The following is an 87826-nucleotide window of genomic DNA, read 5'->3' as shown; positions in this document are numbered from 1 at the left end:
CGGCGGACACGGTGATCTTGCTGAGGGAAGCGGTAGAGTTCACTCGGAAAGTGCCTTCTGATCTGGGGTGGACGGGGCCTTAGACAAGTCCGATCATCCCAGCTCAAGGGCACTTTTCTTATGTGAACGATCAGGTCGGCTCAAATTCGCCGTGAAAGCCGCAGGCTAAGGTGTCGATGTGGGTGAACCATTGGTCGAGATCTGTCAGCGGGATCTCGCGGGTCTCCGCGCCGTCGCAGATGACGGCGGCCGCGTCGTAGCGCGGGGGCGGCCGTAGCCAGAAGCGGTCAGGGCTGGGGACGAAGCCCTGGGCTGGGTCGGCGACCAGGGCGGCGAGCCGGCCGCGGTGGTCGATGGTCGAGGCCAGAACCTCATGTCGGGCGTAGCGGTCGGGGAGCGTCGCGTGGAGCGCGAGCCGGTGGTCAGCGACCATGGACCTTTCTTGTTGTCATTCCTTGATGATCGCATACAAGGCGGCGCTGAGTCGTCGTAGCTCCTTGCGCATCAGTCTCAGGTAGTTGTCGAACGCAGATGTGATCGGTGCTTGATCGCTCTTTCCATCAGCCCTATGGAACGCCATGAGCTCCTTGGTTGCCCTATCAGCCGCGCTGTAGGCGGGGGCAGACGCGAAGATCTGGACGGCTAGAAGCCGGTTGAACAGCCCATCGAAGTCGTCTGCTCCGAGGTCGGACGGCGAAGGGCCTTCGTGGCAGGGGTATGACGAGCTGCGATGGACCAGTAGCGGTCGAAAACCTTGAGGAACTCTATGTGCGCGATGGTGGGTGTGTGCCTCACATGATCGAGCATGGATCAGTTCTGCGGGCACGCTGAATGTTTGTCGTAGAACCTCGGACAAGTAGTAGACGGGTTCCGTGTGTCGGACACGCTTACGGAGTCATGTAGACGACCGCGAGACGGTTGAGCATCTCCGAACGGGACTCCAGTGCCTCCACAATGGCAGGCAGACGGTCAGAGCCATCGTCTTGCAGCTTTTCCAGAGGATCCACCGACAGGAGCACATGCTCCCAATGCGGAGACTCCAACACCTCGCTCGCCAGGCCTGGGCCGCTTCCCCGCCAGCCGCGTTGCCGCAACCGGTCGAGAACCGTCTTTCGCGCGTCCTCGTAGCTCGCAGCACCCACGTCCATCAACAGCACATGATTGACCTGACTTGCTCGGTCCAAATCCCACTCATTCGTAGCGTGGGCCACTACCTCGCCGATGCTGCGAACGTCATCGACAGCGTCGGGGGCCACCTCGTAGACAGGCTCCCATCTGCTACAGCCCGTAAAGGTCAGTGATACGCATACGGTCAGCGCTGCCCATTTGATGGCTGCGATCATCCGCTGTAAGCCGGGGAGCATGGCCCAGCCCTCCGAGGGTTCGTCGTGACGTGCAAGCGTAGTGCATGCATTGATCTTGCCAGGCTCGACGCCTTTGCGACCATCGCAAGATCAGACAGCGGCTTGAATTCAACCTGGACCAATAGCAAGCGCTCCGTCTCGAAAGACCGGAGCGCCTGCGATTTCTGCGGAGCATGGCGGGCTAGCCCACCGACACGGTTCTTATGTTTTCTGCTCCCCGTGCTCAAGGCTCTGCAGGTGGAGAGGCGGGCGGTGCGGTCCTCGGGACTCCGAGCCGTTTCACGGGCCTTCGCCAGATCTGCGGGAATGTGCTCTTGGCCGGCTCAGCCACGGACGGCCTCTTGATTGGTTCCCCTGCTCCTCTGAAGGGGACGCCGCTCAGGTGGGAAAGATGTACGCGGTGCTCGCCGACGTCGGGTCCTTCTTGGTGCAGGTTAGAAGGGGCCGCTCTCCGGATAGCCGGCCTTTATGACGGCCTTGCGGGTCTTCGCGTTGAGTTTCTTCTCGCTGATGACCTTGCTGGCCGCCGGTGCCGCGATCTTCACCTTGGTGCCCCAGCCCGAATACTTGGTATCGGTGTGGAAGGCCATCTGGTCATAGGCCGTGGTGTCGTCGTCCGGGTAGGTGGTCGTGTCGACGACCGTGCGGGTGAGCAGGTTGTGTTCATCGAAGTACAGGTGGAATTCGACCTTGCCTTCCCCGGCGGACTTGTCGTGCCGGAATTCAGCGAGTGTGGCGGTGCCCTGATATTGGCCGGTCGCTACTTCTGATGCGTTGTCCAGCATGAACTGCAGTTCTGCCGGCGTGACGCCCACGTTGAGGAGAGCGTTGTCGTGCCCACTGGCCCTCGACTGGATCCAGGAAAGACCGGAAGGCAGCGCCTTGGCGATGCCGGCGTTGGTCACGTAGGCGTTTCTGCCCTCAGCGATGACCCGGTAGGGAGGGCTGGGCTTTTTCTGGCGTGAGGACATGCGGACACGGAGGTCGGCGGCCGCCACGTTGCCTTTGCCGAAAGCCAGGGTGCCGACCGTGCTGGTGTTCACCTGTACCTGCATGGCCTGGTCGTCGGCGGTGAAATCGAGAGTGATGCCGCTTGATTCGGTGATCTTTACGCCTTTGCCCGGGACCAGTTGGGCCTTCAGGGCTTTCACCGGGTTCACCGGAGCGGCCTGCGCGGATGCGACGGATGTCGCCTGAGCGGGTACGGCCATCGCGCACACGGCCGCGGCCGTTGCCACGAGGCCTGCGAAGAAGTGTTTCATCAGGGTCCTTGATTGGGGGATATAGCAGGGAAAAGAGTAAGAGAGTGGTGTTGGCGAGATAAGGGATGTCTTATAACAATCCTGTGCAGATCGGATCCCAAGTGGTAATAGCCTTTGCTGGAGGCGGGCGGGGTATTCCTTGCGTCCGCTCTCGTATTTTCGGGTCAGGGCTGGCAGAGGTGGCCATCCCAGGCCTGTCCTGCACGCTGCGGTGAGACATCCAGGGCGCTAACGAGACATGTAGGCGCACATCAGCGCCTGGTCAGCGGCATGATCGCACGTCGCTGGAGCTTCCCTTCAGACAAGCTGAGAGACCTTGAGCAGGCACTCGTGGCAGCGCTGGACGCCCGTGGACAGTCTCGAAGTTCCTTGAAACAGAAGGTCGAGGGTTCGGTTTCCCTCGTCGGCTCGCAGCTCAGGGCGCAGCGCGGAGCTCGGGACAGCTCGACCGTCAGGTCCCGGCCGGTCAGCGGAAGTCGGTGATGAGGAACACCGCCATCATGTCCGCCGCGCGGGAGCCGGTCGAGAAGGAGGCTTCCGCGCGAGGTAGCAGAACTTACCGTGCTCCATCGCCAGGCAGGTGCACCAGTGCCACCAACTCCCTAGGGCTGCCTGGTCGGGCAGATGTCGCGGTAGGGCACGTCCTTGAGGAAGGCGGCCCAGTCGGCCGGGGAGAGCGTGTGCCCGGCACGGCGGCACACGTCCTGGACGATCTGCTCGGCACCGATCGGGATCTTGTAGACGGAACCCCAGTCGGCGGCGTAGAGGGTGGAGTCGTCCGGGCTGAAGGCGAGCGAGGTGATCTGGGAGCCGTGCAGGTTGAACGCGCCGCCGAGCCGTCGCATGGCGTTGACGTCCCAGACCTGGAGGATGCCGTCCGTGGTCACGCTGGCGAGCAGATCGCCCTTCTGGGAGAAGGCCAGTTCCGCGATCTCACCCGTCGTCCCGCGTAGGACCGGCGTGATCTGGGCCGGCCCCTGGACCGTCCACATCGCGATGCGGCCGGCCGGACCGGCGCTGAACGCCAGCCGCCCCTGGTCGCTGACGGCCACTGCCGAGGCACCGCGTACGACATCGAAAGCCGCGTCGACCGGCCTGCCGGCGGTGAGGTCGATGAACCTTCCGAAAGTCGAGGCGAGGCGTCCGTCCGGCGTGTACGGCCCGCCGTCGATCTGCGAGCTGAACGTGCGCAGGACGCGCCCACCGGCGGTGTCCAGCACGAGTAGCCGGAAGCTGCCCTCCTGGGAGGATGGCTGGAGCGTGAGCGCGATCGTCTTGCCGTCCTGGCTGAAGTCGGCACGCTCGGGATTGTTCGTGTTCGTGTGCGGCGTGGAGATCTGCCAGAGCTTCTTGCGTGTCGCGAGGTCGATCAGCCGCACGCTCGTGATGTCGGCGATGAGCATGCGTGTGCCGGTCCGGTCGAATCCCCATGCCCCGAATTCGCCGAGCGGGAACGTCGCCACCTCCTTGCGGCTGCGCAGGTCCCAGAGCCCGAGGCGGTTCTGATCGGGATCCTCCATCGCCACCCACCGTCCTCCGGGACTGAGTTTCGCCACCCCCTTCCGGACATTGGTGGCGCTGGCTCTCGGCGACAGGTCGAGGCTGATGACCATGTTGTCGTAGAGGTAGCGCAGGGTCCTGCCGTCGGGGTCGAACCGCAGGTCGGTCAGCTCGTCCTCGGCCCGGTAGGTGAGGATCTGCTTGCGATCGGCGACCTTCCACACGCGCAGCTCGCGTTCGGCGAAGGCGGCCAGGTAGTCGCCGTCCGGGCTGAAGCGCAGCTCGGCCCCGGACTTCGTGCAGATGTCGCAGGCCCAGTCTTCATCGCCCTGTTTGTGCTCACGACCGGTCGCCGCGTCGACGAGCGCGATCGTGGCGTTCGCGCAGGCGATGGTCTTGCCGTCTGGGGTGAAAGCCGCCACGTCCGAGTGAGTTCGGCAGGGCGCCAGGCGCCGTTCCGGGGTCCAGCCCGGCAGCGCCAGCTCGTCGAAGCGCCCACCCGCCATCAGCAGGTGTTTGCCTGTCGGATCGACGAGCGGAGGCTGCGACGGGACCATGCTGCCGTCCGTGTAGGGAGACTTGCCGAACTGCTTGCCGGTCGCCACGTCCAACAGGTAGACGATTTCGCCTTGGTACATCACGGTGAGGATCGACTCGTGCTCACCCCAGATCGCGCTGAACCCGCCGCGTTCCGACAGGGAGCGCCGTACCAGTTGTTTGCCCGAGGTGAGGTCCCAGACGCCGAGCTCTGAACCGATGGTCAGGGCGAGCAGGCGGCCGCTCTTGTTGAGCGCCGGCGCCTGGGGAGTCCCGTCCTTCTGCTTCAGCCCGGCCCAGCCACCGGTGCGTTTGCCGGTACGGACGTCGTAGACGTTCACGCCGGCTTCGCTGACGCTGACGAGTGTGCGGCCGTCATGACTGAGGGTGCGATGGGCAAGGCCTTTGACCGGGGGATCGCGGAAGACCGCCGTCTCCTGCTGCTGCAGGGAGGCGATGAGACTGGATCGGGTCTCCAACTGCGGTGAGACCCGCCAGGCGGCCACGCTCAACAGCATCGCCTTGACCGGGTCGGTCGTGCGCATCCGGTCGGCCTCCGTCGCCACCTGCTTGGCGGTGAGGATGTCACGCTGTTCGGTGGCCTGCTGCCGCTGATATACGGCCAGCCCTCCGGCGACCATGGCCACGACCAGCAGCCCGGCCAGCGCGATCGTGGTCAGCGTCCTGCGGCGGGTCCGCTTCCTGGTCAGTTCGGTGCCTGCTCGCAGGAAGTCCCGCTCGGCGGGGGTGAGCGTCACGTGACGGCGGCCGGTCGCCGCCCAGCTGAGCACCTGCTCCAGACGGCTGCCCTGGAGCAGGTCGCCGTCCCGCCTGCCGTTGTCGGACCAGTGCCGTGCCGCCGCGGAGACCTGGCCCAGTACGGCCAGGCCGTCGCGGTCGGCGTCGACCCACATGCGTAACCGCGGCCAGGCCCTCAGCAGCGCGGGCCTGGAGAGCGAGACCGAGGTGTCCTTCGTGGTCACCACGTACGAGAACGCCCGCAGGATCCGCTCGACCGCCGCCGCCTCGCGCTCTGGGCGACCGCCGTACAGCTCCTCGCGCGAGGCCCACCGCCCGCTCTCGTACCCGTCCTCGCCCACGGTCACCATCCGCAGGAACACCGCGGCGGCCAGCTCGCGCTCCTCTGGCGTGAGCGCCGTGTAGGCGTCCTCCGCGATCGTCCCCAGCTCGGGATCACCCTGGTCGAGCCCATGTACGCCCTGCGCCGAGCGGCTGCCCGCGGCCAGCAGGCCTTTGGTGTCGGCGGCGTTGCCGCTGACCAGCGCGAGCAACAGGTCGCGTGCCGCGGGCCTGGCGGCGGGATCCTTCGCCATCGCGGCCGCCACCAGCGGGGCCAGCCGCGGCGGCAACCCCCGCAGATCCGGTGCGGAGGACAGCACCTGGTGCATCATGCCGCCCAGGGTGTCCGCCTTGAACGGGTCCTGCCCCGTGGCGGCGAACACCATGACGGCACCCCACGCGAACACGTCGGCGGCTGCTCCCGCGCGCTCCCCGATGAACACCTCGGGCGCCATGTAGCTGGGCGTGCCCGAGACCTCGCCCGTCTTCGTCAGCGACATGTCCATGGTGCGGGCGATGCCGAAGTCGATCACGCGTGGGCCGTCCGGGCCGAGCAGCACGTTGTCCGGCTTCAGGTCGCGGTGGATGACGCCCGCGTCGTGGATCGCGGTCAGCGCGGTGGCGATCGCCGTCGCCAGCCGGTGGAGATCGTCCTCGGTGAACTTGCGCCCCTCCATCACGGCCTTGCGCAGGCTCGGCCCCGCGACGTACTCCGAGACGATGTACGGCTTGCTCGCCTCCAGGTCGGCGGCGAGCACCCGGGCCGTGCAGAACGAGGCCACCCTGCCGGCTGCGGTCGCCTCCTTGGCGAAGCGGTCGCGGCTGCCGTTGTTGTCCGACGCGTGCAGCACCTTGATGGCGACCCTGCGTCCCTCGGGGTCGTAGGCCTCGTACACGACTCCCTGACCGCCCGAGCCGAGGCGTCCAGCCAGCCAGTAATCCCCGATGTGCTGCGGATCCCCCGCGCTCAGTGCGTCCACGGCGCGTTAGATGAAGATTCTTTGCCCAAAGTTGTTACGTCTGACCGCCTTGTCCCGTCTTGTCGGCGTAACCCACAGCGGCCCGGCATCGCGGAGCTCGCCCCCGAGCTCTACGCCTTCGCCGCAGGTGGTTGGGTGATCGACTGCGGTGATCGGAAGGAGTGATCGTGGACACAGGGCAAGGGCCGGTAGTAGGACCACAGCGCGTGGACATCCGGGCTGTACAGCAACGCCCTCACGCATGATCGCATGTCGCCAAGATCAAGACGGTTCGCGCGAACGCCATGTCATGGGAGGAGGTGACGGCGTCCCACCCTCCGCTCAGGCCCTTGCCCAAGGTATCGAAATTCGATAGATTCTCATCGCAATTCGATGGAAGGATGGGACATGGGAAAGCTGGCAGTGCGTGCACTGCGCGCCGTGCTCGTGGTGGTTCTCGCCGGCACCGTGCTCGTACAGGCATCGATGGTGTGGGTGTTGGTCAGCGGGAGCGACCCGGAGGACGGGTCGCTCCCGCTGACCGCGCTGCGCATCATCACGATCCTGGGCATGGTGTCGGGCCAGGTCGCCCTGGTCAGCGTGTGGCGGCTGGTGACTATGGTGCGACGCGCAACCGTGTTCTCCCACGCCGCCTTTCGGTACGTGGACGCCGTGATCGGAGCGATCGTGGCGGCCGCCCTCCTGTGGTTCGCGGTCACGGCCCTCAATGCGCCGGGCCAGCGGGACGATCCGGGTGTCACCGTCATCATGGGCGGGATCGGCGTGGCCATCCTGGGGGTCGCGCTCATCGTGCTCGTGCTGCGGATGCTGCTCGCCCAGGCCGTCGCGCGCGACGTCGAAGCGACGCAGATGCAGGCCGAGTTGGACGAGGTGATCTGATGCCGATCACCGTCGACATCGACGTGATGCTGGCCAGGCGGAAGATGTCCGTGGGCGAGCTCGCGGACCGCGTAGGGATCACGCCCGCCAACCTGGCAGTACTCAAGAACGGCCGCGCCAAGGCGGTGCGCTTCACGACGCTCGCCGCGCTCTGCGAGGTGCTCCAGTGCCAGCCGGGCGACCTGCTGCGCTGGGAGGCTGAGGACGCCTTATGACGTGCCCCGGAGCGGGCGTGAAAACGCCTGATACCACCGGCCTGACACGGTACGTCGACCGCATGGACGTGAATCGCCGATCGCCCGCAGCACCGTCCCGACCCCGTCGGGTAGATGCCGGTTGACCTGCACCGCACCGGCTCCCGGTAGCGCTCCAAGCCAATGCCCACGGGCTCACAGCGGGCAGCAGCCAGCACGATGTCTTCGCCGTGAACCACAGGCCGAGATCCGTCAGCGGCATCTCGTGGATGACGGTCGTCGCGTCGCAGCGTGGGGCGGACGTGGCGCAGAGAAGTGCGGGATAGGGGGAAGCCCTGCGCGGGATCGGTGACCAGGGTGGCGAGCCGGCCGTGGTGGTCGAGGGTCGAAGCCAGGACCTCATAACGGGCGTAGCGGTCGGGAAGCGTCGCGTGCAACACCCGCATGGCCAAGGTTTCCCGTTCCGCCTGGCCGAGGAGCTTACGGAGCACGGCACGCATGCAGCGGGATCACTTGGATGGCCAGGTGCGGCAAGTGGCTTCGGCCGAGAAGCTGGCGCGCCGAGCGCGCCTGGCTCCGAGTTAGGGTCAACCGCGCAGCAGTTCCGCGAGCGGTTCACGCACATCCGCGGGATACAGATTCAGCTGCTCGAACTCGGCGACCGTTGCCCATCTGAGCTCAAAGCTGTTGTCCGGCCCGTGCGCCACAGCCTCCTCGCCGGAGAGCGACGGTACGCCGTTGACGTCGCGCATGAGGAAGTAGAAGGCGGGTCGGCCATGGTGTGAGCTGGTGAAGAGCAACCGTTCGATCTTTCCGGTGAGAGTCGTCTCTTCGTGGAGTTCACGAACTGCCGCACTCTCTGGCGACTCGCCATCCTCCACATGGCCCCCGGGAAGAACCGCGTAGTGGTGCCCGGGACACTGCGACCCCCGCCGGCCTGCGGCATCGCACATGACGCAGGTGACGCCTGGCCTGCGTCGGAGGAACCGTTTGATGACCAGGACTTGGGTACCGTCGACGACCACGGCGACTGCTCGGGGGATCGGCATGAAGCGGATCATACGATTCGGCCGAGCGGAGTCGGGCGAGTTTTCACTGGTCCTGGGCGGCAGCAGCGTGGGCCGCCACGCCGACACCAGCGCCACGCCGCCGCACGGATACAGCCGTACGATCGCCACGGGTTGGCCGGTCTCCGTAGTTGGTTGGGGCGATCGACGATCCGGTGCTTCGTTTCCTCCGTACTTCCGCGCGCATTCCTGTCGCCGGCCATGGTCGCGATCATGCGCCCAGCGGCAAGAGCGCGCGCACGAGTGCCATGAACGAGGCTCCCGACATCGATCGTGGATTTCTGCACAATACGTACACACCAGCTCGGTGGAATCGCCACCAGTGAAATTTAGGATCACGCGGTGGACACAACCAGCGATCTTCCTGATGCGTCTCGCCGACGCGTTCCCATGAACGTCAGTGGCAGAGCATGAGGAAAGGTCGCCGTATTGCTGGGGCTCGGGACGATTTATGCGACGAGTGTTCCCAGGTGGAATTTCACGTGGCTCATGCTCGTCGGCGTCGGCTGGCTGTTGTTTGGAGTCGGCTGGTTGATCGTGCTCGCTATCGTCCTTGTCAGGCGGGGGAGGCTGGTCGCATTGCGTCGCGACTGGCTGTTCTGGGCTGTGCCGCCCCTGGTTGTGGTGCTGGTCGGCGCGCTGGTTCACGTCGGTGCGCCGGTCAGGATGCGTTTCGAGTTGTCGCGCGGCAGCCTCGACCACCTCGCGAAGACGGTGTCAGAGGGGACACCGCCTGGGAAGCGCGATTGGATCGGCCTGTATCCCGTCGAGTACCTTGACGGATCCCGCAGTGCATTCGGCTTCATGATCGAGGTCACGGGGTTCCTCACCAGTTACGGACTCGCCTGGAGTCCGAATGGTGAGCCGGACATCGACGGACCCGGCTACTACCGCCATTTCGACGGACCCTGGTACATCTGGGAGATCAGCGACTGGTAAGCGATTCTTTCCGCGCGTCCGGGCAGTACGGGCGGGCTTGCGGCCCTTCCGGACCGGTCCCGTCCGGCCGTCCTCCCGCACCACCGAACGGGGCAGGGCTATGCGCTCTGTAGCCCTGCCCCGTCAGAATGGGGCTGTGACGAACAGCGTCAAGGCGCACCGGATGCCGGGCACTCTCAAAGCGGCTCAGTTCATCATTACGCTGGAAGTGGCTTTTGGCCTGGTGGGCCTGGCGATCACACTGGCCGGCTTTTTCGCAACCTTTCATTGGGGCATCCTGACTGCCCTGATCTACGTCGCAGGAAGCACCACCCTTCTCGGGTGGCTGTTGAGCCGATGGTCGAGCCGCCGAACGTACTTACGATGGGCAATCATCGCCGTGCACCTGCTGTTGATCGGCGCTGCCATCCTCGACCTGGCCCTCTTCTCCACGGTGACGTGGCTCGCGGTGTTCGGCTATCGCATACTCGCTTGGGCTGTCATAGTCCTGCTCTTTCTGCCTTCAGCTGGGCGCTGGTTCAGCGAGTCCCGCGCCTGATGTAGCGGCAGGCCCAACACCCGCTCGTCCAGCCGTCACTCACGCTGAACCAGGCCGGCCCTGAAGGAGGAGCCGCTGGAAGGCGTTATGCCGTCAGGGGTGCTCCTTTTTGTCGGGACGATATCGCGCGCTGCGCGTGACGACACCGCGCCTGGAACTGGCGGACCTTGGCCCGTTGGCGGCCGACGAGCTGGGATCTGCGCCTGGCGATTCGCCTTGACGGCATGGCGATCGGCATGCACAACATTTGGGCGACCGACTTCACGACGGTCCGGTTCGTGGATCGCTCGGGAGCATCAGGGCAAGGGATACGGGGCTGAGGCAAGGGCCGTCGTGCTGGAGCCGGCGTTCGTCCACCTGCATGCTGTGGAGGCGTACACCTCGAGCGTGAGTGTGGTGACGGTGTAGAGGTACTGGGCGGGTCGCGTGCAGATGGTGCCGTGGGCGAGGTATGGCCCCTAGCGTCGCTGGATATGCGGACAGTGGATGTACTGGTCGTTGGGGCGGGACTGGCCGGGCTGCGCACGGCTCGGCTGCTCGCGTCGCGAGAGCTCGATGTGATGGTGGTCGATCGCCGCAGGTCGTTGTCGGCGGGCATCCGTACGACCGGGATCTTCGTGCGTCGTACCCTTGATGACTTCGACCTGCCGGATCAGCTGCTCGGGCCTGGTGTAAGGGACGTGCTGCTGTATCCGCCGTCGCGGCGGGCGCCGATCCGGCTGACCAGTGAACGGGACGAGTACCGCGTGGCTGACATGGCGGCCGTCTACGAGCATGCGCGCCGTGCGGCGGAGTCGGCCGGGGCGCGGGTCGTTCTGGGCGTGCGGTATGTCGGCGCGTCGATGGGATTTGTGCAGTTCGCGGGTGCGGAGCCGGTGCGGGCTCGGTTCATTGTCGGTGCGGACGGCGCCCGCTCGCGGGTGGCGCGGGATCTCGGCCTCGATGTCAATCGGCGCTTTCTCGTCGGTGCCGAGATCGTTCATCCGGTCGCGTCGGGGACGACCACCCCGGCGTTCCATTGCGTGCTGGACCCTCGGGTCGCTCCGGGGTACCTGGGGTGGGTCATCGACGACGGTCGGCACGCGCATGTCGGCGTCGCGGGATATCCGGGTGCGATGCGGGCCGGCGTCCGTCACCTGCTGGATGCTTTCGCCGTGGACGCGCCCGGCCGGGCGGCGCCGGCCGGTCCGGTCGAGCGCCGCGGTGGCCCGATCCCGGTCGGCGGTGTGCTGCGACGGTTGGCGTGCCCCGCCGGGCTGCTCGTCGGAGACGCGGCGGGCGCGGTGTCGCCGCTGACGGCCGGTGGGTTGGATCCGTGTTTACGCATGGCGGAACTGGCCGCGGCGGTCGCCGCCGGGTACCTGCGTACCGGCGATCAGCGCAGGTTGAGCCTGTACGACGGGGGCGCGTTGCGGGCCCGGTTCCGGGGACGGCTGTTGTTGCGCCGGGTGTTCGCCGGTATCCGGTCCCCTGCCGCGGCGGAGGCGGCGGTGGCCGTGCTGCGTGGTCGTGCCGGTCGTGCCGTGGCGGCGCGGATCCTGTTCGGTGACGGTTCGTTTCCGGGTGTCGATCCACAGCTTGTGGACGCCGCGATCGACCACTCCTGGGAGCGATGAACGGCTACGTGGCGCTGAAGTGCGGGTAGATCTCGGAGTTCTTGCCGAGCTTGAGCAGGGTCTCGGTCACGCGGCCCGTCAGGTCCATGATCCCGATGCCGGCCGCGGTGGAGATGAGCAGGTGCTTCTCGTCGTACCAGCCGAGGGTTGTGGGACGCGCGCCTCCGACGATGGGAAGTGAGGTCGCGGTCAGCGGGCCGCTGTCGCTGTGAGCGCGTACTCCCAGAGGCGGTCCGCGGCGGCCGGGTCCACCGACCAGGCGGCGACGCCCGCGGTCCCGCCCGGCACCTTCTCGGCCTCCTGGTTGTCCGAGGAGAAGTACCGGCCGGTCACGCTGTCCAGCAGCGGGGACGCGGCGAGCAGCACCGAGGTGGAGGCGCCCTGCTCCGGGGTCTTGTAGTAGTCCGGCGTCACCAGGTTCCCCTCGTCGTCCATCGCGCCCGCTGCCCGCATGGTGTCGTCGTCGAGGTGCCGCTGAAGGTTGGTGTGGATGTAGCCGGGTTCGAGGGCGTTCGCGGTGATGCCGTCGGCGGCCCAGCGCCGGGCGGCGCCGACCGCGAGCAGCGCATCGGCCGTCTTCGACTGCGCGTACGCGACCCACGGGTCGTACGGGCGGCGCTCGAAGTGCGGATCGTCGAAGTCGAACGGCGACAGCAGCTGAGCGCCCGAACTCACCATGACCACCCGCGCGTCCCCGGCCTGCCGCAGGTTCTCCCGCAGGCCGGTGATCAGTGCGAAATGCCCGAGAAAGTTCGTCGCCAACTGCAGTTCCCAGCCGTTGGCGGCGACCTGGCGGGTGGGCAGCGCCATGATCCCGGCGTTCGCCACGATCGCGTGCACCGGCCCGATCCAGCCGGCCACGAACGCGCGCACCGAGCCGAGATCGCTCAGGTCCAGGGCCCGCTGGTCGCCCGTGGGGTTGCGGGTCGCGACGGTGACCTCGGCCCCCGCGCCCCGCAGCGCCCGTACGGTCTCCAACCCGATCCCGGAGGCTCCGCCGGTGACGATGATCCGCCGGCCGGTGAGGTCAACGCCGGCGAGGATCTCGGCGGCCGTGGTCCTGGCGTCGAACGGGGTGCCCATACGTGTCATAACCCGCAACGGTAGGGACCAGGATTTGGACTCGGAATGGTTCAGGATCCAACATAGTTGAGTGAGCGTCCAGCAAGCCGATCCCCTCGAAGACGTCCTCGCCCTAGTCGGCACGAACAGCCGCCTGTCCGTCAGGCTGGTCGCCGGCGGCGAGTGGGCGATGTCGTACGGGCCGCCGCCGGCGGTCAAGTTCGTGGCGGTACGCCGCGGCCGCTGCCTGCTCGCCGTCGACGGCGTACCGGAGCCGATCGATCTGGCCGAGGGCGACTGCTTCCTGCTCACCCAGCCGCGCGCCTTCACCCTGGCCAGCGGTCCGGGGGTGCGGCCGGTCCCGGCCGGTCCGGTCTTCGCGGCGGCCACCGACGGCGTGGCCCGGGTGGGGACCGGTGAGGACGTGGTCCTCATCGGTGGGCGCTTCGACTTTGGCGAGCGGGCCCGCGAGCTGCTGCTCGACGTGCTGCCGCCGGTGATCCACGTACCCGGCCGCACCGCCGAGGCCGCGACCGTGCGCTGGGCGCTCGAGCAGATCGACGCCGAACTGCGCGACCGGTCGCTCGCCTCGACCCTGGTCACCGAGCATCTCGCCCTGGTCATGCTGATCCACCTGCTGCGCCTGCACCTGGCCGTCGCCGGGCCGGGTACGGTGTCCGGCTGGATGGCCGGACTCACCGACCCGGTCGTGGCCCCGGCGCTGCGGGCCATGCACGCCCGGCCGGCCCACGCCTGGACGGTGGCCGAGCTGGCCGAGTCCGCGGCGGTGTCCCGGTCGACGCTCGCCGCCCGCTTCAAACGAACCGTCGGGCAGAGCCCGCTGGACTACCTGACCGGCTGGCGGATCGAACTGGCCACCGAGCGCCTGCGGCGTGGGGACGACACGGTGGCGATGATCGCCCGTACGGTCGGCTACGGCTCGGAGAGCGCGCTGAGCAACGCGTTCAAGCGGATCACCGGCGCGTCTCCGCGCGAGTATCGTCGCCGGATCGGGCCACACACAGCCGTACGATAGGACATGGCTCGGGAGCGGTCTGCCATTGTGTGAGCATGGACCCCACCCCACCGAATCGAGGCCCGGGCCGCGTCATCATTCTCAGCGGGGCCTCCAGTTCCGGGAAATCGACCCTGGCCAAGGCGCTGCAGCGCGCACTCGATGAGCCGTTTCTCCATGTCTCGTCCGACCAGTTCGTGGCGAGCGGCATGCTCCCGGAGCGGCGTGACCACGAGGGTCCCTTCTCGTGGTGGTACGAGATGCGGCCGCGCTTCTTCAACGGCTTTCACCGCTGCCTGCCCGCCCTGGCGAGCGCGGGCAACGACCTGGTCGTGGAGCACATCATCGAATTCCCGGCGTGGCGCGAAGAGCTGTCACAACTGCTGGCGGGCTTCGACGTGTTCCTCGTCGGGGTGCATTGCGACCTTGCGGAGATCGATCGGAGAGAACGCGAGCGCGGGGACCGCCGCATCGGGGAGGGGCGTGAGCACGTGGAGGTCGACGGCATCCACACGTTCGGTCCGTACGACTACGAGCTGGACACCAGCCAGGGCGTTTCGGACGCACTTGTGCAGTCGGTGGTGACCGCCTGGCGATCGAGGGGCACGCGGCGTGTGCTGACCTCGGGAGCTCACGAGATGGCCTGAGCCAGTGCGTTGCCCCCCTCCGGAGTCACCGGTTCGGTCAGGAAGACGGGCGCCTGGGCCATGAACCTCGGCTCGTCGCCCCGGTGCTCGTCGGCGGCGTGGACGGTGAAGGGATGGACCAGGTAGATGTCGCCCGGCCGGCCCGTCGCGTACGCGAGCGGACGGTGTGAACTGGCCGCGTCCACCAGCGGTCCGGCCTCGAACGGGTCCAGCACGCGCCCCACCAGCGCCGCGGCCGCGTCCCGATGTGAACCGACCCTGATCCGGGTCGGCGCGTCGTCGGGCCCGACCTCCGACATCAGGATCAGCAGCAGCATCGTCTCCGGCTGCCCGCTGCACAGGTAGCCGCCGTCCGGCTGGGCGGCATTGGCGTCGATGTGCCAGCCTCTGTCGTCGGCGGGCGGGAGGCGCGGGAACCGGATCGGCACCATGCCGAGCGAACCACGCGGCACCCAGCCACCGGCCCCGCAGAGCTCGTCGAGTGCCTCGGCGAGCCGGGGACTCCGGATGAACTCCCCGAGCGCGCCCTCACCCGTGAGGTCCGCGGCCCACACCACCGGTTCCTTCCAGGTGGCCGGGTCCTGCGGTGACAGACCGGTCTGCCGCCACAGCAACGCCCGGGCGGCGTCGCCGACCTCGCGCGGGGCGGCCTCTTCCAGCTTCACGAACCCGTCGGCGACAAAGCGGTCAATGTCAACTACACCCATGCCAGGGACGCTAACAGCCGTGTCCATCCATTTTTCGGGAGGCCGTCAGGAGCTGTCGTGTCCGGTCCGCGATCAGCCGGGGCTGCTCGGCCTGGATGAAGTGCCCCGAGGCGACGTCCTCGTGGCGCCCGTCGGGCAGGGTCTCGGCGTAGCGGCGCTGGTGCTCGCGGTTGGCGGCGTGCTGACGTTCCCGCCCTCTTTCTGCGCGGGTCACCGACAGCACGATCGTCGGGCATTTCGGGAGTTGGGGCGGCCGGGCGCGGAACTGCGGGATGGCGGCGGCCACCGCCTGGATCTCCTTGCGGGTCTGGGAGGTCCCGGCGGGGGTGAAGTCCTCGGCGAGCATGGTCCGGTAGGTGTCGGCGGAGAACAGGCGCCGCACGTTACCGGTGAACAGGCGTGCCAGAGGCGTGAACCGGCTGAGCGTCTGCGTCACCGCCAGCATGCGGTCGATCTTCTTGGCGGTCTGGTCCCAGGTGTCGTACACCGGTGAGCTCTCTGGCAGGACGTCGGCCAGCAGCAGGCCCCGCAGCCGAGGCCCAAGGCGCTCGGCGGCGCGGCGGGCGACCAGCCCGCCCATGCTGTGCGCGACGAGCACGAACTCGCCCGGGACGACGGCCTCGGTCATCGCGATCAGATCGGCGGCCATGTCATCGATGCTGAGCCGCTGGGTGACGCGGCCGCTGAGCGCGCGCCCGGCACGGTCGTAGGCCACCAGGTGCGCCGTGTCCGCCAGCAGCGGCAGCACCGGATCCCAGAAGGTCCGGCCGCAGCCTCCGCCCGCCTCGAAGACCACCGTCCGGTCATGCCCCTGGCCGGACTCCTCGACATAGACGCGCCGGCCGTTCACCGGCACCGCTCGCCCCGATACGTCTCGCATGCCCACCCCTTCCGACCATTTTCATTTTGGATAATGGTATCTCATATGAAATCGTTAGGCCATGGACGCCGTTGAGCTGCTGTTGCATCCGGTACGGCTGCGCATCGTGCACGCCCTGTCGGCAGGACAGGTGCTGACGACCGCGCAGTTGTGCGCCCGCATGCCCGGGGTGTCGAAGGTGACCGTCTACCGGCAGGTCGCCCTGCTGGCCGAGGGCGGGTTTCTCGAGGTGGAGGGCGAGCAGCGGGTACGCGGTGCCGTCGAGCGGAGCTACCGGTTGCGCCAGGACCGGCCCTCGATCGACGTCGGCGCCGCGGCCGCGATGTCGCTCGACGACCACCGCCGTGGATTCGCCGCGGCGATGGCCGCCCTGATCGCCGAGTTCAACGCCTACCTGGACCGCGACGGCGCCGACCCGGTCGCCGACTCGGTGTCCTATCGGCAGGGCACGCTGTGGCTCAGCCCGGACGAGCTCGCCGAGATGCTCACCGACCTGCTCGCGGTGCTGCGGGACCGGATCGCCAACGCTCCCGCGCCGGACCGCGCGCCGTACCTGCTCAGCGCGATCCTGTTCCCCGCCGAGCAGCCGCCCCCGGACGCGCCCGGTCACTGAGGGAGGCGGGCGGCCGAATGGCCTACTTCCCGGGGCGGAGACCGTCGGCCGATATCAGGGTTTCCGCGGGTGCCTACGGGCTGGGCCTGGAGATGGCGCCGTTGCCGTGCGGCACCGCGCTGGGGCACGGCGGGGGCGCCCCGGGCTACCTCACGGTGGCGTTCAGCTCGGCCGACGGGTCGCGACAGGTGGCCCTGTCGATCACCTCGTACTCGGGGGATCCCGAGAAGGCGGCCGTCGCCCTGCTGACCTCCGGCCTGTGCCCATAGGCCGGCCAGGGATTCACCAGGTGACGGGGAGCCGGTGCACGCCGTAGATGGTCATGTTCGTACGCATGGGCACCTCCTCCGGCGGCACCGCCAGCCTTAGGGAGGGGAAGCGCTCGAACAGCGCCCGGTACGCGATGCGCATCTCGAGCCTGGCCAGCTGCTGGCCCAGGCACTGGTGGATGCCGTGGCCGAAGGCCAGGTGCCCGGTCGGCGACGGACGGGTGACGTCGAGGGTCTCGGGATCCGGGAACCGTTCGGGGTCGCGGTTGGCGGCCGGGATCGACAACGTCACCACCTGGCCCTTCCTGATGGTCCGGCCGGCGATCTCCACGTCCTCCAGCGCGGCCCGCATCGGCCCGAGGTGGGCGACCGACAGGTACCGCAGCAGCTCCTCGACCGCGCCCTCCATCAGGGCCGGGTTCCCGCGCAGCGCGGCGAGCTGATCCGGGTTCTCCAGGAGGACGTACGCGCCCAGGCCGAGCATGGCCGCCGTGGTCTCGTGGCCGGCCACCAGGAGCAGCAGGCCGATCCCGGTGATCTCCTCCAGCGTCAGCTCGCCACCGGTGACGAGGCCGGAGAGCAGGTCGTTCGCCGGGTGTGCCTGTTTCGCCGCCGTGAGCTCGTACAGGTAGCCGAACAGCGAGGCCGTCGCGGCGGCGACCTCCTCCTTTGTCGATCCGTCGCGCAGGACGGTGGCGGAGTCGTGCTGGAACCGTGCGCGATCGGCGGGCGGCACGCCCAGCAGCTCGCAGATCACCAGGGAGGGAACGGGCAGGGCGAACTCGCGTACCAGGTCGGCGGGTGCGCCGCCGCGTTCCATGGCGTCGAGGACCTCGGCGGTGATCTGGCCGATCCGCGGCTCCAACGCCTGCAGCCTGCGCACGGTGAACTGGGCGGTGAGCCGCCGGCGGAAGCGGGTGTGGTCGGGCGGGTCCAGCTGCATGAAGAAGCCGGGAGGCTGGGCGAAGCTCGCCAGATCGATCCCCTCCCAGGCGACGGGCCAGCGCAGATGCTCCAGGCGGCTGCTGAACCGGGCGTCGGCCAGCACCGCCCGGGCGGCCGCGTGGCCCGTCACCAGCCAGCCGTCGTGACCGCCGGGGTAGCGCATGGGCTGGATGGGCGCCTCCTCGCGCCAGTGGCGCAGCTCCCGCGGAGGGTCGAACGGGGACGGACGTTTCGTGGGGAAGGTAATGGTCACGCTCTTGCTCCTCTACACCTATAGAGCCTCTACGGATGTAGAGTAGCGAAAGGGCGCAGTGGTCCTGATATCAGCCCTCGCCGACGGTGGCGAGCAGCGCGCGGATCTTGGGACGCAGGTCGGGCAGTTCGCCCGGGTCGCTGAGCAGATGGTCGAGGAGCAGGCCGTCGCCGTACGCGATGAGGTCGCGGGCCCACAGGTCCGCGTCGGGCACGCCGGAGTCGGCCAGCAGGCGGGTGATCAGGGCCCGCACGCGAGCGCCGCCGGCCAGGAGCGCCTCGCGCAGCTCGGGCCGCCTCGTGGCCTCCAGGGACAGCTCGTATCTGGCGAGCTGGCGGTCGCGGCTGGTGGTGAGCCACTGCCCGAGCAGCCAGGCCGCGGCCTCGACCAGGTCGTCTGCGCCCGTCATAGACGACGCTCGCTCCTGCAGCGCGGCCAGGTCGGCGGCGGTGTGGTCGGCGAGTCGCTCGACCGTCGCCTGGAGCAGCGCCTGCCGGGTCCTGAAGTAGTAGGACGTCGAGCCTTCCGGCAGGTCGGCCACCCGGTCGACGGCGCGGTGGGTCAGGCCGCGCATGCCTTCCGCGGCGAGGAGCCCGATCGCCGCGTCGGCGATCTCCTGTCGTCTGGACACGGGCCGAGTCTAGTGACGGCCCGCCGGGCGGCGGGCCGGTGGTTCACCGTACGGGGACGCCGAGTTCGCGGCCCTGGTAGAAGCCTTCGCGCTCCTCGAGGACGTAAGGGCTCATGATCTCGCGGCGCCGGTTCTCGGCCTCGGAGCTGCGCCAGGAGTCGCAGGCCTCCTTCGAGTCCCAGAACGACACCCCGGTGATCTCCTGCCCGTCCTCCGACCAGTACGCGTACGCGTGGCGCAGACCCTCCGGGTACGGGTCCGGGCGCCAGGCCCTCTCGAACTCCTCCAACGCCCCCGGCCTGATGCGGCGCGTCGTCACCCAGACGAAGTGCTCTCTCATCGCAGCCTCCTCAGCGGCTTTCATTCCACCATAGGCGGTCGGGGCGGCGATATAAGGGAAAATATCGGCGTAAAAGGCTGCTGTTTCTATGCCATGCCATGGGATTAGCTTGACGATCACGTGTAACCGAGGTCATCATTGATCCAAGCGATGACACGACGCTTGGATATGAGGCCCGCAGAGATGCGGGCCTCAAATCTTTCACAGGTCGGTGGCGATGATTTTCTCGATGTTCCGCTCGGCCAGGGCCGTGATGGTGACGAACGGGTTGACGCTGGTGTTGCCCGGGATCAGCGCCCCGTCGATGACGTACAGGCCGGGGTAGGCGGTCAGGCGCCCGTAATTGTCGGTCGCCTTGTTCAGGACCGCGCCCCCGAGCGGGTGGTACGTCAGATGGTCGCCCCAGATCTTGTAGATGCCGAACAGATCGGTCCGGTAAATCGTCCCCTCTTTCGCGTTTATTTTGTCGAAAATGGTCTTCGCCATGTCGATGGCCGGTTGTTTCCAGGCCGTCTGCCAGTTCAGGTCCACCTTTCCCGTCGCGGCGTTCCAGGTGAACTGGGCCCGGTTCGGGTTCTTGGTGATGGAGAGATAGAACGACGCGAAGGTCTCGATCCCGGTGGGCAGCGGGGCGATCTCCGCGAAGGCGCCGCCCGCGGCCCAGTTGTCGATGCCGGAGCACGGGATGGACGACTGGAGCGATCCGGTCGGGTCCCAGAGGTGGTTGGCGCGGCCGCACATGACGTTGCCGTTGTCGCCCCAGCCCTTGCCGATCTCGCCGTTCAGGTTGGGCAGCGCGCCGGTGGCCTTCAGCTTGACCAGTAACTTGCTGGTGCCCACGCTGCCGGCCGCGAAGAACACCCGGTCCGCGGTGACGGTCTTGGTGGCGGTGGTGTCGCCGCTGGTGTTCAGCTGCTCGATGGTCACCGTGTAGGCGCCGCCGGATGCGGGAACGACCGAGGTCACCCGGTGCAGGGGGGAGACGGTGACTCTGCCGGTGGCCGCGGCCCGGGCGAGGTACGTCTTCTGCAGCGACTTCTTGCCGTAGTTGTTGCCGTACAGGATCTCGCCGGCCAGGGCCGACTTTGTGACCGTGCCGGCGGCCTCCTGCTCCATGTAGTCCCAGTCGTACACGTCCGGCACGAAGGTGAACGGGAAGCCGGAGCGCTGGGCGTGCTTGCGGCCCACGCGGGCGTACTGGTAGCAGTCGGTGGAGTCGAACCAGGCGGGGTCCACGGTGCCGACGCCGAGGCCGGTGTTCGCGCGGGGGTAGTAGGTGTCGTACATCTCGGCGGGGTTCACCGAGGGGAGGATGGCGGCGAAGTTCTCGCGCTTGGGGGTGACGGCCATGCCGCCGTTCACCAGCGAGCCGCCGCCGACGCCGCGGCCCTGGTAGACCGTGATGCCGCCGAACTCCTCGGCGTCCAGCACGCCGGTGTAGCGGGGGATGTCCCGGTCGATGGGGAAGCCGAGGAAGTAGTTGAGCGGGGCCTTCGTCCGGGTGCGGAGCCAGTAGGAGCGGTTGTCCGGCTGGAGCGTGTTGCAGAAGATCTTGCCGTCGGAGCCTGGGGTGTCCCAGGCCATGCCCATCTCGATCATGTGGACGTTGACACCCGCCTGGGCCAGGCGCAGGGCGGCCACCGAGCCGCCGTACCCGGTGCCGATGACCAGGACAGGCACGCGGGCCCCGTCAGCGATCGGACCGGCAGCGGCAGCGGCGGCGGCCGGGTGGCTGAGGGCCGCCGCGCCCAGGAGGGACCCGGTTCCGATGAGGAAGCCGCGGCGGGAGATGTCGGGGGTCGAGGTCTTTCCGGTGCTGCGCATGCGGTCCCTCACTTCGTGAGTTCTCATAATCGGGGGGTGGGCGATGAGCCGCCGGTCAGCGTGCATGCGGTGTCGAGGCCCAGTACGTGGTTGAGGCGGCCGAACGCCAGCCACGAGCCGAGGCACATGCTCAGCTCCACGATCTCGAGCTGGCTGTAGTGCGCCGTCATCCGGGCCCAGAACTCCTCGTCCAGGCCGTGGTGGTCCTGGGCGTACCGCTCGGCGTACTCGGCCGCCAGGCGGGTGCGGTCGTCGAACGCGTCGGTCGTGCGCCACTCCGTGACCGCGTCGGCGAACGTGTCCTCGACCTTCTGCCCGTCCCGTTCCGTACGCCAGTCGAGGCAGAAGGCGCACCCGTTGATCTGCGCGATCCGCAGCCGCGCGGCCTCGAACTCGCGCAGTCCGAGGGTCGTGTGGGTGTACACCGACATCGAGAACTTCGAGGCGGCGATCCCGATGCCGGGGACCATCTCGCCCCACACGTACGAGATCGGGTCCTTGCCTGCGGGAATGTCGATGTTCACGGTCGTTTTCCTCCGAGAGTGCCGGGTCGCAGCGGGACGTCGAGCGCGTCGTACAGTCCGGGTCCGGCGTCCACGAGCCAGTCGATGGCGCCCACCAGGCGGGCGACCGCGGTGGCGTTCCCTCCGGCGGACAGGTTGCCGCCCTCGTCCGTGGCCTCCACCGTGACCTCGATGCGCGGCCGGCCCTCGATGATCACGCGGTGCGCGCCCACGCCGTTCGGAGCCGTCGGCCAGTCGGGCGCGCAGGACGAATGGATGCGGGTGACGTGCTCGACGACGATGCGGGGCTCGCCCTCGACGATGCCCTGCACCTCGAACCGGACCGCGCCCTGCGTCCCCGCCTCGAACTCGCCCACCGTGGCGTCGAGCGCGCGCCGGTCCCGGGTCTCGCGGATCTCGTCGAGCTCGACGCCGAGGGCCCTGGCCATCAGCCGTACCTGGCCGCCCCACACCATGGTCGGGACGGTCGGCGCGATCATCGGCGGCTCGTAGTCCATCGGCTGGCCCATGCCGACCAGGTACCGGACGGAGTCGGGCTGGTCGTACGTGGAGTAGTCGAAGATCTCCTGGCAGCGGATCACGTCGATGGTGGAGCCGAGCCCGCTGATCAGCACCGGCAGCACGTCGTTGCCCCAGCCGGGGTCGATCCCCGACACGAACAGCGAGCCGCCGCCCTCGCCGATGGCGGCCAGCACCGGCTCGCGCAGCTCGGGCGGGGCGTTGCGCTGGTCGTAGAGCGCGTAGAGGGAGGGGGTGACGACGACGGCTCCGGCTCGGATCGCCCTGGTCACGTCGTCGAGTGCCTCCTGGGGGCGGAGGTCGCCGGAGGCCGCGTAGACCACCGCGCGAGGGCTCGCGCCCAGGACGGCTTCGACGTCGTCGGTGGCGGCGACCCCGAGCTCGTGGCCGAGCCCGGCGAGGTCGCCGGCGTCCCTGCCGACCTTGTCCGGATCGTGGACGAGTACGGCTGTGAGTTTCAGCCCCGGATGGGCCTCGACCGCGCGGACGGCCGCGCGGCCGACGTTGCCCGTGCCCCAGACAACCGTGGACATCATGGGCGGAGCGTAGCAAGCGCTTGGTTAGTCGTATAGGGGTCAGCCGCGTACGGCGCACAGCAGGCGGTTGTTCCCCCGCTGCCAGAGCGTGCCGACCTCCGCGAACCCGGCCTCCCGCAGCGCCTCGACGTGATGCGACAGCAGGTGCGACTCGGAGCCGTGGTGCGAGGCCCCGGCCGTGGTGCGGCGCGCCTCGTTGAGCTCGGCGAAGGCCGGGTCCGCCTCGACCGCGTCCCACCAGGTCCGCCAGTCCTCCGGCGGGTTCGCGCCGAACGCCCGCTCCGTCTCCCTGTCGTGGACGGCGCGCTCAAGGCGGGAGAGGGCGGGGGAGGTGTCGTCGGTGTCCATGTGGTCGCCGTTGAGCAGCAGCCCGCCGGGCCGCAGCACGCTCGCCACCTCGCCGTACACGCCCTTGAGGTCGGCGGCGGAGATCCAGTGCAGCGCCGTCGTGCTGATCGCGGCGTCGGCGGGCCCGTCCAGCCCGAGCAGTTCCGTCCAGCCGCCGGTACGCAGGTCCGCCGAGACGAACGTCAGCCGCGGGTACGCGGCCCGCCCGAGCCCGAGCAGCAGCGGGTCGGCGTCCACCGAGATCACCTTCGCCCTGGGCAGGCGGTCGAGCAGCCGGGCCGACAGGGACCCGGGGCCGCAGCCCAGGTCGATCACCACCGGGTCCGGCCGGTCCAGCGCCTCCACGGCGTCGATCAGGGCGGTGAAGCGCTCCTCGCGGTCGGGGAGATAACCCTCCTGCTGGCGGTCCCAGCGCGCGATCCACTGCGATGCGGCATCGTGAGTGAGCACGTCCGTCTCCTTGTGACTGTCGTTTATGCTTTGGGCAGTTACAAGCTAGAACACGAAGGTGTAACCGGTCAATTGGATTACAACAGTCACACGGATGGCGTGGTCAGGACCACGGTGGCGATCGTCAACGCGCTGACCCCCGGTGAGCAGCGGGGACGCGCTTATCCGGCGCCGGGCAGCGCCGGTGCCGCCGCCACCGAGAGCCTGCGCACGGTCTATCCGGATCATCGAGACGTCACCGACGCGGAGGGCGCCGAGCTGGCGGAGGTGGCCGCCCGCCTGCGGACGGTCTTCGCCGCCGTGGCCGCCGACGACATCGACGCCGCCGCCAACGAGGTCAACGCGCTGCTGGAGGAGAGCCACGCCAGGCCGATGCTGGAGCGGCACGACGGCGAGCCCTGGCACCTGCACTTCCACGGCCCGGGCGGCACGCTGGCGGGCGAGTGGGCGGCGAGCTGCGCCACCGGGCTGGCGATCGTGCTGGGCAGCGAGTTCAGCGACCGCCTGGGGGTCTGCACCGCGCCGCACTGCGACCGGGTCTACGTGGACGTCTCGCGCAACGGCACCCGGAGGTTCTGCTCCACGGCCTGCCAGAACCGCGTCAAGACGGCCGCCTTCCGCGCCAGGAGCCGGGCCGACTGACCGGGGCTAGAGGGTCCTGATCGGGGCTCCGGCGAGGAAGGCGTCGATGTCCTCGACGGCCTCGCGGAAGTACGTGCCGTAGTTCAGCTCCGTCACGTACCCCAGATGCGGCGTGGCCAGCACGTTGGGCAGAGTGCGGAACGGGTGGCCGGCGGGCAGCGGCTCCAGCTCGAACACGTCCAGCCCGGCCCCCGCGATGCGCCCCGCCCGCAGCGCCGCCACCAGCGCCTCCTGGTCGACGATCGCCGCCCGCGAGGTGTTGACCAGGTAGGAGGCCGGCCGCATCAGCGACAGCTCCCGCTCCCCGATCAGCCCCCGCGTGCGGTCACTCAGCACGAGATGGACGGAGACGAAATCGGACTCGGCCAGCAGCGCGTCCTTCCCCGGGGCGAGCCGCACGCCGAGGGCGTCCGTGCGCTCCTCGGTCAGATGCCGGCTCCACGCCACGACGTCCATGCCGAACGCCCGGCCGATCGCCGCCATCCGGGACCCGATCTTGCCGAGCCCCAGCAGCCCGAGCGTGCGGCCGTGGAGGTCGGTGCCGACGGTGCTCTGCCAGGGCCCGTCCGCGCGCAGGGCCGTCGCCTCGGGGAGCAGGTGGCGGGCGAGGCCGAGGATCAGCGCCCAGGTCAGCTCCACCGGCGCGGTCGAGCCGCTGGCCGTGCCGCAGACCGTGACGCCGCGCGCCCGCGCGGCGGCCACGTCGATGGACGCGTTGCGCATGCCCGAGGTGATCAGCAGCCGCAGGTTGGGCAGCCGGTCGAGCACTTCGGCCGGGAACGGCGTGCGCTCCCGCATGATGACCACGATCTCGTAGTCGCGGAGGGCGGCCACGAGGTCGTCCCGGGCGGTGAAGTGGTCGCGGAAACCGGTCACCCGCACCCTCGACCAGTCGGCCAGGCCGAGGGCCACTCCCTGGTAGTCGTCAAGCACGGCGCAGCGCAGCATGACCAGCAATCCTACGGAGGATCCGGCCCCCTGCTCCAGCTCCCCGGTACGCCCGGGGAGCTGGAGCCCGTTCATTCGGCAGCCAGTCGCTCTGCCTCGTCGTGCAGCGCCAGGATCAGGATCAGCTCGAGCTGGAGCTCCTCCAGATCGGGCGCCGTGAGCCCGTGTAGGACGCGCATGTCGGGCCTCCCTGACCATAGGACGTCCCACAGGTCACAACGGTTCACCTGTCAGGTCTCGCTCCTGAACCGTTCCCACGCGGATTGCCGCGTCATGCCGAGCGAGGCGCCGATGCGTTCCCAGCTGACGTCCCTGCCGCGAAGATGCGCCACCCAGTCGCGCAGGTTGTCGTCCACCTGCGCCTGCACGGCGGCGATTTTCGGAAGATGCTCGAGTATTTGCTCCTCTGTCATGGACTCCCACATCGGGAGGCGGGGCTCGGTAGGGGTGGCGAGGCGCTCCTGCGTGAGGATTTCATTGCACAGTTCGATGCATTGGTCACAAATGTGCACACCGGGACCGGCAATCATCTTCTTCACCTCCGTGCTCTTCTTGTGGCAGAAAGAGCAGCGGATCTTGTCCTTCCATTCGTCAGGCATGCCCTGACACTAGTCCGTCAGGCCGCACCTGACAATCCCATCTGCTCCTGCAGGATGGCCTGACGCTCCTCGGCGATCTTGCGACAGATCGTCACGTACGCGTTCAGCACCTTGCCGTACAGCCCGCGCGCCTGTTCCAACTGGGCGCGCAGCTCCAGGACGCGGTCGGCGTCGCCGCGTTGCTCGGCCTCCGCCAGCAAGGTCCGTGCCTCGTCCACGATCTCCTCGGCGCGCAACCTCGTACGGCGGAGCACGGCGGAGCACTGATGCAGCTCTTCCAAGCGAGCCGCGGAGACGATGAACTCAGCAGAGTGCACGGGGGAGTCGTCCGACGCCCGCCTGCGGAGATCCGATGCCATTTCCCGCCACCTCCCGGTCAAGGTTGCCTAACTGTAGACGCGCAAGCCCATCGAGAGGATCACCGGCGAACGTCCGGGGGTGGCTGAATGATCCTGGCGGAGAGGTTTCTATTCCTCGGTAGGAAAACCTCATTCCTGAAACTCATTCGGTCCCAGGATAAATGTGGTACTGCCAGGGCCTATTAGTGGAATGCCGTATATCTCCGTTGGCTGCAAAAGCAGGGGTGAAGACATACGATCGGCCCTCGCGGAGGCCCGGGCTCGTCACATACTGAAGCCGGACGGCAGCGCAACGTGACTCTCTGAAGTGGTGGCGGTGGTGGCGGATGTCTGAAACGGGGAACGGTGACGACGCGGTCGACGTGAGCGTCGTCATCCCGGCGCACAACTGCCGGGCCTACCTCGACAGATGCCTCACCTCCGTGCTCGTGCAGCGCGTGAAGAAGGAGCTCATCGTCGTCGACGACGGCTCCACGGACGGCAGCGCCGAGCTCCTCGACCTCTACGCCGCCTATCACCGGGCCAGCGTCAAGGTCGTCCACATCGACGGCAGCGGCAGCGCGGGCCGGCCGCGCAACATCGGCATCGAGCACGCCTCGGGCCGGTACGTGTTCTTCTGCGACGCCGACGACTACCTCGGCCCCGAGGCGCTGGAGCGCATGGTCGCCATGGCCGACAGGAACGGCTCCGACATCGTCCTCGGCAAGATCGTGGGCCACGGCAGGCGGGCGCCGGCGTCGATGTTCCAGCAGAGCGCGGAGCGCGTGACCATCGGCGACAGCAACGTCTACAACAGCCTGTGCTGCTTCAAGCTGTTCAGGAGGGAGCTGCTCGAACGCCACCGCATCAGGTTCGGCGAGGGCATGCTCGTGGGCGAGGACATCCTGTTCACCGTGCACGCCTACTGCCACGCCGGGGCCGTCTCCGTGGTGGCCGACTACGACTGCTACCACCTCGTGTCCAGGCCCGACGGCAGCAGCATCATGCAGCAGCGCGCCAGCAGGGACCCGCTCGCCTGGCTGGCCATGATCAAGGCGCCGATCCGGCTCATGGCCCGGCACGTCGAGCCCGGTCCGCTCCGCGACCACCTGCTGCGCCGGCACTTCAGGCTGGACGTGTTCGCGCAGCTCGGGCAGGTGTTCCTGGAGAGCGACGACGTGCGGCGCAAGGACATCGCGCGGGAGGTGGCCGCCCTGTGCGACGAGTGGTACACCCCCGGCGTGCACGAGCTGCTCAACAGCGTCGACAGGCAGCGGGCGGCGGCGCTCGACGACATCGACCGCCTCGTGCGCCTGGCCCGCATCGAGAACGCCGCCGTGCGGCGCAGGCTGACCGGGCTGCGCTGGGACGGCGACAGCCTCCTGGTGACGGGATCGGCCGGGCTCGACGGCATCGGCGGGGACGACGGCCTGGCCGTGGTGCTGCGCGGGCGGCACGATCCGGCCGCCGAGCTGGTCGTCCCGGCCGAGCGCAAGGGGAACGAGTTCACCGCGCGGGTGAACGTGTCCGCGCTCGGCTCGGGGATCTGGGACCTGCGGGTGGCGGTCGAGGTCGAAGGCGTGATGCGGCTCGGCAGGCTCGGGGCCGAACGCGACAGCGGCGTCAACCGCCCGCCGCCCCGGCTGATCGGCGCCGCCGTCGCCCTGCCGTACTTCACCAGGGACAACGGCAACCTCAGCATCGACGTCGGCGGCCACGTGGTCGGGGTCCCCGGCTCGGTGCGGCTCATCAGGACGCGGTGGGCGCTGGGGCACCGGCTGATCGTCGACGGCGAGGTCTGCGTCGCGGGCGCCGCACCCGCCGCCTCGGCGGTCAAGCGGATCGTCTGGCGCGAGCGGCGCAGCGGCCGTGAGCGGGTCGAGCGGGCCGTGGCGCTGCCCAGCGGCGGTTTCGTGGCCAGGCTCGGGGTGGGCTGGCTGCCGCCCGGCACCTGGGACGCGTACCTGGAGCTGGATCTGGGCGGGCCGCCCGCGCGGTTCAGGATCGAGACCGACGCCGAGACGGTGGCGGCGCCGCGCCGGTGGTGGGGCGCGGCGGTGCTCAGGAGTGTGCGGCCGTACGCGACCTCGGGGAAGGGGCGGCTGAGCACCGTGGTGCGGCGGCTCACGGCGAGGATGATCATCAGGCGAATCATGCGCTAATGCCATCTATATGCAGGTGCAAGACGATGTCCTAAAGTAGGACCGTTTGCTCTTGCAGGAGGTGTGCCGTGCACGTACCAGATGGCTTCTTCAATGCCGCGACGTCCATCTCGGCCGGGGTGGTGGCGGCGGCCGGGGTCACCGTCTGTCTACGCGGGGCCCGGCGCGAGCTCGACGACCGGACCGCTCCCATGGCCGGGCTCGTCGCGGCCTTCATCTTCGCCGTCCAGATGCTCAACTTCCCCGTCGCCGCCGGCACCAGCGGCCACCTGCTGGGCGGTGCGCTGGCCGCGATACTCGTCGGGCCGTACACGGGTGTGCTGTGTATGGCCGTGGTCCTCCTCGTGCAGGGCGTGTTCTTCGCCGACGGCGGGCTGACCGCGCTCGGCATCAACATCACGATCATGGGCGTTGTCACCGTGGTGGTCGGCTGGGGGATCTTCCGGCTGGTGACGGGGCTGACCAAGGGGCGCGTGGCGGTGGCGGCGTTCCTGGCGGCGCTGGTCTCGGTGCCGGCCTCCGCGCTGGCGTTCACGCTGCTGTTCTGGATCGGGGGGACCGCGCCGATCGAGGTGGGCGCGGTGGCGGCGGCCATGGGAGGCGTGCACGTCCTGATCGGGATCGGCGAGGCGCTGATCACGGCCATGACCGTCAGCGCGGTCCTGGCCGTGCGGCCCGACCTCGTGTACGGCGCCCGCGGCCTGACCAAGCCCCTGGTCCTGCGCGGAGCCGAAGGCGCGACCACGACCGTGGGCGGGCAGGAGCCGGTCGCGGCTCCCGGCAGGCTCAAGCCGTTCCTCCTCGGAGGGGTCGGCCTGACGCTGGTCCTGGCCGGAGTCGTGTCGTTCTTCGCCTCGTCCTCGCCCGACGGGCTGGAGGCGGTCGCCGAGAACAAGGGCTTCCTCGGCCAGGCGACCGACCACCTGGTGACGTGGGGGCTGGCCGACTACGGCGACGTCGGCGGCATCCCCGTAGGCGTGGCCGGCATCATCGGCGTCGGGCTCGTGCTGCTCATCGCCGGGGCCGTGGCGTACGCCGCCCGCGGCCGCGACGCGGCCAAGGTGTGACGCGTGGGCGCGGGGCACCATCACCAGCTCTACCTGCCGGGCGACTCGGTCGTGCACCGGCTGCCGCCACAGTGCAAGCTGCTGGCCGTCTTCGCCTTCGCGATCGTCGTGGTGGCCACGCCGAGGGAGCGGTTCTGGGCGTTCGCGGTCTACGCCGCCCTGCTGGGGGCCGTGGCGGTGGCCGCGCGGGTGCCGCCGGCGTACGTGCTGCGGCGGATGGTGATCGAGGTGCCGTTCGTGCTGTTCGCCTTCCTCATCCCGGTCATCGGGCTGGGGGAGCGGACCACGGTCCTCGGGCTCTCGCTGAGCGTGCCCGGCCTCTGGGCGGCCTGGAACATCCTGGCCAAGGCCACGCTCGGCGTGATCGCCTCGATCCTGCTCGCGGCCACCACCGAGCCGCGGGTGATCCTGATCGGCGCCCAGCGGCTGCGGCTGCCGGCCCTGCTGGTGCAGATCGCCATGTTCATGCTGAGGTACATGGACGTGATCATGGACGAGATGCGGCGGATGCGGGTGGCCAGGGAGTCGCGCGGGTTCGAGGCGCGTGATCTGCGGCATGTCCCGGTGATCGCCAGGTCCGCCGGGGCGCTGTTCATCCGTTCGTACGAGCGGGGCGAGCGCGTGCATCTGGCCATGCTCAGCCGGGGATACACCGGCCAGATGCCGGTGATACAAGATATTTCGGCATCTGTACGTCAATGGGGCATCGCTCTGGCTCTGCCGGCCATGGCCCTCGCAGTATGGGGACTTTCGTGGTGAACTCTCTCGACGTCAAGCAGCTCGCCTACGCCTATCCCGACGGCACGCAGGCGCTGTTCGGCGTGGACCTGTCGATCGGCCGCGGCGAGCGCGTGGCCCTGCTCGGCCCGAACGGCGCCGGCAAGACCACCCTCGTCATGCATCTCAACGGGATTCTCACCCCGGGGCACGGAAGCGTCACCGTGGCCGGCACGCCGGTGCGCAAGGACACGCTCAAGGAGGTCAGGCAGCGCGTCGGCCTGGTCTTCCAGGACCCGGACGACCAGCTCTTCATGCCCACGGTCAGGGACGACGTCGCCTTCGGCCCGGCCAACGCGGGCATGCGGGGCGAGGACCTCGACCGGGTGGTCAAGGACGCGCTGGAGCGGGTGGGCATGCTGGAGGCCATCGACCGGCCGCCGCACCACCTGTCGTTCGGGCAGCGGCGCCGGGTGGCGGTGGCGACCGTGCTGGCCATGGCGCCGGAGATCCTGGTGCTCGACGAGCCCTCGTCCAACCTCGACCCGGCCGCCCGCAGGGAGCTGGCGGAGATCCTGCGCTCGCTCGACGTGACGATGCTCATGGTCACGCACGACCTTCCGTATGCGCTGGAATTGTGTGAACGTTCACTGATCCTTTCCGGCGGCGTCATCGCCGCCGACGGCCCCACGCGTGACCTGCTCTCCGACGCGGAACTGCTGGCCGAGCACCGCCTGGAGCTTCCATACGGATTCGCGATCCCTGCGGTGTGAGGGCATTTATCCGCGTCCTGTCCGCCTCTTCATAGTTTGTGCATGCCCGGGACCCGGGGATGTCGAAGTACAGTGGCTCATCGAGGAGGGGCCAAATGAAGCTGCGGCTTGCGCGACACGCCCTTGGCGATGCCGTGGTGGTGGCCGTTGAGGGAGAGCTCGACCTGTTCACCGCACCGTTCCTGCGCGACGAGGTGCGTGACGCGATCAAGCAGGACAGCGCCAGGCTGGTGCTCGACCTGCAGCAGCTGTCGTTCATGGACTCCAGCGGCCTGTCGGTGCTGATCGAGGCCTGGCGGCTGGCGACGGGCGAGGGCGGCGGCGTGTCCCTGGCGGCGCCCCAGGCGCCGGTGGCGCGCATTCTCCGTACGACGGGGCTCGACCGGCGCATCAAGGTCTATTCCGACGTCGACAGCGCTGTGGGTGAGATTTGACGCCCCCCGAGTAGAACTTCATTCGGTCGGCGGGTTAGGGTCCGGGATATGGACGTGAACGGATCTGCAGCAATCATCTCCGGCGGCGCCAGCGGCCTCGGGGAGGCGACGGCCCGCGAGCTGGCCCGCGCCGGCGCCACGGTCGTCGTAGCCGACCTCAACGAGGAGCGCGGCAAGACCGTCGCCGATGAGATCGGCGGGGTGTTCGTCAAGACCGACGTGTCGGACGACGAGCAGGTGCAGGCGGCCGTGGACGCCGCCGTGGCCACCGGCAAGCCGCTGCGCGTGGTGGTCAACAGCGCCGGCATCGGCTGGGCCGAGCGCACGGTCAACCGTGACGGCAGCCCGCACAACCCGGCCACGTACCGCAAGGTCATCGAGGTCAACCTGATCGGCACGTTCAACCTCATGCGCATCGGCGCCGCGGCGATCGCCAAGACGGAGCCGGCCGACGCCGACGGGCAGCGGGGGGTGGTGGTCAACACGGCCTCCGTGGCGGCGCTGGAGGGGCAGACGGGGCAGCTGGCGTACTCGGCCTCCAAGGGCGGCATCGTGGGCATGACGGTGCCCGCGGCGCGCGACCTGGCCGCGATCGGCGTGCGGGTGAACACGATCTGCCCGGGCATCATCGACACGCCCATCTACGGTTTCACGGCGAACTCCGAGGAGTTCAAGGCCAAGCTCGTGGCGCCGGTGGTGTTCCCCAAGCGCATGGGGCGGGCCGACGAGTTCGCGCACCTGGTGCACTCGCTGATCCAGAACGACTACATGAACGCCGAGGTCATCCGCTTCGACGGCGGCATCCGCTTCCAGCCCAAGTGAGGTCTCGTTGTCTGACGAAGTGCTCGTCGAGGAATCCGAGAACGTCGCCGTAATCACGATAAATCGCCCTAAAGCGCGGAATGCCGTGAACGGGGCGGTGGCGCGGGGGATCGCCGAGGCGCTGGACGCGCTCGACGCCCGCCCCGACATTTCCGCCTATGTCCTGACCGGTGCCGGTGGCACCTTCTCCGCGGGCATGGACCTCAAGGGGTTCCTGTCCGGCGACTTCCCGGTGGTCGAGGGGCGCGGCTTCGGCGGGCTCGCCGAGTCGCCGCCGAAGAAGCCGCTGGTGGCCGCCGTGGAGGGGTACGCGCTCGCGGGCGGCTTCGAGCTGGCGCTGTCGTGCGACGTCATCGTGGCCTCGTCGGAGGCCAAGTTCGGGCTGCCGGAGCCCAAGCGCGGGCTGGTGGCGGGCGCGGGCGGCGTCATGCGGCTGCCGCGCCGGATCCCGTACCACGTGGCCATGGAGATCGCCCTGACCGGCGACCACTATCCGGCGGCGCGGCTGTACGAGCTCGGGCTGGTCAACCGGATCACCGTGCCGGGGGAGGCGCTGGAGGGGGCGCTGGAGCTGGCCCGCAAGATCGCCGCCAACGCGCCGCTGGCACTCGCCGCGACCAAGAAGGTGATCATCGAGTCGCAGGACTGGTCGCTGGAGGAGATGTTCGCCAAGCAGGGGGCGATCGTCGGGCCGGTGTTCGGCTCGAAGGACGCCATGGAGGGCGCGGCCGCCTTCGCCGAGAAGCGTGCCCCCCGCTGGACGGGCGAGTAACCGTCCGGCGCCCGGCCTCTTACGGGCGGGAGAGCCCCCAACCGCTCTCCCGCCCGCGCCTCCTCGGCGCCGCCCGCCATTCCCTCCCGAGGGACCTCAGCCCGCTTCTCGCGGAGGCGGGGCCTCGGGGTTGCCGAATTCTGTCAGGGGCGGGCTTTTAGCGCGTGCATAAGTGTTCCTGGCTACGGTAAAGAAAGAGAAGGCAACGTACCGGGAGAGCGCATGAGCGACTATTCGGGTCACAGGTTCGAGTCGGCCAAGCGCGGCGCCGGGGCGCTCCTGTCCGGTGCGCTGAGCGCGCTCGCCGTCGTGGTCGCCATGCTGGCCGTGATGTGGGTCGTCGAGGGCTTCGACTTCGTGCTGAACGGCAGGCTCGACCGCGAGTTCGGCATCATCGGATGGGAGCCCGACGGCCTGATCGGCATCCTGTTCGCCCCCTTCCTGCACGGCGGCTTCGGCCATCTCATGGCCAACTCGCTCCCGCTGCTGGTCCTCGGCTTTCTGGCCGGTCTGCGTGACCTGCGCAAGTTCCTGTGGGCCAGCGTGCTGATCATCCTCATCGGCGGCTTCGGCACCTGGCTGACCAGCCCCAACGTCTACACGGTCGGCGCCAGCGGCCTGATCTTCGGCTACTTCGGGTTCATCCTGGCCCGCGGCCTGTTCGACCGCAGGCTGCTCGACATCGCCATCGCCGTCGGCGTGGGCTTCGCGTACTGGGGGATCCTGGCGGGCCTGCTGCCCAACCAGCAGGGCATCTCCTGGCAGGGCCACCTGTTCGGGCTCATCGGCGGCGTGGTGGCCGGCTGGGTGCTGCGCCGCAAGGGCCGCGAGATCCCGGCGTACTGAGGGTCAGAGATGCGACCGCGTGTGCTCCGCCGGGGAGGTGGCCAGCAGGCGGTCGATGTAGGCGAGGCCGATGGCCGAGGCCACGAAGGCCAGGTGCATGATCGTCTGCCACATGATCTTGTCGTTGGGCGTCGACTGGGCCCTGATGAACGTCTGCAGCAGGTGCACCGACGAGATGCCGACGATGGCCGTGGCCAGCTTGACCTTCAGGACGTTCGCGTTGACGTGGGAGAGCCACTCGGGCTCGTCGGGATGGTCGTTGAGGTTGATGCGGGAGACGAAGGTCTCGTAGCCGCCGATGATCACCATGATCAGCAGGTTGGAGATCATCACCACGTCGATGAGCGCCAGGACCGTGAGCATGACCACGACCTCGGGCGACGGCGTCGCCGCGGTGACCGGCGCGGTGTGCAGGAACACCGTCTCGATCAGGTGCCAGAGCTCCAGCGCGAACTGCCAGACGTACACCGCCTGGGCCACGATGAGGCCCAGATAGAGCGGGACCTGGAGCCAGCGGCTGGCGAACATCAGATAGCCGAGGCTCTTCGGCCGTGAGATCCCCTGGCCGGATCTGACTTTTTCGGGCAACAATGTTTCCTACTAATCGAACCGGAGGGTTGGTCAGTTGGCGAGCCTGGGGTCCCTGGAACGCGCGATCATGGACGTGCTGTGGGATGCCCGGAAACCGATGCGCGTCAGGGAGCTGCTGGTCAGGCTCAACGAGGAGCGCGAACTGGCGTACACGACGGTGCAGACCGTGGCCGAGCGGCTGGTGAAGAAGGGGCTGCTCGAACGTACGCCCTACCGCAACGCGTTCCGCTACGCCGCGGTCAAGTCGAGGGACGAGCACGTCGCCGACCTCATGCTCGAAGCGCTCTCGGCCGGCGGCGACAGGTTGCCGGTGCTGGCCAGGTTCGCGCAGAGAGTCGAGGAGGCGGACGCGCTCGCCCTCATGGAAGAGCTGTCACGCCGTCAGAGGCGCTCGACCACGTAGTCGACGCAGACCGTCAGCGCCTCGATGTCGGCCGGGTCGATCGCCGGGAACATCGCGACGCGCAGCTGGTTGCGGCCCAGCTTGCGGTACGGCTCGGTGTCGACGATGCCGTTGGCGCGCAGCACCTTGGCCACGGCGGCGGCGTCGACGGAGTCGGCGAAGTCGATCGTGCCGACGACCTGGGAGCGGAACTCCGGAGCGGCGAACGGCGTGGCGTACGCCGACTTCTCCGCCCACGTGTAGAGGCGCTGGCTGGACTCGCCCGTGCGGGCGGTGGTCCAGGCCAGACCGCCGTTGGAGTTCATCCAGTCGAGCTGGTCGGCCAGCAGGAACAGCGTGGCCACGGCCGGCGTGTTGTAGGTCTGGTCCTTCGAGGAGTTGTCGATCGCGACCGGCAGGCTGAAGAACTCCGGCACGTAACGGCCGGTCGCGGCGATCTCCTCGACCCTGGCCAGCGCCCGCGGCGACATGATCGCGATCCACAGGCCGCCGTCGGAGGCGAAGCTCTTCTGCGGGGCGAAGTAGTAGACGTCGGTCTCGGCGATGTCGACGGGCAGGCCGCCGGCGCCGGAGGTGGCGTCCACGAGCACCAGCGAGTCGTCGGAGCCCACGCGCTTGATGGGCATGGCGACGCCGGTCGAGGTCTCGTTGTGGGTGAGCGCGTAGACGTCCACGCCCTCCTCGGCCACGGCCGTCGGGTAGGTGCCGACCTCGGACTCGATGACGCTCGGCTCGCCCAGCCACGGGGCCTTCTTGGCCACCGTCGCGAACTTCGAGGAGAACTCGCCGAACGACAGGTGCTGCGACCTGTCGCGGATCAGCCCGAAGGCGGCGATGTCCCAGAACGCCGTGGTGCCGCCGTTGCCCAGCACGACCTGGTAGCCCTCGGGCAGCGAGAACAGGTCGGCGAGCCCGGAGCGTACGCGGCCGACCAGGTTCTTGACCGGCTTCTGGCGGTGGGAGGTGCCCATGAGGCTCGCGCCGGAGGCGGCGAGCGCGGCCAGTTGCTCGGTGCGTACCTTCGAGGGCCCGCAGCCGAAGCGGCCGTCGGCGGGCTTGATGTCAGCGGGAATCACGATGTCAGCCACCTGACCAGGGTACTGATTCCGCGCGGTTGATTAGGGACCGGGGCTGGAATCTGAGAAGAACCCCACAGTCAAAAGATCCCCAATACCGCAGAATGGAGGAACTCAGGACCTGCCATGTTCGTGACACGAGAGCGGCGGTGGCGCCATGCCCTCAGAACAGGATGCGCGAGAGGTGGTGGAGGGTCTGCTGCGGCGGCCCTTCTGGCGGGACCTCCCGCTGCCCGTGTTGGTCGTCACCGGAGCGCGGGCCGGTGCGGCCGCGCAGCTGGCGGAGCGTTTCAAGGCGCGCCTGCCGTACGCGAGGCCGGAGAAGGGCGCGAACAAATCGCTGGTCGAGCTAGTGGACGCGCTGGCCGGCGCCAATGGCGCTCTGGGCGGCAACACGGTCGGCAACACCCTGCTGCCCGCCCCACGCTTCCCGCTGACGGAGTTCGTGTTGTGGGCCCGGGCCCAGCGCGACAAGAGGCCGGAGGAGTGGCCGAAGGCAAGGTGGCCGCCACCTCCTGACTCGCGCCCCGGGCAGGAGGAGCTCAAGCATCGGTTCAGGGCCAGGTTCGGGGTGCGTCCCAGCCTGCAGGCCGACAGCCGCAAGCGGTGGGCGGCGGGCGACTTCCTCGTGCGGGCCGCGGTCTTCTTCGTGCCGGTCGCCACCGTGGTCGCCTGGTGGCTGGACACCGGGATCACCGACCTGATCCCGCTGGCACCCGGCCTTCTCGCATTGCTGCTGGGCGTCGGCGCGATCGCGTTACAGGCGGTGCGCTTCATCCGCGGCACGGCCTTCTCCCGGTGGTTCCGCCGCCACCGGTACAAGGACCTGCGCCGCACGGCCGGCGAGAGCCGCCCCAAGTACGCGCTGCAGCTGATGAACGCGTCAGAGCCGGAGATCGAGAAGCTGCTGGTCTACGCGATGCTGGAGGACCTGCGCCAGGCGTACCGCAAGTGGCCGCGGATCCCGTGGCCGAGCTGGGGTCGCGGACTGTACGCCCTGCTGGTGCTCGACGCGGATGATCCGGTCCACGCGCGGCTCCTGCGGATCCTTGACGAGGTCCTGTACGAAACGGACATCGTGCCGCCGCTGCTGGTGATCGTCGAGGACCCGGGGCAGCCGGTGCCGCCGCCGGCCGACCGGGAGCCGCGGACCATCACCGAGGACGTCGAGGACTGGCGCTCGCGCGTGGCGCTGCGCGGGCCGGAGCCGCGGCTGCGTCTCGCAGGCGACAAGCTGGTGCTCACGGACACCTACGAACCGCGGCTGAGGGGGGTCAAAGCCCGTGCCGTCGGCTACTGGCTCGCGATGGTGGCGCTGCTGCTCGCCCCGCCGCTGTACGTCTACGGCAGCAACTGGTTCGGCTGCGGCCCCGGCATGATGTCGACCGAGCAGCAGTGCGTCGGCCTGAGCGACAACCTTGCCGAGATCGCCCCCGACCCGGCCCTCTTGCCCATCCTTGAGCGGATCAAGCAGCAGAACGAGGCCATCGACACGAGGCAGCGGGTCATCACGGTCTTCTATCTCGGCGTGCTCACCACGTCACATCCGGGCGACGACCAGACGGGCGGCTCGGCCGGCGAACTGTCCGGCATCGCGGCCCGCCAGGGAGCCTACAACCGGCTCGGCAGCTGGCAGATCAAGGTGGAGCTGGCCAACAGCGGGCAGTACTTCCGGCACTCCGAGTTCGCCGCCAGGATGATCAGACAGCGCGCGGCCGGCGACCCGGACGTGGCAGGGGTGATCGGGCTCGCGTGGAGCAGGACCGAGACGCAGGACGCCATCCGGGTGCTCAGCGACGCGCACATCCCGATTCTCAGCACCACGAACTCGGCCGACCTGACACCGCTGGTCTACCAAGGTCGTCCCTCGCCGTACTTCTTCCGCATGGCGGCTCCCAACTCCGCGCAGGCGCGGGCGTTCGAGCTGTGGCTCGACCACGGGCTCCCCGGAGGTGCGCCGGTCCCTCCACGGCGGGTCGCCATCCTGGTCGAGCGCGACGCGGAGGACCGCGAGCTCTACAGCAAGGACCTCGCGGACACGCTGGCCAAGGGCCCGTACGGATCCGCCGAGCAGTACCGGTTCGCCGACCAGGACGAGCTGGCCAGCAAGGTCGACCTGGCCTGCCAGGACGGTGCGGAGGTGCTGCTCTACACCGGCCGGGCCACCTTCCTGAACACCGTGGCCGACACCCGGGAGCACCAGTGTGGGGACAAGGTGCAGATCCTGGCGAGCGACGACGTCACCGAGAAGCTGGCCCAGCTCCTCGTCAAGAATGACTTCACCAACAAGCCGGCGATCTCGTTCGTCGCGCTCAACGACATGCGACAGGGGCAAGGCGGCAACCGTACCCAGACGGAGATCGAGAACTGGATCGCGAGCGTCAAGGCGGTGGGCGTGTCCCGCGTGCACGCGTGGATGGGCTATGACGCGCTGCTGGCCGTCACATCGGCGATCAACAAGATCAAGGCCTCTGACGTCGACGAGTCGGTCAACATCGCCGAGAGCGTCGCGTACAACCTGCGTGGGCTCGGCGTGGGCGGCCTCATCCAGGGCGCGAGCGGGAAGTTCTACTTCTCCGAGGACGCGGAGTCACACGCCGCGCTCCCTCGCGGGCTCTGGCTGTTCTCCATGGACGCCGCCGCGGGTTCCTCCGCGAACGGCCCGGTGCTGCGGGGGACCTGCACGGTCGACGAAAAGGCCCCGGGCACCGCCGAACTTGAGGTGAAGTGCTCGTTCGGCTGACGCGCCGGGGCCGATCCCGTCAGTTCTTGCCGGTGACCTCGGCGGCGCCGGGGACGTCGCTCAGGGGACGCGAGGCGGGGCCGACGTAGTTGGCGCTCGGGCGCACGAGGCGGCCCGTGAGCTTCTGCTCCAGGACGTGCGCGGCCCAGCCGGCCGTGCGCGCGCAGGTGAACATCGAGGTGAACATGTGGGAGGGCACCTCGGCGAAGTCCAGGACCACGGCCGCCCAGTACTCGACGTTGGTGGCCAGCACCCGGTCGGGCTTGCGGGCGTGCAACTCGTCCAGCGCGGCCTGCTCCAGCGCCGCGGCGACCTCGTAGCGGGGGGCGTCGAGCTCCTTGGCGGTACGGCGGAGCACGCGGGCGCGCGGGTCCTCGGCGCGGTAGACGCGGTGCCCGAAGCCCATGAGCCGGTTGCCCTTGTCGAGCTCGCTCTGGACGTACTTCTTGGCGTCGCCGAGCTGCTCGACGCCCTCGATCATGTGCAGGACGCGGGCCGGGGCGCCGCCGTGCAGCGGGCCCGACATGGCGCCGACGGCGCCGGAGAGCGCTGCCGCCACGTCGGCCCCGGTGGAGGCGATGACGCGGGCGGTGAACGTGGAGGCGTTCATGCCGTGCTCGGCGGCGGAGGTCCAGTAAGCGTCGATGGCCTTGACATGCTTGGGATCAGGCTCACCGCGCCAGCGGATCATGAAACGTTCGACGATGGTCTCGGCCTCGTCGACCCGGCTCTGCGGCACCATCGGCAGGCCGAGGCCGCGCGCGGACTGCGCGACGAAGGAGAGAGCCATGACGGAGGCGCGGGCGAGCTGGTCGCGGGCCTCCTCGTCGGTGATGTCGAGCAGGGGCTTGAAGCCGTAGGCCGGAGCCAGCATGGCCAGGGCGCTCTGCACGTCTACGCGGATGTCACCGGAGTGGACAGGGATGGGGTACGGCTCCGCCGGGGGCAGGCCCGGCTGGAACTTGTTGTCGACCAGCAGGCCCCAAACGGCCCCGAACGGGACGCGGCCGACCAGCTCCTCAATGTCGACGCCCCGGTATCGAAGGGCGCCCCCTTCTTTGTCCGGTTCCGCGATCTCGGTCTCGAAAGCTACGACGCCTTCGAGCCCGGGTTTGAAGTCGGACATACTCGGCCGCCTCCCTTTCCCTTGCCATGTTTGGGCAATGCTGTGCCAATAGTCGGGGCCGCTTCGGGGGGTCGTCGGCATCGTTGCCCTCGTTCTCGCCCCCCGAGCTCCTCCGCTCTGTTGATGTCGAGATACCGGCGGGTCAATTTAACCCCTTCCCAGGTCGTGCTCGGTCTCGGGACCCGCCGTAAGGCCAAACCCGCTGGTGAGGGGGGTTGCATGGGATCTACCACGCAAGCGCGCAAGAATACCGTCTCGTGGATGCCACCCCGCGCCCGCCCGTGCTGGCGGGGCTTCGCCGAACGTACGAGGGCCGGCCGCTGCTCGAATCCGACCTCGCGTCCGACCCCATGGAGCAATTCACCTTCTGGCTCCAGGACGCGCTCGAGTCCGGTCTGCCTGAACCCAACGCCATGGTCCTGGCCACCGCCTCGTCCGGCGGCCGCCCGAGCGCCAGGACCGTCCTGCTGAAGGGCTACGACGAACGCGGTTTCGTCTTCTACACCAACTACGAGTCGCGTAAGGGCCGCGACCTGGGCGAGAACCCCCGAGCGTCACTGCTGTTCCCCTGGCATCCGATCCGCCGCCAGGTACGCATCGAGGGCACTGTGACGCGGATCTCCCACGAGGAGTCGGCCGAGTACTACAACTCGCGCCCGTACGGCTCGCGCATCGGCGCCTGGGCGTCGCGGCAGTCGGCCGTCGTGCGGTCCAGGGAGGAGCTGGACGAGCGCTACACGGAGCTGGCCGAACGCTGGCCGGAGAATCCGCCGGTGCCCGACTTCTGGGGAGGTTTCCGGGTCTATCCGATAGAGATGGAGTTCTGGCAGGGACAACTCGACCGGATGCACGACAGGCTCCGTTATCGGCGGACACGACCCGGTTGGGTGCTGGAAAGACTGGCACCTTAGTGTTCTTGGAGTGGCGATCGCGGAGCTGGTCAAGCGTCATCTGGTAGACACCCGGCCACTCGGCGCGCCCGAGTACCGGCGGCTCTGGCTCGGCCAGGCCGTCTCACACGTCGGCGTCGGGGCGACCGTCGTGGCCGTCGGCCAGCAGGTCTGGGAGCTCACCCACTCCTCGTTCTACGTGGGGCTGCTGGGGATGGCCAACCTGATCCCGCTGGTCGTCTTCGGCCTGTGGGGAGGGGCGGTCGCCGACGCCGTGGACCGGCGCAAGCTGCTCATCGTCGGCTCGCTCATCGCGTGGACGGCGACGCTCCTCATCCTCCTGCAGGCGCTGCTCGGCCTGAGGAACGTCTACCTGATCTTCGGCGCGGTCGCCCTGAACGCCACCGGCTTCGCGATCACCAGCCCGACCAGGGGCGCGATCATCCCCAGGATCCTGGAGAAGGAGCTGGTGCCCGCCGCGAACGCGCTCAACTCGCTGGTCTTCAGCATCGGTGCGGTCGCGGGCCCGATGATCGGCGCGGTCGTGCTGGCCTCCGCCGGGTTCGCGGCGACGTACGCGATGGACGCCGTGCTCTTCACCGCGAGCCTCTACGCGGCCCTCAGACTGCCCTCACTGCCCCCATTGGGCGAAGTGCGACGTCCGGGTGCCCGGGCGGTGCTGGAAGGGCTCAGCTTCATCGTCAGGAGCCCGGTGCTGCTGATGTCGTTCGTCGTGGACATCATCGCGATGGTGTTCGCCCTGCCGCGCGCGCTCTTCCCCGAGCTGACCGCCGACAGGTTCGGCGGCTCGATGACCGCGCTCGGCTGGATGACCTCCGCCATGGCCATCGGCTCGGTGGCCGGGGCGCTGTTCTCCGGCTGGGTGGGAAGGGTCTCGCGGCAGGGGGTCGCGCTCGTCGTCGTGATCGCCGTCTGGGGCCTGGCCGTGGCCGCCGCGGGGCTGGCGAGCGAGCTCTGGCTGGTGGTGGCGTTCATGGCCGTGGGCGGGGTGGCGGACGTGATCTCGTCGGTGTGGCGGCAGTCCATCCTGCAGCTGTACGCGCCCGACGAGATGCGGGGGCGGCTGCAGGGGGCGTTCATGGTGGTCGTGGCGGGCGGGCCGCGCCTGGGCGAACTGCGGGCCGGCGCGACGGCGACCGCGCTGGGGGTCAGTGGGGCCTGGGTGGGCGGCGGCATCGCCTGCGCCGTCACGGTGCTGATCGTCGGCCTGTCCGTGCCCGCATTCCGCAATTACCGGGCTCGTTAAACGTCAGAGGTCAGACGACCTGGGCGGCCACCTTCAGGTCGGCCAGGAAGCCCGCGTACGCCTGGTCCCTGTCGGGCGCGCGCAGCACGGCGGACGGGTGCACCGTGGCCACGGCGAGCGCGTCGCCGAGCGGCACCGGCTCGCCCCGGTGGTGCGTCACGCGGAACTCCCGCCCGAGCAGCGCCCTGGCCGCCGTCGCCCCGAGCACCACGATCACCTCCGGCCGCACGAGGGCCAGCTCCGCGTCGAGCCACGGATGGCAGGCGTCGATCTCGCCGGCCGTCGGCCTCTGGTGGATCCGCCGCTTTCCGCGAAGGGTGAAGGAGAAATGCTTGACGGCGTTCGTGACGTAAACGTCCTCGCGCTCGATTCCGGCCTCTTCCAGTCCCTTGTCCAGAATGCGCCCGGCCGGGCCCACGAACGGGTGCCCCTGCCGGTCCTCCTGATCTCCGGGCTCCTCGCCCACGAGCATGAACCGGGCCCGCTGCGGACCCTCGCCGAAAACGGTCTGGGTGGCGTCCAGGTAGAGCCCGCAGCCCTGGCAGCAGGCGGCCGCGCGCCGCAGCGAGTCGAGATCGAGCTGGTCGGGAAGGAACTCGGCCGCTCCTTTGTTTCCGTCCTTAACCATCGTCGGTCGTTCTCCCAATAGGGTTCGTGTGACTTCTGTGCCCGCTGCGGACGGGCCCAGTCCCCGCCACGACCGGCGTAATATTTGATTGGGAGGACTGCCTTGACCGCACACGGCCTGATCGACACAACCGAGATGTACCTCCGCACGATTTACGAGCTCGAGGAGGAGGGCATCGTCCCCCTTCGCGCCCGCATCGCGGAGCGGCTGCAGCAGAGCGGCCCCACCGTGAGCCAGACCGTCGCCCGCATGGAGCGTGACGGCCTCGTCCGCGTCGAGGGCGACCGCCACCTGTCCATGACCGATCTGGGCCGCACGCTGGCCACGCGGGTCATGCGCAAGCACCGGCTGGCCGAGTGCCTGCTCACCCAGGTGATCGGCCTTCCCTGGGAAGAGGTGCACATCGAGGCGTGCCGCTGGGAGCACGTCATGTCGGAGTCGGTCGAGGCCCGCCTGGTGACCCTGCTCGACAACCCCACCGTCTGCCCGCACGGAAACCCCATCCCCGGGCTCTCGGAGCTGGGCGCCAAGGAGCCCCCCGAGGGTGGCGCCGGGGTGCTGACATCGATGTCAGACCTGGCGGGGCCGAGGGACACGCCGGTCGTCGTGCGTCGAATTAGCGAACAAGTGCAAAGCGATCCTGCTGTGATGCTTAAACTCAAGCAAGTTGGGATACAACCCGGACGCGAGGTGACGCTCGCGGCGAGCGACGACGGTGTGCGGGTGACAGGTGACGGTGACGCGAACGACACTCCCGCGGAGCTTCCGCGCGATGTCGCCGCGCACGTTTTTGTCTCCAAGCGCTGACGCGCGCGCAGCGGCTTGGTTGAATCCCTCTTGGGAGGCCCTCCACTCTCCCCTGGCCAAGACTGTTGCAGGAGCGCCCGTGGTCCACTTTGCGTGCATGCCACCCCAAGGAGTGGTCTCCGGATGAATCGATGGGGGGATCTGTCACAGGAAACGGCTGATCACCTGGGTGCCGGATCTGTGCTCGATCACGCTGAGATGGCGGTGATCGTCACCGACCGTTTCAGCAATCTCCTCTATTGGAACCCCTTCGCCGAGAAGCTCTTCGGCCGTCAGGGCAAGTCGCCTTCACGTGACGCGTCCGTCCTGTCCCTCGGGATCATGGAGAAGGACCACCCGCTGGCGGTCGAGCTGGCCAAGCATGTGCTCAAGGGCGGCGTGTGGGAGGGCACGTTCGACGTCAGGCGCGGCGACGGGACCATCATCTACGTACGCGCCCAGGCCGTGCCGCTGCGCCACGCCTCGGGCTCGGTGACGGGCATCGTCATCATGGCCCGCGAGGCGCTGCGCAGCAACGAGCGCGAGAAGGACCGCTTCGGCCTGCTGGAGCGCATCGGCGAGCGGCTGGCCGGCTCGCTCTACGTCGAGGAGACGCTCAAGCGGGTCGCCGAGATGCTGGTGCCCCAGTTCGCCGACCACTGCTTCATCGAGCTGATGGAGGGCGACCGGCTCGTGCGCCGGGTCTCCCAGCACGTCCAGGGATGGACCCCGCCGTCGGGCACCTGGAAGCCGCTGGGCGCGGAGATCCGCTACCCCTCCGGCCACTACGCCGACACGGCGCTGCGCCGCCAGGAGACGATCCTGGTCGAGAGCTTCGCCACCAGCAGCTACCCGGCCACCAGCGAGGGCAGCGCCCGCCTGTGCGGTGAGATCGGCATGACCTCCGCCATCGTCGCCCCCCTGCTGGTGCGCGGCGAGACGCTCGGGCTGATGTATCTGGGCCTGTCCAACCTCACCGACCGGCGCAGCCCCCACTACGACGCCTTCGACCGCGACTTCGTCGGCGCCATCGCCACCCGGGTCGCGCTCGCCATCGACAACGCGCTGCTGTTCGAGGAGGAGCGCCACACGGCGGAGTCGTTCCAGAAATACCTGCTGCCCCGGGCGTTGCCGCAGCTCGACGGCCTGCAGATCGCGGTGCGCTACTACCCGGCGGCCCCGCTCGCCTCCCACGGCCAGGGCATCCAGACCCAGGTCGGCGGCGACTGGTACGACGTGATCCCGCTGTCGGCGGGCCGGGTCGGCATCGTGATCGGCGACGTCGAGGGCCGGGGCGCCAAGGCGGCGGCCATCATGGGCCAGCTCAGGGCCGCGCTGCGGGCCTTCGCGCAGGACGACAAGTCGCCGGCCGACATCCTGGCCAGGCTCGACGAGTGGACCCGCATCATCGCCACGCCCGAGCACGACGACAACGGCGCCGAGGTCAGCATCCCGCCCATCGTGACCTGCCAGTATCTGGTCTACGACGCCTGGTCGCGCCAGCTGTCCTTCGCCAACGCGGGCCACGCGCCGCCGCTGCTGCTGGTCGACGGCCAGTGCGTGGAGCTCGACATCGAGGAGGTCGGCCAGCCGCTCGGCGTCCACGCCAAGGGCCTGCACGCCGACCTGGTCTACAAGGAGGAGACGCGCACGCTGCCGCCGGGCGCGGCGCTGCTGCTCTACACCGACGGCCTGGTCGACCGCCGCCCGGGCCGCGACGGCCAGGTGCCGAGCGAGCAGGAGACGCTCGGCGTGCTCTGCGAGAAGCTCGCCAAGATGTCCGGCGCCGAGGTCGAGCGCATCGCCGACACCGCCACGGTGGCCGTGCCCGGCGAGATCGACGACGACATGGCGATCCTGGTCGTCCGCTCCAGCGACGTCGACCTCGACGTCGAGGAGCGCACGTTCCCCGCCCAGCCGATCATGGTGGGCGAGGCGCGCCGCATGGCGTCGGAGGCGTTCTCGAGCTGGAACGTGCCCGAGGAACGGGCCGAGCTGGCCTGCCTGCTCGTCTCCGAGGTCGTGACCAACGTCGTGCTGCACGCCGCCACCGCCACCGTGCCGCGCAGGGAGCTGGTCGTGGAGGGGCCGCCGCTGCCGTTCGACGAGTCCTGGGACGTGCCGGGCTTCGAGGACGAAGTGGTCGGCGACAAGGAGTTCACGCTGAGGCTGCGCAGGGGTGAGGAGTCGGTCTGGGTCGAGGTCTTCGACCAGGACCTGCGTCTGCCGCGCATCCGCAGCGCGGGGGAGAACGACGAGGGCGGGCGCGGCCTCTACCTCGTCGACCAGCTGGCCAGGCGTTGGGGATCGCGTCCTACCAGGGAAGGCAAAGCCGTCTGGTTCGAGATTCCCACTCGCGGGAGATGAGTGATTAGCTGGCCGTATGGAGCTGGCCTTCGAACGACGGGGCACCGGCGCGCCGCTGATCCTCATCCACGGGATCGGCCATCACTGGCAGGCGTGGTTGCCGGTGCTGGACCGCCTGGCGGCCGCGCGTACGGTGATCGCGCTCGACCTGCCCGGCTTCGGCAGATCCCCGGGCCTGCCCGAGGGCGTCACCTACACCGCGGAGTCGCTGGCCGACGCGGTCGAGTCGTTCTGCGCGGTGCTCGGCGTGCGCGAGCCGCACGTGGCGGGCAACTCGCTCGGCGGCTACATCGCGCTGGAGCTGGCCTCGCGCGGCGTCGTACGCACGGCCACCGCGCTGTCGCCGGCCGGCTTCTGGTCCCGGCCCGAGCTGCTCTACTGCCAGTCCGTGCTGCGCGCCCTGCGCGCCGCGGCCCGGTCGATCCCCGCGAGGCATACCGTCAAGGCGGCCGAGAACCCGCTGCTGCGGGCCGTCTCGACCGGGATTCTGGTCGCCCACCCCGCCAGGCTCTCCGCCACCGCGCACGTCGCGGCCACGCAGGCGCTGGCCTGGGCGAGCGGCTTCGACGAGACGCTGGAGTCGTTCGCCGGCCTGATGCCGCCCGCCCCGCCGAAGTCGCCCATCACGATCGCGTGGGGCGAGCACGACCGGCTCCTGCTGCGCCGCCAGGCCGTGCGCGCGGCCCGCTGGTCGGGGCAGCGGGTCAAGCTGTTGAAAGGGTGCGGTCATGTGCCCATGAGCGACGACCCCGACCTCGTCGCCCGCGTCATTCTGGAATCCAGCGCCATTTCGTAAGTTTCTCTGCCCCCGTCAAAGGGACGGGATAGGTTTCCCGGTATCGATCGCTCATCCGGCGCTCATCGGGAACATCGCGGATACGATCTGCAACTCCGACGCCAACGCCGTCTTCTACGTCGGCCGCGCGTTACGCGGTCTCAGCGTCTCTGATTAGCTAAGCGATCCTTGGTCCGGTTGTGGTTTCCGGATGGGGGATGGGTTCCCACCGTGGTGGGGTGGCGTGGGCGTGCAGGTGGAAGCCCGCGCCCAGTGCCGCCCCTCTGGGCCGATGTGGTTGTCGGGTGGTGGGGGTGCTTGAGCTGATCGTGTGCACGGTGGTCGTGCGCACGCCCTGGTACCGGCGGGCTGCGCGGGGCAGCACGTGCTGGTCCGTGTGAGCGTGTCCCTCCGGACGCTGACCCGCCCGGCCTGCTGAAGACTGGGGGGTGGAGGGTGCCCCGCGTCGCCTGGGCGCGGGGCGTGAGGATCGAGGCCGGGTGGGTCCGGTTTTGGATCGGTCCTTGCGGCGGGTCTGGGTGGTGGCCGGGGTGAGCACGGCTTGGGCTTCGAGGGTGCCAGTCACGCTGCGGATGGCCAGGTGGCCGGTGTCGCGGTCGGTGACGGTGGTGCTCTGGTAGGTCAGGCCGCGGGCGGCGATGCGTTGCCAGGCACCCTGGTCGCGGTCGCCCTGCCAGCCGCAGTCGGGGTTAGGGCACAGCGCCCACTTCCACCCCGCAGTGGCCGGCCGGTCGGGGGCCTTAAAGTGCCGTAGCGGCACCAGACATTGCGGGCAGTGTTTGGAGGTGTTCTTGGCCGGAACCGTGACCACGGCGATTCCCTGCTCGGCGGCCAGATGCCGCATATGGTCGACGATCTGCCCGCGCACGGCCTGTGACAGGCGCGTGTTGAGGGTGCGGCCCATGCCTTTGGCCTCCATCGACCGCAGATCCTCTACATAGATCACGCTCGCCCCCGCGGCGATGGCTTGATCCACCGCCCACCGGGCCGCCGAGCAGGCCAGCGCATCGTTGAGATTGGAGCGGCGGTCGGCCACCAGGCGGCGCTCGGCGGCCAGCACGGCATGCTTACCCACCAGCCGATGATCGGCACAGCCGGCGATGAGCCGCTCGTAGGCGTCGGTCTTGGCGTGCAATTGTTCGCCCTGGCGGCGCAGCCGGTGCTGGCGGGCCATCACCCCGGCGGCCCGGAACTGGGCACCAGCCCCCAGCGCGGTGATACGGCCGTCGCCGTGACGGCGCACCGCGCCCGCCGACAGCAGGGTGTTCAGCCCCCAGTCGACCCCCAGCGCCACGCCGTGCCCGGTGCGGGACACGGTCGGCACGGCGTGAGTGAACGCCACATCGGCGTGCACCCTGCTGCTTCCCGGTCCGCCACTGGGGCCGCCGTGGTGGCGGAGGGTGGGCAGGTGCAGCACCGCATCGGCGGGCACGGTGGGCGGCAGGGTGATCGGGCAGGCCACCCACCGCCAGTCGGCATACGAGCGTGGATCCGGGCGGGTGGGCACCTGCAGCCGCAGCACCGCGCGGCCGGGGTCGTCCTGGCGGCGTTCGAGGGTGGCCTGCTGCCGGTCGACCGCGGCCAGGATCAGCATCCGCGCCGCCCGTGGTGCGCCCTCCAACTCGAACACATCCGCGGGCAGATCGCCGTGCTCGCGGTCGAACACGGCGATCTGCCGGGTCCGCGCCTTGATCACGCTGCCGGGCAGGACGGGCCCGCCGGGAATCGCCTCACGCACCGCCTCCCACTCCGCCCCCGTACGCCTGGCCGGTTCGGCGGGCCAGGTGGCCAGCACGGCGTCGGTCAGCTCGGCCCGCCACTGCGCGGAGCGCAGCAGCCGCCCGGCCTGCTCCTGGGCCATGCGCACGATCCGGTCGTTGACCCGCACGCCCTGCGGCGCGCCGACGCTCCAGCCCAGCCTGCGCAGCGCCATCCACGCCTGCGACGGCGGCCGACGCCCCGCTGCGTCCACCCCGCAGGCCAGCCGTGCCACGTCGCTACGGTTCCAGTGCTCGGCCAGCAGAGCCTGCGTCATGCCGGACACCAGCTCCGCACACCAGCCGATCCGCAGCGCCAGCACGCCCGCAGGCACAAGTTCGCCACTGCGTTCGTCCACGCCGCCGCGCAGCAGGACGCGAGCACAGGCCGTCTGCGTGCTCTGGCCTGCGGCCAGCGGCGGCTTTCGCTTCGTCAGCCGCCACCGCCCTTGCTGAATGCCTGCCCCGCGGGCTCGCCGAGCGCGGCCGGCACACCGGCCTGAGCCAATCGGCACCCTCGCACGAGCTGCACTCCCACCCACCGACCTTCACTCTAAGTGACTGTTAGACTACCATCCGTTGATCCCGGGGTCGAACATGTGAGCGATGCGAACTTGTGATCGCTAAGGATTTCTAAGAAGATGAGGGAGCCTGTCGCGCCCCTGCGTGCAGCGCGACATCAGCGTCTTCGCCGGGGACGACGCCAGCGAGCAGGCCCACCTCGTCAAGAGCCCTATCTGGGAGGACAACGGCGGCAGGATCCGGCTGTGCTACACCGCTCTGGCCCATTCCGCGAACGTCACCGACCACGGCAGCCGCGTCCTGTCCGCGATCAAGGCGAGGTTCGGGAACGGTGACGAGAAAGGGTACGTGCGGCTGTTCCCCACGGAATCGCTCGACGACGGCCACGCGATCATGAACCACGACGCCGTGTACGTCGCGATCAAGGCCATCGACAGGTACGCGAAGGACGATCTGGCGAAGCTCGGGCCGCAGGAGGTGGCGGCCATGCTGCGCAGCGGCACCATCGACGTTCAGGGTGCCAGCGGCGACATCACGATCGACCGCGACGGCAATCCGCTCAGGCGGGAGATCCCCGTCCTGCGGCTCACCCCCTACGGCGCCACCGTCTTCGCCGCGTGGTCGTCCCCCGAGCCGGCGGGGGACACGCGTCAGTGATCGAGGTTGGCCGACATGCGGCGGAGCACGTCGACGGTGGCCGCGTACTCCTGCGAGCTCACGCCTTCGACCACCTGTTGCCGGAATCGGTCGACCTTCTCGGAGATCTCGCCGTGCGCGGCCCTCCCGGCCTCGGTGAGCTCGCCGTCCGCCAGCCAACCCCTGGCGGTGAGCCGCTCCACGGCCTCGTCCACGCCGGTGAACGGCATGGTGTACGTGCTTTCGTGGGCCGCCCGGTTGAGCACCTGCCACTCCCGGCGGGTGGTGGGCTGGAGCGCCTGCTCCATGGCGTCTTCCAACAGATTGTCGAGATGCTTCAGCCAGTGGCCGATAGGTTTGTCCATAGATGTAGGATAGCAACAATATGTATGAAGACAAGCATATTTCCGCGGTCGAGCGGGCGATGGTCGCGATCAGGCGGCGGCAGAGCCGGCGGGTGCTGGCGCGGCAGCAGGGCGCCATGGGGCCGGAGTACGAGGTGCTCGACGTGATCGAGGGCGCCGGCGGGTCCGTCACCGTGTCCACGGTCGCGCAGGCGCTCAGCGTCGATCAGCCGAGGGCCAGCCGGCTGGTGGCGGCGGCCGTGGCGGCGGGCCTCGTCAGGCGGGAGGCCGATCAGGCCGACGGGCGCAAGGCGTGGCTGGTGCTGACCGAGGCCGGGCAGGCGGCGCTGGAGCAGGCCCACCGGGCCAGGCAGGCGGCGTTCGCGGCGGCCATGGAGGGGTGGCCGGAGGAGGACCGGGCGGAGTTCGCCCGGTTGCTCACCCGCTTCGTCGAGGGAATGCCCGGTTAGATCTTGGTCTGGCCCCAGAGGAGGAGCATGACGATGATGAACACGATCATCACGCCGCCGTAGCCCACCGGACCCAGGCGGATCGACCGGCGCACGCGGTTGAGGCCCCAGGCGAACAGCAACGCCAGGAAAGCCAGGAGGATCAGGCCGCCGTCCATGGTGTCCAGTATGCGGTGCGGACCGCCTTCCCGTGCGGTCCTGTGCAGTCTGTGTGGTCAGAATCCGAAGGACCGGCCGATGATCTCCTTCATGATCTCGGTGGTGCCGCCGTAGATCGTCTGCACCCGGCTGTCGATCCACGCCTTGGCGACCGGGTACTCCATCATGTAGCCGTACCCGCCGTGGAGCTGGAGGCAGCGGTCGATGACCTTGTTCTGCAGCTCGGTGGTCCACCACTTGGCCTTGGCCGCGTCCACCGCGTCGAGCTGCCCGGCGTTGAGCGCCAGGATGCACTTGTCCACGTAGTGGCGGGCGATCTCGGTCTCGGTGGCCAGCTCCGCCAGCACGAACCGGGTGTTCTGGAACGAGCCGATGCTCCGCCCGAAGGCCTGCCGGGTCTTGCAGTACTCGATGGTCTCCTCCAGCACGGCCTCCGCCGCGGCCACCGCCGCCACGGCGATCGACAGGCGCTCCTGCGGGAGGTTGTTCATGAGCTGGAAGAAGCCCTCGCCGTCGCGCGGGCCCAGGCGGTTGGCGACGGGCACGCGTACGTTCTCGAAGAACAGCTCGGCCGTGTCCTGGGCCTTCATCCCGATCTTCTCGAGATTGCGCCCCCGCTCGAACCCCTCCATGCCGCGCTCGACCACGATCAGCGTGGTCCCCCTGGCGCCCGCGTCGGGATCGGTCTTGGCCACCACGACGACCAGATCCGCGTTGATCCCGTTCGTGATGAACGTCTTCTGCCCGTTGACCAGGTAGTGGTCACCCTCGCGGAGGGCCGTGGTCCTGATCCCCTGCAGGTCGCTGCCGGCCCCGGGCTCGCTCATCGCGATCGCGCTGATCAGCTCGCCGCTCGCGAAGCCGGGCAGCCACCGCTGCTTCTGCTCGTCGTTCGTCAGATCCACGAGGTACGGCGCCATGACGTCGTTGTGCAACGAGAACCCGAGCCCGGAGGCGCCGTTCCTCATGATCTCCTCGACGATCACGGCGTTGTACCGGAAGTCCGTGACCCCGGCCCCGCCGTACTCCTCGGGCACCGAGAACCCGAACATCCCGAGCTCCCCGGCCTTCTTCCAGACCTCGCGCGGGACGATGCCGTCCTTCTCCCACTGGGCGTGGTGCGGCACGACCTCCCGGGCCATGAACTCGCGCACGGTCTCGCGGAAGAGCAGGTGCTCCTCGTCGAAGAGGTCTCGCCGCATTATGGTCCTCCCGAACAGGGTTCTGTTACTGGCAGGTATACCCCCTTTCCCGGTGCGGCGGATACCTGTGGACACGGCTTCATCACAAGTGCTGGACGTTGCCGCGATCGGCATGTGTTGGGGGTGTTTTCGACTCTAAGATCTACCCTCGGTCTATTTGTGACTGATCGGAGTCTCCCGTGAGTCGGTGGCGCAAAGCGTTGATCGCCGGATCGGTCGGATCGGTGGCGGCTTTAGGAATCGTGGTGTTGCCGGGCACGCCGGCCGCCGCCGCGCCGGCCGACCTTGTCGTCGAGTACGAGTGTGTGGCGTCCGGTGCCAACAGCATCGTCAGGAACGGTCCCGTCCGCCTGAAGACCAACCTCACCTTCGCCACGGACCTGGTCGTCGGAGACCCGCTCAACTTCACCTGGAAGCTCCACTACGCCAACGACAGCCGGCTGCAGTCGCCCGGCTACTTCCCCGAGGGCGGCCAGGTGCACGGCACCGGCAACGTGCAGCTCACCAGCAGCTGGCAGGGCATCCTGCAGCCCAAGGGCAGCGCCGACCCCGAGGGTCCGCTCCGCCCCGACGGTCACCTGTCGCTCCCCGAGACCATGAACGACCCCGGCCTGACCGACAAGCCGGGCACCATCACGGTCACGCCCAAAGACATCGAGCTGGACTTCACCCCGCCGGACGGCAGCGTGGTGGTCAACGACGGCGACGACGCCGACAACCCCTCCGACATGGGGATCGTCTACAGCAGCGGCTGGATCTCCCTGGACGACCGTCCCGGCTCCGAGAACCACGTGCACAACGACCTGCACCAGACCGAGCAGATCGGCGCCTCCGCCGAGCTGACCTTCATCGGGACCGGCGTGGAGTACATCGGGCCGACCGACAAGGACGCGGGTCCGGTCGACATCTACATCGACGGCACCAAGCGGGCCAGGGTCGACCCCTCCCGCTCCGACGACGACGTGCCGGTCAACGACGACATGGACGGCGGGCAGACGCTGTGGACGTCCGCGCCGCTGACGTACGGCGAGCACAAGATCAAGATCGAGAACGCCTCGAACAAGCCGGCCTGGCTGGACGCCTTCCGCGTGACCACCAACACGTCCAAGACCCCCACCGGCTACCACGGCGCGAAGTGCAATCTGGTCAGCTCGCCGGTGTCGGTCGTGGTGACCGTACGGGACAAGTCGGGCCCCACCGGCACGCAGTCGCCGTCCGTCAGCCCGTCCGTCAGCAACAGCCCCACTAACACCTCGACGACGAGCCCGACCTCGTCACCCAGCGGAACCCACACCAACCCGAACAACCGGACCACCGACATCGGCCTCGGGCGGGTGATCGTGGTCCCCAGTGCCACCGGTACCAGCTCGGCCACGGCCACGCCCAAGGCCACCGGGCCGACCGCGACCAAGTACTACCGGGCGCAGGTCGCCAACACCCCCAAGGGCGGCGTGGACAGCGGTGAGGCGCCGGATCGCGAGGACAGACCGTACGGGCTGATGGCCGCGCTGGTGATCGGCGGCGCGGGCGGCGGATTGCTGCTGCGCCGGCGCAGGGCCGCGCACGCGGGAGGAGCGCTCTGATGACCGAGCAGACACCGATGCAGCGGGCGTTGCCCGGATTGCTGATCGCCGGCTCGCTGGGTGGCGTCGGCCTGGTCATGGTGAGCATGCTCTCGCTGTGGCCCACCACCCCCGACGACGCCTCGGGCTCGCTGGCGGCGGCGCAGGACACGCCGACGCAGGTGGAGGTGGCGAACGCGGGCGCGTTCGTGCTCCCGCCCACCGTGGGCCCCGGCGGCAAGGGCGTCCCTCTGACCCCGGCCCGCCTGGACGCGCCGCCCCCGCTCCCGGCGGTTCCGGTCGTGTCCCCGATCCCCTCGACCAAGGCCAAGTCCACCCGGTCCAGGCCGACCCGCATCAAGATCCCCAAGATCAAGGTGAACGCGCCCATCGGGGCCGTCACCGTGGACAGCAAGGGCAAGCTCGGCACCCCGCCCCTGACCAAGCCCAACCAGACGGGCTGGTACAAGGGCTCCCCGGTGCCCGGCGAGCTCGGCCCCTCGGTCATCAACGGCCACGTGAGCACCCGCAAGGGCCCGGCCGTCTTCGACCGCCTCCGGGAGTTGGCCAAGGGCGACCAGATCTACGTGTACCGGTCGGACGGCAAGGTCACGCGGTTCACGGTGAGCGGGATCGAGCAGGCGAGCAAGGCGTCCTTCCCGACGTCGAGGGTGTACGGGAACACCACCAACGCTCAGTTGCGGCTCGTCACGTGCGGTGGGGTCTTCAACAAGACGGCGCACAGTTACACGGACAACATCGTCGTATACGCGACGTTGTCCAAGAAGAAGGGCTAGGGTTTTGGCGGTTTACGGGAACTTGACAGGGACAGTTCGTAGGATCTCAACCTAACCGTGACCAACGGCTGGAATTCTGGCACGACTGTTGAAACTTGCGTTGAACGGAGATGGACCCGTGCTTATGTCCCAGGCGTGGCGCCGCCTCGCCCATAAGACGTCGGCCCTGGGGCTCGTGAGCACGCTGGTCCTCTTTGTCGGTTCGGTGTTAGCCCTGTCGTCCCCAGCCCAGGCCGCCGCCGTCGACCCGCTGAAAGTTACATACAAGTGCACCGGCGGCTACCTGGCCGCCGAGTCAGTGCAGCTGACGGTCACCGCGCCCACCTCGGTCGAGCCCTCCAAAGCGGCGTCGATCAAGTGGACCTTCCCCCCGATCACGGCGACGAGGGCGATCAGCGCCCAGGCGTCCGTCACGACCAGCGGTGGCGACCTCACGGTGACGGGAGGCACGCCGACGCCGCTGAAGGGCAGCGGCAGCGGCACGGTGACCACCGCGGTCTCGGTCAACCAGCCATACACGCCGCCGGAGATGACAGGCTCGGTCACCGCGACTGCCACCACTGGCGGCAATCTGGTCCTGGCTCCGGTGACGACCGCTAGCACGACTGTGCTGACCATCACCGTGGCAGGCGAGGCAACCACCTGCACTTATGTGTCGGCGACGCCCACCAGCATCTCGGTCCCTGTCCAGACCGGTGGTGGCGGTGGCGGGACCGATGACGTTGTCGAGTATGACTGCGACCTCGCCAGCGGCGGCGGCGACGCCGACTACCCGGCCGACGTCGACATCAAGGTCACCATGACGCCGCCCACCAGCGCCACCGCCAACGCCGACGCCTCGATCACCTGGACCGGCACCGTCCAGTCCACCGGCCAAACGCTGAAGGCCCCCACCGGCTTCCCCACCACCAGCCCCAAGATGTTCGTCACCGTCAAGGCGAGCGGTGCCGGAACCCCCGCCACCGCCACCGGGGAAGCGACGCTCGGCACCGTCACCATCGGCCAGGCCATCACGCTCCCCACCAGCGTCACCGTCAAGGTCAAGCCCACCACCACGGGCACCGTGACGCTGACCGCCGGCGACCTGGCCTTCGGCACCTCGGCGTCCTCGCCCTCGATCAAGTGCCTGGCCCCCACGACCGGCCTCAAGACGTACACCTTCACGGTGGGCTCCTCCACCGGCACCCCGACCACCTCCTCCACCCCGACGAACACCACCTCCAGCCCCAAGCCCACCAAGACCAGCACCGCGACGGTGACGATCACCCCCTCCAGCTCCACCAAGAAGTCGAAGACCCCCAAGGCCGGGGCCGACACCGGTGGTGGTGGTGAGGCGGGGCCCGACGGGCGGATGTTCATCCTGACCGGCACCGCGCTGGTGGGCGCCGCGGCCGTCGGCGGGCTCGTCATGCGGCGCCGTAACGCCACCAGGGGCTGACGGGCATGTCGGGGCACTATCCGTACGGCGGCGGCGATGGCGGGCACGTGCCGCCGCCCGCGGACAAGGGGAGTGCGGCGCTCAGGACCGTGCTCATCGGGGCGGCCATCGCCGGTGTCGTCACCGTCGTGGCCGGGTTGCTGATCGTGCTCAACTCCCCCCAGGAGTACGGGCTCGCGAGCAGTAACCGCGAGACCCTGAAGCTGCAGGCGCAGCCGGACGGGAAGGCCACCGGGCAGCCCGAGCAGGCGCTCTTCCAGGCGGCCCCCGACGTGCCGCCGCCGCTGCCGCAGATCAACCCCGCGCCCCCGATGATGCCGTCCACGCCCAAGCGGATCGTGATCAAGAGGCTCGGGATCAACGCGCCGATCACGTCCGTCGGGCTGAAGAAGGACGGCACGATCGAGGTGCCCCCGTCCGAGAACCCCAACCTGGCCGGGTGGTACCGGAGCATGTCCACCCCGGGTGAGGCGGGGCCGGCCGTGATCCTCGGGCACAAGGACACCAGGACGCGCCCCGCCGTGTTCAGCAGGCTGCCCGAGCTCAAGAACGGCGACACCATCGAGATCCAGCGCCAGGACAGGACGACCGCGGTGTTCACCGTCGGCGGCATCGAGCAGGCGAGCAAGAAGACGTTCCCGACCCAGCGCGTCTACGGGCCCCAGGAGAACGCTCAGCTGCACCTGATCACCTGCGGTGGGACCTACGATCGCACGATCGGCCACTACGACGACAACGTCATCGTCTACGCGACGATGACGAGCTCTTATCGAAGCTGACAAGCGCGGAGGCGGGCTATGGGCTGGATGGCCAAGCGGAGACTGCGTACCGGCCCGACGGCGGCCCTGCCCGCCAAGCCGGATCCGGCCGAGCTGCTGCGCATCGTGCGGCTCGCGGACCCCGACGCGAAGAAGGACGGCGACGACATCGTGGCCACCGACGTGCGGGTGTACGCGCCCGTGGAGGCCGAGCCCGAGCTGACCGGTGGCGAGCTGGAGAAGGTGTGGGCGGTCAGGGTGGCCGCCGAGGGGCCGCTGCCGCTGAACTTCTTCGACCGCTATCTCGCCGAAGGCCTGGCCTTCCGGCTCAAGGGGCTCGCGGTGTGCCGGGGCGAGGTGACCGACCCCGCCGACGAGGAGGAGAGCGGGCCCGCCGTCATCCTTCCGGCGCGGCCGACCGCCGAGGAGCTGGCGCCGCTGCTGGAGCCGGACGAGGAGGACGAGTTCGCGTTCACGGCCGGTGACATCCGGGCCGTACTCGTCCCGCAGAAGGGGCAGCCGCCCGCCGTCCAGGAGCTCCTGCCCTTCGCCGTCGAGCTGACCGCGATCGAGTTGCGCGGCGACGAGCCCGCCAAACTCGGCGCGCTCGCTCTGGAGCTGGCCGAGGCGCTGAACGGGCTGGTCGTGGACCGCTGGCGGTTCCGGGTCGACGCGGCGGAGGACCTGGTCCCGCCCACGCGTGAGTAGAACGTCGTTCTGTTGTAGTCTGCCCCTAGTAACCGAATAATGCTCGGTTTCCAGGAGGCACTGTGGCAGAGGCGTACATCGTCGGGGCCGTTCGCACCCCGGTCGGCAAGAAGAAGGGCGGCCTTTCCACCGTCCACCCCACTGACCTGGCCGCGCACACGCTGAAGGCGCTGATCGACCGCACGGGCGTCGACCCCGCGGCGGTCGAGGACGTCATCATGGGGTGCGTCATGCAGTTCGGCCCCCAGAGCATGGACATCGCGCGAAACGCCTGGCTGTCGGCGGGCCTGCCGGAGACCACCGCCGGCGTCACGATCGACCGGCAGTGCGGCTCCTCGCAGCAGTCGATCCACTTCGCCGCCCAGGGAGTGCTGTCCGGCACCCAGGACCTGGTCGTGGCCGCCGGCGTGGAGTCGATGAGCATCGTGCCGATGGGCTCGTCGATCACGGCCGCGCTGGAGAAGGGCATGCCCTTCCCGTTCGGCGAGAAGTGGGTCGAACGGTACGGCAAGCAGGAGATCTCGCAGTTCCGCGGCGCGGAGCTGATGTGCGAGAAGTGGGGCTACACGCGGGAGACGCTGGAGCGGTTCGCGCTGGAGTCCCACCAGCGCGCCGCCAAGGCCATCGCCAACGGCTACTTCAAGGACCAGATCGCCCCGGTCAACGGCGTCGAGGACGACGAGGGGCCGCGGCCCGACTCGACGCTGGAGAAGATGGCCACGCTCAAGACCCTGAAGGAGGGCGGCCAGATCACCGCCGCCACCTCCTCGCAGATCTCCGACGGCTCCGGCGCGCTGCTGATCGCCTCCGAGCGGGCGGTCAGGGACCATGGCCTGACGCCGCGGGCCCGCATCCACCAGCTCGCCCTCATGGGCGACGACCCGGTCTACATGCTGACCGCGCCGATCCCCGCCACGCGGCGGGCGCTGGAGAAGGCCGGCATGTCGATCGACGACATCGACGTGGTGGAGATCAACGAGGCGTTCGCGCCGGTGCCGCTGGCCTGGACGCACGAGCTCGGCGCCGACCCGGCCAAGGTCAACCCGAACGGCGGCGCCATCGCGCTCGGCCACCCGCTCGGCGGCACGGGCGCGATCCTGATGACCAAGCTCCTGCACGAGCTCGAGCGCACGGGCGGCCGGTACGGGCTGCAGACGATGTGCGAGGGCGGCGGCCAGGCCAACGTCACCATCATCGAGCGCCTCTGAAGGCATGAAGGGTGCGAGCGCCGCCTCCTGGCGTACGGTGGAGGCGGCGCTCGCCTAACTACCATCCTGGTAGTTGTCTCAGCGGCCCTTCGGCGGGATGCGCCGGGGCGGCATGATCGGCCGTTGCGGCATCTTGGGCATCGGCCGCGTCACGGGCAATCCGGGAAGGTTCTTTTTCCTGGATGAACGGACTCGCATAAGGAAGCTCCTTTACACAGACTCACGACGCGGCTCATCGGGGCCGGTCTGCAAGCTCAGCTGCCGCGTCTGGACGGATGACGGGCGGTCTCGCTGCCGAGCAGCGGAGAATCACAGGTAAAGGCGCATGTCCATGACAGTAGGGGTCGGCCGCGAGCCCGTGCAACCGAATTAACGCCGCGCCCGGAGCCGGGCCGCCGCCACCGCCGCGCCCGACAGCGCCGCCACCAGCAGCGTGATCGACAGGGGCGCGGCGAAGTAGGTGAGCTGGGCCCACGTCACCGCCCGCCCGTTCATCAGGAACGAGATCAGGTCCGGATACGCCGCCAGCACGGCCACGGGGAGCAGCACGGGCAGCAGCCGCCACCAGACCCGCCTGCCCGCGCGCCGGGCGGCCCAGCGCCGGGCGCGCAGCACGCCCAGGACGCCGAGGCCGGCCGCGGCCATCGCGAGCACGCCCAGCACCAGCTCGTACAGCTGCCGGTCGCCTCCGGGCACCTCAGGGGCGCGGCCCTCGCTCAGGGCGGTCAGCCCCTCCATGACGGTGTAGGTGTCGTCGGTCAGCGCCGCCCCGTTCGCCATGACGGCGAAGCCGTAGCCGGTCTTGGGGGAGACGGCCTCGACGGCGTTGTAGGTGAACAGGTTCCCCGAGTGCACGAGCTGCCCGGTCTCCCGCTCGACGCCCCAGCCCATGCCGTAGTCGCGGATCTTGCTCGGCGTGTGCATGACGTCCAGGCTCTCCCGCTTGACCAGCGGCCGCCCGTCGCCCGACTGCGCGATCAGCCACTTGCCCATGTCGGCGGCCGTGGTGATGACCCCGCCCGAGCCGCTGTCGTTGAGGAAGCCGGACAGCTCGGCACGAGGGAGCCAGGCGCCGAAGATCGAGTTGTAGCCGTCGGCCGGCCGGACGACCTGGTCGCTGACGGCGCTGGACTTCATGCCCAGCGGGCCGAACACCCGCTCCCGCAGGTAGTCGCCGAACCGCTGCCCGGAGGCCACCTCCACCAGCCGGGCGGCCAGGTCGTAGTTGACGTTGCAGTACTCCCAGCGGGTGCCGGGGTCGGCGCGGAGCTCGGAGCCGGACAGCCGGGAGGTGTAGTCGGCCGGCGAGGTGGCGCCTTCCACGGCGGCGATGTCGACCGTCGTGTCCGACAGGCCGGAGGTCTGGTTGAGCAACTGCCGTACGGTGATCGCCGCCGCGCGCGGGTCCGCCATCCTGAACCCCGGCAGCTGCCCGGCCACCGGCTCGTCCAGCTTGATCCTGCCGCGCTCCACGATCGTCATCACGGCCATCGCGGTGAACGACTTGCTGACCGAGGCCACGCGCATCGGGGTGTTCGCGGTGACGGGACGCCCCTCGGAGTCGTGGCCGTAGCCGGCCGCGTGCACGACCTCGCCGTTGTGCGTCACGACCACGGACATGCCGGGCAGTCCGGTGGACTCCATGGCCTGGCGCAGGTAGGCGTCGATGGTCTGGGAGGTCGGCTGCGGGGAGGGAGCGAGGGTCAGCGCCGTCGAGAGGCCGATCAGGAGGGACTTCACTGCTATCACGAAGAGAAACCTAGGAAGTCGCCCCCGCCCTCCGGATCGGCCGACCGTCCAGTACCACCCCTGACGAAAGTCAGGTCAGGCGCTCCGGGACGGTGTTGTGCACCTGCTGGAAGATCACCGACGTGCGGAAGCCGACGATCTCCTTGCGCTTGCTCAGCCGGTCGAGCAGGAACGAGTGCAGGTGGTCCAGGTCCTGCACCGCCACGTGCAGGAGGAAGTCGTCCCCGCCCGCCAGCACGAACACGCTGAGCACCTCCGGCATCGCCGCCGCCGACGACTTGAACGCGTTGATCACCGCCCGGCTCAGGGGCCGTACCTGGACCATGATCATGGCCTGCACGCTCCGGTTGAGCGCGGCCGGGTCGATCTCGGCGTGGTAGCCGCGGATGACGCCGCGCCGGGTGAGCGACCTGACCCGCTCCAGACAGGTGGAGGGCGCGACGCCGAGCTGCCGGGCCAGCTCCCGGTTGGACTGCCGCGCATCCGTTTGGAGCAGCCGCACGATTTCCGAATCAAGTTCGTCCATGAGTGGATGGTGTCATGTGGTTCCGGCCATTCGTTCGACTGACAGGGGTTGGTGCCGAATGAGTGCATTAGTTTCGGCTGCATGTCGGAACATCGCATAGGCGCAGGACACGGCACGGCACTGCTGGTCGGGGCGGTCCTGGGGCCGGGGATGCTGGTGCTGCCGCACCTCGCCGCCGCTGCCGCGGGGCCCGCGTCCGTGCTGGCCTGGGCCGGGCTGCTCGCGCTGAGCGTCCCCGTCGCGCTGACCTTCGCCGCGCTCGGCGCCAGATACCCCGACGGCGGGGGAGTGGCGAGCTTCGCCGGGCTCGCGTTCGGCCGGCACGCCTCCGCCGTGGTCGGCTGGTGGTTCTACGGCGCCGTCCCCATCGGCACCGTCGCCGGCGCGCTGGTCGGCGGCCAGTACGTCGAGGCCACGCTGGGCATGGACGCCACCCTGGCCGCCTGCCTGATCCTGGGGGCCGCCTTCGCCGCCAACGCCGCCGGGCTGCGCGCCTCGGGACGGTTGCAGATCGGCCTCGTCATCCTGCTCGTCGCGCTCCTGGCCACGGCCGTGATCACCGCCGCGCCGCACGCCGACCCGGGCAACTTCACCCCCTTCGCCCCGTATGGCGCCGCGGGCGTGGCGGACGCGGCCGGCGTGCTCCTGTTCGCCGTCGTCGGCTGGGAGGCGGCCAGCCACCTGTCGGCCGAGTTCGCCGGCAAGGGGAACGGGCTGGTCCGGGCCACCGCGGTGACGCTCGTCGTGATCGGGATCCTGTACGTGGGCGTGTCGGTCACCTCCGTCGGCGTGCTCGGCCCCGGCATGACCGGCGTGCCGCTCACCGCCATGCTGGAGACCGGCATCGGTCCGGCCGCGCGGCCGGTCACCGGGGTGGTGGCGGTGCTGCTGACCTTCGGCGCGGTCAACACCTATCTCGCCGGGGCCTCCCGGCTGGGCGCGGCCATGGCCAGGGACGGGGCGCTGCCGGGCTGGTTCGCCAAGGGCGGGGCGCCGGGCGAGACGCCGTACCGGAGCCTGGGGCTGCTCGCCGTGCTCAGCGTGCCCGTGCTGGTGTGGGCGGTGGATCTGGACCTGCTCATGCGGGCCACCTCGGCCTGCCTGGCCGCGGTCACGGCGGCGGGCGTGGTGGCGGCCGTGCGGATGCTGCCCGCGGGGCGGCACCGGAACACGGCCGTGGTGGGCGCCGGGCTGTCGCTCGTGGCGCTGGTGTTCTGCGGTGCCTATCTCGTGGTGCCCGCCGTGCTCACACTGGTGGCGATCGGGGCTCTGAAAGCGAATGTTCGCCGTTCGTACAGAATCGAGCGATGAGGCGCCGTCAGGCGGGCAGTACTCCTAGCACAGGACGGCGGATCGTCGGGAGGTGCTATGACCGAGCACGCCAAGTACGCGGAGTCCAGGGAGGTCGGCGAGCAGGCCCGCGAGAAGGAGTGGACGCGGCCGAGCTTCGCCAAGCAGCTCTTCCTCGGAGACTACCGGCTGGATCTCGTGTACCCCGTGCCGACGCTGTCCGAAGAGGCGACCAAGCGGGGTGAGGAGTTCGTCAGGGCGGTGCGGCGCTACCTCGACGCCCATGTCGATCCCGCGCTCATCGAGCGGACCGCGCAGGTGCCCGACGAGGTGGTCAAGGGGCTCGCGGCGCTCGGGGCCTTCGGGATCACGATCAGCGAGGAGTACGGCGGGCTCGGGCTGCCCTACCTGTACTACTGCCGCACCCTCATGCTCGTCGGCTCGTACTGCCCGGCGCTGGCCACGCTGCTGTCGGCGCACCAGTCGATCGGGGTGCCGCAGCCGCTCAAGCTGTTCGGGACCGAGGAGCAGAAGCGGGAGTTCCTGCCGAGGTGCGCGGCGGGCGAGATCTCCGCGTTCCTGCTGACCGAGCCCGACGTGGGCTCCGACCCGGCGCGCCTGTCCACCACCGCCGTCCGCGACGGCGACGACTACGTGCTCGACGGCGTCAAGTTGTGGACGACGAACGGCGTCGTCGCCGACCTCCTGGTGGTCATGGCCAGGACCGGCAAGAAGATCAGCGCGTTCGTGGTCGAGGCCGACTCTCCCGGCATCACGGTCAAGCGGCGCAACGGCTTCATGGGGCTGCGCGGCATCGAGAACGGGGTCACCGAGTTCTCCCAGGTCAGGGTGCCGGCCAAGAACCTGATCGGGCGCGAGGGGCAGGGGCTGAAGATCGCCCTGACCACGCTGAACACCGGCCGCCTGTCGCTGCCGGCCACGTGCGCGGGCAACGCCAAGTGGGCAGTCAAGATCGCCCGCGAGTGGGGCAACGAGCGCGTGCAGTGGGGGCGCAAGGTCGGCGAGCACGAGGCCGTGGCCACGAAGATCGCGTTCATCGCGGCGACCGCGTACGCGCTCGAAGCCCTCTGCGAGCTCACCAGCCGCCTGGCCGACGACCAGCGCAACGACATCAGGATCGAGGCGGCGCTGGCCAAGCTGTACGCGTCGGAGCTGTCGTACCAGGCGCTCGACGAACTGGTCCAGATCAGGGGCGGGCGCGGCTACGAGACCGCCGAGTCGCTCGTGGCGCGCGGCGAGCGCGGCGTGCCCGCCGAGCAGATGCTGCGCGACTCCCGCATCAACCGCATCTTCGAGGGCTCCTCGGAGATCATGCGCCTGATGATCACCCGGGAGGCGGTGGACGCGCACCTGTCGGCCGCCGGGGAGCTGATCAACCCGGAGGCCTCCCGCCAGGAACGCGCCCAGGCCCTGCGCCGGGCCGGCGGCTTCTACGCCAGGTGGCTGCCCACGCTGGTGGCCGGCACCGGCAACCTGCCCGCGTCGTACGGCGACTTCGGCCCGCTGGCCGCGCACCTGCGCTTCGTGGAGCGGACCAGCCGCAAGCTGGCCAGGTCCACCTTCTACGGCATGTCGCGCTGGCAGGGCCGGCTGGAGCACAAGCAGTCGTTCCTCGGCAGGCTCGTGGACATCGGGGCCGAGCTGTTCGCCATGACCGCCGTGTGCGTCAAGGCGGAAGAGGACTCCAGGGACCTCGGGCGACGGCCGTACGAGCTCGCCGACACCTTCTGCCACCAGGCACGACGCCGCGTGGACGCGCTGTTCGACCGGCTCTGGGACAACAGCGACGCGGGCGACGTGCGGCTGGCCGGATATGTGCTCGACGGCCGCTACGGGTTCGTCGAGGAAGGCATCCTCGACCCCTCCATCGAGGGCCCGTGGATCGGCACGCCGCAGGGTGGGGAGAGCATCCGGAGAAAGATCCTCTGACGCCCGGTCTAGACCGGTTGTGAGGTTTCTCGGCCCTCAGCGTTTTCAAACTGATACGAGCCGGTATAGACCGGCTTGTCGATCCAGGCTTACGCTGGCGCAAACGCGTCGAGCTGTACGCTCGCGTGCCCCATCCCCCAGGACGGGGTCCGTTGGCTGGTACGGACCAGCACCCGTCCGACGAGAAGGCGGTATCTCCAGTGAACATGAAGCTTGTGGGCGGCGCCGCTCTCGGCCTTGCCACGATGCTGGTCCTGTCCAGCTGCGGCTCCGGCGGTTCCGGCGGTGGCGGAGGCAACACGCAGGCGTCGGGCGGCGGACCGGTCACCCTGAAGATGGTCGCCGCCGACTACGGCGACGGCCCCGGCAAGCCGAACTCGGGCGAGACGTTCTGGAAGGGCGTCGTGGACGAGTTCCAGGCGGCCAACCCGAACATCAAGGTCGACGTCCAGGTCATCAACTGGAACGACATCGACAAGCAGGTCGCCACCATGGTCCAGAACGGCCAGGTGCCCGACATCCTGCAGACCGGCGACTACTCCGGCTTCGTCAAGGACGGGCTGCTCTACAAGGTGGACGAGGTGCTGTCGCCGAACGTCTCGGGCGACATGCTGCAGAAGTTCGCCGAGTTCGGCAAGGTCGACGGCACCGCGTACGGCATCCCGTTCGTCTCCTCCGCGCGGGCGCTGTTCTACAACAAGGACCTGTTCCAGAAGGCCGGCATCGCCGAGCCGCCGAAGACCTGGGACGAGCTGAAGGCCGACGCCGAGAAGCTGAAGAAGGCCGGCGTCACGCAGCCGTTCGGCCTGCCTCTCGGCCAGGAGGAGGCCCAGGGCGAGTCGTTCCTGTGGCTGCTGGGCAACGGCGGCGGCTACAAGGACGCCTCCGGCAAGTGGGCGATCAACTCGCCGCAGAACGTCGAGACGTTCACGTACATGAAGGGCCTGGTCGACGCGGGCCTGACCACCCCCAACCCGGGCACCAAGGACCGTAAGACGGTCTGGGAGGACTTCGGCGCGGGCAAGGTCGGCATGGTCAACGGCGGCCCCATGTCCATCCCGATCTTCGACGCGGCCGGGCTGAAGAACTACGGCGTCGCGCCGATCCCCGGCAAGAGCGGCCCGCTCGACACCACGCTCGGCGTCATGGACTGGATCATGGCGTTCAACAAGAACGGCCACGGCGCCGAGATCAAGAAGTTCTTCGACTTCTTCTACACCGGCAGCGCCGCCCAGAAGATCTCGGACACGTACAAGCTGCTGCCCGTCACCAACGGCGGCATCCAGAAGCTGTCGGGCGACGAGAAGCTCAAGCCGTTCCTCGACGCGCTGCCCAACGCCAGCTTCTACCCCTTCCAGGACCCCAAGTGGGCCGAGGTGAACCCGGCGATCAAGCAGACCATCGGCGGGGCCGTCAAGGACGACCCGGCCAAGGTCCTCGGTGAGCTGCAGAAGACCGCCGAAGCGGCCGGCTGATACGTCGGGGGCCCGTGCGGCCGGCGCTCTCCGCGGTGCCGGCCGCACCGTCTTGGAAGGTTGCTCATGAGAAGGTTGCGCGCCCTGGAGCCCCTCGCGTGGGTCGGGCCCGCCGTGGTGCTGATCGCGCTGGTCGTGCTCTGGCCCGTGATCGAGATGATCAGGTCATCGTTCCTCAAGATCAGCCGGTTCGGGGTGGTCCAGGGGGGCAACGGCTTCGCGAACTACGAGAAGCTGTTCGGTGAGAAGGACTTCGCCGACATCATGGTCCGCAGCGTGATCTGGGTGGTCGCGGTCGTCGCGCTCACCGTGCTGATCTCGCTGGCCCTCGCCCAGCTGTTCAACCAGAACTTCCCGCTGCGCAAGGCGGCCCGGTGGGCGCTGATCGCGCCGTGGGCCGCGTCGGTGCTGATGACGGCGATCATCTTCAAGTGGATGCTCGACCCCGAGGTCGGCGTGATCAACCAGATCCGGCTGAAGCTGGGGCTGATCGACGCGATGGGCGGGGCCTCGGCCGACCAGCTCGGCGACGCCTCCACCGCGATGCCGTGGCTGGTGTTCGTGGCCGTCTTCGTGTCGGTGCCGTTCACCACGTACGCGCTGCTGGCCGGGCTGGCGACGATCCCCGCCGACGTCTATGAGGCGGCCAAGATGGACGGAGCCACCCGGTTCCGGACGTACTGGTCGATCACGCTGCCGCTGCTGCGGCCCGCGCTCACCGTGGCGGCGCTCATCAACGTCATGAACGTCTTCAACAGCTTCCCGATCATCTGGGCCATGACGCACGGCCAGCCCGGCTACTCCACGGCCACCTCGACGATCCTCATGTTCATCCTCAAGGGCTCGAACATCGGCGAGTCGGCGGCCATGTCCGTCGTCAACTTCGGCATGGTGATCATCCTGACCGCGATCTTCCTCAAGGTCTCCCGCTGGAACAAGGAGGTGGCGTGATGGCGATCAAGACCCTGCCGTCGCAGGCCACCCGGCCGCGCCACCACGTCAGGCCGGCGCGACGACGCAGCATGCCGAAGCTCAAGACCGTGCTCGTCGCGGCCGCCGCGTACGTCGTCGCGTTCGTCTTCCTGTTCCCGTACGTGGTGATGCTGCTCACCTCGCTGCGCTCGCAGGAGTCGCTGCGCGAGGTGTCGTTCTGGCCGAAGGAGTGGGTGTGGTCGAACCTCGCCAACTTCTGGGCCGGCGGCCTGGCCGGCAACCTGTGGGTGACGCTCAAGGTCGCCGGCGGCTCGACCGTGCTGGTGCTCCTGGTGGCGCTGCCGGCCGCGTACTACTCGGCCCGGCACAACTTCAGGGGGCGCACGGCCTTCCTGATCCTCGTGCTGATCACCCAGATGTTCCAGCCCACGGCCATGCTGGTCGGCATCTACCGCGAGTTCTTCCAGTTCGGGCTGGTGGACTCGATCTGGTCGCTGATCCTCGTGAACGGCGGGTTCAACCTGGCGTTCGCGGTGTGGATCCTGAACGCGTACTTCGCCTCGATCCCGCGCGAGCTGGAGGAGGCGGCGTTCATCGACGGGAACGGGCGCTTCGGTGCGCTGTTCAGGATCACGCTGCCGCTGGCCCTGCCCGGCGTGATCACGGCGCTGATCTTCACCTTCATCGCCGCCTGGAACGAGTTCGTGGTCGCCCTGACCCTGACCACGACGCCGGAGAACCAGCCGCTCACGGTGGCGCTCAACTCGTTCATCGGTCAGTACCAGGTGGACTGGCAGAACCTGTTCGCCGGGTCGGTGATCGCCACCATCCCCGTGATCATCCTCTTCGCGCTGATCGAGCGGAAAGTGGTGGGCGGCCTCACGGCCGGGTCGATCAAGTAGCGCCTACGCCTTGGGCTGGGGCACCCGTGCCACGCAGAAGACCGTCTGGCCGAACGGTGGCCTGATGAACCGCTCGATGAAGCGGGTCGTCGGGACCACCGTGCGGTCGTAGATCTTGACCAGGCGCGGGTCGGGGTAGCCGACGCCGCCCCGGCGCACGGCGGCCCACCAGGCGATGCCGCCCAGGAAGTTGATCGGCTTGAGCACCTCGATGTCCAGGCCCGCCTTGGCGACCGTCGCGCCGAGCGTCTTGGGCGTGTAGCGCTGGACGTGGCCCACCTTGCGGTCGAAGTCTCCGTAGAGCTGCATGTAGCCGGGGACCCAGATGATGATCCGCCCGCCCGGCAGCGTGACCCGGGCCAGCGAGCGCAGCGCCTCGGCGTCGTCCTCGATGTGCTCAAGGACGTTCATCATGACGACGGTGTCGACCTTGTCCTCAAGCGGGATGTTCGTCGGCAGCCCGAACTGCAGGACGTCGATGTCGTCGCGGCCCGCGAACCGCTTTTCCAGCTGCTCGACGCAGTAGGGGTCGAAGTCGCTCACGACCAGCCTGTCGAGCCGCGGCAGGAACGCCTCGGCGAAGTGGCCGAGGCCGGAGCCGATCTCCAGCATCGAACGGCCGACATGCGGGGCGACCATGTCCAGCTCGTACTGCCGATAGTTCTTGGCCTCGTCCCCACCTAGGTGGTTCTCCAGGGCCTCGTCACCGGCCGCCGGTTGCACTACACGGTCATACCCAGACATAGTCCCGTTCCTTCTCGGGGGGCTCATGGATTGCCCGAGTCTAATGCCCCGATCACTGGTGACGTTCACCCGATACGCGAAAGACCCTTCCCCGGGGCACCTCGAATGGGGTGGAATCTGACTCGCCATGAACGACGACGAGGCGATCGAGCGCTCGCTCGCCGGTGACCAAGCCGCCTATGAGGTGCTGGTCGCCCGCTACAGCGCGCTCGCCCACCGTACCGCTTTCATGCTGGGGGCGGGGGACGAGGCCGAGGACGTGGTGCAGGAGGCGTTCGTCAAGGCCTTCCGGCATCTGCCGGGCTTCCGCAAGGACTCGCCGTTCCGCCCCTGGCTGCTGCGGATCGTGGCCAACGAGACCCACAACCTGACCAGGTCGCGGGGGCGCCGCTCCGAGCTGGCCTTACGGTTGAGCGCCACGGCGTCCCTGGCCGCGCCCGACGACCCCGAGGGCACCGCGGTGGCCGGCGACCGGCGCTCGCGCCTGCTGGAGGCGGTACGCCGGCTGCCCGAGCGGGAACGTCAGGCCGTCGTCTGCCGGTACTTCTTACAGCTGACCGAGGCGGAGACGGCGCAGGTGCTCGACTGGCCCGTGGGCACCGTCAAGTCCAGCACGCATCGGGGGCTGGCCCGGCTGAGGGAGGAGGTGGGCAATGAACTCGCGTGAGCCTTTCGACGACCTGGAGGCCGAACTCCTGGCGCTCGGCGACCTCCTCGACGTCCCCGGCCCGCCGCCCGCCGACGTCGCCGCGGCCGTACGCGCCCGCCTGGAGGCTCCGGACGAGGCTTCGCGCGATGAGGTGCCCGATCCGGCCCACGGCCCCGTCAGCGGCCCCGTCCGGCCGCACTCCCCGGTGCGGCGCCGCCGGCGCGCGAGGTGGAAGGTCGTCACGGCCGTCGTCCTCGTCGTCATCGCGATCACGGCCGCGACCCCCCAGGGGCGGGCGGCGGTGGTACGGATCCTGCGCTTCGCCGGGATCGAGCTCCGGATCGGCGACGCGCCGCCCAAGGCCGTCACCGGCGTCACGCCCCTGCCGTACGAGCACCCCGTGGACCAGGACGATCTGAAGGCCGAGGTGAAGTTCCGGGTCAGGACGCCGAAGGCGCTGGGGGAGCCCGAGCGCACCACGGTGTCCGACAGGGGCCGGGTCGTGTCGATGTTCTGGCCGGGCGGCATCCGGCTCGACCAGTTCGACGGCGGCCTGGACCCGGTGCTCTTCAAGAAGCTCGGCCCGCCCTGGCCCGACTACACCAAGGTCGGGCCGTACCAGGCCTGGTGGGTCCCGGGGGCGCACCCCCTCGGCTACCTCAGCCGCCAGGACGGCACCGAGATCCCCCTGCGCCAGGCGGGCCCCACCCTCATCTGGCAGCAGGACGCCCTGAACTACCGCCTGGAAGGCGTCAAGACCGAGGAAGAGGCCGTCCGCGTCGCCACGTCACTCGGGTGAGCTCGTCAGCCACTCGTCCACGCCCGCGAGCAGCTCCTTGCGCACCGGCTCGGGGGCCGCGGAGGCGCGTACGGACTGGCGGGCCAGCTCGGCCAGCTCCGCGTCGCTGAAGCCGTAGACGTCCCTGGCCAGCTCGTACTGGCTCAGCAGCCGCGCGCCGAACAGCAGCGGGTCGTCGGACCCCAGGGCGATCGGCACGCCCGCGTCGAACAGCCGCCGCAGCGGCACGTCGGCGGCCCGCTCGGCCACCCCCAGGCCCACGTTGGAGGTGGGGCAGACCTCGCAGCAGATCTGCCGGTCGGCCAGCCGGTGCATGAGCCGCTCGTCCTCCGCCGCCCGCACCCCGTGCCCGACCCGGTCCGCGTCCAGGTCGTCCACGCACTGCGCCACGCTGCGCGGGCCCAGCAGCTCGCCCCCGTGCGGCACGGACAGCAGCCCGCCCCGCTTGGCGATCCTGAACGCCCGCTCGAAGTCCCTCGCCTCGCCCCGCCGCTCGTCGTTGGACAGCCCGAACCCCACCACGCCCTTGCCGGCGTACTGGGTCGCGAGCCGGGCCAGCGTGTTCGCGTCGAGCGGGTGGCGGGTCCTGTTGGCCGCCACGACCACCGCGATCCCGATCCCCGCGTGCTCGGCCGCCAGGCGCGCCGCGTCCAGCGTCAGCTCCAGCGTCGCCGTCAGCCCGCCGAACCGCTGCGCGTACCCCGACGGGTCCACCTGGATCTCCAGCCACCGGGACCCGGCCGCCGCCTCGTCCTCGGCCGTCTCGCGCAGCAGCCGGTAGACGTGCTCGGAACGGGTCAGCACGGACCTGGCGATGTCGTACAGCCGCTGGAACCTGAACCACCCGCGCTCGTCGGTGGCCCGCAGCTTGGGCGGCCAGTCCTCCTCCAGTGCGTCCGGCAGGTGCAGCCCCTGCTCCCTGGCCAGCTCGATAAGCGTGGAATGCCGCATCGATCCGGTGAAATGCAGGTGTAGATGCGCCTTGGGCAGCGTGTTCAGGGGCCTTGCCATTTGCATATCTTGCCACTCAACCCCGGGACCGCTTCGCGCGTTGGGGAGGGCGAAAGGGGACCTTCGCTCATGACAGATGACGATGAAGCGGCCTTCGACGAGTTCCTGGCCGCCCGGAGCACCTCGCTGCTGCGCACCGCGATCCTGGTCTGCGGAGCGACCGAGCACGACGCCGAGGACCTGGTGCAGCACGCGCTGGAGAAGGTCTACCGGCACTGGCCGCGGATCAGATGGGACAACCCGGAGGCCTACGCGCGCAAGGTCGTCGTGAACGCGGCGATCAGCAAGGCGCGGCGGCGCAAGATCGTGCAGGAGATCACCTTCGCCCGGCCGCCCGAGACCGCCGCCGACACTCCCGACCTGGACCTGCGCCACGCGCTCATCAGGGAGCTGCGCAGGCTGCCGCCCAAGATGCGGGCCGTGCTCGTCCTGCGCTACTGGGAGGACCAGTCGGAAGGGGACACCGCGGCCCTGCTGGGCTGCTCGGTCGGGACCGTGAAGAGCCAGGCGGCGCGGGGGCTCGCCAGGGTCCGCGAAAACATGACTGTCGCAAAGGAAGTGACCAGATGAGGATCGAGGACGACCTCGCGGACGCCATGCGGGCGCACGTCGCCGACGTGCAGGCTCCGCCGGACCTGGGCAGGTCCGTACGGCGCGGCAACCGCTCGCGCGTGCTCCGCTTCCGCGTGGCGGGCGCGGCGCTCGTCACGGCGGCGGTGGCGGTGGCCGTGCCCGTGGCGCTGAACTCCGGGGAACCCGCCGGAGGGGAGGCCGCGACCGGCCAGGACCGGGCCGTGGTGCGCAACGACGTGACCGTGCCGGACGTGACGGGCAAGCCCGCCACCGAGGCGGCGAACCTCCTGCGCGCGGCCGGACTGCTGGCCGACATGGCGGCGATGGAGGTGCGGAACAACCGGGTGATCGGGCAGAAGCCCGCGGCCGGGGAGCAGGTCGCTCCCGGCAGCCATGTCGAGCTCACCCTGGAGCCGCCTCCTGTCACGATGCCGCAGGATCTGGGTGATCTGGGCGACGGGCGGGAGTTCGGCGGCATCCGCCTGGATTACCTGCCGGAAGGGCTCGAATGGGGCAAGTGGTCGGGCAAGGACGGGTTCGGCAAGCACAGTTTCACCACTACTTATGACAAGCCGGGCAACGAGCCTGGGCGCTACTCCGTACAGGTGATCGTGTTCGAGGGAGAGGCCGCCAAGAGCGCCATGGCCCGCTTCCCCAAGGCCGGCGCCGAGACCGTGGACATCGGCGGCGCGAAGGCACGCCTGGCGACGCTCGGTGAGGGCGGCGAGGTCGTGTCGGAGGGCACGCTCACGGTCACCTGGAAGCTGCGCGACGGGCTCGCGGTCGAGGTGTGCCTCAGCCCCGACTACGCCAAGGACGTGGACGGCCCGGCCGAGGCGAAGAAGATCGCGGAAGGCATCCGCGCGACCGGCTGAACCTGCGGTACGGATGAGGCCGAACGGGGGATCAACCTTGCATGATCCCTGAGGGGCCTGCCGGCATCGGGCAGGGAGGCCGCGCGGCGCTCACGGCGCTGGCCTTCGCGGCGACATCTCTGATCATCTACGCGCTCTTCTCCTCGGGGTTCGGGCGTCCGCGCCCGGCCCCTGTGGAGGGCCCTGTCATGGTCGGGGCCTCCGTCGCCGAGGCCACCCTCGCGGTGGTCTCCGATGATCTCTGGCTCACCTACCTCCCCGCGGGGCTGGAGCGCAGCGGCGGGGGGTCCGTCAAGCCGAAGGGGTCGTGGGCCAGGTTCGGCTCGGCCCAGCGGTTCGTGGAGGCCCAGGTCGAGCCCGCCGCCGACTGGGTGAGCTACACCAGGAAGGCCGCTCTGCTCGACGCCCGCCCCGTCACCGTGCGCGGCAGGCCCGCCGTGGTCGGCAGGCATCCGAACGGCGGCCGGATGATCATCTGGATGGAGCGCGCGGGCACGGGGGCGTGGATCCGGGTCAGCGACTCCCTCGGTGGCGAACTGGTGGCAATTGCTGCCTCAGTCAAGAGTCCTGTAGGAGACTGAGAGCCTTTTCCATGCGTTCCTTGGGGGGTCGATGCGGCGTCTGGCAGCGGTGCTCCTCATGTTCGCGCTGGGCGGGTGCGGCGCGGACGACGTGCCCGCGCCCGAGGCGATCGCCTCGCCGCCGTCCTCCGCGCACGTCCCGCACCAGGGCGTCCGGCTGGCCTGCGGCCAGACCAATGTGGGGCTGCCCGCCATGCCCGAGGGGATGACCAGGGCGGGCTCGTTCGGCCGCCTGGGCTCGCTCACCCGCCCGCTGGAGGCCAAGGGCGTGATCTGGCGGCGCGAGGACGAGCAGATGTACGTCGGCGTCGTGTGCGGGGCGCGGACCGCCGAGGAGTTCGTCACGCTGGTCGCCAGGTCGTCGCTGACGACGTACCGGGGCATGCCGGCGCTGCGCTGGAACACGCGCACCGGCGTGCGCAACTTCATGTGGCTGCAGCGGCCCGGCACCGCGGTCTACATCGCCGCGACGCCCGGCCTGGCCGCCCAGATCAGGCACGTCGCCGCCGGCGTCGCCCTGGACCAGGCGCCCTGAACGACTAGTGCGCCTCTGACAGCAGCTTGGCCACCCGGCTGACGCCCTCGACCAGGTCGTCGTCGCCCAGCGCGTACGACAGGCGGAAGTAGCCCGGCGTCCCGAACGCCTCGCCCGGCACCACCGCCACCTCGGCCTCCTCCAGGATCAGCTCGGCCAGCTCACCGGACGACCGCGGCCGCCGGCCGCGCAGCTCCTTGCCGATCAGCTCCTTGACCGACGGGTACGCGTAGAACGCCCCCTTCGGTTCCGGGCAGAACACGCCCGGGATCTCGTTGAGCATCCGGACCATCGTCTGGCGGCGCCGGTCGAACGCCGTGCGCATCTCCGCCACCGCCGACAGGTCGCCGGACACGGCGGCCAGCGCGGCCACCTGGGAGACGTTGGCGACGTTGGAGGTGGCGTGGGACTGCAGGTTGGTGGCCGCCTTGACGACGTCTGCGGGGCCGATCAGCCAGCCCACGCGCCAGCCGGTCATCGCGTAGGTCTTGGCCACGCCGTTGAGGATCACGACCCGGTCGCCCAGCTCGGGCACGGCCGTGGCGATGCTGGTGAACTCGGCGCCGCCGTACACGAGGTGCTCGTAGATCTCGTCCGTGACGACCCACAGGCCGTGCTCGGCCGCCCAGCGGCCGATCGCCTCCGTCTGCTCGCGGGAGTAGACGGCGCCCGTCGGGTTGCACGGCGAGACGAACAGCAGGACCTTCGTCCGCTCCGTCCGCGCGGCCTCCAGTTGCTCGACGCTCGCCAGGTAGCCGGTGGACTCGTCGGTCACGACGTCGACCTGCACGCCGCCGGCCAGCTTGATCGCCTCGGGATAGGTGGTCCAGTAGGGCGCCACGACCAGGACCTCGTCACCCGGGTCGAGCAGCGTCGCGAACGCCTCGTAGACCGCCTGCTTGCCGCCGTTGGTGACCAGCACCTGCGAGGCCTCGACCGCGTAGCCGGAGTCGCGCCGGGTCTTGTCGGCGATGGCCTGCTTGAGCTCGGGCAGGCCGCCCGCCGGCGTGTACTTGTGGAAGCGCGGCTCGCGGGCGGCCTGGATCGCCGCCTCGACGATGTAGCCGGGCGTCGGGAAGTCGGGCTCGCCCGCGCCGAAGCCGATGACGGGCCGCCCGGCCGCCTTCATCGCCTTGGCCTTGGCGTCCACGGCGAGCGTGGCGGACTCGGAAATAGCGGAGATTCTCGCGGAGACGCGGGGTCGGGTGGACATGGTTCCATGGTCCCATGTGCTCGGTGACCTGGGCGATCGGGATTGGGTTCGACGTACCCGGCAATCACCCGTATGCTTTCGATCGGTCCTTCCGCACCGCATGTCGGCGAGCGGTTCGGTCCAGGCAGTGGGTCGATCAGGGTAGTCTGGTCTAGCGACATAGGGCACTGGCGCAATTGGTAGCGCACCGGTCTCCAAAACCGGCGGTTGGGGGTTCGAGTCCCTCGTGCCCTGCGAGTGCGGTCCGCGCAATAATGGGCGTGTAAGCGCGCCGCAAAACTGCGTTGGATACGACAGATTCAGGTGAGGACTGTGGCGATCGACACGCGCGGCGAGACCGCAGACAAGCCGAGTGGCGAGAAGAAGACGCGCACTTCGCCTGCCCTTTTCTATCGGCAGGTCGTCAACGAGCTCCGCAAGGTCATCTGGCCGACACGCAAGGATCTCATCACCTACACCACGGTCGTTCTGGTATTCGTTCTGATCATGGTGGCGATCGTGTACGGGCTCGACAGCGCCCTGGGATGGGCAGTCCTCAAGGTCTTCGGCGGCGGCTGATCGAGACGCCGCCGGTGACAGCTGACGGAGTCGCCAGTTCGATACGACGAAAGAGGAAGAGTCACCGTGTCCGAGTCTTCAGTTCCGGCCGGCGAGTCCCGCGAGGAGTGGGACGACGAGCTGGAAGAGGCCACTGAGGAGTCCGCCGAGGAGGCGGAGCTCCAGGAGGAGGCCGAGGTCGCGGAGAGCGACGAGGCAGCCGAGGCTTCCGACGTCGAGGACGAGACGGTTCTTCCCGACGTCGATCCCGTCGAGGAGTTCAAGAGCTCGCTGCGCGGCCTTCCCGGTGAGTGGTACGTCATCCACTCCTACGCCGGTTACGAGAATCGCGTGAAGTCCAACATCGAGAGCCGCAACGTGTCGCTCAACATGGAGGACTACATCTACCAGGTCGAGGTGCCGACGCACACCGTCCAGGAGTTCAAGAGCGGCAAGAAGGTGCCGGTCAAGGAGCGCGTGCTGCCCGGCTACGTGCTGGTGCGCATGGAGCTGACCGACGAGTCCTGGGCCGCCGTGCGTAACACGCCCGGTGTGACCGGCTTCGTCGGCCTGTCCAACAAGCCGAGCCCGCTCAGCCTCGACGAGGTCGCCAAGCTGCTGGCGCCCGAGCCGACCGAGGAGACCAAGAAGGCCGCCTCCAAGGCGAGCGCCGGCCCCGCGGTCGAGTTCGAGATCGGCGAGTCCGTCACGGTCATGGACGGCCCGTTCGCCACGCTGCCGGCCTCGGTGAGCGAGATCAGCCCCGAGTCGCAGAAGCTCAAGGTGCTCGTCTCGATCTTCGGCCGCGAGACCCCGGTTGAGCTCTCGTTCAACCAGGTCTCGAAGATCTAGGACAATCACATACACTGAGACGTTCGGTCGGCCGCCTGATCATGAGGGCGGCCTCCGACGTGTCAGGGCTGCAATCCGCTGGCCCTGACAGGCATCGCAATCAGGACCCGGAGAAGGACAAATGCCTCCGAAGAAGAAAATCGCCGCTCTGGTGAAGGTCCAGCTCCCCGCTGGACAGGCCACCCCGGCGCCGCCGGTGGGTACCGCGCTCGGTCCCCACGGTGTGAACATCATGGACTTCGTCAAGCAGTACAACGCTGCGACGGAGTCCCAGCGGGGCAACATCATCCCCGTTGAGATCACCATTTTCGAAGACCGCAGCTTCACCTTCATCACGAAGACGCCGCCGGCGCCTGAGCTGATCAAGAAGGCCCTGGGTCTCGACAAGGGCAGCGCGGTCCCGCACCGCGACAAGGTGGGCAAGCTCAGCCGCGAGCAGCTGCGCAGCATCGCCGAGACGAAGATGCCCGACCTCAACGCCAACGACATCGAGGCGGCCGAGAAGATCATCGCCGGCACCGCCCGGTCGATGGGCATCACCGTCGCCGAGTAACACCCTTTCCAGACGTTGTGGGAGGGCCCTCGGGCCCGCGTACCACTAGGAGTTAGCAATGAAGCGCAGCAAGGCGCACAAGGACGCGGCCGGCAAGGTCGACCGCGACAAGCTCTACACGCCCATCGAGGCAGCGAAGCTGGCCAAGGAGACGTCGACCACCAAGTTCGACGCCACCGTCGAGGTCGCGCTGCGGCTGGGCGTCGACCCTCGTAAGGCCGACCAGATCGTGCGCGGCACGGTCAACCTCCCGCACGGCACCGGCAAGACCGCCCGGGTCCTGGTCTTCGCGACCGGTGACCGTGCCGAGGCGGCCCGCGAGGTGGGCGCCGACATCGTCGGCGCCGACGAGCTGATCGACGAGATCTCCAAGGGCAACCGGCTCAACGAGTTCGACGCCGTGGTGGCCACGCCCGACATGATGGGCAAGGTCGGTCGCCTGGGTCGCGTGCTCGGTCCGCGTGGTCTCATGCCCAACCCCAAGACCGGCACGGTGACGCCCGACGTCGCCAAGGCCGTCACGGAGATCAAGGGCGGCAAGATCGAGTTCCGCACCGACCGCCAGGCCAACCTCCACTTCATCATCGGCAAGACGTCGTTCGGCGAGCGCCAGCTCATCGAGAACTACGCCGCCGCCCTTGACGAGGTGCTGCGTCTCAAGCCGTCCGCGGCCAAGGGGCGCTACCTGAAGAAGGTCACGTTCTCCACGACCATGGGCCCCGGCGTCCCGGTCGACCCGAACGTCACGCGCGGCCTCACCGCTGAGCTCGACGCGTAAGCGTTTTTCTGATCGAGCCTCGCCCGGTTTCGGGCGGGGCTCTTTCTTTTCCCTGGGGCAGGCCGCGGTTTCCCGCACGGCGGCCCGCACCACGGCCCACCCGCACCACGGCCCACCCGCGGCTGGGGAGCCGCGCGGGGCCGGGCGCCTTGAGACGGGCGCGTGCGGCGGCGTCGGGTGCGCTCGGGCGGTGGGCAGGGCCGTGATAGCGGTGTGGTGGCTTTCCGCCTCGCGGCGCCGGGCTGGGGTGGCTTGCCCGAGGTCTTCAGGCAGGTGGGCCTGGGCTGAGTCGAGTTGTGCAGGGAATGTGTGAGGGGTGTGGGGGATAACCCTGGGTTTTCCCTTATTTATGAGGGGAAGTCGCTACGGCGATGCCACTTAAAAGTAGGGTCAAGACATGCTGAAGCGCACGATAGGACTCACTGCGGCCGGTGCCGCGCTCGTCGTGGCGGCGGTCGCCGGTTGTGGATCGAACGCCCAGCCCATCCAGGTCAACCTGGCCGCCTCTGAGGTGCTCGCGCAGGCCGCGCAGAAGACCTCCGAGGTCAGCAGCTACACGGTCGACGCCGTGGTGAACGTCACGCACCCGCAGGAGGGCTCGGGCAAGGTGCAGGGACGCATGCTCTACCAGAGCAAGCCCCAGCTCGCCGTGGACCTCACCCTGGACACCGTCGACATGGGCGGGAAGAGCCTGCCGGGCGGCGTGCGCGCCGTGCTGCAGGGCGACACCGTCTACGTCAAGGTGGAGGCGCTCAAGGAGCTCGTGGGCGCGACCAAGCCGTGGATCAAGGTATCGCTCAGCGAGATGGGCGACTCCTCGCAGGTGAACGACTACCTGAGCAAGATCCAGCAGTTCGACCTGGGCAACGTGACCAAGCTCGTCACGGCTTCGCAGGACGTGAAGTCGGCCGGCAGCGAGAGCGTCAACGGCACGGACACCACGCACTACAGCGGCACGTTCCCGGTGGACGCGGCCGTGCAGCTGCTGCCCGCCGACCAGCAGGAGCAGGCGCGTACGAACCTGGCGGAGCTCAAGGACGTCAAGTTCGACATCTGGGTGGCCTCCGACGGCCTGCCGCGCAAGCTCGCGCTGAACGGCTCCAAGGAAGGCGCCACGCTCGACGCCACCCTGCTCTTCAAGGGCTTCAACGAGCCGGTGAGCATCGAGGCCCCGCCCGCTGACCAGGTCGGAGAGATGCCCAAGGGCACGACCAACTGAGAACGATTTGGAAACTCGGCGGCCAGGACGTACTCTGGTCGTTGCCGAAGACCGCCGGTCGTCGTCAGGTGCCTCAATGCCTGGCGACCGAAGGATCCACAGCTTGTGGACGGCCCGCGCAGGTGTGATGCGAGTTTCCCACATGGTGTGACCCATGTGCGTGAGCCCCGTGTGCGCCCTGCGCCCGGGGCTGTTCTCATTTTCAGGGCCTTCGCCGGCGGCACATCTGGAAGGAGGCCCATGGCGAGGGCGGATAAGGCGACAGCGGTTGCCGAGCTCAAGAGTGAGTTCGAAGGCAGCGCTGCCGCCGTTCTGACCGAGTACCGCGGTCTCACCGTCGCGCAGCTCAAGGAGCTGCGTAAGTCTCTCGGTGAGAATGCGAAGTTCGCCGTGGCGAAGAACACCCTGACCAAGATTGCGGCCAACCAGGCCGGATTCTCGGGTCTCGATGACCTGCTCGCCGGTCCGACCGCGATCGCCTTCGTCAACGGCGACGTTGTCGAGGCCGCCAAGGGTCTGCGTGACTTCGCCAAGGCCAATCCCCTTCTGGTGATCAAGGGCGGTGTCCTCGAGGGCAAGACGCTCGACGCCACCGAGATCACCAAGCTCGCCGACCTCGAGTCCCGCGAGGTCCTCCTCGCGAAGCTTGCTGGCGCGCTCAAGGCGAAGCAGAGCGCTGCCGCTGCTGTGTTCGCCGCGCTCCCCACGCAGATGGCTCAGCTGGCCGACGCCCTGCGCGCGAAGCGCGACGAGGCGGGCGAGTAACACGGGGGTTGCCGCAACACCCGCGGTCCCGTTTCTAGTTTCAGCAAGTCCCGAACGTAAGGAAAAAGCATCATGGCGAAGCTCAGCACCGACGAGCTGCTCGACGCGTTCAAGGAGATGACCCTCCTCGAGCTGTCCGAGTTCGTGAAGCAGTTCGAAGAGGTCTTCGACGTCAAGGCCGCCGCCCCCGTGGCCGTTGCCGCCGCCGCCCCCGCGGGTGGCGCCGAGGCCCCGGCCGTTGAGGAGCAGGACGAGTTCGACGTCATCCTCGAGGCTGCCGGCGACAAGAAGATCCAGGTCATCAAGGAGATCCGCGCCCTCACGTCCCTGGGCCTCAAGGAGGCCAAGGACCTGGTGGACGGCGCTCCCAAGGCCGTCTTCGACGGCAAGGTCAACAAGGAGCAGGCGGAGAAGGCCAAGGCTGCCCTCGAGGGCGCCGGCGCCACCGTGACCGTCAAGTAAGACGGTTTCTGTTCGCTGAAAAGGGGCGGGGACATCCTGGTGCCGGATGTCCGCCGCCCCTTTTTCGTGCCCTGAGCGGCCTCGCTCAGGAGATTCTCATGTCCGTCTCATCGCGCCGCGAAGCGGCTTGCCTAGCGTGCGAGCTGTGGTTACCGAAGCGAAGTCCCGTTGGGCGCTGACCGCCCTGCTCATTGGCACCGGAGTGCTCTACATCTGGGGCCTCGGCGCCTCCGGATGGGCAAATTCGTTCTATTCGGCGGCCGTTCAGGCGGGCAGCCAGAGCTGGACGGCGTTCTTCTTCGGGTCCTCCGACGCCGCGAACGCGATAACCGTCGACAAGACGCCCGCCTCCTTGTGGCCGATGGCGCTCAGCGTGCGGCTGTTCGGGCTCAATTCCTGGGCCATTCTCATTCCTCAGGCGCTCATGGGCGTCGGCACGGTGGCGCTGGTGTACGCGTCCGTGCGCAGGTTGACCAACGTGTGGGCCGGGCTGCTGGCCGGGGCCGTGATGGCGTTGACGCCGGTGGCCGTGCTGATGTTCAGGTTCAACAACCCCGACGCGCTGCTGGTGCTGCTGCTGACGGCCGCCGGGTACGGCGTGGTGCGGGCGCAGGAACGCGGGGCCACGCGGTGGCTGGTGCTGGCGGGGGCGGCGATCGGGTTCGCGTTCCTGGCGAAGATGTTGCAGGCGTTCCTGGTGTTGCCGGGGTTCGCCTTGGTTTATCTCGTCACGGCGCCGGTGCCGTTCTGGCGGCGGATGTGGCAGTTGTCGCTGGCGGGTGTGGCGATGGTGGTCTCGGCCGGGTGGTGGGTGCTGGCGGTGGCGCTGGTGCCGGCTTCCGAGCGGCCGTACATCGGGGGTTCTCAGACCAACAGCGTGCTGGAGCTGGCGCTCGGCTACAACGGGATCGGGCGGCTCAACGGCGGTGACTACGGCGGGCTGGGCAACCTGAACCAGCAGGCCGGGTGGCTGCGGCTGTTCGACACCGAGGCGGGTGGGCAGATCGCCTGGCTGCTTCCGGCAGCGCTGGTGCTCCTGGCCGCCGTCACCTGGGTCACCCGGCGGACGCCGCGGGTCGATCCGGTCCGGGCCGCCGCCTGGGTCTGGGGGAGCTGGCTGATCGTGACCGGGCTGGTCTTCAGCCTGATGCAGGGCATCTTCCACGCGTACTACACCGTGGCCCTGGCTCCGGCGATCGCGGTGCTGGTGGGCATGGGGGCGGCCGTCCTGTGGGAGCGGCAGGCGTACCGGCCGCTGGCGGTGGTCACGGCCGGTACGGCCGTGTGGTCGTACGTGCTGCTGTCGCGCAGCGCGGAGTGGAACTCCTGGCTGGGCGTGGTCGTGCTGGTGGTGGGGCTGGGGGCGGCCCTGGCGATGTTGTTCGCGCGGCGGGCCCTGGTCGTGGTGGCCGTCGCCGTGGTGGCGTGCCTGGCGTCCCTGGCGGGTCCGGCCGCGTACGCGGTGGACACGGCCTCGTCGGCGCACACCGGAGCCATTCCGACGGCGGGGCCCTCCACCGGGGGCAGGGGCTTCGGCGGGCCCGGCGGGTTCGGGGGCGGTGGCCGGCAGTTCCGGCGGATGCCCGGGAACGGCCCGTCAGCCGGCCGGCAGGCGTTCCAGGCGCCGCCCGGTGGCCGGGGGATGGGGCGCGGCGGCATGGGCGGGCTGCTCAACGCGGGCACCCCGGCCGCCGAGCTGACCGCGCTGCTGAAGACGGACGCCTCCGCGTACACGTGGGTGGCGGCGACGGTGGGCTCCAACAACGCGGCCGGCTACCAGCTGGCCGCCGGCGGGCCGGTGATGGCGGTGGGCGGCTTCAACGGCACCGACCCCGCGCCGACACTGGAGCAGTTCAAGCAGTACGTCGCCGAGAAGAAGATCCATTACTTCGTCGGCACGGGGATGGGGATGGGGATGGGCGGCCGCAGCACGGGCGGCAGCGACGACGCGGCCCGGATCGCGGCCTGGGTGCAGGAGACCTTCACCGCCACCACCGTCGGAGGGACGACGGTCTTCGACCTCACGCAGGCTTGAGCGCGGCTGCGGCGGCGCGGACCTGGGTGACGGCGCCGGTGTCCATGTAGTCCCTGGTGTGGATGATCAGGCCGTTCCTGATCCTGAGCACGAGGAGGCCCGGGACGGTGATCGACTGCCCGGCGACCGTGACGAACGTGTCCTGCTCCACCAGCACGACCTCCGGATCGGTCGCCTGGTGGAGCGAGACGCGCCGTACCTCGTCGGGCCTGAACGGCATCGCGCCCCACATCGCCCGGTACCCGGCGCGGATCTCCTCCCTCCCCTTGAACGGCGCCGGCCCCCCGAACGGGAACTCGTGCAGCGCGTCCTCCGCGTAGAGGTCGGCCAGTTCGTCGGCGGACTTGTGGAGCATGGCCGCGTGGAAGGCGGTGACGATCTCTTCGATGGACATGGGGGAGCCCCTCTCAGTTCGCTCAACAGGCGTTGACTCAACGAGCGTAGAGCGAATGGGCGAGCTCGGTCAACGCATGTAGAGTCGGGGCGTGGTCGAGAAGGGGCTGCCGCGGGCCGAGCGGCGGCGCAGGAGCGAGGAGCGGATCCTGGCGTCCGCCAGGGCGCTGTTCGCCGAGGTCGGGTTCGAGCGGGCCACCATCAGGGCCATCGCCAAACAGGCCGAAGTCGATCCCGCCCTCGTGATGCAGTACTTCGGCAGCAAGCAGGAGCTCTTCCAGCGGGCCGTGCGGGTGGCGCCGGTCGCGCACGGCGCGCTGAGCGCCGACGAGGTGGTCGAGCAGGTGCTCGGCACGCTCGGCCTGAAGCTGGGCGAGCTGCCGCAGAGCTCGCTGGCCATGATGCGGTCCATGCTCACGCACCCCGAGGCGGCCGTCTCGGCGCGCAAGGTGCTGGGCGAGCAGATCGACCGGCTGGCCCAGGCCGTACCGGGCGAGGACGCGAGGCTGCGGGCGGCGCTGATGATGATGATCATGCTCGGCGTGACCGTCGGGCATCAGCTGCTCGACCTCGACGAGTTGCGCGGGGTGCCGCAGGAGGAGATCGCCCGGCTGCTGCGGCCCGGCCTGCAGGCGCTCGCCGGTCCGGAGGGCTCATAACCGCGCCGTAACAAGTTATTGGAACGGGTTCCAATTCGGTCCGCCGCCGTTACGGTTGAGAGGCCCCTGAATACTGCCTGCGATCGGAAGGTGTCCAGTGGGAGTCGAGGTCGTGGTCGACGGGCTGACCAAGTCGTTCGGCCGGCAGGTCATCTGGGAGGACGTCTCGCTCACGCTCCCCGCGGGCGAGATCTCCGTCCTGCTCGGCCCCTCGGGCACCGGGAAGTCGGTCTTCCTCAAGACGCTGGTGGGCCTGCTGCGGCCCGATCGCGGGCACATCTGGATCGACGGCTACGACCTGGCCAACTGCAACGAGAACAAGCTCTACGAGCTGCGCCGGCTGTTCGGGGTGCTCTTCCAGGACGGCGCGCTGTTCGGCTCGCTCAACCTCTACGACAACATCGCCTTCCCGCTGCGCGAGCACACCAAGAAGACCGAGTCGCAGATCCGCCAGATCGTGATGGAGAAGGTGGAGCTGGTCGGCCTGGTCGGCGCGGAGTCCAAGCTGCCCGGGGAGATCTCCGGCGGCATGCGCAAGCGCGCGGGGCTGGCCAGGGCGCTGGTGCTGGACCCGGAGATCATCCTGTTCGACGAGCCCGACTCCGGCCTCGACCCGGTCCGCACCGCGCTGCTCAACCAGACCATCGTCGACCTCAACGCCGAGATCGAGGCGACGTTCCTGATCGTGACGCACGACATCAACACCGCCCGTACGGTCCCCGACAGCATCGGGATGCTGTTCAGGCGCGAGCTGGTCATGTTCGGCCCGCGCGAGATGCTGCTGTCGAGCGACGAGCCGGTGGTGCGGCAGTTCCTCAACGCCAGGAGGCACGGCCCCATCGGCATGTCGGAGGAGAAGGACCTCTCCGAGCTGGAGGCCGAGGCCCAGATGGGGCTCGACCCCGGCATGCTGCCGCCGATCCCGCCGCAGCTCATGCCGACCGGCAACAGGATCCGTCGTTCGCAGCAGCCGCCGGGGACGTGGCTGGCGGCCAACGGCGTGATCCCGCCGCAGGGGTCGTTCGTCGACGAACGCGGGCGCAACTGGCTGGAGGAGTATCCCCGCCTCGTGAACGCCTACCTCCACGGTGTTCAGTGACCCCCTGACTTTCCTGTCAGGTACGGCGGTGCCAGGCCGTCAGCGGGCAGCTGAGGGCCGCCTGAGGGCATATCGGGGAGATCCGGGCTCGTTGCCCGATTCGTGCCACGTCCTCTACCGTCTCGGTTGGTTCGGGGGCTCCAGCGCGAAGCCGGGGGTTATGATCCGGCGACCGGCTGGGGAAGGGGTGAGTGACGTGGCAGGACTTGCCGCCCGGCCCGCCCGCATCCTGATCGCCGCGCTCAGCGGAGTGCTCGCGGTGCTGGTCGGCCTGGGCGTGTGGATCGCCGCGCAGGCGCGCGAGGAGCAGGGCAGGGCAGGCGACAAGCAGGCGGCGCTCCTGGCGGCGGGGACCCACGCGAAGAACCTGATCTCGCTCGACTACAAGACCGTCGACGCCGACATCAAGCGCATCCTCGACACCTCGACCGGGCCGGCCAGGGCGGAGTACGAGGCCAACGCGGCCAAGCTCAAGTCCACCACGGTCGAGAACAAGGTCATCCAGCACGGCGTGCTGCGTGCCACGGGGCTGGCCTCCATGGCCGGCGCCACGGCCAAGGTGCTGGTCGTGGCCGACGTGGAGATCCGCTGGGACGGCTCCAAGAGCCCGCCGCAGGAGCGGTACTACCGCTGGTCGATGGAGCTGGCCAAGGTCGGCGGCGCCTGGCTGGTGTCCAAGGCGGTGCAGGTGTCATGAGGCGGTGGAGGGCCAGGTGAGGACGGTCACGATCGTGCTGCTGGGGATCCTCGTGGTGGTGGCCGGGGTGCTGGTGCCCACGATGTGGTTCAACCTGCGCGACCTGCGGGCGGCCGACGCGGCCGGGACGCAGGCGATGGCGGAGGCCAAGGAGGTGGCGCCCGATCTGCTCTCCTACGACTACCGGACGGTGGAGGAGGATCTGGCCCGGGCGGGGACGCACACGACCGGGGAGTTGACCAAGCACTACAAGGAGCTGACCACGTCCCTGGTGTCCAGGGCCAAGGCGCAGAAGATCGTGCAGACCGTGGCCGTGGCGGGGGCGGCGGTCGAGCGGGCGGCGCCCGATCGCGTAGAGGTTCTGCTGTTCGTGAACACGGGTATGGTCAAGAACGTTCCGGGCGAGGCCGCGCCACAGCAACAGTTCACTCAGAACCGCGCCAGGTTCGTCATGGTCCGGCAAGGATCACGCTGGCTGGTGGCCGACCTGTCGACCCTCCTGGGGACTGCCTGACGCCCACGGCGCGCCGCTTCGTTCAATTGTTACCAAAAATCAGGTTTAGCGAAGCCATAGGAGCGGGTATCTCCGTCACAGCTACACCGGTTGTCGGCATGGGTTCGGCCCCCGGTGTGACGGAGCGTTAACCGCCCCCGTTCGCGGGTATCGTCTTGGGCCTGGCGGTAGGCGCCCGGTCACACAGGGGAGAAAACCCAGCGTCCGGGCCCCTAGTCGGCTAAAAGTCGGGCTTGTGGGCTTGACGTTTCCGCTTGAACGGGCGATGCTGCGACCAACGTGGAGCATGAAGCGAGAGCGAAGTGGACAGGCGTGTGCCGTTCGGCTACACTGCCCCTTTGCGCTGCCCTTTGACGACCCGCTCCGCTTGCTCACGTTGCGAGGTTGTCTGGCGTGCGTGTAGTCAGTCCGCCGCGAGCCCTCGGAAGGACATCTGTTGGCAGCCTCGCGCAACGCCTCCGCCGTACCCGCTGGTCCCCGTCGCGTGTCATTCGCGCGCATCCAGGAGCCCCTCGAAGTTCCTGACCTTCTCGCTCTGCAGACCGAGTCGTTCGACTGGCTGCTCGGAAACGAGAAGTGGAAGGCCCGGGTAGAGGCGGCTCGCCAGGCCGGGCGCAAGGACGTCCCGACTCAGTCGGGCCTCGAAGAGATCTTCGAAGAGATCAGTCCGATCGAGGACTTCTCGGGGACCATGTCCTTGTCGTTCCGCGACCACCGATTCGAGCCGCCGAAGTACTCAGTAGATGAGTGCAAAGACAAGGACATGACCTTCTCCGCCCCGATGTTCGTGACGGCGGAGTTCATCAATAACACCACCGGTGAGATCAAGAGCCAGACGGTGTTCATGGGCGATTTCCCGCTCATGACGCCGAAGGGCACATTCATCATCAACGGCACCGAGCGTGTCGTGGTCTCGCAGCTGGTCCGTTCGCCCGGCGTCTACTTCGAACGCAATGTCGACAAGACGTCCGACAAGGACCTGTTCGGCTGCAAGGTCATCCCGTCGCGGGGTGCCTGGCTGGAGTTCGAGATCGACAAGCGCGACAGCGTCGGTGTGCGCATCGACCGCAAGCGCAAGCAGGCCGTCACGGTGCTGCTCAAGGCGCTGGGCTGGACCAGCGAGCAGATCCTCGAGAAGTTCGGCCAGTACGAGTCGATGCGGGCCACCCTGGAGAAGGACCACACGGCCGGCCAGGATGACGCGCTGCTGGACATCTACCGCAAGCTGCGGCCGGGTGAGCCGCCGACCAAGGAGTCGGCGCAGACCCTGCTGGAGAACCTCTATTTCAACCCCAAGCGGTACGACCTGGCCAAGGTCGGTCGTTACAAGATCAACAAGAAGCTCGGGGTCGACTCGGAGATCTCGCAGGGCACCCTGACCGAGGACGACATCGTCGCCACGATCGAGTACATCGTCCGCCTGCACGCGGGCGAGGAGTCGATGCCGGGTGCCAACGACCGCGAGATCATCGTCGAGGTCGACGACATCGACCACTTCGGCAACCGTCGTCTGCGCAGTGTCGGCGAGCTCATCCAGAACCAGGTCCGCCTGGGCCTGGCCCGCATGGAGCGCGTCGTTCGCGAGCGCATGACCACGCAGGACGTCGAGGCGATCACGCCGCAGACCCTGATCAACATCCGCCCGGTCGTGGCGTCGATCAAGGAGTTCTTCGGCACCTCGCAGCTGTCGCAGTTCATGGACCAGACCAACCCGCTGGCCGGCCTGACGCACAAGCGGCGTCTGTCCGCGCTGGGCCCCGGTGGTCTGTCCCGTGAGCGGGCCGGCTTCGAGGTCCGTGACGTGCACCCGTCCCACTACGGCCGGATGTGCCCGATCGAGACCCCTGAAGGCCCCAACATCGGCCTCATCGGCTCGCTGGCCTCCTACGGTCGGATCAACGCCTTCGGGTTCGTCGAGACGCCTTACCGCAAGGTCGTCGACGGCAAGGTCACCGAGCAGGTCGACTACCTCACGGCCGACGAGGAAGACCGCTACGTCAAGGCGCAGGCCAACACGGTGCTCAACGCCGACGGCTCGTTCGCCGAGCCTCGCGTCCTGGTCCGCACCAAGGGCGGTGAGACCGAGCTCATGCGGGCCGAGGAGGTCGACTACATCGACGTGTCGCCGCGCCAGATGGTGTCGGTGGCCACCGCGATGATCCCCTTCCTCGAGCACGACGACGCCAACCGCGCGCTCATGGGCTCCAACATGCAGAGGCAGTCCGTGCCGCTGCTGAAGAGCGAGTCGCCGCTGGTCGGCACCGGCATGGAATACCGTGCCGCGACCGACGCCGGCGACGTCATCAACGCCGAGAAGGCCGGTGTGGTCGAGGAGGTCTCCGCCGACTACATCACCGTCATGAACGACGACGGCACGCGCACCACCTACCGTGTCGCCAAGTTCAAGCGCTCCAACCAGGGCACCTCGTTCAACCAGAAGCCCATCGTCGCCGAGGGCGACCGGGTGGAGGTCAACCAGGTCATCGCCGACGGTCCCTGCACCGACCAGGGCGAGATGGCGCTGGGCAAGAACCTCCTGGTGGCGTTCATGCCGTGGGAGGGCCACAACTACGAAGACGCGATCATCCTGTCCCAGCGACTGGTGCAGGACGACGTGCTCTCCTCGATCCACATCGAGGAGCACGAGGTCGACGCCCGTGACACCAAGCTGGGCCCCGAGGAGATCACCCGGGACATCCCGAACGTCTCCGAGGAGGTCCTGGCCGACCTCGACGAGCGCGGCATCATCCGCATCGGCGCCGAGGTCGTCCCCGGTGACATCCTCGTCGGCAAGGTCACGCCCAAGGGTGAGACCGAGCTGACGCCGGAGGAGCGGCTGCTGCGCGCGATCTTCGGTGAGAAGGCCCGCGAAGTCCGTGACACCTCGCTGAAGGTGCCGCACGGCGAGCAGGGCAAGGTCATCGGCGTTCGCGTGTTCTCCCGCGAGGAGGGCGACGAGCTGCCTCCCGGTGTGAACGAGCTGGTCCGCGTCTACGTGGCCCAGAAGCGCAAGATCACCGACGGTGACAAGCTGGCCGGCCGGCACGGCAACAAGGGCGTCATCTCCAAGATCCTGCCCGTGGAGGACATGCCGTTCCTGGAGGACGGCACGCCGGTCGACATCATCCTCAACCCGCTGGGCGTGCCCGGCCGGATGAACGTCGGCCAGGTGCTGGAGACCCACCTGGGGTGGATCGCCGCCCGCGGCTGGGACATCTCCGGCGTCGCCGAGGCCTGGGCCGAGCGGCTGCGTGACAAGGGCTTCGAGAAGGTGGCCCCGCGCACCAACATGGCGACGCCGGTCTTCGACGGCGCCCACGAGGAGGAGATCGTCGGTCTCCTCGACAACACCATCGCCAACCGCGACGGTGACCGGATGGTGCAGCGCAGCGGCAAGGCGCAGCTGTTCGACGGCCGTTCCGGTGAGCCGTTCCCGTATCCCATCTCGGTCGGCTACATCTACATCCTCAAGCTGCTGCACCTGGTCGATGACAAGATCCACGCGCGTTCGACGGGTCCGTACTCGATGATCACCCAGCAGCCGCTGGGTGGTAAGGCGCAGTTCGGTGGTCAGCGCTTCGGTGA

89 protein-coding genes and 1 tRNA gene are annotated in these 87826 nt (G+C 69.0%); 58 read left to right on the top strand and 32 right to left on the bottom strand.

Going from position 1 to position 87826, the window contains the following annotated elements; all coding sequences use genetic code 11:
• Positions 1 to 130: 130 nt before the first annotated feature.
• The 4 genes from AB0L65_RS56725 to AB0L65_RS56710 all read right to left on the bottom strand — a co-directional run bounded on the left by AB0L65_RS56725 (position 131) and on the right by AB0L65_RS56710 (position 6723).
• The gene (locus AB0L65_RS56725) at positions 131 to 433 is read right to left on the bottom strand and encodes a hypothetical protein (RefSeq protein WP_364264951.1); all 303 of its coding nucleotides are present in this window, start codon (positions 431 to 433) and stop codon (positions 131 to 133) included.
• Positions 434 to 887: 454 nt separating this feature from the next.
• On the bottom strand, positions 888 to 1343 hold the full coding sequence (locus AB0L65_RS56720) for a hypothetical protein (protein WP_364264949.1): 456 nt from the start codon (positions 1341 to 1343) through the stop codon (positions 888 to 890).
• A gap of 455 nt (positions 1344 to 1798) precedes the next feature.
• Positions 1799 to 2626: a hypothetical protein gene (locus tag AB0L65_RS56715; RefSeq protein WP_364264947.1), complete on the bottom strand. Its 828-nt coding sequence runs from the start codon at positions 2624 to 2626 to the stop codon at positions 1799 to 1801.
• A gap of 602 nt (positions 2627 to 3228) precedes the next feature.
• Positions 3229 to 6723 carry a WD40 repeat domain-containing serine/threonine protein kinase gene (locus AB0L65_RS56710; protein WP_364264945.1) on the bottom strand — a complete coding sequence of 1165 codons (3495 nt, stop codon included), beginning with the start codon at positions 6721 to 6723 and terminating at the stop codon, positions 3229 to 3231.
• A gap of 387 nt (positions 6724 to 7110) precedes the next feature.
• Between AB0L65_RS56710 and AB0L65_RS56705 the strand changes: the two genes are divergently transcribed.
• Together AB0L65_RS56705 and AB0L65_RS56700 are read left to right on the top strand one after the other, a co-directional pair.
• Positions 7111 to 7602, top strand: a complete 492-nt coding sequence (locus tag AB0L65_RS56705) for a DUF2975 domain-containing protein (RefSeq protein WP_364264943.1) — start codon at positions 7111 to 7113, stop codon at positions 7600 to 7602.
• Positions 7602 to 7817: a helix-turn-helix transcriptional regulator gene (locus tag AB0L65_RS56700; RefSeq protein ID WP_364264941.1), complete on the top strand. Its 216-nt coding sequence runs from the start codon at positions 7602 to 7604 to the stop codon at positions 7815 to 7817. Before AB0L65_RS56705 ends, AB0L65_RS56700 begins: the two co-directional genes overlap by 1 nt.
• Before the next feature lie 566 nt (positions 7818 to 8383).
• Here AB0L65_RS56700 and AB0L65_RS56695 read toward each other — a convergent pair.
• Entirely contained in the window at positions 8384 to 8974 is a 591-nt protein-coding gene (locus AB0L65_RS56695; protein ID WP_364264939.1) for an NUDIX domain-containing protein, read from the bottom strand.
• Between the two features lie 378 nt (positions 8975 to 9352).
• Between AB0L65_RS56695 and AB0L65_RS56690 the strand changes: the two genes are divergently transcribed.
• The 3 genes from AB0L65_RS56690 (at position 9353) to AB0L65_RS56680 (ending at position 11956) form a co-directional block, all read left to right on the top strand.
• Positions 9353 to 9802 carry a hypothetical protein gene (locus AB0L65_RS56690; RefSeq protein ID WP_364264937.1) on the top strand — a complete coding sequence of 150 codons (450 nt, stop codon included), beginning with the start codon at positions 9353 to 9355 and terminating at the stop codon, positions 9800 to 9802.
• Between the two features lie 136 nt (positions 9803 to 9938).
• Positions 9939 to 10340 (top strand): hypothetical protein, encoded by a 402-nt coding sequence (locus tag AB0L65_RS56685; RefSeq protein ID WP_364264935.1) that lies wholly within the window; start codon positions 9939 to 9941, stop codon positions 10338 to 10340.
• 473 nt (positions 10341 to 10813) lie between these two features.
• Positions 10814 to 11956 (top strand): NAD(P)/FAD-dependent oxidoreductase, encoded by a 1143-nt coding sequence (locus tag AB0L65_RS56680; protein WP_364264933.1) that lies wholly within the window; start codon positions 10814 to 10816, stop codon positions 11954 to 11956.
• Positions 11957 to 12145: 189 nt separating this feature from the next.
• Here AB0L65_RS56680 and AB0L65_RS56675 read toward each other — a convergent pair whose 3' ends face one another.
• The gene (locus AB0L65_RS56675) at positions 12146 to 13048 is read right to left on the bottom strand and encodes an SDR family NAD(P)-dependent oxidoreductase (protein ID WP_364264931.1); all 903 of its coding nucleotides are present in this window, start codon (positions 13046 to 13048) and stop codon (positions 12146 to 12148) included.
• Positions 13049 to 13109: 61 nt separating this feature from the next.
• Here AB0L65_RS56675 and AB0L65_RS56670 point away from each other — a divergent pair, with 61 nt between their 5' ends.
• Together AB0L65_RS56670 and AB0L65_RS56665 are read left to right on the top strand one after the other, a co-directional pair.
• The gene (locus tag AB0L65_RS56670) at positions 13110 to 14054 is read left to right on the top strand and encodes an AraC family transcriptional regulator (RefSeq protein ID WP_364264929.1); all 945 of its coding nucleotides are present in this window, start codon (positions 13110 to 13112) and stop codon (positions 14052 to 14054) included.
• Positions 14055 to 14089: 35 nt separating this feature from the next.
• Entirely contained in the window at positions 14090 to 14680 is a 591-nt protein-coding gene (locus tag AB0L65_RS56665; protein WP_364264927.1) for an AAA family ATPase, read from the top strand.
• Here AB0L65_RS56665 and AB0L65_RS56660 read toward each other — a convergent pair.
• Together AB0L65_RS56660 and AB0L65_RS56655 are read right to left on the bottom strand one after the other, a co-directional pair.
• The gene (locus AB0L65_RS56660; RefSeq protein WP_364264925.1) at positions 14665 to 15387 is read right to left on the bottom strand and encodes a phytanoyl-CoA dioxygenase family protein; all 723 of its coding nucleotides are present in this window, start codon (positions 15385 to 15387) and stop codon (positions 14665 to 14667) included. The two genes, AB0L65_RS56665 and AB0L65_RS56660, sit on opposite strands and share 16 nt — an antisense overlap.
• Before the next feature lie 10 nt (positions 15388 to 15397).
• A complete protein-coding gene (locus AB0L65_RS56655; RefSeq protein WP_364264923.1) occupies positions 15398 to 16267 on the bottom strand; it encodes an alpha/beta hydrolase in 870 nt (289 codons plus the stop codon).
• 61 nt (positions 16268 to 16328) lie between these two features.
• On the opposite strand from AB0L65_RS56655, the gene AB0L65_RS56650 reads away from it, so the two are divergent.
• Positions 16329 to 16880, top strand: coding sequence for a helix-turn-helix domain-containing protein (locus AB0L65_RS56650; RefSeq protein ID WP_364264921.1), 552 nt, complete (start codon positions 16329 to 16331; stop codon positions 16878 to 16880).
• A 17-nt stretch (positions 16881 to 16897) separates the two neighbouring features.
• Positions 16898 to 17149: a hypothetical protein gene (locus AB0L65_RS56645; RefSeq protein WP_364264919.1), complete on the top strand. Its 252-nt coding sequence runs from the start codon at positions 16898 to 16900 to the stop codon at positions 17147 to 17149.
• A 13-nt stretch (positions 17150 to 17162) separates the two neighbouring features.
• On the opposite strand, the gene AB0L65_RS56640 is transcribed toward AB0L65_RS56645, so the two are convergent.
• The 7 genes from AB0L65_RS56640 to AB0L65_RS56610 all read right to left on the bottom strand — a co-directional run bounded on the left by AB0L65_RS56640 (position 17163) and on the right by AB0L65_RS56610 (position 23519).
• Positions 17163 to 18347 carry a cytochrome P450 gene (locus AB0L65_RS56640; protein ID WP_364264917.1) on the bottom strand — a complete coding sequence of 395 codons (1185 nt, stop codon included), beginning with the start codon at positions 18345 to 18347 and terminating at the stop codon, positions 17163 to 17165.
• A 70-nt stretch (positions 18348 to 18417) separates the two neighbouring features.
• Positions 18418 to 18978: a TetR family transcriptional regulator gene (locus AB0L65_RS56635; RefSeq protein WP_364264915.1), complete on the bottom strand. Its 561-nt coding sequence runs from the start codon at positions 18976 to 18978 to the stop codon at positions 18418 to 18420.
• Positions 18979 to 19021: 43 nt separating this feature from the next.
• The gene (locus AB0L65_RS56630; RefSeq protein ID WP_192789828.1) at positions 19022 to 19318 is read right to left on the bottom strand and encodes an antibiotic biosynthesis monooxygenase; all 297 of its coding nucleotides are present in this window, start codon (positions 19316 to 19318) and stop codon (positions 19022 to 19024) included.
• Between the two features lie 201 nt (positions 19319 to 19519).
• Positions 19520 to 21142 carry a GMC oxidoreductase gene (locus AB0L65_RS56625; RefSeq protein ID WP_364264913.1) on the bottom strand — a complete coding sequence of 541 codons (1623 nt, stop codon included), beginning with the start codon at positions 21140 to 21142 and terminating at the stop codon, positions 19520 to 19522.
• Between the two features lie 23 nt (positions 21143 to 21165).
• Complete coding sequence (locus AB0L65_RS56620) at positions 21166 to 21666, bottom strand: carboxymuconolactone decarboxylase family protein (RefSeq protein ID WP_364264911.1); 501 nt, start codon at positions 21664 to 21666, stop codon at positions 21166 to 21168.
• On the bottom strand, positions 21663 to 22721 hold the full coding sequence (locus tag AB0L65_RS56615; RefSeq protein WP_364264909.1) for a dihydrodipicolinate reductase: 1059 nt from the start codon (positions 22719 to 22721) through the stop codon (positions 21663 to 21665). Before AB0L65_RS56615 ends, AB0L65_RS56620 begins: the two co-directional genes overlap by 4 nt.
• A gap of 39 nt (positions 22722 to 22760) precedes the next feature.
• On the bottom strand, positions 22761 to 23519 hold the full coding sequence (locus AB0L65_RS56610) for a class I SAM-dependent methyltransferase (protein WP_364264907.1): 759 nt from the start codon (positions 23517 to 23519) through the stop codon (positions 22761 to 22763).
• A 72-nt stretch (positions 23520 to 23591) separates the two neighbouring features.
• Here AB0L65_RS56610 and AB0L65_RS56605 point away from each other — a divergent pair, with 72 nt between their 5' ends.
• Positions 23592 to 24161: a CGNR zinc finger domain-containing protein gene (locus AB0L65_RS56605; RefSeq protein WP_364264905.1), complete on the top strand. Its 570-nt coding sequence runs from the start codon at positions 23592 to 23594 to the stop codon at positions 24159 to 24161.
• 6 nt (positions 24162 to 24167) lie between these two features.
• Here AB0L65_RS56605 and AB0L65_RS56600 read toward each other — a convergent pair whose 3' ends face one another.
• The 3 genes from AB0L65_RS56600 to AB0L65_RS56590 all read right to left on the bottom strand — a co-directional run bounded on the left by AB0L65_RS56600 (position 24168) and on the right by AB0L65_RS56590 (position 26067).
• Positions 24168 to 25184 (bottom strand): D-2-hydroxyacid dehydrogenase family protein, encoded by a 1017-nt coding sequence (locus AB0L65_RS56600; protein ID WP_364264903.1) that lies wholly within the window; start codon positions 25182 to 25184, stop codon positions 24168 to 24170.
• Between the two features lie 155 nt (positions 25185 to 25339).
• The gene (locus AB0L65_RS56595) at positions 25340 to 25708 is read right to left on the bottom strand and encodes a ClpX C4-type zinc finger protein (RefSeq protein WP_364264901.1); all 369 of its coding nucleotides are present in this window, start codon (positions 25706 to 25708) and stop codon (positions 25340 to 25342) included.
• A 17-nt stretch (positions 25709 to 25725) separates the two neighbouring features.
• Positions 25726 to 26067 carry a hypothetical protein gene (locus AB0L65_RS56590; RefSeq protein WP_350733336.1) on the bottom strand — a complete coding sequence of 114 codons (342 nt, stop codon included), beginning with the start codon at positions 26065 to 26067 and terminating at the stop codon, positions 25726 to 25728.
• A 326-nt stretch (positions 26068 to 26393) separates the two neighbouring features.
• Between AB0L65_RS56590 and AB0L65_RS56585 the strand changes: the two genes are divergently transcribed.
• From AB0L65_RS56585 to AB0L65_RS56550, 8 genes are all read left to right on the top strand, one after another.
• Positions 26394 to 28208: a glycosyltransferase family 2 protein gene (locus tag AB0L65_RS56585; RefSeq protein ID WP_364264899.1), complete on the top strand. Its 1815-nt coding sequence runs from the start codon at positions 26394 to 26396 to the stop codon at positions 28206 to 28208.
• Positions 28209 to 28276: 68 nt separating this feature from the next.
• Positions 28277 to 29275: an energy-coupling factor ABC transporter permease gene (locus tag AB0L65_RS56580; protein ID WP_364264897.1), complete on the top strand. Its 999-nt coding sequence runs from the start codon at positions 28277 to 28279 to the stop codon at positions 29273 to 29275.
• A 3-nt stretch (positions 29276 to 29278) separates the two neighbouring features.
• Positions 29279 to 30034, top strand: coding sequence for a cobalt ECF transporter T component CbiQ (cbiQ, locus tag AB0L65_RS56575; RefSeq protein WP_364264895.1), 756 nt, complete (start codon positions 29279 to 29281; stop codon positions 30032 to 30034).
• Positions 30028 to 30765 (top strand): ABC transporter ATP-binding protein, encoded by a 738-nt coding sequence (locus tag AB0L65_RS56570; protein WP_364264893.1) that lies wholly within the window; start codon positions 30028 to 30030, stop codon positions 30763 to 30765. The genes cbiQ and AB0L65_RS56570 overlap by 7 nt, the downstream gene beginning before the upstream one ends.
• A gap of 95 nt (positions 30766 to 30860) precedes the next feature.
• A complete protein-coding gene (locus AB0L65_RS56565) occupies positions 30861 to 31199 on the top strand; it encodes an STAS domain-containing protein (RefSeq protein WP_101785558.1) in 339 nt (112 codons plus the stop codon).
• A gap of 48 nt (positions 31200 to 31247) precedes the next feature.
• Positions 31248 to 32021, top strand: coding sequence for an SDR family NAD(P)-dependent oxidoreductase (locus tag AB0L65_RS56560; protein ID WP_357725499.1), 774 nt, complete (start codon positions 31248 to 31250; stop codon positions 32019 to 32021).
• 7 nt (positions 32022 to 32028) lie between these two features.
• A complete protein-coding gene (locus tag AB0L65_RS56555) occupies positions 32029 to 32793 on the top strand; it encodes a crotonase/enoyl-CoA hydratase family protein (RefSeq protein WP_355204451.1) in 765 nt (254 codons plus the stop codon).
• Positions 32794 to 33015: 222 nt separating this feature from the next.
• Positions 33016 to 33639, top strand: coding sequence for a rhomboid family intramembrane serine protease (locus AB0L65_RS56550; protein ID WP_350733349.1), 624 nt, complete (start codon positions 33016 to 33018; stop codon positions 33637 to 33639).
• Between the two features lie 3 nt (positions 33640 to 33642).
• Here AB0L65_RS56550 and AB0L65_RS56545 read toward each other — a convergent pair whose 3' ends face one another.
• Positions 33643 to 34227 carry a TIGR00645 family protein gene (locus AB0L65_RS56545; RefSeq protein WP_350733351.1) on the bottom strand — a complete coding sequence of 195 codons (585 nt, stop codon included), beginning with the start codon at positions 34225 to 34227 and terminating at the stop codon, positions 33643 to 33645.
• A gap of 37 nt (positions 34228 to 34264) precedes the next feature.
• On the opposite strand from AB0L65_RS56545, the gene AB0L65_RS56540 reads away from it, so the two are divergent.
• Positions 34265 to 34633, top strand: coding sequence for a BlaI/MecI/CopY family transcriptional regulator (locus AB0L65_RS56540; RefSeq protein ID WP_364264891.1), 369 nt, complete (start codon positions 34265 to 34267; stop codon positions 34631 to 34633).
• Here AB0L65_RS56540 and serC read toward each other — a convergent pair.
• Positions 34612 to 35721 (bottom strand): phosphoserine transaminase, encoded by a 1110-nt coding sequence (gene serC, locus AB0L65_RS56535; RefSeq protein ID WP_364264889.1) that lies wholly within the window; start codon positions 35719 to 35721, stop codon positions 34612 to 34614. The genes AB0L65_RS56540 and serC overlap by 22 nt on opposite strands.
• A 145-nt stretch (positions 35722 to 35866) precedes the next feature.
• On the opposite strand from serC, the gene AB0L65_RS56530 reads away from it, so the two are divergent.
• Positions 35867 to 38452: an ABC transporter substrate-binding protein gene (locus AB0L65_RS56530; RefSeq protein WP_364264887.1), complete on the top strand. Its 2586-nt coding sequence runs from the start codon at positions 35867 to 35869 to the stop codon at positions 38450 to 38452.
• Between the two features lie 19 nt (positions 38453 to 38471).
• Here AB0L65_RS56530 and AB0L65_RS56525 read toward each other — a convergent pair whose 3' ends face one another.
• Positions 38472 to 39578, bottom strand: a complete 1107-nt coding sequence (locus AB0L65_RS56525; RefSeq protein WP_350733356.1) for a citrate synthase 2 — start codon at positions 39576 to 39578, stop codon at positions 38472 to 38474.
• Positions 39579 to 39835: 257 nt separating this feature from the next.
• On the opposite strand from AB0L65_RS56525, the gene pdxH reads away from it, so the two are divergent.
• Entirely contained in the window at positions 39836 to 40489 is a 654-nt protein-coding gene (gene pdxH / locus AB0L65_RS56520; protein ID WP_364264885.1) for a pyridoxamine 5'-phosphate oxidase, read from the top strand.
• Positions 40490 to 40499: 10 nt separating this feature from the next.
• Complete coding sequence (locus tag AB0L65_RS56515; RefSeq protein WP_364264883.1) at positions 40500 to 41735, top strand: MFS transporter; 1236 nt, start codon at positions 40500 to 40502, stop codon at positions 41733 to 41735.
• 10 nt (positions 41736 to 41745) lie between these two features.
• On the opposite strand, the gene AB0L65_RS56510 is transcribed toward AB0L65_RS56515, so the two are convergent.
• Positions 41746 to 42363: a UdgX family uracil-DNA binding protein gene (locus AB0L65_RS56510; RefSeq protein WP_364264881.1), complete on the bottom strand. Its 618-nt coding sequence runs from the start codon at positions 42361 to 42363 to the stop codon at positions 41746 to 41748.
• 102 nt (positions 42364 to 42465) lie between these two features.
• Between AB0L65_RS56510 and AB0L65_RS56505 the strand changes: the two genes are divergently transcribed.
• From AB0L65_RS56505 to AB0L65_RS56495, 3 genes are all read left to right on the top strand, one after another.
• The gene (locus tag AB0L65_RS56505) at positions 42466 to 43170 is read left to right on the top strand and encodes a metal-dependent transcriptional regulator (protein WP_364264879.1); all 705 of its coding nucleotides are present in this window, start codon (positions 42466 to 42468) and stop codon (positions 43168 to 43170) included.
• A 123-nt stretch (positions 43171 to 43293) separates the two neighbouring features.
• Positions 43294 to 45516, top strand: coding sequence for a SpoIIE family protein phosphatase (locus AB0L65_RS56500; RefSeq protein ID WP_364264877.1), 2223 nt, complete (start codon positions 43294 to 43296; stop codon positions 45514 to 45516).
• Positions 45517 to 45532: 16 nt separating this feature from the next.
• Complete coding sequence (locus AB0L65_RS56495) at positions 45533 to 46312, top strand: alpha/beta fold hydrolase (protein WP_364264875.1); 780 nt, start codon at positions 45533 to 45535, stop codon at positions 46310 to 46312.
• A 157-nt stretch (positions 46313 to 46469) separates the two neighbouring features.
• Here AB0L65_RS56495 and AB0L65_RS56490 read toward each other — a convergent pair whose 3' ends face one another.
• Positions 46470 to 48428 carry a zinc ribbon domain-containing protein gene (locus tag AB0L65_RS56490; RefSeq protein ID WP_364264873.1) on the bottom strand — a complete coding sequence of 653 codons (1959 nt, stop codon included), beginning with the start codon at positions 48426 to 48428 and terminating at the stop codon, positions 46470 to 46472.
• 307 nt (positions 48429 to 48735) lie between these two features.
• On the opposite strand from AB0L65_RS56490, the gene AB0L65_RS56485 reads away from it, so the two are divergent.
• Positions 48736 to 49248, top strand: a complete 513-nt coding sequence (locus tag AB0L65_RS56485; protein ID WP_364264871.1) for a hypothetical protein — start codon at positions 48736 to 48738, stop codon at positions 49246 to 49248.
• Here the strand turns inward: AB0L65_RS56485 and AB0L65_RS56480 are convergent.
• Positions 49242 to 49592 carry a MarR family transcriptional regulator gene (locus AB0L65_RS56480; protein ID WP_364264869.1) on the bottom strand — a complete coding sequence of 117 codons (351 nt, stop codon included), beginning with the start codon at positions 49590 to 49592 and terminating at the stop codon, positions 49242 to 49244. The two genes, AB0L65_RS56485 and AB0L65_RS56480, sit on opposite strands and share 7 nt — an antisense overlap.
• A gap of 20 nt (positions 49593 to 49612) precedes the next feature.
• Between AB0L65_RS56480 and AB0L65_RS56475 the strand changes: the two genes are divergently transcribed.
• A complete protein-coding gene (locus AB0L65_RS56475) occupies positions 49613 to 50041 on the top strand; it encodes a MarR family winged helix-turn-helix transcriptional regulator (protein WP_364264867.1) in 429 nt (142 codons plus the stop codon).
• Here the strand turns inward: AB0L65_RS56475 and AB0L65_RS56470 are convergent.
• Both AB0L65_RS56470 and AB0L65_RS56465 read right to left on the bottom strand, forming a co-directional pair.
• The gene (locus tag AB0L65_RS56470; RefSeq protein WP_364264865.1) at positions 50038 to 50199 is read right to left on the bottom strand and encodes a hypothetical protein; all 162 of its coding nucleotides are present in this window, start codon (positions 50197 to 50199) and stop codon (positions 50038 to 50040) included. The two genes, AB0L65_RS56475 and AB0L65_RS56470, sit on opposite strands and share 4 nt — an antisense overlap.
• A gap of 57 nt (positions 50200 to 50256) precedes the next feature.
• A complete protein-coding gene (locus AB0L65_RS56465) occupies positions 50257 to 51402 on the bottom strand; it encodes an acyl-CoA dehydrogenase family protein (protein ID WP_364264863.1) in 1146 nt (381 codons plus the stop codon).
• 224 nt (positions 51403 to 51626) lie between these two features.
• On the opposite strand from AB0L65_RS56465, the gene AB0L65_RS56460 reads away from it, so the two are divergent.
• From AB0L65_RS56460 to AB0L65_RS56435, 6 genes are all read left to right on the top strand, one after another.
• Positions 51627 to 52985, top strand: a complete 1359-nt coding sequence (locus tag AB0L65_RS56460) for a hypothetical protein (RefSeq protein ID WP_364264861.1) — start codon at positions 51627 to 51629, stop codon at positions 52983 to 52985.
• Complete coding sequence (locus AB0L65_RS56455) at positions 52985 to 53761, top strand: class F sortase (RefSeq protein WP_364264859.1); 777 nt, start codon at positions 52985 to 52987, stop codon at positions 53759 to 53761. Before AB0L65_RS56460 ends, AB0L65_RS56455 begins: the two co-directional genes overlap by 1 nt.
• 175 nt (positions 53762 to 53936) lie before the next feature.
• Positions 53937 to 55199: a hypothetical protein gene (locus AB0L65_RS56450; protein ID WP_364264857.1), complete on the top strand. Its 1263-nt coding sequence runs from the start codon at positions 53937 to 53939 to the stop codon at positions 55197 to 55199.
• 5 nt (positions 55200 to 55204) lie between these two features.
• Positions 55205 to 55978 (top strand): class F sortase, encoded by a 774-nt coding sequence (locus tag AB0L65_RS56445; protein ID WP_364264855.1) that lies wholly within the window; start codon positions 55205 to 55207, stop codon positions 55976 to 55978.
• A 27-nt stretch (positions 55979 to 56005) separates the two neighbouring features.
• The gene (locus AB0L65_RS56440) at positions 56006 to 56665 is read left to right on the top strand and encodes a hypothetical protein (protein ID WP_350733382.1); all 660 of its coding nucleotides are present in this window, start codon (positions 56006 to 56008) and stop codon (positions 56663 to 56665) included.
• A gap of 62 nt (positions 56666 to 56727) precedes the next feature.
• Positions 56728 to 57873 carry an acetyl-CoA C-acetyltransferase gene (locus tag AB0L65_RS56435; protein ID WP_364264853.1) on the top strand — a complete coding sequence of 382 codons (1146 nt, stop codon included), beginning with the start codon at positions 56728 to 56730 and terminating at the stop codon, positions 57871 to 57873.
• A 369-nt stretch (positions 57874 to 58242) separates the two neighbouring features.
• Here the strand turns inward: AB0L65_RS56435 and AB0L65_RS56430 are convergent, their stop codons facing one another.
• Together AB0L65_RS56430 and AB0L65_RS56425 are read right to left on the bottom strand one after the other, a co-directional pair.
• Entirely contained in the window at positions 58243 to 59622 is a 1380-nt protein-coding gene (locus AB0L65_RS56430) for a serine hydrolase domain-containing protein (RefSeq protein ID WP_364264851.1), read from the bottom strand.
• A gap of 70 nt (positions 59623 to 59692) precedes the next feature.
• Complete coding sequence (locus tag AB0L65_RS56425; protein ID WP_364264849.1) at positions 59693 to 60148, bottom strand: Lrp/AsnC family transcriptional regulator; 456 nt, start codon at positions 60146 to 60148, stop codon at positions 59693 to 59695.
• 81 nt (positions 60149 to 60229) lie between these two features.
• Between AB0L65_RS56425 and AB0L65_RS56420 the strand changes: the two genes are divergently transcribed.
• The 5 genes from AB0L65_RS56420 (at position 60230) to AB0L65_RS56400 (ending at position 66698) form a co-directional block, all read left to right on the top strand.
• A complete protein-coding gene (locus AB0L65_RS56420) occupies positions 60230 to 61459 on the top strand; it encodes an amino acid permease (RefSeq protein WP_364264847.1) in 1230 nt (409 codons plus the stop codon).
• Between the two features lie 57 nt (positions 61460 to 61516).
• Complete coding sequence (locus AB0L65_RS56415; RefSeq protein WP_364264845.1) at positions 61517 to 63388, top strand: acyl-CoA dehydrogenase family protein; 1872 nt, start codon at positions 61517 to 61519, stop codon at positions 63386 to 63388.
• Positions 63389 to 63594: 206 nt separating this feature from the next.
• Positions 63595 to 64863, top strand: coding sequence for an extracellular solute-binding protein (locus AB0L65_RS56410; protein ID WP_364264843.1), 1269 nt, complete (start codon positions 63595 to 63597; stop codon positions 64861 to 64863).
• Positions 64864 to 64929: 66 nt separating this feature from the next.
• Positions 64930 to 65814, top strand: a complete 885-nt coding sequence (locus AB0L65_RS56405) for a sugar ABC transporter permease (RefSeq protein ID WP_364264841.1) — start codon at positions 64930 to 64932, stop codon at positions 65812 to 65814.
• Positions 65814 to 66698: a carbohydrate ABC transporter permease gene (locus AB0L65_RS56400; protein WP_364264839.1), complete on the top strand. Its 885-nt coding sequence runs from the start codon at positions 65814 to 65816 to the stop codon at positions 66696 to 66698. Before AB0L65_RS56405 ends, AB0L65_RS56400 begins: the two co-directional genes overlap by 1 nt.
• 3 nt (positions 66699 to 66701) lie before the next feature.
• Here AB0L65_RS56400 and AB0L65_RS56395 read toward each other — a convergent pair whose 3' ends face one another.
• Positions 66702 to 67442 (bottom strand): methyltransferase domain-containing protein, encoded by a 741-nt coding sequence (locus AB0L65_RS56395; RefSeq protein WP_350733398.1) that lies wholly within the window; start codon positions 67440 to 67442, stop codon positions 66702 to 66704.
• A gap of 127 nt (positions 67443 to 67569) precedes the next feature.
• Here AB0L65_RS56395 and AB0L65_RS56390 point away from each other — a divergent pair, with 127 nt between their 5' ends.
• Entirely contained in the window at positions 67570 to 68109 is a 540-nt protein-coding gene (locus tag AB0L65_RS56390; RefSeq protein WP_364264837.1) for an RNA polymerase sigma factor, read from the top strand.
• Positions 68096 to 68890, top strand: coding sequence for a hypothetical protein (locus AB0L65_RS56385; RefSeq protein WP_364264835.1), 795 nt, complete (start codon positions 68096 to 68098; stop codon positions 68888 to 68890). The genes AB0L65_RS56390 and AB0L65_RS56385 overlap by 14 nt, the downstream gene beginning before the upstream one ends.
• Here AB0L65_RS56385 and AB0L65_RS56380 read toward each other — a convergent pair.
• Positions 68879 to 69901: an adenosine deaminase gene (locus tag AB0L65_RS56380; RefSeq protein ID WP_364264833.1), complete on the bottom strand. Its 1023-nt coding sequence runs from the start codon at positions 69899 to 69901 to the stop codon at positions 68879 to 68881. The genes AB0L65_RS56385 and AB0L65_RS56380 overlap by 12 nt on opposite strands.
• Positions 69902 to 69970: 69 nt before the next feature.
• Between AB0L65_RS56380 and AB0L65_RS56375 the strand changes: the two genes are divergently transcribed.
• From AB0L65_RS56375 to AB0L65_RS56360, 4 genes are read left to right on the top strand one after another with little or no spacing between them, the layout of a single operon-like run.
• Complete coding sequence (locus AB0L65_RS56375; protein WP_364264831.1) at positions 69971 to 70471, top strand: SigE family RNA polymerase sigma factor; 501 nt, start codon at positions 69971 to 69973, stop codon at positions 70469 to 70471.
• The gene (locus tag AB0L65_RS56370) at positions 70468 to 71349 is read left to right on the top strand and encodes a PASTA domain-containing protein (RefSeq protein ID WP_364264829.1); all 882 of its coding nucleotides are present in this window, start codon (positions 70468 to 70470) and stop codon (positions 71347 to 71349) included. Before AB0L65_RS56375 ends, AB0L65_RS56370 begins: the two co-directional genes overlap by 4 nt.
• Before the next feature lie 41 nt (positions 71350 to 71390).
• The gene (locus tag AB0L65_RS56365; RefSeq protein ID WP_364264827.1) at positions 71391 to 71930 is read left to right on the top strand and encodes a hypothetical protein; all 540 of its coding nucleotides are present in this window, start codon (positions 71391 to 71393) and stop codon (positions 71928 to 71930) included.
• A 31-nt stretch (positions 71931 to 71961) separates the two neighbouring features.
• A complete protein-coding gene (locus AB0L65_RS56360; RefSeq protein WP_364264825.1) occupies positions 71962 to 72465 on the top strand; it encodes a hypothetical protein in 504 nt (167 codons plus the stop codon).
• A 4-nt stretch (positions 72466 to 72469) separates the two neighbouring features.
• Here AB0L65_RS56360 and AB0L65_RS56355 read toward each other — a convergent pair whose 3' ends face one another.
• Positions 72470 to 73678, bottom strand: a complete 1209-nt coding sequence (locus AB0L65_RS56355) for a pyridoxal phosphate-dependent aminotransferase (protein ID WP_364264823.1) — start codon at positions 73676 to 73678, stop codon at positions 72470 to 72472.
• Between the two features lie 161 nt (positions 73679 to 73839).
• Here AB0L65_RS56355 and AB0L65_RS56350 point away from each other — a divergent pair.
• The 9 genes from AB0L65_RS56350 (at position 73840) to AB0L65_RS56310 (ending at position 80879) form a co-directional block, all read left to right on the top strand.
• A tRNA-Trp gene (locus tag AB0L65_RS56350) sits at positions 73840 to 73912 on the top strand.
• Between the two features lie 78 nt (positions 73913 to 73990).
• Positions 73991 to 74236 (top strand): preprotein translocase subunit SecE, encoded by a 246-nt coding sequence (gene secE, locus AB0L65_RS56345; RefSeq protein ID WP_357725570.1) that lies wholly within the window; start codon positions 73991 to 73993, stop codon positions 74234 to 74236.
• Between the two features lie 66 nt (positions 74237 to 74302).
• Positions 74303 to 75067, top strand: coding sequence for a transcription termination/antitermination protein NusG (nusG, locus tag AB0L65_RS56340; RefSeq protein ID WP_350733413.1), 765 nt, complete (start codon positions 74303 to 74305; stop codon positions 75065 to 75067).
• Between the two features lie 121 nt (positions 75068 to 75188).
• On the top strand, positions 75189 to 75620 hold the full coding sequence (gene rplK, locus AB0L65_RS56335; protein ID WP_138719455.1) for a 50S ribosomal protein L11: 432 nt from the start codon (positions 75189 to 75191) through the stop codon (positions 75618 to 75620).
• A gap of 58 nt (positions 75621 to 75678) precedes the next feature.
• Positions 75679 to 76398 (top strand): 50S ribosomal protein L1, encoded by a 720-nt coding sequence (gene rplA, locus AB0L65_RS56330; protein WP_350733415.1) that lies wholly within the window; start codon positions 75679 to 75681, stop codon positions 76396 to 76398.
• A gap of 397 nt (positions 76399 to 76795) precedes the next feature.
• Positions 76796 to 77617: an LppX_LprAFG lipoprotein gene (locus AB0L65_RS56325; RefSeq protein ID WP_364264821.1), complete on the top strand. Its 822-nt coding sequence runs from the start codon at positions 76796 to 76798 to the stop codon at positions 77615 to 77617.
• A 240-nt stretch (positions 77618 to 77857) separates the two neighbouring features.
• The gene (gene rplJ / locus AB0L65_RS56320) at positions 77858 to 78382 is read left to right on the top strand and encodes a 50S ribosomal protein L10 (protein WP_350733418.1); all 525 of its coding nucleotides are present in this window, start codon (positions 77858 to 77860) and stop codon (positions 78380 to 78382) included.
• 72 nt (positions 78383 to 78454) lie between these two features.
• Entirely contained in the window at positions 78455 to 78844 is a 390-nt protein-coding gene (rplL, locus tag AB0L65_RS56315; protein ID WP_350733420.1) for a 50S ribosomal protein L7/L12, read from the top strand.
• A 145-nt stretch (positions 78845 to 78989) separates the two neighbouring features.
• Positions 78990 to 80879, top strand: a complete 1890-nt coding sequence (locus AB0L65_RS56310) for a glycosyltransferase family 39 protein (protein WP_364264819.1) — start codon at positions 78990 to 78992, stop codon at positions 80877 to 80879.
• Here AB0L65_RS56310 and AB0L65_RS56305 read toward each other — a convergent pair.
• Positions 80866 to 81273 carry a nuclear transport factor 2 family protein gene (locus AB0L65_RS56305; protein ID WP_364264817.1) on the bottom strand — a complete coding sequence of 136 codons (408 nt, stop codon included), beginning with the start codon at positions 81271 to 81273 and terminating at the stop codon, positions 80866 to 80868. The genes AB0L65_RS56310 and AB0L65_RS56305 overlap by 14 nt on opposite strands.
• A gap of 91 nt (positions 81274 to 81364) precedes the next feature.
• Here AB0L65_RS56305 and AB0L65_RS56300 point away from each other — a divergent pair, with 91 nt between their 5' ends.
• The 5 genes from AB0L65_RS56300 to rpoB all read left to right on the top strand — a co-directional run.
• Positions 81365 to 81931 (top strand): TetR family transcriptional regulator, encoded by a 567-nt coding sequence (locus tag AB0L65_RS56300; RefSeq protein ID WP_364264815.1) that lies wholly within the window; start codon positions 81365 to 81367, stop codon positions 81929 to 81931.
• A gap of 97 nt (positions 81932 to 82028) precedes the next feature.
• A complete protein-coding gene (locus tag AB0L65_RS56295) occupies positions 82029 to 83030 on the top strand; it encodes an ABC transporter ATP-binding protein (RefSeq protein WP_364264813.1) in 1002 nt (333 codons plus the stop codon).
• A gap of 196 nt (positions 83031 to 83226) precedes the next feature.
• Positions 83227 to 83727, top strand: a complete 501-nt coding sequence (locus AB0L65_RS56290) for a hypothetical protein (protein WP_364264811.1) — start codon at positions 83227 to 83229, stop codon at positions 83725 to 83727.
• A gap of 16 nt (positions 83728 to 83743) precedes the next feature.
• Positions 83744 to 84241: a hypothetical protein gene (locus tag AB0L65_RS56285; RefSeq protein ID WP_364264809.1), complete on the top strand. Its 498-nt coding sequence runs from the start codon at positions 83744 to 83746 to the stop codon at positions 84239 to 84241.
• Positions 84242 to 84677: 436 nt separating this feature from the next.
• Positions 84678 to 87826, top strand: a 3149-nt coding sequence (gene rpoB / locus AB0L65_RS56280) for a DNA-directed RNA polymerase subunit beta (protein ID WP_364264807.1), incomplete at its 3' end; no start/stop codon positions are given.

The organism is Nonomuraea sp. NPDC052116, assembly GCF_040680035.1.
Taxonomy (GTDB): Bacteria; Actinomycetota; Actinomycetes; order Streptosporangiales; family Streptosporangiaceae; genus Nonomuraea; species Nonomuraea angiospora_A.
Note: the sequence above shows the minus strand (reverse complement) of the source record. Positions and strands in the feature narration are given on the sequence as shown.

Coding starts and splice junctions, on each gene's coding strand:
- AB0L65_RS56725 (WP_364264951.1), bottom strand. CDS start 433: ATGGTCGCTGACCACCGGCTCGCGCTCCACGCGACGCTCCCCGACCGC.
- AB0L65_RS56720 (WP_364264949.1), bottom strand. CDS start 1,343: ATGATCGCAGCCATCAAATGGGCAGCGCTGACCGTATGCGTATCACTG.
- AB0L65_RS56715 (WP_364264947.1), bottom strand. CDS start 2,626: ATGAAACACTTCTTCGCAGGCCTCGTGGCAACGGCCGCGGCCGTGTGC.
- AB0L65_RS56705 (WP_364264943.1), top strand. CDS start 7,111: ATGGGAAAGCTGGCAGTGCGTGCACTGCGCGCCGTGCTCGTGGTGGTT.
- AB0L65_RS56700 (WP_364264941.1), top strand. CDS start 7,602: ATGCCGATCACCGTCGACATCGACGTGATGCTGGCCAGGCGGAAGATG.
- AB0L65_RS56690 (WP_364264937.1), top strand. CDS start 9,353: ATGCTCGTCGGCGTCGGCTGGCTGTTGTTTGGAGTCGGCTGGTTGATC.
- AB0L65_RS56680 (WP_364264933.1), top strand. CDS start 10,814: ATGCGGACAGTGGATGTACTGGTCGTTGGGGCGGGACTGGCCGGGCTG.
- AB0L65_RS56675 (WP_364264931.1), bottom strand. CDS start 13,048: ATGACACGTATGGGCACCCCGTTCGACGCCAGGACCACGGCCGCCGAG.
- AB0L65_RS56665 (WP_364264927.1), top strand. CDS start 14,090: ATGGACCCCACCCCACCGAATCGAGGCCCGGGCCGCGTCATCATTCTC.
- AB0L65_RS56660 (WP_364264925.1), bottom strand. CDS start 15,387: ATGGGTGTAGTTGACATTGACCGCTTTGTCGCCGACGGGTTCGTGAAG.
- AB0L65_RS56655 (WP_364264923.1), bottom strand. CDS start 16,267: ATGCGAGACGTATCGGGGCGAGCGGTGCCGGTGAACGGCCGGCGCGTC.
- AB0L65_RS56650 (WP_364264921.1), top strand. CDS start 16,329: ATGGACGCCGTTGAGCTGCTGTTGCATCCGGTACGGCTGCGCATCGTG.
- AB0L65_RS56645 (WP_364264919.1), top strand. CDS start 16,898: ATGGCCTACTTCCCGGGGCGGAGACCGTCGGCCGATATCAGGGTTTCC.
- AB0L65_RS56630 (WP_192789828.1), bottom strand. CDS start 19,318: ATGAGAGAGCACTTCGTCTGGGTGACGACGCGCCGCATCAGGCCGGGG.
- AB0L65_RS56625 (WP_364264913.1), bottom strand. CDS start 21,142: ATGCGCAGCACCGGAAAGACCTCGACCCCCGACATCTCCCGCCGCGGC.
- AB0L65_RS56615 (WP_364264909.1), bottom strand. CDS start 22,721: ATGATGTCCACGGTTGTCTGGGGCACGGGCAACGTCGGCCGCGCGGCC.
- AB0L65_RS56600 (WP_364264903.1), bottom strand. CDS start 25,184: ATGAACGGGCTCCAGCTCCCCGGGCGTACCGGGGAGCTGGAGCAGGGG.
- AB0L65_RS56595 (WP_364264901.1), bottom strand. CDS start 25,708: ATGCCTGACGAATGGAAGGACAAGATCCGCTGCTCTTTCTGCCACAAG.
- AB0L65_RS56590 (WP_350733336.1), bottom strand. CDS start 26,067: ATGGCATCGGATCTCCGCAGGCGGGCGTCGGACGACTCCCCCGTGCAC.
- AB0L65_RS56585 (WP_364264899.1), top strand. CDS start 26,394: ATGTCTGAAACGGGGAACGGTGACGACGCGGTCGACGTGAGCGTCGTC.
- AB0L65_RS56565 (WP_101785558.1), top strand. CDS start 30,861: ATGAAGCTGCGGCTTGCGCGACACGCCCTTGGCGATGCCGTGGTGGTG.
- AB0L65_RS56560 (WP_357725499.1), top strand. CDS start 31,248: ATGGACGTGAACGGATCTGCAGCAATCATCTCCGGCGGCGCCAGCGGC.
- AB0L65_RS56550 (WP_350733349.1), top strand. CDS start 33,016: ATGAGCGACTATTCGGGTCACAGGTTCGAGTCGGCCAAGCGCGGCGCC.
- AB0L65_RS56530 (WP_364264887.1), top strand. CDS start 35,867: ATGCCCTCAGAACAGGATGCGCGAGAGGTGGTGGAGGGTCTGCTGCGG.
- AB0L65_RS56525 (WP_350733356.1), bottom strand. CDS start 39,578: ATGTCCGACTTCAAACCCGGGCTCGAAGGCGTCGTAGCTTTCGAGACC.
- AB0L65_RS56510 (WP_364264881.1), bottom strand. CDS start 42,363: ATGGTTAAGGACGGAAACAAAGGAGCGGCCGAGTTCCTTCCCGACCAG.
- AB0L65_RS56500 (WP_364264877.1), top strand. CDS start 43,294: ATGAATCGATGGGGGGATCTGTCACAGGAAACGGCTGATCACCTGGGT.
- AB0L65_RS56495 (WP_364264875.1), top strand. CDS start 45,533: ATGGAGCTGGCCTTCGAACGACGGGGCACCGGCGCGCCGCTGATCCTC.
- AB0L65_RS56480 (WP_364264869.1), bottom strand. CDS start 49,592: ATGGACAAACCTATCGGCCACTGGCTGAAGCATCTCGACAATCTGTTG.
- AB0L65_RS56475 (WP_364264867.1), top strand. CDS start 49,613: ATGTATGAAGACAAGCATATTTCCGCGGTCGAGCGGGCGATGGTCGCG.
- AB0L65_RS56470 (WP_364264865.1), bottom strand. CDS start 50,199: ATGGACGGCGGCCTGATCCTCCTGGCTTTCCTGGCGTTGCTGTTCGCC.
- AB0L65_RS56465 (WP_364264863.1), bottom strand. CDS start 51,402: ATGCGGCGAGACCTCTTCGACGAGGAGCACCTGCTCTTCCGCGAGACC.
- AB0L65_RS56455 (WP_364264859.1), top strand. CDS start 52,985: ATGACCGAGCAGACACCGATGCAGCGGGCGTTGCCCGGATTGCTGATC.
- AB0L65_RS56445 (WP_364264855.1), top strand. CDS start 55,205: ATGTCGGGGCACTATCCGTACGGCGGCGGCGATGGCGGGCACGTGCCG.
- AB0L65_RS56440 (WP_350733382.1), top strand. CDS start 56,006: ATGGCCAAGCGGAGACTGCGTACCGGCCCGACGGCGGCCCTGCCCGCC.
- AB0L65_RS56425 (WP_364264849.1), bottom strand. CDS start 60,148: ATGGACGAACTTGATTCGGAAATCGTGCGGCTGCTCCAAACGGATGCG.
- AB0L65_RS56420 (WP_364264847.1), top strand. CDS start 60,230: ATGTCGGAACATCGCATAGGCGCAGGACACGGCACGGCACTGCTGGTC.
- AB0L65_RS56415 (WP_364264845.1), top strand. CDS start 61,517: ATGACCGAGCACGCCAAGTACGCGGAGTCCAGGGAGGTCGGCGAGCAG.
- AB0L65_RS56410 (WP_364264843.1), top strand. CDS start 63,595: ATGAAGCTTGTGGGCGGCGCCGCTCTCGGCCTTGCCACGATGCTGGTC.
- AB0L65_RS56405 (WP_364264841.1), top strand. CDS start 64,930: ATGAGAAGGTTGCGCGCCCTGGAGCCCCTCGCGTGGGTCGGGCCCGCC.
- AB0L65_RS56400 (WP_364264839.1), top strand. CDS start 65,814: ATGGCGATCAAGACCCTGCCGTCGCAGGCCACCCGGCCGCGCCACCAC.
- AB0L65_RS56395 (WP_350733398.1), bottom strand. CDS start 67,442: ATGTCTGGGTATGACCGTGTAGTGCAACCGGCGGCCGGTGACGAGGCC.
- AB0L65_RS56390 (WP_364264837.1), top strand. CDS start 67,570: ATGAACGACGACGAGGCGATCGAGCGCTCGCTCGCCGGTGACCAAGCC.
- AB0L65_RS56385 (WP_364264835.1), top strand. CDS start 68,096: ATGAACTCGCGTGAGCCTTTCGACGACCTGGAGGCCGAACTCCTGGCG.
- AB0L65_RS56380 (WP_364264833.1), bottom strand. CDS start 69,901: ATGGCAAGGCCCCTGAACACGCTGCCCAAGGCGCATCTACACCTGCAT.
- AB0L65_RS56375 (WP_364264831.1), top strand. CDS start 69,971: ATGACAGATGACGATGAAGCGGCCTTCGACGAGTTCCTGGCCGCCCGG.
- AB0L65_RS56370 (WP_364264829.1), top strand. CDS start 70,468: ATGAGGATCGAGGACGACCTCGCGGACGCCATGCGGGCGCACGTCGCC.
- AB0L65_RS56365 (WP_364264827.1), top strand. CDS start 71,391: ATGATCCCTGAGGGGCCTGCCGGCATCGGGCAGGGAGGCCGCGCGGCG.
- AB0L65_RS56360 (WP_364264825.1), top strand. CDS start 71,962: ATGCGGCGTCTGGCAGCGGTGCTCCTCATGTTCGCGCTGGGCGGGTGC.
- AB0L65_RS56355 (WP_364264823.1), bottom strand. CDS start 73,678: ATGTCCACCCGACCCCGCGTCTCCGCGAGAATCTCCGCTATTTCCGAG.
- rplK (WP_138719455.1), top strand. CDS start 75,189: ATGCCTCCGAAGAAGAAAATCGCCGCTCTGGTGAAGGTCCAGCTCCCC.
- rplA (WP_350733415.1), top strand. CDS start 75,679: ATGAAGCGCAGCAAGGCGCACAAGGACGCGGCCGGCAAGGTCGACCGC.
- AB0L65_RS56325 (WP_364264821.1), top strand. CDS start 76,796: ATGCTGAAGCGCACGATAGGACTCACTGCGGCCGGTGCCGCGCTCGTC.
- rplJ (WP_350733418.1), top strand. CDS start 77,858: ATGGCGAGGGCGGATAAGGCGACAGCGGTTGCCGAGCTCAAGAGTGAG.
- rplL (WP_350733420.1), top strand. CDS start 78,455: ATGGCGAAGCTCAGCACCGACGAGCTGCTCGACGCGTTCAAGGAGATG.
- AB0L65_RS56305 (WP_364264817.1), bottom strand. CDS start 81,273: ATGTCCATCGAAGAGATCGTCACCGCCTTCCACGCGGCCATGCTCCAC.